Genomic DNA, 109,961 nt, shown 5'->3' with positions numbered 1-109,961 from the left:
TGGTCGATGAAGCTGTAGCTCACGCATTCGTTGTAGCCGAGCGCCGCCGCCGTGCGCCGTGCCGTCACCACGCGGCGCTGCATGGGAGAGAGCACCGGGCGCGGCACGCCCGTCGTCAGACGGGGCAGCGGCTTGCCTTCGAGCTTGGTGAGCGATGCAATCCGTGCAACCTCTTCCACCAGATCGGCCTCGCCCTGCACGTCCGGGCGCCAGCTTGGCACCTGTGCCATGTCGCCGTCGAGCTGGAAGCCGAGCGCGGTCAGCGTCTCACGCTGGTCACTCTCAGGGATCGTCATGCCGACGAGCGACTGCACCCGCGCGGTATCGAGCTTGTAGGCGCGCGACGTGTCCGGCACCTGCCCCGCGACCACAACCTCGGAGGCCTCGCCGCCCGCGTGATCAAGGATCATCCGCGTAGCATGCTCAAGCCCCTCGGGGGTGAAGGCCGGGTCGACGCCGCGCTCGAAACGGTAGCGCGCGTCCGAATTGATCTTCAGCGCCCGGCCTGTGTAGGCGATCTGCACCGGGTCCCAATAGGCGCTTTCGACAAAGACGTTGACCGTGTCTTCGGTCACACCTGTTGCCTCACCGCCCATGATGCCCGCGATGCTTTCCACGCCGCTATCGTCAGAGATGACCATCTGCCCCGCTTGCAGGGTGTAGGTCTTTTCATCCAGCGCCACGATCTCTTCGCCGCCCTTGGCGCGGTGAACGCGCAGGTTGCCTTTGACCTTGTCGGCGTCAAAGACGTGCAGCGGGCGGTTGCGGTCGAATGTGAAGAAGTTGGTCACATCCACAAGGAAGGAGATCGGACGCAGCCCAATGGCGCGCAGGCAATCCTGCAACCACTGCGGGCTGGGGCCGTTCTTCACGCCCTTGATCAGGCGACCGTAGAACACCGGGCAACCATCCCGCGTATCTTCGTCAATGCTGACGGAGACGGGCGAGGCAAAGCTGCCTTCGACCGCATCGCAATCACGGGGCCTCAGCTTGCCCAAGCCCCGCGCTGCCAGATCGCGCGCAATGCCGCGCACGCCGAGCGCATCGGGGCGGTTAGGCGTAATCGCGATCTCGATCACCGGGTCGACCTTCGCGGGATCATTCTCGGCCAGCCAGTCGATGAACCGGTCGCCGGGCTTGCCCGAGGGCAGCTCAATAATGCCGTCGTGCTCTTCGCTCAACTCCATCTCGCGTTCGGAGGCCATCATGCCGAAGCTCTCGACACCGCGAATTTTGCCCACGCCGATGGTCGTGTCGATCCCCGGCACATAAACGCCCGGCTTGGCCACAACGACGGTAATCCCCGCCCGCGCGTTCGGCGCGCCGCAGATGATCTGCATGACGCCTTCGTCAGTTTCGACCTGACAGACGTTCAGCCGGTCGGCATCGGGGTGTTTCTCGGCGGATTGCACATAGCCGAGGGTAAAGTCGGCCAGCTTCGCCGCCGGGTTTTCGACGCCTTCGACTTCGAGGCCGAGGTCGGTCAGGGCATAGGTGATCTCATCAATCGACGCCGTGGTGTCGAGATGGTCCTTAAGCCAGGAGAGGGTGAATTTCATGATCGTTCCCTAATTCTCGTAACGTTTGGCCAGATCGGCCATGTCGCCCATCCGATAAAGTTTGATTTCGCGGACCACCCGCAGACAAGGCTTGGCCGCAAAGAAGATCGACCCGATCAAAAAGAGCCATGTCGCGCTGGTCTGCGTGCTTTCGAAGAAAAACAGCACGGAGCCGACAACGAAACAGACAGCCGCGCAGAAATCGATAAGCGTGTAGGCAATCTCGAACTTCGCATAAAGCGCGCGAGATCGGGCGTTGTTCTCGCGGTTCTCGTGTCGAAAGAGTTTCATATCAGACATGCCTCACGCGGTGCATTTTGATGTTTTTACGGCGGTCGTCGCAGGCTCCATGCGCAGTTTAACGCGACAACCCACCATGCAAATTCGGCTGATCCAAGCTCGCGAACCCGTAGTGCCGCAGCCAGCGCAGGTCTGAATCAAAGAACGCCCGCAGATCCGGAATACCGTATTTCAGCATCGCGATCCGGTCGATCCCCATGCCAAAGGCAAAGCCCTGCCACTCGTTCGGATCGATCCCGCCCGCCTGCAGCACCTTGGGGTGCACCATGCCGGAGCCCAACACTTCCAACCAACCGTCACCCTCGCCGATGCGCAGCTGTCCGTCGACCCAGGAACATTGGATGTCGACCTCGGCCGAAGGCTCGGTGAACGGAAAGTGCGAGGCGCGGAAGCGGGTCTTGATGCCGTCGATCTCGAAGAACGCGGCGAAGAATTCCTCAAGCGTCCACTTGAGGTTCGCCATCGAGATATCCTTGTCGATCGCGAGACCTTCGACCTGATGGAACATCGGCGTGTGGGTCTGGTCGTAATCGGCGCGGTAGACGCCGCCGGGGCAGATGATGCGCAGCGGCGCGCCTTCGGCCTCCATCGTGCGGATCTGCACGGGCGAGGTATGGGTACGCAGCACATGGGGCGCGCGCTCGTCACCCTCGGCGCGGGCCATGTAAAACGTGTCCATCTCGGCCCGCGCGGGGTGGTGGCCGGGGATGTTCAGCGCGTCGAAGTTGTACCAATCGGTGTCGATGCGCGGGCCTTCGGCGACGGCAAAACCCATCTCGGCGAAGATCGCGGTCAGCTCTTCGGTGACTTGGCTCACCGGGTGGATACTGCCCTGACGCTGGTGCCGCGTGGGCAGCGTGACGTCGAGCCATTCGCTGCGCAGACGCTCGTCCAGCGCGGCATCGGCAAGGGCCGCCTTCTTGGCGGAGAGCGCCGAGTTGATCTCATCCTTCAGCGCGTTCAACGCGGGGCCCGCGACCTGACGCTCCTCGGGGGTCATCTTGCCCAGCTCGCGCATTTTCAGCGCGACTTCGCCCTTTTTGCCCACGGCGGCCAGCCGGATGTCTTCCAGCGCGGATTCGTCGCCAGCATCGGCGATTTGGCTCAGGTACTTTTGCTTCAGATCGTCCATGACAGGCCCTTGGAATAATACCCCGTCCTGCTAGCCCTCTCGCCTCTCGAATGCAAGCCGTAGGGGTTGTGGCGCCATGGGGTAACCACCACCTCTGCAAAGCGTTAGGCCGCATCCCCTCGGCGCGCCCTGCTTCAGCGGCGCGCCCAACCTCCCCCGAAAGGAGAGACCTATGAAAATTCTGATGGTTCTGACATCGCATGATGAATTGGGCGACACCGGCAACAAGACCGGCTTCTGGCTCGAAGAATTCGCCGCGCCCTACTACGTTTTCAAAGACGCGGGCGCGGATGTGACCCTCGCCTCGCCCAAAGGCGGGCAGCCGCCGCTCGACCCCAACAGCGACAGCGAAGACGCGCAGACCGATGCCACCCGCCGGTTCAAGGACGACGATGCCGCGCAGCAGGCGCTGGCCTCGACCAAAGTGCTGGGCGATGTGGATGCGGACGGTTTCGATGCGATCTTCTACCCCGGCGGCCACGGCCCACTGTGGGATCTCGCGAATGACGCCGACAGCAAGCGCCTGATCGAAACCTTCTGGGCCTCCGACCGCCCCGTGGGGGCCGTCTGCCACGCGCCTGCCGTGTTCAAAGATACCCAAGCCGACGGCAAGCCGCTGGTCTCGGGCAAGCGCGTGACCGGCTTTACCAACACCGAGGAAGAAGGCGTTGGCCTGACCGACGTGGTGCCCTTCTTGGTCGAAGACATGCTGAAGGAAAACGGCGGCGACTACAGCAAGGGCGACGATTGGGCGTCCTATGTGCTGGTCGACGGCAAGCTGGTCACCGGCCAGAACCCCGCCTCTTCCGAGGAAGCCGCGAAAGAGATGCTGGCGCTCTTGAAGTGACGGCAGGTGGGGGGCGCAAGTCCGCGCCCCCTCGCCCCCATGGGAGGAACCGCCACAGGCCGCGCCGTGTTTTGCCCGTGAAAGGAGCCTTAGACATGGCAGATTATGACCGCAGCACCGGCGCCCCATGGAGCGCCGAAGACCTCGAACAGCTTCGCATCCTTGCGGCAGAGGGCACGGCGACCAGCGTGATCGCGGTGCAACTGAACCGCAGCGAAGAGGCGATTGCACATCGCGCGGCACAGGATGGGATCAATCTATCCGCCGCCAGCCACAATCCCTATGACCCCGACACCCTAAACCGATAGCAGAGCGCGGCCATTTTTCTTATGCTTCGCGATCAACCGCTTTTGCACGGGCCCCGCTGGGATCTGATGCGCGGGGGTGCCGAAGCCGTTGCCCTCAACCAAAGCGGGGAAGAGCGTCGCGAACTCCTCGCGCTGCGCCTGACCGAGGGTTTTCACGGTGTCGGCATTCAGCAAGAAACTCTCGCTCGGCGCGCCTTCGGCATAAACGATCTGGTGCTTTTCAAAGACCAAGTGGAAATACTCCACTTGTGAGGCGCCCTCATCCACATGCACCCCCGGCAGTTCGGTCAACCGGATCGCGGCGACGAGCACGGCCATCGCGCCGCAGATCCGCTTGACGATGCCCGAACGCGCGACCATGCGATGCTGTCTTGAGACCATGAGATCACGCTTCGGCAGCCCTGCGCCCAAGGCCCCGGCACTGATCCGAATGGGGTAGAGCTTGGGGTTCTTCGCCAACTCCCCCGCCCCGACCCTACGGCGCAGCGCCGCGACGAGTTCCTGATAGCCGTGGCCTTGGGTCAGCACACGCACGCCGGGGGCCAAAGCCTCGACCGGGAGATCGCCCGCTTCGGTGGTGATCAGCGTGCCGCGCGCGAAACAGGCCACACCGGTCGAGACCAGATCGCCCTCTTCGCGCATCGTGTCGATGTCGGATTTCCACGCCAAATTGCCCAGCAACCCGCCCTCGGGCAGGTCTGAGAAATCGACGGTCATGGTGGTGAAAAGATCCCCCGCAGCCGGGCTGCCCGCCAGATTGACGATGCCGGAATAGGTCACCTCAAGATCACCTGCCAAATCCCGCGAACCGGACTCCACGCGAAAAGGAAAACCCTCAAGCGAAGTAGGGGTCGAGCCACCATTGGGGTCGTCATCCGCCGTGGTGGTGGTGTCGAAAACGGAACTGGCGGGCTGGAGGTCAATCTCCATCGTGGCGAGCGGCTTGGTCGTCTCAAGATGGTGCCAGTCATAGCCGAAGGACATCTGCGTATCCTCGCCCACCGCCGCGCCATTCGTATAGGGATCTGTTGCGTGCCACGTCAGCGTTTCGACCGAGCCATCGGCATAGGTCAGCGTGATCCGCGCGCCCTCAAGATCGACGCCGCGCGAACTGGTATCGTCGCGAATGCCATAGACCGTCTCATGCGGGTCTTCGTCCAACCTATTGATTACAATCCCGGGCATAAACGTCCCCACCTTTTATAAATAACCTGCCGACGGACAGCGATAATTGCTGCGACACCGTGCAGATAAACTGCACAGTGACCCGTCGCCCGGGCACATTGTCCAATGGCTGGGGAAAGGGCATGACCATGGCAAGGGATTATCGGGGCAAGATTATGGCAGGCCCCACACACCCCACCCGAAACGCGGTTACCCCAAACGCAAAAAGCCCCGCCATCCGGCAGGGCTTTCGCAAATTCAAAGCAATCTCGGCTTAGGCCGCCAGCGCGTCCTGCGCTTGCTTGACGATCGCACCGAAGGCTTCGGGCTCGTGCACGGCCAGATCGGCCAGAACCTTGCGGTCCACTTCGATGCCGGCCAGTGTCAGACCGTTGATGAAGCGGCTGTATGTCAGCGCCTCGTCGTGGCTGCGCACGGCGGCATTGATCCGCTGGATCCACAGCGCGCGGAAGTTGCGCTTGCGATTCTTGCGGTCACGCGTTGCATATTGGTTGGCCTTGTCGACCGCCTGCGTGGCGACCTTGAAGACGTTCTTGCGCCGACCATAGTAGCCTTTTGCGGCTTTGATGATCTTCTTGTGACGCGCGTGGGTGACTGTACCACCTTTAACTCGGGACATCTCGGCTCTCCTTAATCAGCGGGCGTAGGGCATGAAGCCCTTGACGATCTTTGCATCGGCTTCCGACAGGGTTGTCGTGCCGCGTGCGTTACGGATGAACTTGTTGGTCCGCTTGATCATGCCGTGCTGTTTGCCGGCTTGGCTGGCGATGACCTTGCCGGTCGCCGAGACCTTGAAGCGCTTCTTGGCGCTCGATTTCGTCTTCATCTTGGGCATTTCCGTCTCCGTCTTTTGAGTTCGGTATAAACACGACTCGGCATGCCACTTGAGGCCGGTCGTGCAGGCTAAGATGCGCCGTATAGGCGCGCTCGGTCGGGGATGCAAGAGGTTTCGCACGGCCCCTCAGGGCAAGAAGTCCGCCGCGACCGAGACGAAGACCTCCGGCAGGTTCTCAAAGGAATAGCGCCCCGGATTTTCGCGCAGCGCAAAGACGATCAGCCCGCCCGCGATCAATATCGTGATGGCCGAGGCGCGCGGCGACCGACGGTCGGTCACCGCGGACAGGATCGAGGGGATCGACAGCACCGCCAGAACGATGCCCACCACCATTGCCAAGTCAGAGTCCACGCAACATCCCCCTATCTGGGGAAAGGCTACTCTGGATCGGAGGCGTAAATCAAACGTTCGTCACAGGGGGCGACGCGCAGAATATTGGTGCTGCCCGGCACGTTGAAGGGCACACCGGCGGTGACGACGATATGATCCTCCGGCCCCGCATACCCCTCTGACAAGGCGGCCCGCGCGGCGCTCAGCACCGCCAGTTTAAACCGGTCATGCCCATCGGTGATGATGCAATTCGTGCCCCAGCTCAGCGCCAGACGGCGCGCGGTGTTGACCAGCGGCGACAGGGCGATGATCGGCACGCGGGGTCGTTCACGGGCGGTCAGCAGGGCGGTGGTGCCCGATTGGGTAAAGCAGCAGATCGCCTTGATGTCCGTCGTCTCGGCAATCTCACGCGCGGCGGCGACGATGCCATCAGCCACGGTGGTGCGATCCGCCGTGCGCGAGGATTCGATGATCTGCGTATAGGTCGAATCTGCCTCGACCTCTTGGGCCACGTTATCCATCGTCGCCACGGCCTGCAGCGGGTAATCCCCGGCGGCTGATTCGGCGCTTAGCATCACGGCGTCGGCACCCTCATAGATCGCGGTGGCCACATCCGACACTTCGGCGCGGGTCGGCATCGGGCTTTCGATCATCGATTCGAGCATCTGTGTCGCCACGATCACCGGCTTGGCCGCCGCGCGGCATTTGCGCACCAGACGTTTCTGGATCGGCGGCACATTCTGCACCGGCAGCTCCACGCCCAGATCGCCCCGCGCCACCATGATGCCGTCGCTGACATCCAAGATCGCTTCGAACCGCTCCACCGCCGCGGGCTTCTCGATCTTTGAGAGCACCGCCGCCCGGCCTCTGACCAGATCGCGCGCCTCGGTCACATCCTCGGGCCGCTGGACAAAGCTGAGGGCGAGCCAGTCGACCCCCAATTCACAGACGAACTCCAGATCGGCGCGGTCTTTCTCGGAAAGCGCGGCCAGCGGCAGCAGCACGTCGGGCACGTTCACGCCCTTGCGGTTTGAGATGACACCGCCCGTCACCACTTCGCAATCGGCAAAATCCGGGCCGCAGTCGCGCACCTTGAGGCGGATCTTGCCATCATTGACCAACAGGCTCGCGCCCGGCTCAAGGGCTGCGAAAATCTCAGGATGGGGCAGGCAGACGCGGGTCGCATCGCCCGGCGTCTCGTCAAGGTCGAGCCGGAAGGATGCCCCCTCTTCCAAGGTTGGCCCATCGCCCTCGAACACGCCAACGCGCAGTTTCGGCCCCTGAAGGTCGGCCAGAATGCCGATCGCGCCGCCGGTCTCTTTCTCGATATCGCGGATGATCCGGTGCTTTTCACGAATCTCTTCATGGCTGCCGTGGCTCATGTTCAGGCGGAAAACATCCGCTCCGGCGTTGTGCAATGCCGCGATCACCTCTCGGGTTTCGGAGGCTGGCCCGAGTGTGGCCACGATCTTTACATTGCGCAAACGTCTCATATCTGTTCCTTCGTGTCCTATGTCCCCACGGCAAATGTTAACGATAACATTGCCTATCCGGTGGCCTAGCGCCCCCATGAGTGCCTGTCAAAGGTTTCATCAGAATGACGGTCCATCGCGGTCCCGTCCAGTGATATGAGAAGGAAGCTGTCATGCCCAGCCAACAAGAGATCGCACTGCAAGCCGCCGCCTTTCGCCGGTTGCAGAAACACCTGATGGAAGATCGGACGGATGTGCAGAACATCGACATGATGAACCTCGCCGGTTTTTGCCGCAACTGCCTGTCGCGCTGGTATCAAGAGGCCGCCAACGAACGCGGGATCGAGATGGGCAAGGACGAGGCGCGCGAGTTGTTCTACGGGATGACGATGGACGAATGGAAAGCCAACTATCAGACCGATGCGAACGACAGCCAGAAAGAGGCGTTTAAAACGGCTTTTGAAGAGAATGTCGGGAAGGGTTAAGCAACCCGCGTATGTGAACCCACAAAGCGGGCGTGCATCCCTGTGCGCCCGCCTTTGCCTCGGCCAAGCGCGCTCAAAGGCTTCGCCTAGAACTGATAGAGCACAAGCCAATCCGCCTTGAGCGCAGGACGCGCGGCGCCTTCAATCTCTACCGTTGCGGCAAAGCGGGTCATCAGGTCACCCCGCCCGCGCCTTTGCGCCTCGGCCAGCGTGAACCGCCCCCGAATCCGCTTGCCGGAATGCACAGGTGCCACGAAGCGCACGCTGTCGAACCCGTAGTTGATCGATGCCTTCGTTCCCGCCACCACCGGCAGCGCGCCGTAAGCCATGCCCGACATCATCGACAGGGTGAGCATCCCATGCGCCACGGTGCCGCCAAAATCCGTCTTGGCCGCGCGGAGCGGGTCGACATGGATGAACTGATGGTCCTCGGTCACATCGGCAAAAGCGTCGATCCGCGCCTGATCCATCATGAACCACGGCGAGACGCCCAATTCACGGCCCACGGCGGCCTCCATCTCTGCCCGGTCAATCTCTTTGCGCATCGCGGCCTCCTCTTTGCGCCAGTCTAGCCGCGCGGGCGCTCGCTGCGAAAGCCCTTGCGCCCGGCGCGACATCTCTCATGCTGGGGCCAAGCAGAGCGGAGCCGCCATGAACACCCCCATCCTTGCCCTTATCACCGTCGCCATCGCCGGGGCCGCCGTGGCCCTGCAAACCCCGATCAATGCCGCCCTCGGGCGCAACATTGGCAGCGGGGTCGCTGCGGCGGCGGTGTCCTTTGGCATCGGCTTTGCGATCCTGTTGGGGGTCTTGCTGCTGCGGGGCGAGTTGAGCGCCCTGCCCCGCGCGACCTCGGCCTCACCCGTCTTGCTGCTGGGCGGGGTGCTGGGGGCCTTCTACGTCTGGTCGGTGCTTTGGGCGATCCCGACGCTGGGGGCGCTGACGGTGATCTCGGCGCTGATCCTCGGGCAGTTGAGCGCGGCGCTGGTGATCGATGCCACGGGGCTCTTGGGGCTGTCGGTGCAGGCCATCACCCCCACCCGCATCGCCGCCGCCGCGCTGGTGGCGGCGGGGCTGGTTTTATCGCGGTTCTAAAGCTCAGATCGCGGTTTTGCGCATCTCTTCGAGATAGATTTCACGCAAACGGGGCGCAAGCTTGCCCGGCGTGCCGCTGCCGATCTTGGCGCCGTCGATCTCAACCACCGGCGTCACGAAAGCGCTGGCCGAGGTGACGAAAGCCTCATCCGCCTGCTGCGCCTCTTCGATGGTGAAGTTCCGCTCTTCCACCTGCATCTGTGCCTCGCGGGCCAGTTCCAGCACCGCCTTGCGGGTGATGCCATGCAGGATGTTGTTCGAGGTCTCGCGCGTCACGATCTTACCGTCCTTGACGATATAAGCGTTGTTCGACGTGCCTTCGGTCACGAAACCGTCTTCGACCATCCACGCGTCTTCGACACCGGCTTTCTTGGCCATCATCTTGCCCATCGACGGGTAGAGCAGCTGCACCGTTTTGATATCGCGGCGGCCCCAGCGGATGTCTTCGATGCTGATCACGCGGATGCCGTCACGGGCGGCGGGGTTGTCAGCCAACCCCGGCTTGGATTGGGTGAACAGCACCAGCGAGGGCGCGGTGGTCTCGGGGTCGGGGAAGGCGAAATCGCGGTCGCCATCCGACCCGCGCGTGACCTGAAGATAGATCAACCCGTCTTTGATATCGTTGAGACGCACCAACTCGCGGTGAATTTCCAGCAGTTCTTCGGTCGTCGCGGGCGCGCGCATGTCAAGCTCGTTCATCGAGCGGGTCAGACGCTCGGCATGGCCGTCAAAGGCGATGAGCTTGCCATCCAGCACGCTGGTCACCTCATAGACCCCATCGGCCATCAGGAAACCCCGGTCAAAGATCGAGACCTTCGCCTCATCCTCGGGCAGATATTCGCCGTTTACATAGACAGTTCGCATGGTCACCCCCAGAGCGCTGCGGCGGGGGGATGCACGCCCGCGCCGTCGAATTTCAAAGCATTGTCGCGGTCTTCGGCCAGAAGCAGCGGGCCGTCAAGGTCCACCACCTTCGCGCCTTGGGCGACCAGCGTCGCGGGCGCCATGGCCAGCGACGATCCGACCATGCAGCCCACCATGACCTCGAACCCCTCGGCCCGCGCCGCATCGCGCAGCGCCAGCGCCTCGGTCAGCCCGCCGGTCTTGTCGAGTTTGATGTTCACCACGTCGTATTTGCCCTTGAGGCCCGGCAGGCTTGCGCGGTCGTGGCAGCTTTCATCCGCGCAGACGGGCACGGGGCGGTCCATGCCCAAAAGCGCGTCGTCTTCGCCCGCGGGCAGAGGCTGTTCGACCAGCGCCACCCCAAGACGGAGCAGATGCGGGGCGAGGTCGGCATAGACCTCAGCCGACCAGCCTTCATTGGCGTCGATGATGATCGTGGCATCGGGCGCCCCGGCGCGCACCGCTTCGAGCCGCGGCATGTCATCGGGCGTGCCGAGCTTGATCTTCAGCAGTGGCCGATAGCTGTGTTTCGCCGCCTGCGCGCGCATTGCCTCGGGTTCGTCCAGCGAAAGGGTATAGGCCGTGATCTCTGGCCCCGGCGCGGTCAGCCCGGCCAGTTCCCACACCCGCTTGCCTGCGCGTTTGGCCTCCAGATCCCACAGCGCGCAGTCGACCGCGTTGCGTGCGGCCCCGGCAGGCAGCAGATCATAGAGCGCTTGGCGGGTGATATCACCCGGCAGGCCGTTGATCTCAGCCGTGACCGATTCGAGGGTCTCGTCATAGCGCGCGTAGGGCACGCATTCGCCCCAGCCGGTCACGCCGCTTTCGGTCACGCGGACGGTCAGCACCTTGGCCTCGGTCCGCGAGCCGCGGCTGATGGTAAAGACCTGCGCCAGTTTGAACGTATCTGCGGTAACGTCGATCTGCATGGTCACAGCGCCGCCAGCGCATCGGCCAGTCGCGCCGCCCCTTGGCGGAAGGGATCGACCGCAGGCAGGCCAAGACGCTCTTCAACCTCAGCCAGATAGGCATCCGCCTCGGCCTCGGACATATGGTAGGTGTTGACCGAGATACCGACGACCTTGCAATCGGGGTTCGGCACCTGCGCCAGCGTCAGCGCCATGTCGCGCACCGCTTCGAGGCTGGGCAGGCTGTATTCCGGCAGGCCGCGCATATGGGTCCGGGTCGGCTCATGGCACAGGATCAGCGCATCGGGCTGGCCGCCGTGGATCAGCGCCATGGTCACCCCGGAATAAGAGACGTGGAACAGGCTGCCCTGCCCTTCGATGATGTCCCAATGGTCATCGTCATTGGCGGGGGTGAGATATTCCACCGACCCAGCCATGAAATCGGCGATCACGGCATCCAGCGGCACACCTTCGCCGGTGATCAGGATGCCGGTCTGGCCGGTGGCGCGGAAGGTGCTTTTCATGCCCTTTTCGCGCATCGCCTCGTCCAGCGCGAGGGCGGTGTACATTTTCCCGACCGAACAATCGGTGCCCACGGCCAGAACCCGCTTGCCGCTGCGCTTCTTGCCGTCGGCGATGGGGTATTCGACGCTGGGCACGCGCACGTCATGCAATGTGGTGCCGTTGGCCTCGGCAGCCGCCACCAGATCGGCTTCGTTGCGTAGCAGGTTGTGCAGGCCCGAGGCGATGTCGAAGCCCATGTTCAGCGCCTCGATCAGCACCTCTTTCCATGCCGCGCTGATCTTGCCGCCACGGTTGGCAACCCCGATGACTAATGTCTCGGCCCCCGCCTCACGCGCTTCGGCCAGCGTCATGTCTTGCAGACCGAGATCGGCCTTGCAGCCCGCCATTCGGAACTGGCCGACCGCATTGTCGGGCCGCCAATCCTTGATGCCTTGGGCGACCTTGGCGGACAGAGAGTCAGGCGCGTCGCCCAGAAAGAGCAGATAGGGGGTTTTGATCATGGCAAGCCTCCGGCATTGAATTTGTCCGCATATTGCGCGCGAGAATACGCAAGTGCGTGGCGTTGTCGACGCATCTGCATGCAAATGCGCGGCATTTCCCGCGAATTACCGTTGGCTGCGCAAAATTCGTGCGCGGCTTTCGTCGAAGGGTGGGCCTTTCGAAATGCTGCGGCTGCGAAAACCTCCTTGCGATTGGCGACGCAATTTCATACCAGAATGAAGACACACGATGAAACAATATTACCCATAGGTGCCCCATGAGCTTCCGCATTCAGCCTGCCGCCCCTGCCCGCCCGAACCGCTGCCAATTGTTCGGCCCCGGCTCCCGCCCGGCGATCTTTGAAAAGATGGCAGCGTCGGATGCCGATGTGCTCAACCTCGACCTCGAAGACAGCGTGGCACCTTCGGACAAGGACAGCGCGCGCGCCAATATCATCAAGGCGATTTCCGAGATCGACTGGGGCAACAAAACGCTTTCGGTGCGGATCAACGGGCTCGACACACCCTATTGGTATCGTGACGTGGTGGAACTGCTGGAGCAGGCCGGGCCGCGGCTTGATCAGATTATGATCCCCAAGGTGGGCTGCGCGGCGGATGTCTATGCCGTCGATGCGCTGGTGACGGCGATCGAAACCGCCAAGGGCCGCGAGAAGAAAATCAGCTTTGAGGTCATCATCGAATCCGCTGCCGGTATCGCCCATGTGGAAGAGATCGCCGCCTCCTCCCCCCGCTTGCAGGCCATGTCGCTGGGGGCCGCCGATTTCGCCGCCTCCATGGGCATGCAGACCACCGGCATCGGCGGCACGCAAGAGAACTACTATATGCAGCGTGGCGAGCAGAAGCATTGGTCGGACCCGTGGCACTGGGCGCAGGCCGCCATCGTCGCCGCCTGCCGTACCCATGGCGTGCTCCCCGTCGACGGGCCTTTCGGCGATTTCTCGGACGACGAGGGTTTCCGCGCACAGGCGCGCCGCTCGGCCACGCTGGGCATGGTCGGCAAATGGGCGATCCACCCCAAGCAGGTGGCGCTGAGCAACGAGGTGTTCACGCCGTCGGAAGAGGCTGTGGCCGAGGCGCGCGAGATCCTCGCGGCGATGGAAGAGGCCAAGGCCAAGGGCGAAGGGGCCACCGTCTATAAGGGGCGGTTGGTGGATATCGCCAGCATCAAACAGGCGGAGGTGATCGTACGCCACTCCGAGATGATCTCCGGGGGCTGAGCGCTTTTGGCAAGCCGCCGGGGGCCCTGCCCCCGGACCCCCGAGGGTATTTGAAAAAGGATGAAGAGGGAGGGGCGTGGGCTTGCCTGCCTTGCAAACCCGCGTTGCAAACCCGCGCGCGGCGCTCCATATACACAGGCAACAAGCCGGAGCATGCAATGACCCAATATCTGGATTTCGAAAAACCCCTGGCCGAGATCGAAGGCAAGGCGGAAGAGCTGCGGGCGTTGGCCCGGTCCAATGAAGAGATGGACATCACCGATGAGGCCCGCGCGCTGGATAAGAAAGCCGCCGGGATGCTCGAAGACCTTTATGGCTCTTTGACGCCTTGGCGGAAATGTCAGGTGGCGCGCCATCCGGAGCGGCCCCATTGCAAGGATTATATCGAGGCGCTTTTCACCGAGTTCACGCCTTTGGCGGGGGATCGGAACTTTGCCGATGATCTGGCCGTCATGGGCGGTTTGGCGCGATTCAACGATACGCCGGTGGTGGTGATTGGCCATGAGAAGGGCAATGACACCAAGAGCCGGATCGAGCGTAATTTCGGCATGGCGCGGCCTGAGGGCTATCGCAAGGCGGTGCGGCTGATGGAACTGGCGGATAAGTTCAACCTGCCGGTGGTTACCATCGTCGACACGCCCGGCGCCTATCCCGGCAAGGGCGCCGAAGAACGCGGCCAGTCCGAGGCGATTGCCCGTTCGACCGAGAAATGCCTGCAGATTGGCGTGCCTTTGGTCAGCGTGATTGTGGGCGAAGGCGGCTCTGGCGGGGCGGTGGCATTCGCCACGGCGAACCGTGTCGCGATGTTGGAGCATTCGGTTTACTCCGTGATCACGCCCGAAGGCTGTGCGTCGATCCTGTGGAAGGACAGCGAGAAGATGCGCGAGGCCGCCGAGCAGATGCGTCTGACAGCCGATGAGCTGAAAACGCTTGGCGTGATCGACCAGATCATCCCTGAGCCGATGGGGGGTGCGCATCGCCATGCCGAGGAATCGATCAAGGCCGTGGGCAAGTCGATTGAAGCGATGCTCAAGGAGCTTGACGGCAAGGACGGCAAGACGCTGGTTCAGGAACGCCGGACCAAGTTCCTTGAGATGGGGCGGAAGGGGCTGGCGGCCTAAGCCAGCCGCCGCCGAAAACGTGGATCAGGCGTGATTTGATCGAAACCGGCGGCGCGGTAGAAACCCTGCGCGCGCCGGTTTTTTGTATCCGTGCCCACGGTCACATAGCTGCATCCTTGGCTCTGGGCGTGGTCCAGCGCCGCTTCGACCAGCGCGCGGCCAATGCCGCGACCGCGGGCCGTGTCGCAGACGAAGAGGTGGTGCAGGTCCATCCCTCTTGCGCCGAATTGCAACTGCATCTGCGGGCAGAGCGCGGCATAGCCATGCAGGCCGGTGGCGCCTTCGGCCACCAGAAGGGTGACCCAAGGGGTTGGGCCGAAACAGTCGCGCTCTAACGCAGCGAGTGTCACGGTGGCGGTGTCGCCGTGGTAAGCGGCCAATGCGTGGGCCAGATCGAGCACCATCGGCAGGTCGGATTTCACGGCGGGTCGAATGGGGGGCATGTCGTCTCTTTCTGTGATCACCACAGGGAGACAAGCAGAGCCGCGCTGTGGCGGCTTGTGGATATGGGTATAGGTGCCGCGCCGATCAGGTGCGGGGGTAATAGACTGTTGTGAGACCGGTCTTTTCCATATGCCTTTGATGCGCCGCTGCTGCCTGACTGTCAAGCCATGGGCGGGATCAGCTGGCCAGCATGCGCAGCCCTTGGGTCACATCCGAACGCACCGCCAGCCGCAGCCCCGGCTCATCACCCGCGCGCAGGGCGGCGATGATCAGACGGTGGAAATGCGGCGGCTCGGTCCGGCGCAGGCGGCCATAGAGCGCGCGCATGGTGGGGCCGAGTTGCAGCCAGACCGTTTCTGCCATGGCGAGCATAGCGGGCGCTTGGGCGCGCAGGTAGAGCGTGCGGTGGAATTCGAGATTGGTGCGGATGTAGCTGACGGCATCGCGGTGGGCCACGGCCTCGGCAATATTGGTGTTGATCGTCTGCATCCGCTCAATCAGCGCCATATGGGCGCGCGGCAGGGCGCGAGAGGCAAGCTCGACCTCCAAGAGCGCGCGGAGGGCGGCCAACTCCTCGATCCGCTCGTTGCTGAGTTCGGGGGTGGAGATGCGCCCGGAGGTCGACATGGTTAGCGCCCCCTCTGCCGCCAGCCGCCGCACCGCTTCGCGGGCCGGGGTCATCGAGACTTCATATTCCTTGCCAATGCCGCGCAGGGTCAGCGCGTGACCGGGCGGCAGATCGCCATGCATGATCCGCGCGCGCAGGCGGCGGTAGACACGATCATGGGCCAGCGGCGTGGCCTCGACAGGGCGCGGGGTCAGGTTCATGATGCGGTTGTGATCACAAAGCGGCCACCCGTCAAGCGCGGCATTTTGCAGCCAAGACGCGATCACCCGTTGTCGCGGGCCTTGCGGCGATTTATCGGAGGTCAAACTGCCTTAAGGAGACGCGCCGTGACCAAACGAAACTTCATCCGTCATGTGGTCTTTTTCTCGGCCAAGGACCCCAAGGACATTCCGACGATCGTGGCGGGGCTTTGGAAACTGGCCGACATTCCGCATTCGACGACTTTCGAGATCTGCGAGAACACCCGTGTTGATGCGCTGTCGGGGGATGTGGATGTGGTCGTCTATGCCGAATTCCCGGATGCCGAGGCGCTGGCCGCCTATAAGGCGCATCCGATCTACCAGGAATCCATCGATATCGTGCGGCCCCTGCGCGATATGCGCGTGCCTGCGGACTTTTAAGGCGCGCCATGGCTGGCCCTTGCGTTCTTTTCGACACTGGCCCGCTGGGGCACGGCACGGCCTTCACCGCGCCGCGGCGGATCATCAGTGCCGATACCCCGGCTGAGGTGCCTGCGGCCTTTGCAGCACTTGAAGCGGCGCAGGAAAGCGGCGCCTGGTTGGCGGGCTATGCGAGTTATGAGTTGGGCTATCTCGGCTCGCACAAGCTGCGTGAGTTGATGCCTGCGGCGCGCGGGCTGCCCCTGCTGCGCTTCGGCGTTTTTGATGCGCCCGAGGCTTATGGTTTTGCCGAAGATGCGGGTGATGCCAGCCTGTCGGCGCTCACGCCGGATTGGGATTTCGCGCAGTATCAGGCCGCCTTTGCTGAGGTGCAGGACTTCATCAGCGCGGGGGATATCTATCAGGCCAATCTGACCTTTGGGATGGAGGGGCACTATACCGGGACGCCAGCGGCGCTTTATGCCCGGCTGCGCCAGCGGCAAAGCGTGACCCATGGGGCTTTCGTCGATCTTGGCGGCCCTGTGCTTTTGTCGCGCTCGCCGGAGTTGTTCTTTGCGCTCACCGCCGAGGGGCAGCTCACCGCCCGCCCGATGAAGGGCACGGCGCGGCGCGGGCGGGATGCTGAGGAGGACGCGAAGCTGCGGGATGACCTTGCGGCCTCGGAAAAGAACATGGCCGAGAACCTGATGATCGTGGACCTTTTGCGCAACGACATCAGCCGGATCGCCGAGGTGGGCAGTGTCGAGGTGCCGAAACTGTTCGAGATCGAGACCTATGAGACCCTGCATCAGATGACCTCGCGCATCACGGCGCAGGTCTTGCCGGGAAAGCGGTTGACCGACCTTTTTCACGCGCTTTTTCCCTGCGGCTCGATCACCGGCGCCCCCAAGATCCGGGCGATGCAGATCCTGCGCGCCTTGGAGCCGGCCCCGCGCGATGCCTATTGCGGGGCGGTGGGGTGGATCGCCCCCACGGGTGCGATGCAGTTCAACGTGGCGATCCGCACGGCGACCTGTCACCCAGAGGGGCGGCTGCGGCTGAACGTGGGCGGCGGCGTGGTGCACGACAGCACGGCCGAGGATGAATATGCCGAAGCGCTGCTGAAGGCGCGTTTCGCCACGCTGGCCTAGAAGCGATAGCGGTGCAGCCCGCCGCCGTGGTCGCGCAGCCATTGGCGCGGCGCCTGATAATCGCCGTAGATCCGCGTGACCTCGGCCCAGAAGGCGGGGGAGTGGTTCATCTGCGCCAGATGCGCGACCTCATGGGCGGCGACGTAGTCGAGCACCTCGGGCGGGGTCATGATCAGCCGCCAAGAGAACATCAGCGCCCCGTCGCTGGAACATGACCCCCAGCGGGAGCGCGTATCGCGCAGGGTGATGCGGGCATAGGGCTTGCCCAGGAGCGCGGCATAATCGTCGCAAGCCCCGGCAAGGCGGTCGCGCGCGACCTCGCGCAGATGCGCGGCCAGACGTTTGCCCAGGCTCTCCTCTGGGCCGGGCACGAGGATCTCTTCGGGGCCGATCCGCACGCCCCTCCCCTGCCCCCCGCGCACCCGCAGCAGCTTGCCGCCCACCGGAAGCTCTGCCCCCGGGGCCACGATCACATCTTCGCCCCGCGCGGCAAGGTGTTGGCGAATCCAGTCCTGTTTGCTTTCGGCAAAGGCCAGCGCCTCACGCTCCGCCAGCCGTTTCGGCATGGTCAGGGTCACCCGTCCGTCCAATTGCGAGATGCGCAGCGAGATGCGCCGCGCGCGCGCCGAACGGCGCAGGATCAGCGGAATCGGCGGGTTGCCGGGCAGCACAGGGTCTTTCATTACCGGAGCAACGTCCCTAGATAGAGGCCAAAGCCTTTGACAGTGCCCCCCTCATATGGCACTTGGCCGGAATCATCTACACGCAACAGCAATATTATAAAGGGGTGTTTCATGCCCAACGAAGAATGGGGAACCAAGCGCCTGTGCCCCACTACGGGCAAGCGCTTCTATGACCTCAACAAGAATCCGATCATCAGCCCCTACACGGGCGAAGAGGTCGAGGTCGACAATTCCAAGTCGCGCATGATCGCGGCGGATGCCGAGGATGCGGTCACAGCCAAAGCCAAGAAGGGCGACAAGGCTGATGAAGAATCCCTGGTGGATGACGATGACGCGGTCGATGTGGATCTGGACGACGATATCCTCGATGACGACGACGATGACGATGATACCGTACCGCTTGACGACCTCGCCGACGTGGCCTCGGAAGACGAAGACTAATTTATCGGCGGCGGGGTCAATTTTCCGCTTGATCCCGCCTCCGCCAGCGCCTAGACAGCGCCACAGAACGACCCGGATCACATGATCCACGATGGGGCCTTAGCTCAGCTGGGAGAGCGCCTGCATGGCATGCAGGAGGTCAGCGGTTCGATCCCGCTAGGCTCCACCACCACCCCCCGACACAACTTACAAAAGACTTCGCCCGCGCGCATTTGCGTGGCCACGGTGAGGGCCATCCCCTGCCCGCGGGTGGGCGATCCGACGGCGCCTTATGCCACTTTATGGCGCAGCCGAGATGTGCGTTCGCAAAGTCACTACCAGCCTCACCAAATCGCCTACCCGTCCGGGCGGGCAGGCGATGGCCCGGCGCCTACGGCTTGAGTCCGGGCCGGGGTGGCAACCACTGAAATCGCCTAAAAAATCGCCCGCCGGATCAGGTTCAACCCCGCCACCATCAAGACAATCAAAGTCATCTTGCGAAACAGCACCGGATCAACACGGTCCATCACCTTGCTGCCGAGCCAAACCCCCAGCATCACCGGCAGAATCAACAGCGCCGAGAAGGGCCAGGTCTGCGCGTTCAGAACGCCCGAGCCGATATGCGCGACAAGCAGCGCCACCGCGCCCAGCCCGTAGATCACCCCTTGGATCCGCATCTGATCATGTTTCGCGGTCCCGAGCGCGGTGAGATAGGCCACCGTGGGCGGCCCCCAGATGCCGGAAATCCCCCCGACGGCCCCGGCAAATCCGCCGACCAGCGCCTCGACCTTCGTCGACCGCTGGGCCAGATGAAACTGATGTTTCGACAGTTGCAGCAGCGCGAACAGCACCACCGGCACCCCGATCATCAGCAACATCACCGTCGCAGGCACCAGCCGCACCATCTGGGCCGAAAGCACCAGCATCACACCGCCACAGACCAGAAACACCCAGAACAGCTTGATCGACCGCAACGCCGCCTGCGGCCCCTGCCGGAGCGCTTGAAAGGCATTTGCCAGAACCGTGGGCAGAATCAGCCCCGCCAAGGCCAGATCGGGCGCCATGAATGTCGTGAGACCGGAAATCAGCACCAGCGGCAGGGCAAAGCCCACCACGCCTTTGACGAAGCCACCGCAAAGACCGATTGCAAGTGCAGCATAAGATTCGAACGGGGTGAGAAAGGGGAAAATACTGTTCATACCGTTACATAGCATCCTCCTCCGGGGCCGCACGTCAAAAATGACCGCGCAAGATTAGAACAAAATGCCGCAGCGAAACGTATCTTTGTTGTGCTGCGACTGCGAAAGGTCTATGCCTGTCCCAAGCAAGAAAGGACAGCCCATGGCACATGACGGTCAGGACATGACAATGCATCGCGTAATTCTCGACGATCTGATCGGGCAGACCGGCGCGGCCCTGCCGCCGCTCGACCAGTTGCTCGAAACCGCCACCGCCGCGGTCCGCGCGCAGGTGAGCGATGGCGACCGGGTTTCGGCCAAGCTGATCGAGGCCAATCAGACCGCCGCCCACGGGCTTGCTTGGCTCGCCACCTATGTCCAAGCCCTGCGCCAGATGCAGCTTTGGGCCGAGCGGCTGCAAAGCGAGGGGCGCTTTGGCGAGGTGGAGCAACTGCTGCACCAGATCGCTTTTGGCGAATACCTCTGCCAGATCCGCGGCGGCATCCAGATGAACCAAGGGGAGATGCTGCGCCTGCAAGATCTGGGGCTGAGCGCCGAGGATGAGGCCGCGCTCGATAATCCTGCGATCACCAGCCTGACCCGCGCGGGCAACACCCAAGCCGCGCGCAGCCGTCTGGTCGAACTGATGCAGGAACGCAGCGCCGATGTGACCTTTGGCGTCAGCGGGCTGGATGAAGAGCTTGAGATGATCCGCGACCAGTTCCGCCGCTACGCGGTGGAAAAGGTCGAGCCGCACGCCCATGAATGGCACCTCAAGGACGAACTGATCCCGATGGAGGTGATCGAGGAACTGGCCGAGATGGGCGTTTTCGGCTTGACCATCCCCGAAGAATACGGCGGGCTGGGCCTGACCAAAGCGTCGATGTGCGTGGTCAGCGAAGAGCTGTCGCGCGGCTACATCGGGGTCGGCTCGCTCGGCACCCGTTCGGAAATTGCCGCTGAACTGATTCTCTGCGGCGGCACCGACGCGCAGAAAGAGAAATGGCTGCCCCGCATCGCCAGCGCCGAGACCCTGCCCACGGCGGTCTTTACCGAACCGAACACCGGCTCCGACCTCGGCAGTCTGCGCACCCGTGCGGTCAAGGACGGGGATGATTACAAGGTGACCGGCAACAAGACATGGATCACCCATGCCGCGCGCACCCATGTGATGACCCTGCTGGCGCGCACTGATCCCGAGACGACCGACCACCGCGGGTTGTCGATGTTCCTCGCCGAGAAAACGCCCGGCGATGATGCCACCCCCTTCCCCACCCCCGGCATGACTGGCGGTGAGATCGAGGTGCTGGGCTACCGCGGCATGAAGGAATATGAGCTTGGCTTCGACGGCTTTGAAGTGAAGGGTGAGAACCTCTTGGGCGGCGAAGAGGGGCGCGGCTTTAAACAGCTGATGGAGACCTTCGAGAGCGCCCGCATCCAGACCGCCGCCCGCGCCATCGGCGTGGCGCAATCGGCGCTGGATATCTCGATGCAATACGCCCAAGACCGCAAGCAGTTCGGCAAATCGCTGATCAACTTCCCCCGCGTCTCGGGCAAGCTGGCGATGATGGCGGTGGAGCTGATGGTGGCCCGGCAGTTGACCTATTACAGCGCCTTCGAGAAGGACGCCGGGCGCCGCTGCGACGTGGAGGCGGGCATGGCGAAACTGCTCGGCGCCCGAGTCGCTTGGGCCGCGGCGGACAACGGCTTGCAAATCCACGGCGGCAACGGTTTCGCGCTGGAGTACAAGATCAGCCGGGTGCTTTGCGATGCGCGAATCCTCAGCATTTTTGAGGGCGCCGCCGAGATTCAGGCGCAGGTTATCGCCCGTCGCCTTCTGGGCTGATCTGCCGGGGTTGCAAGCGCTGCCGATGTCAGGGACATAGGCGGCGCTTCAACCCAAAGGACAGCCCATGCGCAGCTTTCTGATCCTCGCCGCTCTCAGCGCCCTGCCGCAATGCCAAGGCGATGAAACTATCCGTGCCTATGGCGCGGGCGACAAGACATGGCATCTGGTGGAATTGGACGGCAAGCCCTTCGATGCCCGCGCAACCCTTACCTTCCCAGAGACCGGCAAGATCGCCGGGCAGGCCCCCTGCAACGCCTATAGCGCCGCGATGACGGTGCCCTACCCGTGGTTCGACACGGGCCATATCGCCGTCACCCGCCGCGCCTGCCCCGACCTTGCGGGCGAGACGGCGTTCCTGGACGCGCTGACAGAGGTGACCATCTCGGACGTGCTGGGCGACACGATGATCTTGTCGGACGACAGCGGCGAACGTTTGGTTTTCAAAGCCGTCGACTAAAGGCATCGACAAAGCGCGCCCGGGCTTCCGGCAGGGGTTTGCCGCCCAAGTCCCGCGCCAGATGCACGGTCAGGAAATGCCCCGTCGTCCGCAGTCCCTGCGCCACCTCAGCATCGCTTCCCGCCCCGCCGCGCAGCACAGGCGGCAAAGGCAACAGCCGGTCCGCCCACTCCCCCGCCCCCTTGGCCGAGACTGCGCGCCCAGTCTTGGGGGAGACATAGATCAGCCCCTCGGTCGCCCCCGTCACCGCGCAGGCGTCGAGGTCGAGCGCATAGCCCATTTCCTCCAAAAGGCGCAGTTCCCATTTGAGGTAGGCCAGCGGCCAGACATCGCCCTGCCCCAGCATATCCAACAGCGCCTCGGTGCGGCGGTAAAGCGCCGGATGCGGCTCGCGTTCGGGCAGACAGAAGGCCAGAAGCGCGGTGACCGCGTTCAGCCCCGCCAGCGCCAGACGGTCCTGCATGGCCACGGCGGCGCGGCTGCGCAGCGGCTCGACGGTGAAAGCGCCGATGTGGTCTTCAAGCCGCGCGCGCCATGCCACGTCAAGCTGCGCACCGGGCTGCAGGCTAGGCGCGATCTTGCGGCTGGTGCCGCCGCGGACGATGCCGGCGTGGCGGCCTTGGGCGGGGGTGAAAACCTCAATGATGGCGGAGGTCTCGCCATGTCGCCGCGCGCTCAGCAGGATGCCCTGATCGCGCCATTCCATCAGGCCAACCCCGGCTCGTCTAGAAGGTGCCGCCCGGCGCGGTCCTCGACCTCGATCACCCAGAGGTCCGGATCAAAGCTGCGTTGGCGGGTAACGGTGGCATCGACCTCCCCCTCGGCGCCCGCGGCCAGTTCGACCCACTTACGTTCGCCGCTCATCAGATCGAAGGAACGCTGGAACAGCACCGCGCGGCCATCGAGCGTTGCCAGCTTCACCAGCACCGCGCCGCCGGTGTCATCGCCATGGGCCACAACGAAAGCCGGAATGTCCTGCAGGCGCAACCGCGCGAGATAGGCATCGACCCAAAAGCGCGCAGTCAGGCGGGCCATGGCAGACCTTTGGTATCAGTCATTGCCATCTTTGAAATCCAGGCCCATCTCGGAATAGCGCTCGGCCTCTTCCAGCCAGTTGGCGCGGACTTTTACCTGCAAGAACAGATGCACCTTGCGGCCAAGGAACTCTTCGAGTTCCTCGCGCGCGGCCTTGCCCACGGCCTTGATCGTCTCGCCCTTGTTGCCCAGCACGATGCCCTTGTGGCCGTCACGCACGACATAGACCAACTGGTCAATCCGCGCCGAGCCGTCCTTGCGCTCTTCCCAATTCTCGGTCTCGACGGTGAGCTGGTAGGGCAGTTCCTGATGCAGGCGCAGGGTCAGCTTCTCGCGCGTGATCTCGGCGGCGATGTTGCGCATCGGCAGGTCGGCGATCTGGTCCTCGGGGTAGAGCCACGGGCCCTCCGGCACTTCGCCGGCGAGCCACTCGCGCAGCGTGTCGGTGCCATGGCCGCGCTCGGCGGAGATCATGAAGGTCTCGGCAAACTCAAACCGCTCGTTCATCTTCTCGGCCAACCCCAGCAGCACCGGCGCCTCGACACGGTCGATCTTGTTGATCGCCAGCGCCACGCGGCGGCCCTTGGCGATGTTGCCAAGCTCTTCGAGGATGCGTTCCACGCCCTCGGTCACGCCGCGGTGCGCCTCGATCAGCAGCACGATCACATCGGCATCCGCGGCCCCGCCCCAAGCGGCGGCGACCATGGCGCGGTCCAGACGGCGGCGCGGCTGGAACAGGCCGGGGGTATCGACGAAGACCAATTGCGCATCGCCCTCCATCGCCACGCCGCGGATGCGGGCGCGGGTGGTCTGGACCTTATGTGTCACGATCGAGACCTTGGCCCCGACCATGCGGTTCAGCAGGGTGGATTTGCCCGCGTTGGGCTCTCCGATCAGGGCGACGAATCCGGCACGGGTGGTCATGTGTTGCTCTCCAATTGCCGCAGCAGCGTGCTGGCGGCGGCCTGTTCGGCGGCGCGTTTTGACGGCGCGGTGGCGGCGGCCTCGGCCCCGTTGTCCAACCGCGCGGTAATGGTAAAGACGGGCGCGTGATCCGGGCCGCTGCGCCCGGTCTGCACATAGCGCGGCGGGTTCAGCCCCCGCGCCTGCGCCCATTCCTGCAAAGCGGTCTTGGCGTCGCGCGCGTCTTCCTTGACGGTTTTCAGGCGGTCGCCCCAAAGCCGCAGCACGAAGTTCTTGGCGGCGTCAAAACCGCCATCCAGATAAACCGCCGCGATCACCGCCTCTATGGCGTCGCCCAGAAGCGCCTGTTTGCGCCGCCCGCCCGAGATCATCTCGGACCGACCGAGCTTGAGCACCTTGCCCAGATCAATCTCACGCGCCACATCGGCACAGGTTTCCTTGCGCACCAATGCGTTGAAACGCGGGGCCAACTGCCCCTCGGTGGCACCGGGATCAAGCGCCAGCAGCGCTTCGGCCATGACAAGGCCCAGCACCCGGTCGCCCAGAAACTCCAGCCGCTGGTTGTCGTCGCGGTTGGCCGAGGACATGGAGGCATGGGTCACCGCGCGCACCAGCAACCCCGGCTTGGCAAAGTGATGGCCAATCCGCGTCTCAAAGGCCTTGAGGTCTCCGCTCAGTTTCATCTGACTGCTTCGAAGAAGCGGTCGCCGCGCCATGTCCAGAAGAACAGCATCGAACGCCCGGCAGAGCTGAACATGATGCGATCCGCGCGGCCAATGAGGTTTTCAAAGGGCACGAACCCCACGCCCCCGGCGCGCTGCGCCAAGCGGCTGTCGGCAGAGTTGTCGCGGTTGTCGCCCATGAAGAAGTAATGCCCCTCGGGCACGGTATAGACGCCCGTGTTGTCCGACTGCTGATTGGTGATGTTCAGGGTCGGGTAGGACACGCCATTGGGCAGGGTTTCGATCTGGCGGCTTTTCACGCAGGTCGCCCCTTGGCCCACGGGGCCGTTTTCGCAGCGCGGGCGCAGTTGTTGCGGGCCTTGGGGGGCCATGACCTCTTCAAAAGTGCCCGCATCTTCGACCTCGACCGGGGTGCCGTTCAGGCTGATGACACCGTTTTTGATCTGCACCTTGTCCCCCGGCAGGCCAATCAGGCGCTTGATATAGTCGCGGCCCGAGACAGGATGACGGAAGACGACCACATCGCCGCGCTCAGGCTCGGAGCCGAAAAGACGCTCGTTATCGCCATCGAAGACACCGCAGACATCCTTGGCGTCAATCTCGATCCCGACACCGGGCAGCATCAGGCTGGGGCAAGAGGCGTAGGAATAGCCGTAGGCCATCTTATTCACGAAGAGGAAATCACCGATCAGCAGCGTCTCTTTCATGGAGCCGGAGGGGATCCAGAAGGGCTGGAAGAACAGGGTCCGAAAGACACCGGCGATCAGCAGCGCCCAAAAGATTGTCTTGATGGTTTCGACAAAGGCGTTGCCGGTTTTTTCCTTAGCGGCCATGCGGCGCTCCTGACATATAGGTTTGGGGTTACATGCGGGGCCGTGCGGGCCAAGTCAAGTGACGCGGGGCCGGATCGGCCCGCCCCGCGTGCATATGACGCGAAACGGCGGGGCGCGCCAGCCTATGCAGCCTAATCGGCAAGAGGGCGCGCTTCAATCACCACGAAAGCCTGCGCCCAAGGGTGATCGTCGGTCAGGGTGACATGGATAATCGCCTCATGCCCCGGCGGGGTCATCGCGGCGAGACGGTCCGCAGCCCAGCCCGTGACCTCCATCACAGGCTGACCGCTGCGCAGATTGCTCACCGCCATGTCGCGCCAAGCGATGCCCATGCGCAGCCCGGTGCCAAGCGCCTTTGAACATGCCTCTTTTGCGGCCCAGCGTTTGGCATAGGTGCCCGCCACGTCATGGCGCCGCTCGGCCTTGCGTTGCTCGACCTCGGTGAACACCCGGTTGCGAAACCGGTCGCCGAAACGGTCGAGCGTGCCTTGGATACGCTCGATATTTGCCAGATCAGTGCCGATGCCGAGGATCATTGAGTGCCATTCTTGCCGCGTGACGGGGCCGGTGGCCCTTTGCCCTCAATAGATCACGCGGCGAAAGCGAGGAAAAGCGGCAATCCGACCCGAAAACGCCGCCCCGCGGGAACGGGACGGCGTTGAATTTACCACAGGGCGCGGCGCTTAGGCTGCGACGTGGCGGGCCTTCTCGGCTTTCGCCTCGTCGATGGCGCGCTGAACGGCGGCGCGTTGTTCGGTCAGGAATTCATAGCCGGGGTGGCCAGCAGTGGCTTTGATCGCATCGTCGTAGTTTTCGACCAATGCGGATTCGCCGTTGATGATCGCGTCATAGACAGCTTCGTTGTCGCCGGTCACCGCGTCGCGCAGCTTCAGCCAACCGCGGTGAGCCGATGCGGCGGCAGAGCCTTCTTCGGATACATCCACGCCGTCGACGCCAAGCTGGCGGTGCAGTTCTGTGTGGAACTTCTCACGTTCCGCGATGCGCTGGTCGAAGAAGCCGACAAATGCCGCTTCATCCGAGACCTGCTTGCGGGATTCACGATAGCCGTCGCGGCTGTCGATCAGGCGGGTGTGCAGTTTCTTCAGCGTGTCGATATGGTCGCTCATTGGTGCCTCCTTAGGTTTGTTAACCAGTCTGGCGGCCCAACGCGGCCAAGGCCGCTTTAGGTCCGGAGGGAGGCACGCTTTGAGAGATTTTCCGCCACCGGCGGGCGGCAGGTTCAGCCCTCGCGGGCCTCATCCATCAGGCGGCGCATCTCGGCAATCGCGGGTTCCAACCCGAGGAAGATCGCCTCTCCAATCAGGAAGTGCCCGATGTTAAGTTCCCGCACCTCGGGGAAAGCGGCGATCGGGGTGACGGTGTCATAGGTCAGCCCGTGGCCCGCGTGCACCTCAAGCCCGAGAGTGTCGGCGAAACGCGACATCTCGCGCAGCTTGTTGAGTTCGACATCCGCCTCATCCCAACGGCCCTCGGCGAAGGCATCGCAATAGGCACCGGTGTGCAATTCGATCACCTCTGCGCCGATGCGGTTGGCCGCTTCGATCTGCGCGCGTTCTGCCGCGATGAAGATCGACACCCGGCTGCCTGCCTCGCGCAGGGGCGCGATGAAATGGGCCAATTTGTTCTCTTCCCGGGCGACTTCCAGCCCGCCTTCGGTGGTCCGCTCTTCGCGCTTTTCGGGCACGATGCAGACCGCGTGGGGCTTGTGGCGCAGGGCGATCTTTTGCATCTCATCCGTCGCGGCCATCTCGAAGTTGAGCGGGACCGACAGCACCTCCATCAAGCCTTCGATATCGGCGTCCGAGATATGCCGCCGGTCTTCGCGCAGATGCGCGGTGATGCCATCGGCCCCGGCCTTTTCCGCGATCTTGGCCGCGCGCAGCGGGTCGGGATAGACGCCGCCCCGTGCGTTGCGCACCGTCGCCACATGGTCAATGTTCACGCCCAATCTCAGCTTTGGTTGATCCGCCATCTCGATTCCCCTTGCATCACTTGCCCCGACCATAGGTCGGAACTTTCGCCAACCCCATAGGGAGAAGCGGTTTTTCCCGAAAATTGATGGCGCGAAAAGATCAGTCCGCGTGGCGCTTGGCGTCGGCCTTTTGCGCCGCCTTATGTTTGAGCGCCTCGAACTTGGCTTTGATCATGCCGCGCCGCCGCTTTTGATAGGCGCGCAGCACCGGGACCGAGATGTAATAGGCGATAGAGGCGCAGATCATCCCAGGCAGGATGCCCCCGATCAGATAGGGGTAGAAGACCTGATGGAAGAACACCGTCAGCCCGGTCCAATCCATCTGGGTATCGGTAAAGATCGCGACGAAATTCTCTTTCAGATCGCGCCCGGCATCGAGAAACTTCCCCCCGAAAGAGCGGTGCGCCGTCGGCGCCACGGGCGCGCCGAGGATCCAATGCCCGGTTTGCAGGGCCGCGATGCCGATGGGCACATAAGTCAGCGGATTGCCAAAGAAGGTCGCCATCAGCGCAGCAAGGATATTGGCCCGCATCACCCGCCCGATCAGCGCGGCCACGATGAAATGCAGACCATAGAAGGGCGTAAAGGTGGTAAAGACCCCGGCCCAAATGCCGCGCGCGATGCGCTCGGGGCTGTCGGGCAGCCGCCGCATCCGGTGTTTGACATAGTGAAACGCGCGCGTCCAACCACCGCGCGGCCACAGAAACTCGGCCAGCGCGCGCAGGGTCGGTTTCGGATCGCGGCGTTTGAAAATCAAGTCTCAGGTCCAGTATCGGCGTTTCGTCTGCGCAGGGTCAGGTGGTCTTTTCGACGGTCTTTCCCATGCTCATATTGCGGTGCCTGCTGACATCGGCGACCTCACTCTCGGCTTCGAGCGTGGACATCAGCGAATGCAGGTGACTCACGTCTCGGAGATCCACATAGACCACCAGCCGGTAAAAGTCAGGCTTGCGCTCCACAAACTCCAGATCCGAAATATTGGCCGAGGCTTCGCCGATCAAGGTGCAGACCCGCCCCAGAACGCCCGCGCCATTGCCGATGGTGATGTCCAGCGCGCAGGTATAGACCGCCGGATGGCTGCCGTCATGCCAACGCAGATCGAGCCAGCGTTCGGGTTGGTCTTCGTATTCCGAGAGGCGGTCACAGTCGATCGCATGGACAGTCACGCCCTTGCCCCGGAAGGTGATGCCGACGATTCGCTCACCGGGCAGCGGGGTACAGCAGGGCGCGCGGTCAAAGCTCTGTCCCGGCTCTAGCCCCACGACCGCGCGGCGCACGTCGATCTGTTCGCCCTTTTGCGGGGCAAGGTCGGGATAGACGCATTCCACCACTTCGCGGCCCGTGAGCTCCGAACTGCCAAGCCGGGCGAGCACCTCATCGGGGCCATTCAACCGCATGTTCTTGGCCACGGTATGCAGCACCTTGTCGGTGGCCTTCTTACCAACCTGCGCAAAGGCCGAGCGGGCCAATTCACGGCCCAGTTTGATAAAGCGTTCGCGGTCAACCTCACGCAGGGAGCGCCGGATCGCCGACTTGGCTTTACCCGTGGTGGCAATGTCGAGCCATGTCACCTGCGGCGTCTGGCCCTGCGCGGTGGTGATCTCAATCGACTGGCCGTTCTTGATCCGGGTCCACAGCGGCACCCGCATCCCGTCGACCTTGGCCCCCACACAGGCGTTGCCGATGCGGGTATGGATCGCATAGGCGAAATCAATCGGCGTAGCCCCGCGCGGCAGTTTCACCACATCGCCTTTGGGTGTGAAGCAGAAGACCTGATCGGCGTACATCTCAAGCTTCACCGCTTCGAGGAAATCCTCGTGATCGGTCTCGGCGTCGAACTGTTCGGTCAGCTGGCTGATCCACTTGGCGGGATCGACGGCAAAGGGGTTCCGGCTGCGCACACCGTCGCGGTAGGACCAATGGGCGGCGACGCCGGTCTCGGCCACGTCATGCATCTGGCGGGTACGGATCTGCACCTCCACCCGCTTGCCGTCACGGCCCGAGACGGTTGTGTGGATCGACCGGTAACCGTTGGTCTTGGGCTGGCTGATGTAATCCTTGAACCGCCCCGGCACCGCGCGCCAGCGCCGGTGGATCGCGCCGAGCGTGCGATAGCAATCCTCCTCGGACGCGGTGATCACGCGGAAGCCGTAGATGTCGGACAGGCGGGAGAAGCTTTGCTCCTTCTCCTCCATCTTGCGCCAGATCGAATAGGGTTTCTTAGCCCGGCCAAAGACTTCGGCTTCGATATCTGCCTTTTCCAACTCCACCCGCATATCGCCGGTGATGCGCTGGATCACATCGCCGGTGTCACGCAGGGTGATAAAGCGGCGAATGATCGAGGCGCGCGCCTCGGGGTTGAGCACCCGAAAGGCGAGGTCTTCAAGCTCTTCGCGCATCCACTGCATGCCCATGCGGCCCGCCAGCGGCGCGTAGATGTCCATCGTCTCACGGGCCTTTTTGATCTGCTTGTCCGGGCGCATGGATTTGATCGTGCGCATGTTGTGCAGACGGTCGGCGAGCTTGACGAGGATGACGCGCAAGTCCTTGGACATCGCCATGAAAAGCTTGCGGAAATTCTCGGCCTGTTTGGTCTCGGTCGAGTTTAGCTGAAGGTTGGTCAGCTTGGTAACACCATCGACCAATTCCGCCACCTCGCCGCCAAAGAGGCTTTGCACCTCGGCATAAGACGCTTTGGTGTCTTCGATCGTGTCGTGCAGAAGGGCGGTGATGATCGTCGCATCGTCAAGCTGCTGTTCCGTGAGGATCGCAGCGACAGCGACGGGATGGGTGAAATAGGGCTCACCGGAATGGCGAAACTGCCCCTCATGCATCCGCGCCCCATAGTCGAAAGCGGCGCGGATCAGGGGTTCGTTGGTACGCGGATTGTAGCCTTGAACGAGAGCGATCAGGTCGTCGGCAGTGATGTCGGCGCTGTTCATGCCATCTGCCTCATAGCCCCGGCCGGGGCGCGGGGGTTAGCCCTGCCCCTGTGCGGCCATCAACTGGCGCAGCAACATTTCTTCGGACATGCTGTCTTCTTCGGGCTTGTCCTCTTCGGCACCCATCAAAAGCGCCATGGCGTCTTCTTCGGGCTCGTCGACTTCGATCTGGCTCTGGTTGCTTTCGATCAGACGCTCGCGCAGATCATCGGCCGACTGTGTCTCTTCGGCGATTTCACGCAAGGACACGACGGGGTTCTTGTCGTTGTCACGGTCAACGGTCAACTGCGATCCGGCAGAGATCTCGCGGGCACGATGTGCGGCCAGCATGACGAGTTCGAAACGGTTCGGAACCTTATCAACACAATCTTCGACGGTGACGCGGGCCATGAAGCCTCCAATATCTCATTTGCTGCCAGAAGTGCCGTATTTAAGCCGCCTCGGGCAGATTTACAAGCCGTTATTGCAGCCGCCGCACCTCGGCACGATCCCGCTCAGGCAGCGCTTCGAGCAGGGCGCGCACCGGCTTTCCGATCAGCGGATGCACCCAATCTGGGGCCACATCGGCCAGCGGCACCAAGACGAAGGCGCGGTCCTGTAGCCGGGGATGCGGCAGGATCAATTGATCCGGCGTGCGGCCGATCTGTGCCTCCAAAGGCAACTCGCGCCATATATTGTGGGTCTGGCGGTCTGGTAATACGATATCATCACAGGCCAAAAGATCCAAATCCAAGGTCCGCTGCCCCCAGCGTTGCACCCGCTCACGGCCCATCTGCGCCTCGATCCGATGCAAGACGCCAAGCGCGGTCTGCGGATCCCACGGTGCTTCAAGCCAGGCGGCGGCATTCACATAGTTTGGCCCCGCCCCTGCGGGAAAGGCCGGAGTGTGATAGAATGCACTTGTGGCGCGAATCACCGCGCCGGACGTCTGCAATAGCTTTAAAGCCGATTTTAGCGTTTCCTGAGGTTTACCCACAGAAGATGCAAGGTTACCGCCGAGCGCAACCAGAAGACTATACTTTCGTATAGGGCCTCTACTGCTTAATTCCATACCCTCGGGGTCTTGCGACATCGTTAAAAAGCCTTAGTTATGCACCCTGATGTGGGGGCATCGCCAGAGGTCACGGATTTATTAATCCGCGGCGATTACAGTTCAAACCGGGAATACGGCGAAGCCTGCCGAAAGGATAGTTTAATGTTCTACAAAGATGAGCGGTTGGCGCTTTTTATAGATGGCTCCAACCTCTACGCCGCGGCAAAGACGCTGGGCTTCGACATCGACTACAAGCTGCTGCGGCAAGAGTTCATGCGCCGCGGCAAGCTGTTGCGCGCCTTCTACTATACCGCGCTTTTGGAAAACGATGAATATTCGCCGATCCGCCCGCTTGTCGACTGGTTGAACTACAACGGCTTTTCCATGGTCACCAAACCGGCCAAGGAATACACCGACAGCATGGGCCGCCGCAAAGTCAAAGGCGACATGGACATCGAGCTGGCCGTCGATGCGATGGAACTGGCCCCGCGTGTCGATCATATCGTGATCTTCTCTGGCGATGGTGATTTCCGCCCGCTGGTGGAAAGCCTGCAACGCCAAGGCGTGCGCGTCTCCGTCGTTTCCACGATCCGCAGCCAGCCGCCGATGATCTCGGATGATCTGCGGCGCCAAGCCGACAACTTTATCGAGCTTGACGACCTGCGTGACGTCATTGGCCGCCCGCCGCGCGATCTCGCACCGCAGGACTGAACGAAGTAGACCCATTTCGCGCAGAACCATGCCGCCCCGTGCGGCTGCGGTCTTATTGTGCGCAGTGTCTGGGTGATGGGCGAACGAATACCAGGCCAGCGACTGTGGCGTCACTGGCCTGTGAAATTTCTAAAATACCCCAGGGAAGATACAATACAGCACATGAACCCATGCGTTCCCCTTGATCCCACACTACCTGCTCCCGTAGAAGTAGACGACCCCCCGAAAAAGGGGGGTAAAAGTGAGGGAAGATGCTGTTCGATGCCGCTGTACGTTTGGAAAAGCTGCAAGATGTTAGCGCGCTTTGGGATGGGATCGTAAAGACATTTCGAAAGACCGGCTTTACCCATGCCATCCACATCAGCGTGGGTGCGGATTTCAAAGACGCACAGTTTCTGTCGACCATCCCCGACCTTTACGATGACCTCCCGCCCGAGGATGACCCATTCCTGCACCACTCGTGCAACAGTTATGATGTGCTGACGATCGGCCAAGCCTTCGTACACCTCTACCCCGATGTCACCCCGTCCGAGCATTCGCTGATCGCCCGCGCGGGGCGCGAAGGTCTGCATGCTGCCTTTGCCGTGCCGATGCGGCTGAAGGGCTCCGAACGCTTTGGCGGCTTCATCGTCGGCAACGGGATGGAGGCCGAAGAGTTCGAGCGCGCCTTCAGCGACATTGCCGAGGATCTGCGCCTCTTCTGCCTGCTGATGCACCGCCGGATCGAAGACCTGACCGGCACCGCGCCCCTGCCCCTGCCCGAGAATCCTTCGGCTTTCGACAAACTCAGCCCGCGCGAAGCCGAAGTGGTGAACCTGCTGGCCCATGGCTACACCCGGCAGCAGACCGCGCACCGCTGCAACCTCTCTATCCACACCGTGTCGGACTATGCGAAATCCGGCTACCGCAAGCTCGGCATCCGCAACCGGGCGCAGGCCGCCGCGCTGGTGCACGCCACGGCGGGCGAGCCTGCGCCCAAGTCGGACTGACGGGCTGGACGAAGCGGGCCCAAGCCCTTACCTCTGCGCCAACCGTCCGGAGATTTCGCCATGACCAAACCGCCTCTTACCCTCTACCTCGCCGCGCCGCGCGGATTCTGTGCGGGCGTGGACCGGGCGATCAAGATCGTCGAAATGGCGATCGAGAAATGGGGCGCGCCGGTCTATGTGCGCCATGAGATCGTGCACAATAAATTCGTCGTCGATGGGCTGCGCGACAAGGGCGCGGTCTTTGTCGAGGAACTGAGCGAATGCCCCGACGACCGCCCGGTGATCTTTTCCGCCCATGGCGTGCCGAAATCCGTGCCCTCGGCGGCGCAGGCGCGCAACATGATCTATGTCGACGCGACCTGCCCGCTGGTCTCCAAAGTGCATATCGAGGCGCAGCGGCACGCGGATGCCGGCCTTCAGATCATCATGATCGGCCACGCGGGCCACCCCGAGACGATCGGCACCATGGGCCAACTGCCCGAGGGCGATGTGCTGCTCGTCGAAACGCCCGACGATGTGGCCGAGGTCACCGTGCGCGATGAACAGCGTTTGGCCTATGTCACTCAGACCACGCTCAGCGTTGACGACACCGCCGATATCGTGGCCGCCCTACAGGCGCGGTTCCCCGCCATCATCGGCCCGCATAAAGAAGACATCTGCTATGCCACGACCAACCGTCAGGAAGCGGTCAAAGCCATGGCGCCGAAATGCGACGCGATGCTGGTGGTGGGCGCGCCCAATTCCTCGAACTCAAAACGGCTGGTCGAAGTCGGCGCCCGCGCAGGCTGCGCCTATGCGCAACTGGTGCAGCGCGCCGATGACATCGACTGGCGCGCGCTAGAGGGCATCGGCAGCATCGGCATCACGGCCGGCGCATCGGCCCCCGAAGTGCTCATCAATGAGGTGATCGACGCTTTCAAAGCGCGCTATGATGTGACCACCGATCTGGTCGAGACCGCGCAGGAGAACGTGGAATTCAAGGTGCCGCGCGTTCTGCGCCAACCCGCCTGATTGACCGCCGCGCGCCAGCCGCCTAAACCGCGCTGGAAACTGCCGGAGATACCCATGCCTGACCTCTACGCCTATACTGACGGTGCCTGTTCGGGCAATCCCGGCCCCGGCGGCTGGGGCGTGCTGATGCGCGCGATGGACGGCGACAAAATCGTCAAGGAACGCGAGTTGAAGGGCGGCGAGGCGCAGACCACGAACAACCGCATGGAGCTGATGGCCGCGATCTCGGCCTTGGAATCGCTCAGCCGCCCGACCGAGATCACGCTGGTGACTGATAGCAACTACGTCAAAAACGGCATCACCGGTTGGATCTTCGGCTGGAAAAAGAACGGTTGGAAGAACGCGGCCAAGAAGCCGGTCAAGAATGCCGAGCTTTGGCAACGGCTGGACGCCGCGAATGCGCGGCACAATGTGACGTGGAAATGGGTCAAGGGCCACGCCGGCCACCCCGAGAACGAGCGCGCCGATGAACTGGCCCGCGCGGGCATGGCCCCCTTCAAACCGGGCGGCAAGAAGTGAGCCTGCTGGCCCTGCTGGACTATGCCGCCGTGCTGGTCTTTGCCATCACCGGCGCGCTTGTCGCCAGCCGGGCGCAGCTTGATATCGTGGGCTTTGCCTTTATCGCCTGCCTGACCGCCGTTGGCGGCGGCACGATCCGTGACCTTCTGCTCGACCGCAACCCGATCTTCTGGATCGAGACCCCCAGCATGTTGGGCGTGGCCATCCTGGCCGCTTTGGTGGTGTTTTTCACCGCCCACCTGCTCGAAAGTCGCTTTCGTACCTTGATCTGGCTCGACAGTCTGGCGCTTGCCGTCGCGGTCGCGGCGGGGGTTGGTGTGGCGATGGCGCAAGAGCAGTCCGCGCCAATCATCATCGTCATGGGCATGATCACCGGCTGTATGGGCGGGCTGATGCGTGATGTGGTGGTGGGGCAGCTGCCGCTGGTGCTGACCCAAGGCGAGCTTTACGCCACCGCGGCGCTCTCAGGTGCCGGCGTCGCCGTGCTGCTGGCGCCCTATTTCGATGGCACGCTCTACCCGCTGCTGGCCTGCGCCGCGACGACTTGGGTGCTGCGCGCAGGGTCGCTTTATTTTGGCTGGCACCTGCCGGTCTACAAAAGCACCCCGCCCAAAAGCTGAACGCTCGGCCTCAGCTAAGACGCGCACCCACTGCGATCTGCGCACCGCGTTGAAACACATCCGCCTCCTGCACGCCCTTGCCCGCGCGCTGTAGCCGCGTCAGCCGCACCGCCCCCTCGCCACAGGCGATGCGCAGCGCGTCCGACAGCACCTCACCCGGCGCGCCGGTGCCCTCGTCCAGCACCGAGCCGAGGACTTTCACCCGCTGGCCGTCAATCTCGAACCAGGCCCCCGGAAAGGGCGACAGCCCGCGGATCAGCCGGTCCACCTCAACCGCGGGGCGGGTCCAGTCGATGCGCGCTTCGGCCTTGTCAATCTTGGCGGCATAGGTGACGCCCTCTTCGGGCTGGGGCTGCGGCGTCAGATCGGCCAGTTGCGACAGCGCCTTGTTGATCGCAACCGCGCCCATGGCGCTCAGCCGGTCGTGCAACTGCGCCGTGGTTTCCGCCGCGCCGATCTCGGTCTCTTCGCACAGCAGCACCGGCCCGGTATCCAACCCCGCTTCCATCTGCATGATGCACACGCCGGTCTTTTCATCGCCCGCCATGATCGCACGGTGGATGGGCGCCGCCCCGCGCCAACGCGGCAGCAAGCTGGCGTGAATATTCAAACAGCCATGTTTCGGCGCGTCGAGAATGGGCTGCGGCAGGATCAGACCGTAGGCCACGACCACCGCCGCATCGGCCTCAAGCGCGGCGAATTCTTCCTGCGGCTCAGGATGTTTGAGCGATACCGGATGGCGCACCAGCAGTCCAAGCGCTTCGGCGCGTTGCTGCACCGGGCTGGGGCGGGGTTTCTTGCCGCGCCCGGCTGGGCGTGGCGGCTGGCAATAGACCGCGGCGATGTCATGCCCGGCCTGCACCAGCGCATCGAGGATCGGCACCGAAAAATCGGGCGTGCCCATGAAGATCAGTCGCATCTGTTCACTCCTGCCGGACAGCGCCTTGGAGAGCGCTGTCAGCCGTTTTGTTTGCGCGCCTTGCGCAACAGCATGTCGCGCTTGGTTTTGCTGAGGTTGTCGAAATACATCTTGCCCGCCAGATGGTCGATCTGGTGCTGCACGCTGACGGCCTCAAGCCCGACGAAATCACGCTCCACCTCGGCTCCCGTCTCGTCAAGGAACCGCACCCTCACCCCACGCGGGCGGCGGATCACGGCGCTGAAACCGGGCAGATTGGGGCTGGCCTCCTCGTAAGGATGCAACACGGCAGAGGCATCGACGATCACCGGGTTCGCCAGCCGAATGCGTTTGTTGCGCGCTTCCGAGGCATCGACCACCGCCACCTGCAACATCACCCCGATCTGCGGCGCGGCAAGGCCGACGCCGGGCATGGCGTCCATCGTCTCGATCATGTCGTCCCAGAGGGTGCGGATTTCATCCGTCACCGCCTCAATCGGTTCGGCGGGGCTGCGCAGGCGTTTGTCGGGCCATGGAAGATAGCGGCGTAGGGTCATTGTGCGTTGAACTCCGCAATCTTGGCGGCGCGGGTCTCCGCGTCGAGGTGATCGAAGGTCACCACACCGTCAAGGTGATCCATCTCATGCTGCGCGATCAGCGCCGCGGCGCCTTCCATGCTCTGCACATAGCGGCCCCCGTTCAGACCGGTCCAGACCATCTGCACCTGCGCGGGGCGCGAAATGTCGGTGCTGATGCCGGGGATGCTGAGGCAGCCTTCGGTATGGGTCACCCGTTCTTCGCCGATCTCTTGAAACATCGGGTTGATGCAGACCAGCGGGTCGGCCTTATCCTCTTTCCAGCCCGCATCCATCACGAAGATGCGCAGCATTGCGCCCACCTGCGGCCCGGCAAGGCCACGCCCCGGTGCGGCATACATCGTCTCAAGCATATCGGCGGCAAGGCGTTCGATCTCCGGCGTGATCTCTTCGACCGGGACGCAGATTTCGGCCAGTCGCGGGTCGGGCCAGCGGAGAACCTCCAGCACGCTCATCCGCGCGCCAGCTCGCGCTTGAGCTTGACCATCTTGCGGGTGATCATCTGACGCTTCAGCGGCTTGAGGTAGTCGATGAAAAGCTTGCCGTCGAGGTGGTCGATCTCATGCTGAACGCAGGTCGCCCAAAGCCCGTCAAACGCCTCTTGCTGCTCTTTCCCATCGCGGTCGAGCCAGCGCACCTCAACCTCCGCCGGGCGGGTCACCTCGGCATATTGGTCGGGGATGCTGAGACAGCCTTCTTCATAGGTGTTGAGCCCGTCCGAAGAAGCCACAATTTCGGGGTTGAACATCAGCAAGGGCCGGGGCGCTTCGCCCTCTTCTTTGACGCAATCCAGCACAATCACCCGGCTCAACACGCCGATCTGCGGCGCGGCAAGGCCGATGCCCGGCGCATCATACATGGTGGTCAACATATCATCGCCCAGCACGCGCAGCTCGTCGCTGAGATCGGCGACGGGGGCTGCGGCTTTCTTGAGCCGTGGATCGGGGTGCAAAAGGATCGGGCGTTTCATCCCGCTCATTTAGGCCATGCCCGTGCATCGCGCAACCGGGGGCTTGCAGCGCCTGCGGCAGCCGTTAGCTTGGCCGCAATATCAGGAGAGACCAGCATGAGCTTTGACGACATCATCGACCGGCGCGGCACCCATTGTGCGAAATGGGACAAGATGGAAGCGATCTATGGCGTGCCCGCGGATACCGGCATCGCCATGTGGGTGGCCGACATGGATTTCCGCCCCCCGCAAGTGGTGCAGGACGCGCTTCAGGCCCAGATTGATCACGGGGTGCACGGGTATTTCGGCGACGACAGCAAATACCTCGCCGCGATCCAGTGGTGGATGGAAAACCGCCACGGCTGGAAGGTCGATCCGCAGGCGATCTTCACCACGCATGGCTTGGTGAACGGCACCGCCATGTGCGTCGACGCCTTTACCCAGCCCGGCGATGGCGTCGTGCTGTTCACCCCGGTCTATCACGCCTTTGCCCGCGTGATTAACGCCGCCGAGCGTCGGGTGGTGGAATGCCCGCTGACCAATGCCTCGGGCCGCTACGAGATGGATTTCGACGCCTATGACGCCCTGATGACCGGGGATGAGAAGATGGTGATCCTCTGCTCGCCGCATAACCCCGGCGGGCGGGTCTGGAGCCGTGAAGAACTGCAAGGCGTGGCCGACTTCGCCAAGCGGCACGATCTGGTGCTGGTCTCGGATGAGATCCATCACGATCTGGTGATGCCGGGGCACAAGCATATCCCCATGGCCCAGATCGACGGGATCGAAGACCGACTGGTGATGATGACCGCCACGACAAAGACCTTCAACATCGCGGGCGGCCATACCGGAAACGTCATCATCCACGACCCCAAGCTGCGCGAGCGCTTTGCCCGGCGCATGGCGGCCTTGGGCGTTTCGGCAAACTCCTTCGGGCTGATCATGGCAACCGCCGCCTATTCCCCCGAGGGCGCGGCTTGGGTGGATGAGCTGACCGCCTATCTCGACGGCAACCGGCAGCTCTTCGACGAGGCGGTGAACGCGATTCCGGGGCTAAGCTCGATGCCGCTGGAATCGACCTATCTGGCTTGGGTGGACTTTTCGGGCACCGGCATGGAGCCCGCAGAGTTTCAGGACCGTGTCGAGAAGAGCGCCGCTATCGCTGCCAACCACGGCGCCACCTTTGGCACGGGGGGCGAAAGCTTCATGCGCTTCAACCTCGCCACCCCGCGCGCCCGGGTCGAGGAAGCCTGCGAGCGGCTCACCAAAGCTTTCAGCGATTTACAGTAACGAAACGGCGCGGCGGGGCGGCCCCGCCGTGCCGCCCTTTCAGGCGCGGCCGTCTTCGATCAGACCCAGCGGCGCATCGGTGGGACGTTCGAAGTCAAGCGGCGGACAGTCTGCCACGGCGGTGGCGCGTTTGAACTCATAGCGCATCTCGCCCGCTTCTTCCTCGCTCGCCACGATCAGACATTGGAACAGATGCAGGCTGCCGTCATAGAGATCGACCAGCCCGCGCAGCTTCGGCGCATCCTGTGCATCGACGGAGAAACCGGTCTTCCACATGCGCAGTACGCGGTAGACATCACCGCCCGCCTCAAGGCGCAGGCGCGCGCCCTTGCGCAGGCTTGCCATACGCGCGGCATCCAGCCCCGCCTGTATTTCTTTCGACAGAAATTCTTCCATGCGCAATCCCCCCGCTGATGCCTCTAAGCTGGCGGAAAGCGTAGAAAATTCAAGTTAAGAATTGGTGACGTTTGGGCAGTCTGCATCAGCGCAGAGCGGCTGCGCGCCTATGAAGATGGGCGGCCCCCGCGCCCTGCCCTAGATATACCCTCAAACGCGGAAAGGAGAACAAGATGGGCCTATTGGTCGACGGTAAATGGCAAGACAAATGGTATGACACCAAATCCTCGGGCGGCAAATTTGAGCGCAGCGAGGCCAAGTTTCGCAACTGGGTGACCGCCAATGGCAGCGCCGGACCAAGCGGCGAAGGCGGGTTCAAGGCAGAATCGGGGCGCTACCACCTCTACGTCAGCTATGCCTGCCCATGGGCGCATCGCGCGCTGATCTTCCGCCAGTTGAAGGGGCTTGAGGATCACATCGGTGTCTCTGTCGTGCATCCCGACATGCTGGGCGAGGGCTGGACCTTTGACACGGATTTCCCCGGTGCCACGGGCGACACGCTTTTCGGCCTGCCCTATGCCCGCGACATCTACACCCGCGCCGATCCCAATTTCACGGGCCGCGTCACCGTGCCGATCCTTTGGGACAAAGAGCGCGAGACCATCGTCAGCAATGAGAGCGCCGAGATCATCCGCATGTTCAACAGCGCCTTCGACGCGATCACCGGCAACAGTGATGACTATTACCCCGCCCCCCTGCACGACCGCATCGAAGAGGTGAACGCCCGCGTCTATGACACGCTGAACAACGGCGTCTACAAAGCAGGCTTCGCCACCACGCAAGAGGCCTATGACGCCGCCGTGCACCCGCTCTTCGACACGCTGGATTGGATCGAAGACATCCTGTCGCAGAACCGCTACCTTGCGGGCGCGCAGATGACCGAAGCCGACTGGCGGCTCTTCACCACGCTGGTACGCTTCGACAAGGTCTATCATCTGCACTTTAAATGTAACCGCCACCGGATCGTCGATTACCCGAACATGTGGGCCTATGCGCGCGAGCTCTATCAGGTGCCGGGCGTGGCCGAGACGGTGAACTTCGACCATATCGTGCGGCACTACCACTACAGCCACGACACGATTAACCCGCATCGGATCATCCCGATCAACCCGGTGCTGGACTTCGACGCGCCGCACGGGCGCGGCTGACCTCCCCTCCCCCTGCCCCGTGGAAGGCGCTTGATCGCGGAGCGCTTTTGCGCTTTCACCGCAGCGACGACGGCAGGGGGATGATCATGCAAAAGCCAGACCAGCGCGACCACGGTGGCGGTGTCGATGCGGCAGCGGCGCGTTTCGGCGGAGAGCGGTCGGATTGGATCGACCTTTCCACCGGGATCAACCCCGCGCCCTACCCAATACCTGCCCTGCCCGCGGGCGCATGGGCTGCCCTCCCCGACGCCGCGGCGCAAGACGCGCTGCTGGCCGCCGCCCGCGGCTTTTGGCAAGTGTCCGAAGGGGCCGCGATCCTCGCCGTGCCGGGGGCCTCCTCGGCCATCGCGCGGATCCCGGCGCTGGCCTCGAAAGGCCGCGTGCGCATCCCCGGGCCGACCTACAATGAACATGCCGCCAGCTTCGCCGAGAACGGCTGGCAAGTGGTCGAGACGGGCGAGGCCGAAGCCGCCGTTCACGTCCATCCCAACAACCCCGACGGGCGCCTGTGGCCCATGGCAGAGACGACAGCCCCGCTCAGCATCATTGATGAGAGCTTTTGCGACATCACGCCCGACGCCACCCTGATGGTGCAGTCCACGGTGCCCGGCACGCTGATCCTCAAGAGCTTTGGCAAATTCTGGGGGCTGGCCGGGCTGCGGCTGGGGTTCGTGATCGGCGATCCGGCCTTGGTCGCGCGGCTTGAACAGATGCTTGGGCCATGGCCGGTCAGTGGCCCCGCGCTGCATATCGGCGCAGCGGCGCTGCGGGATGAACCATGGGCCGAGGCCACGCGGGCGCGGCTGGGGGCCGAGGCCGCGCGTCTCGATGGGCTGATGACCGCGGCGGGCGCAGAAATCGTCGGCGGCACACCGCTTTTCCGGCTCTATGAGGTCGAGGACGCGCAGGCTTGGCAAACCCGCCTCGCCTGGCACCAGATCTGGAGCCGCGTCTTCCCCTACAATCCGCGCTGGCTGCGCCTTGGCCTGCCGCCCTCGATAGGTTGGGCGCGGTTGGAGCAGGCGCTGGCATGAGCACGGCGACGATCCTCGCGCTGGCCATGCTGCTGGATGCAGCACTTGGTGAGCCGGATTGGCTCTGGCGTCGCCTGCCGCATCCGGCGGTGCTGATGGGGCGGCTGATCGGCTGGGGGGATCGTCGGTTGAACCGCGGCCAAGCCCGCCGCGCCAAGGGGGTGGCACTGCTGCTGGCGCTGATGATCGGGGCCGCGCTGCTCGGCTGGGCGCTCAGCCTGTTTGGCCCCCTCATCGAGATCATCCTCGCCGCCATCCTGCTGGCGCAACGTTCCCTCGTTGAGCACCTGCGCGCCGTGGCAGATGGCCTGCGCCAGTCGCTTCCCGCAGGGCGCCGCGCCGTGGCGATGATCGTCAGCCGCGACACTGCCGCGATGCCCGCAGACGCCGTCGCCCGCTCCGCCATCGAAAGCGGGGCGGAGAACCTCAGCGACGGGATCATCGCCCCTGCCTTTTGGTTCCTGCTGGGCGGGCTGCCGGGGCTGCTGGTCTATAAAATTGTCAATACCGCCGACAGTATGATCGGCTACCGCACCCCACGCTATGCCGATTTCGGCTGGGCCGCGGCGCGGATGGATGACCTTCTGAACCTCGCCCCCGCACGGCTGACCGCCCTGCTGATTGCCTTGCCCGGCGGGGTGCTGCACCGCTGGCGCGACATCAAGGCCGACGCGGCGCTGCACCGCTCGCCCAATGCCGGTTGGCCGGAAGCCGCCATGGCGCGGGCCATAGGTGTGGCCCTCGCCGGTCCGCGCAGCTATGATGGGCAGGTGCAGCAGTTTCCTTGGGTGCACGGCGCCGGGGCGCGCGTCATCGGACCTCAGGAGATCGATGCGGCCATCACCCGCCTCTGGCAGGCATGGTTGGTGATGTGGGCAATCGCCCTAGTTCTGGCCTGTCTGTGACAAAGAGGTAACCATGCGCCCCACGTTTCTCGCCGCCGCACTCGCGGCGCTCACCCTTCCCGCCAGCGCCTATGCGCAAGCCAGATGCGGCGGGAATTTCGCTAGCTTCATCGTTGATGCCAAGGCCGAGGCCGTGGCGAACGGCGCGGACCCCGCCAAGGCCGAGCGTTTCTTTGCCGGCCTGCGCCAAGACCCCGCCGTGCTGCGGGCCGATCAGGCCCAAGGGGTGTTTCAAAAGCCCTTCATCGAATTCTCGCGCCGCCTGATCTCGGAAAACCGGATCAACCGGGGCCGCGCCATGGCCGAGAAATACGACGCCATCTTCGACCGGATCGAGGCGGAATACGGCGTCAGCCGTGGCGTGCTCTTGGCCTTCTGGGCGTTCGAGACGGATTACGGCGCGTTCCAAGGCGGCTTTAAGACTGCCAATGCGCTGGCGACCCTCTCCCATGACTGCCGCCGCCCCGAACTGTTTCGCCCACAGCTTTTCGCGGCACTGGAGCTTTTCGAGCGCGGTGAGTTCGACCCGGCCACCACCACTGGCGCTTGGGCCGGTGAGATCGGCATGGTGCAAATGCTGCCGCGCGACATCCTAGAGAACGGGGTGGATGGCGACGGCGACGGCGTGGTCTCGCTCAAGACCTCCGCCCCCGATGCGCTCTTGTCCGGCGCCAAGATGTTGCAAAGCCTCGGCTGGCGCGCGGGCGAGCCTTGGTTGGCCGAGGTCACCCTGCCGCAGGATTTCGACTGGTCGCAAACCGGGCTGGAGACCACAAAACCCGTCAGCGAATGGCAGGCGATGGGTGTCTCCCCCCGCAACGGGCCGCTGGCCGAGGGGCTGACCGCCTCTGTTCTGTTGCCCCAGGGCCGCGGCGGGCCGGCTTTCATCGCCTATCCGAACTTCCGCGTTTATTTCGAGTGGAACCAAAGCTTTACCTACGTGATGACCGCCGCCTATTTCGCCACACGGCTGGAAGGCGCGCAGGTCTATGACGCGGGCAATCCGGCCCCCGGTCTGGGCGGCGAGGCGATGAAAACGCTGCAACGTAAACTCCAAGCCAAGGGCTATGACGTGGGCGATGTGGATGGCATCCTCGGCTCCGGCACCCGCGGTGCGGTGCGGGCCGAGCAGGAACGTCTCGGCATGCCCGTCGATGGCTGGCCCACGCCTGAGTTGCTGAACAAACTGTAAGGAGAAGACCGATGGCTCTCAAGAAAACCGCCGCGCAAATGGTCGCCGAAGCCCGCGCCCGGATCGAAGAGATCGACAGCACTGAGGCCATCGCCATGCTGGAGGACGAAAACGTGCAATTCGTCGACCTGCGTGACCCCCGCGAACGCGAACGCACCGGGTTCATCCCCGGTGCCTTCCACTGCCCACGCGGCATGTTGGAATTCTGGGTCGACCCCGAGAGCCCCTATTTCAAAGAGGTCTTTGCCCAAGACAAGAAGTTCGTCTTTCACTGCGCCTCTGGCTGGCGCTCGGCCATTTCCGTCGCGACGCTGCAAGACATGGGGTTTGACGCGGCCCATCTGAAGGACGGTTTCGGCGGCTGGGAAAAAGCGGGCGGCCCGATCGAGAGGTCCTGAAGCGTAGGCTTTGATCTGGCCTCCCCCACGTAAAGCTGCCACAAGTTTTGCAACGTCAAAGGAGAGACAGAATGACCGAGATCAAACGCCACCACACCAACACCCGCATGAGCCAAATCGTCGAGCATGGCGATGTGATCTACCTTGCCGGGCAGGTCGGCACGGCGGGCGCGGATGTGGCCCAACAGACCCAAGATTGCCTTGATAAGGTCGACGCCCTGCTGGCCGAGGTTGGCAGCGACAAGACCCGCATCCTGCAATCGACCATCTGGCTGGCCGACATGGCCGATTTCGCCGCGATGAACGCCGTCTGGGACGCATGGGTGCCCGAGGGCCACGCCCCTGCCCGCGCCTGCGGCGAATCCAAACTGGCCACGCCGGAGTATCTGGTCGAAGTGCTGGTGATTGCCGCCAAAGCCTGAGCCATTGCCCTCGCGCCCTGTCACGGGGCGCGGGGCTTTGCCGGAACCCCAGATGACCCCCTGCACCCTCACCGCCCTGTCGGACCTCGCCACGCTCAACGTCGACACAATCATCGACGTGCGCGCGCCTATGGAGTTTGCCGAGGATCATCTGCCCGGTGCCATCAACCTGCCCGTGCTGTCGGACGCGGAGCGCGCCGAAGTGGGCACGATCTACAAGCAGGTAAGCCCCTTTGACGCGCGCAAGATCGGCGGGGCGCTGGTGGCGCAGAACACGGGCCACCATTTGCAAACGGCACTGGCGGATAAAGACGGTAGCTGGCAGCCGCTGGTCTATTGCTGGCGCGGCGGGCAGCGGTCGGGGGCCTTTTCGACGATCCTCGATCAGGTCGGCTGGCGCGTGCAACTTCTGCGCGGCGGTTATCGCAGCTACCGGCGGCTCGTGGTCGCGGCGCTCTACGACACACCCCTGCCGCATCGGCTGATGCTGATCGAAGGCGGCACCGGCACGGCCAAGACACGGCTGTTGCACCATCTGGCCAAGGCAGGCGCGCAGGTGCTTGACCTCGAAGGGCTGGCGCAGCACCGCGGCTCGCTTTTCGGTGCGGTGGACGGCGGGCAGCCGCATCAAAAGATGTTCGAATCCCGGCTCGCCCACGCGCTATTGCCGCTCGACCCCGCGCAGGTGACATGGGTCGAAGCCGAGAGCAGCAAGATCGGCGACATCACCCTTCCGCCTGCGCTTTGGGCCGCGATGCGCGACGCCGCGCGGGTTGAGATCGCCGCCCCCTTGGCCGCACGGGCGGATTTTCTGTGTCGGGCCTATGATGACCTGACCACCGACCCCGCCATGCTCGAAAACCGCATCGACAAGCTGCGGCCCTATCATAGCGGAGAGACGATCACCCAGTGGCAGACCCAAGCCCGCGCGGGTGATTGGGCCAGCCTCGCCGAAGGGCTGATCGGCCAACACTACGATCCGCGCTATGCCAAGGCCGCCAGCCGCAACCCTGCCCCGCGCGCCCGGCTGACGCTTGACCGGCTTGATGACAGCACATTGGCCGAGACCGCCGCCGCGCTGCACAGCCGTTTCACCGCAGGCGGATAGAGGGCACCCCCGCCTCAAGCCGCCCGATGATATGGCCCGCCAAGCATTCGGCCTTTAACCGCGCCTGCGCTGCTTTCGCGGCATCCTCCGGTAAGGCTGCGAGCAGCCCCCCGGCGGTTTGCGGATCGTGGAAGAGCGGGTTCACCGGGTCTGCCGCCGCAATCGGAGCATCCGCCTGATTGACTGCCAGCAGAGAAGAGGCCACCCCCTGATCCGACAGCGTCTGCGCGCCGGGGTAAATCGGCACCGCCTCTGCCCAAAGCTCCGCCGCCAATCCCGAGGCGCGGCAGATCGCTTGCACATGGCCGGCAAGGCCAAAGCCCGTCACATCCGTCATCGCATGGGCCTTGCTCAAAATCTCCGCCGCCCGCGCCTGCGGGGTGGCCATGATGCCGAGCGCTTCGGCCACCACCCGCCCCGGCGCGGTCCCTGCCATATGGCCTGCAAGGATCACCCCCGACCCGATGGGCCGGGTCAGCATCAGCACATCGCCCGGCTGCGCGCCACCGAGGCCGATGGGCATCGCGTCGCGGGTGCCGGTGACCGTAAAGCCGATGGTCAGTTCCGCGCCCATGGTCGTATGGCCGCCCACGATCTGCGCGCCTGCACCCGCCATCACCTCCTGCGCGGCCACCGCGATTTCGCGCAGGGTCCGGGCCTGCAATTCGGGCGACATGCGGGGCAGGATGATCGAACTCAGCGCCACCTGCGGTTTGGCCCCCATCGCCCAGATGTCGCCCAAAGCATGCACCGCCGCGACCCGCGTCATCAGGGCCGGGTCTTCGATGAAGCCGCGCAAATGATCCGTGCTCATCACCTGAAAGCCGCCACCGGGGCGGCGCAGCACCGCCGCATCGTCGCCCGCCCCGGTGAGCACATCGCCCGAGACGGGCGGCTGCACCTCGGCCAAGAGATCGCCCAGCACCGCGCCGCCCACCTTGGCCCCGCATCCACCACAAAGCGGTTTGCCCGCCAGCGCCTCCTGCACGCCCGAGGCCACCGGGCCCGTCAGCGCATCGGTTTTCATCTCGGGCAGGTCATCGAGCCCGTCCATGAACTTCCGGTCGATCCGGTCCTTCCATTGCCACAGCAGCGCACCGCCAAGGGCCAGCCCATTCCGCTCCGCCACGGCAGATTTTCCACCGAGTGAGATCAGCTTGAGATAATGCCGCTGCGGTTTGAACGCCCGCCGTGCCCCGCCGCTGAGCGCCGCGCGCAGGTTGTCGTGCAGCACCGGCGCCGCCCGCACGGCAAAGACACCGGCCTTGGGGCGCGGGCTGGCCTCCATATGGGCGCAATCGCCAACGGCGAAGAGCCTGTCATCATCTACCACCCCCAGATCGGCCCCGACGCGGATGAACCCCGCGTGCAGCGGCAGATCGGTCTGGGCAAGCCAGCCCTGCGGCACCGCCCCCGCCGCCCCCACGCAAAGCGCCGCGGGGATCGGCGCGCCATCCGCCAAGAGCACCTGCCGGTCGGTGATCTGCGTGACCTCGGCCTCAAGCGCCACGGTCACCCCAAGCTCTGCCATCTGCCGCCGCACCATCGCCTCGGTCCGGGGGGCCATGCCGGAAAGCTGCGGCCCATGTTCCACCACCGTCACCGCAGGCTGCCCCCCCGCGTCGCGCAGGGCAAAAGCCATCGCCATGGCAAGCTCGCAGCCCGCCACACCGCCGCCGATCACCGCCACCTCGGGCGGCTGCTCCCCGGCCTTGACCGCCGCGAGAAACTCCCGCCAACGCGCGGCATAGAGATCGAGCGGCTTGGCCCCGACCGCGTGTTCGGCAAATCCCGGCAGGTCCATCTTGGCCGTGATGCCTATGTCGATTGACGCCACGTCATAGGCCACGGCCCCCCGCCCTTCGACCGTGATCTCCCGGGCCGCGCGGTCGATCCCCGTCGCCGCCCCAAGGATCAACCGCGCCCCGGCGTGACGGCAAAGGCGCATCAGATCGATCTCCAATGCATCGCGGTCGTAATGCCCGGCGATATGACCGGGCAGCATGCCGGTATAGGGCGCGGTGGGGCCGGGGTTGATGACGGTCAACCGCGCACCGGGCAGCGGGTCCATCCCCCATTTGCGCAGCACCAGCGCATGGGCGTGCCCGCCCCCCACCAGCACCAGATCCCGCGTCAGGGGCAGATCGCTTTGCACCAGATTGCCTCACTCTCTCTTTCCGCTTTGGCTTATAGCTACCCCAAGCCACCCGCCCGCGCCATCGGCCTGACCGAGATGTGAGCGGGCCGGATCAGAGCGGAAATGGCGCTTCCCCGCCCATTCGGGCCCCGAAAGCCGCCAAACCGGTAAAAAGGGTGACAATTCGCCACAAAACCCCCATGTACATTCCATCCCCGACCCTCTACCGACGGTCGGATTCCTTTGCCGTGGCTGGTAGCACCCCACGTGCCCGCCCCCCGCACAACGTTCAAGACAGGACAGCCTTCGTGATCCAGACTATTGCCGATGCCCTTGCCCAACAGGGTTATGAAACACTTACCGCCGTACAGGAGGCCGTCACAGACCCTGCGCTGAACGATCAAGACCTTCTGGTTTCGGCCCAAACCGGGTCGGGCAAAACGGTGGGCTTCGGCCTTGCCATCGCGCCGACGCTTCTGGGCGAGGACACGCATTTCGGCCAAGCGGGCGCTCCGCTGGCGCTGATCATCGCACCGACGCGCGAGTTGGCCATGCAGGTCAGCCGCGAGCTGACCTGGCTCTATGGCAAGGCCGGTGCCATCGTCACCACCTGCGTCGGCGGCATGGACACCCGGACCGAGCGTCGCGCGCTGGACCGGGGCGCGCATATCGTCGTCGCCACGCCGGGTCGCCTCTGCGACCACATCAAACGCAACAACATCAACCTCGACGCGATTCGCGCCGTGGTGCTGGACGAAGCGGATGAGATGCTTGACCTCGGCTTCCGCGAAGACCTTGAGTTCATCCTGTCGGAATCCCCCGAAGGGCGCCGCACGCTGCTGTTCTCGGCCACCGTACCTGCGGCGATTGCCAAACTGGCGCAATCCTACCAGCGCGATGCGCAGCGCATCACCACTGTGGGCGAAGCCAAGCAGCACAGCGATATCGAGTATCGCGCGCTGAACGTCCACCCGCGCGACACCGAGAACGCGATCATCAACGTGCTGCGCTTCTATGAAGCCAAGAACGCCATCGTCTTCTGTAACACCCGTGCCGCCGTGGCGCGTCTGACCACCCGCTTCACCAACCGCGGCTTTTCGGTCGTGGCGCTGTCGGGTGAGTTGACGCAGTCCGAGCGCACCAACGCATTGCAAGCCCTGCGCGATGGGCGTGCGCGCGTTTGTATTGCGACCGACGTCGCCGCGCGCGGCATCGACCTGCCGAACCTCGAACTGGTGATCCACGCCGACCTGCCCAGCAATTCCGACACGTTGCTGCACCGCTCGGGCCGGACAGGCCGCGCCGGACGCAAAGGTGTTTCTGCCCTGATCGTACCGCCCAAGATGCGCAGTAAGGCGAACCGGCTTCTGGGCTGGGCCAAGCTGAAAGTGGAATGGGCCGCGCCGCCCTCCGCCGCCGAGGTCAACGCCGCTGACGAAGCCCGCCTGCTGGCCGATTCCGCGTGGGTGGAGCCTGCGCCCGAGGATGCGGCGGAATTCGTCACCTCGCTGGTCGAGAAATTCAGCGCCGAGCAATTGGCCACCGCTTTCGTCAACCTCTACCGCAAGCGCCAGTCCGCCCCGGAAGAGCTGAGCGACCCCGGCGCGCCGGGCGAGGACAAGCCGCGCCGCGACTTTGGCCCATCGGTCTGGTTCTCGGTCTCCACCGGGCGCAAAGACGGGGCCGAGCCGCGCATGTTGCTGCCGATGCTCTGCCGCCGCGGCGACCTGACCAAGGACGACATCGGCGCGATTCGCGTGCAAGACAGCCATAGTTTCGTGGAGGTGGCCGAAGCCTCGGTGCCCGGTCTGCTCGACACGCTCGGCGGCGACATGAAACTGGAAGACGGCGTGGTGCTGACCAAGCTGGACAAAGCGCCCGATCTGCCGCGCGGCCCCAAGCCCGGCGGCAAACGTGGCCCGAAACCCGGCGGTTTCAAAGGCGACCGCGGCCCCCGCAAACCGCGCGGCGATTATGACCCGGATGCCGCCCCCGCCCCGCGCAAACCCCGCGCGAAATCCAGCGACGGCCCCGGTGCTGCGTCTTTCGACAAGCCGAAATTCGACAAACCCCGCGCGCCCAAGGGCGAGCGCCCGCCGAAGTCGCATAAGACCGAGCGTAGCCCAATGAAACCCGGCGCGACGCCCAAGCCCAAATCGGGCGGCGACACGAGCGGCAAGCCCAAGGCAAAGGCCGTTTGGAAAAAGGAAAAGCCCGCGGGCGACGCCCCGCGCAAGGGCAAAGGCAAACCGACCACCTCGGCCACCACGCCGGGCGGAGAGAAGTCCTATAAACGGGCCTCCGACCCGTCCAAACGCTTCACCCCACCGAATAAGATCGGCAAACAGGGCGGCAAGGGCGGCCCGAAATCGAAGTAAGACCAAACGCCGGGGCCTCACCCCGGCGTTTTTGCATCCGGCGCCATTTCTTTAAAGAAATCGCCCCCTCTGGCCTCACCGAAGGGGATAAACTGGCACTACTGGATCGTGCCTATTCGCGGTGTTCTTGGAACAGTTTACCCCGCCTTTGCGCGGGCTTCATTCGTGGGCTCGCCCACCCGTAAAGAAAGGTTTGCCCCATGGACGGAAATTTCAACGAGAACGACATCTCCCGCGTTGTCGAAGCCGACCGCGCGCATATCTGGCACCACCTAAGCCAGCACAAACCCTATGAAACCACCGACCCCCGCATCATCGTCGAAGGCAAGGGAATCCGGGTCTGGGACCAAAAGGGCAAAGAACACCTCGACGCTGTCTCGGGCGGGGTCTGGACGGTGAACGTTGGCTATGGCCGCGAAAGCATCGCCAATGCGGTGCGCGACCAACTGATCAAGCTGAACTATTTTGCCGGTTCCGCAGGCTCGATCCCCGGCTCCCATTTCGCCGAGAAATTGCTCGACAAGATGCCGGGGCTCGACCGCGTCTACTATTGCAACTCCGGCTCCGAGGCGAATGAGAAAGCCTTCAAAATGGTCCGCCAGATCGCGCACAAGCGCTACGGCGGCAAGAAGCACAAGATCCTCTACCGCGACCGCGACTACCATGGCACCACGCTTGGCTGTCTCTCGGCAGGCGGTCAGGACGAGCGCAACGCGCAATACGGCCCCTTCGCACCGGGTTTCGTGCGGGTGCCGCATTGCCTTGAATACCGCAGCTTTGAACAGGACGGCGCGCCGCAGGAAAACTACGGTGTCTGGGCCGCCGATCAGATCGAAAAGGTGATCCTCGCCGAAGGCCCCGAAACCGTGGGCGCGCTCTGCCTCGAACCGGTCACAGCGGGCGGCGGCGTGATCTGCCCGCCCGAGGGCTATTGGGAGCGCGTGCAAGAGATTTGCCGCAAATACGACATCCTGCTGCACATCGATGAGGTCGTTTGCGGCGTGGGCCGCACCGGCACATGGTTCGGCTATCAGCACTACGGCATCCAGCCCGACATGGTGACCATGGCCAAGGGCGTCGCCTCCGGCTATGCCGCAATCGCCTGTCTGGTCACGACCGATGCGGTCTTTGACATGTTCAAGGACGATGCCAGCGATCCGCTGAACTATTTCCGCGACATCTCGACCTTTGGCGGCTGCACCGCAGGGCCGACGGCGGGCATCGAAAACATGAACATCATTGAGCGTGAGAACCTGTTGGAGAACACCACCAACATGGGCTACTACATGCTGGAGCAGCTTCACGCGCTGGCCGACAAGCACAAGGTCATCGGCGACGTGCGCGGCAAAGGGCTGTTTCTGGGGGCCGAACTGGTGACGGACCGCGACAGCCGCGCCCCCGTCGAGGAAAAGCGCATTCAGGCCGTGGTGGGCGATTGCATGGCCCAAGGGGTGATCATCGGCGCCACCAACCGATCCCTGCCCGGCAAGAACAACACGCTGTGTTTCTCGCCCGCGCTGATCGCCACCCGCGATGATATTGATGAGATCATCACAGCAGTCGATGGTGCCTTGGGCCGGGTCTTCACTTCGGCGTAAAACCGCGTCTTGCGGCATGCGACAGGCGGCATCGGTTGACCCGGTGCCGCCTTCGTCTATCTAAACCCCTGTCTTGCCCGAACATGACATCGCACCGAAAGATCGCCGCAGATCGAAATCCGCGGGATTTTTCTGAAAATGTAACGCCTTCGTGGGAACCTCTTCCAATCCCCCGCGTTGGCAAATGAGTAAACTGGGAGAAAGACATGAAGAAGTTTCTTATCGCAATTCCGATGATCGCCGGCCTCGCCGCTTGTGACGGCACCACCTCCAACCAAGGTGCTCTGACTGGCGCGGCTCTCGGTGCTGCCACCGGTGCTGCCGTTTCAGGCGGTGACGACAAGGTTCAAGGCGCGATCATCGGCGGTCTCGCTGGTGCGGCGGCTGGCAACTACATCGGCCAGACCCAGTCCGGCAAATGCGTGTACCAGAACGCCAACGGCCAGCGCTACGTCGCAGCTTGCCCATAAACGGCTGACATCGCGCGATTTCGCGTCATCGGGGCTTCGACCATCGGTCGGAGCCCTTTTTCGTTGCCGCCTCTCTCCCCTCACCTTGGCACCAGCTTGATTTGATCTTAACAGGGGGCAAGCGCCCCAAGGGCGCGGGGAGGAACCATGACCACAATAAGCGATATCGCGATCTTGCTGATCGCGGCCTTCGGCGCGGGGGTGTTGAACACCATCGCCGGGGGCGGCACCTTTCTGACCTTTCCTGCGCTGGTCTTTACCGGCATGCCCCCCGTGGCCGCCAATGCGACCAGCGCCGTGGCGGTGTTTCCGGGCTACCTTGCAGGCGCTCTTGGCTTTCGCAACGAGCTTGGCCGCTTCGACCGCCGCGCCTTGCTGCGGCTGTGCCTTATCACGCTGGCGGGCGGTGTGGTCGGTTCGGGCTTGCTTCTGATCTCTTCCAACGCGGCCTTTTCCGTCGTCGTGCCTTTCCTACTGCTCGCGGCGACGCTGGTGTTTCTGCTGGGCGACCGCATCCGCGCCTTCGCCGCCGCCCATGCCCGCGCCGTGACGCCCCAAGGCGCGCTCGGCCTCTTTTCGGTCAGTGTCTATGGCGGCTATTTCAACGGGGGCTTGGGCATCGTTCTGCTGGCCCTTTTCGCGCTTTGGGGAATGACCGATCTGCACGGGATGAACGGCCTCAAGACCGGGCTGAGCTTCGTGCTCTCCTCGATTTCCGTGGCGGTCTTTGCCTTGGCCGGTCTGGTTGCATGGCCGCAGGCGCTGCTGATGATGCTGGCGGCCACGGCGGGCGGCTATGCCGGGGCGCCCTTGGCGCGAGCCTTGCCGAAAGAGACCGTACGCTGGCTGATCGCCGCCATCGGTTTCGGTATGAGCGCGGTTTTCTTCTGGCGGCTTTTCGCGGGCTAACCCAACACCCGCGCCGCGCCGGTTTCGGGATCGAAAAGCACCAAGGGCTGGTCCGCGCTTTCGATCCGGCCCAAGCCCATGTCATCGCGCAATAGCGCAACCGGCCCCGAGATCGCCCGCGCGAGTGCCACCTCCAGCGGCTCCCCCACCGCATGGGTCAGCGTATGCACCGCGCGGCCCATTTCCAGATCCGCCCCCGCCAGCGTGCCATCCGCCAAGGTCAACCGCCCCTCGGCGCGATAGACCTCCCGCCCATTGAGGGTGAAGCCCGTGATATCCGACCCCGCCGTCGCCATGGCATCGCTGACAAGGAAAATACCGTCGCCCTTGGCCGCCAGCGCGTTGCGCATGGACGCCGGATGCACATGGATGCCGTCGGCAATCAGCCCGGCATGCACCCCCTCTCGAGACAGCGCCGCCCCGACCAGCCCCGGCGCGCGGTTGCCCATCTGGCTCATCGCGTTGAACAAATGGGTGACGCAGGACGCGCCCGCGTCGAAGGCCGCCATACAGGTCTCGTAATCCGCATCGCTATGGCCGAGCGAGACCACGCCCCCCGCCTCGGCCATCGCGGCGATCTGCGCGGTGCTGGTGTTCTCTGGCGCGACGGTGACCATGAGATTCGGCAGACGCGCGGCGGCGCTTAGGATCAGGGCGAGGTCGGCCTCACGCATTGGGCGGATCAGCGCCCCGTCATGCGCGCCCTTGCGCGAAAGCGCCAGATGCGGGCCTTCCAGATGCAGCCCGATGATGCCCGGCACCCCTTCGGCGATGGCGTCGACAGCGGCCTCGATGGCGGCTTCGGTCTTCTCGGGCGTGTCGGTGATCAATGTGGGCAGCAGCGCCGCGACACCGGTGCTGCGATGCGCCTCAGCCATGCGCCGCAGGGTCGCCACATCGGGGCTGTCGTTGAACATCACCCCTCCGCCACCGTTGACCTGAAGATCGACGAAACCTGGGCAGAGCGCGCCGCCCGCCATAGGCTCCGCCACGATGCCCTGCGGCACCTCTTCGGCGGTGAGGATGCGGCGGCTGCCGTCCTGCATCTGCGCCAACACCTTGCCATGATGCAGTCGCTTGCCATCGTGAATCTGCGCCCCGGTGAAAACCCTCGCGATCTCCTTCATGGCAGAACCTCCCCCGCTGCGGCTTTGCAGACCAGATGAAACGCCCCGTCCAGCGCCGTGCCCCGCGCTGCGATCTGCCCCGTGAGATGATCCTCCGGCAGGAAGGGCGCGTAATGCGGGCCGATCCCGCCCAGCAGGCAAAGCGGATCACCGGGTGCGAAATCCAGCGCCTTCAACGCGCGGGTGTAATAGGCGGCACCCTCCCGCATCAACGCCTGCGCGTGATCGTCCCCGGCCTCAGCCGCCGCGATAACCTTGGGCGCGAATGCCGCGTAATCCCCCGGCTGCGCCGTCAGGCTGAAGGCCACGAAAGCCTCAGGATCATCTGCGAAATCCGCCAACAAAGCGCGGGTCAGGTCGCTCTGGGGCAACACCCCATCATGACATTGCAACGCCAGATCCAGCGCGCCGCGGCCCAGCCAAGCGCCCGATCCCTGATCCGCCAAGTGAAACCCCCAGCTGCCGACATAGCGAAACGCCGTGCCATCGGTCGCGGCCACGATCGTGCCGGTGCCGATGGCCAAGACCCAGCCCGTCGCGCCTTCGCCAAGCGCGCCGACCACGCAGGCGGGGCGGTCATCCTCCGCGATGATCCGGCCATAGGGCAGCGCCGCGCGCAGCCGCGCTGCGTCGCGGACGACGTTCATCCCGGCGAGGCCGAGAAAGGCAGTGGCACCGGCAAGCGCCGCGGCCGGCAGCCCAGCCGAGGCCGCCGCCGCTTCGACCGTGGCGCGGATATTCACAAGTGTCTGGTCCGGGTCATTGCCGATATTGGCCCGCCCGCCAGCGGCCCGGCCAAGGATGCCATCACGCTGCGCGCCAATGGCCGCACGGCAGCCGGTTCCACCGCCGTCCACGGCGATCAAGAGAGGGGCGGGAATGCTCATGCGATCGTTCTAGGCGAGGGGCCGGGCGAACGGAAGTGCGGGCGCGGCCCCGAGGATAAATTCGGCCAGCCGTAATGCCAGATTGAACTCCCCCTAGGGCCAGCCTAACCTTCGCCCCATGGCCCTGCCCGTCGAAACCTTTTTCCTGCGCCCCGATGCGCAAGGCACCCTGCAACAGCAGATCCAGCAGATGATCGCCCAAGGCATCCTCTCGGGCCGGTTCCAGCGGGGGGAGAAGCTGCCCTCGACCCGCAGACTCGCCGCGCATCTCGGCGTCAGCCGGATCACCGTGACCATCGCCTATACCGAGCTTTTGGCGAATGATTACCTCACCTCGCGCGGGCGGTCGGGGTATTTCGTCTCGGACAACGCGCCCGCCCCGCCCGCTTTCGCCCCCCGGGCCGAGGCGGATGACGCCATCGACTGGACCCGTGCCATCGGGCAGCGGTTCAGCGCCAATGGGCTGGCCGCCAAACCGCAGGATTGGGCCAGCTACCGCTACCCGTTCATCTATGGCCAAGCCGACCCGACGCTCTTTGATCACGCCAACTGGCGGCTTTGCGCCTTGCAAGCTCTCGGCCAGCGCGATTTCACCTCAATGACGACCGATTACTACGATCAGGACGACCCGCAACTGATCGAGTTCATTGCCCGCCACATCCTGCCCCGGCGCGGCGTCTCGGCCCGGCCCGAGCAGATCCTTATCACCCTCGGCGCGCAAAACGCGCTTTGGCTGACCGCGCAAGTGCTGCTGACCCAACGCCGCCGCGCCGTGCTCGAAGACCCGTGCTATCCGGCACTTAGCGGCATTCTCAGCCAATCCCGCTGCCACATCACGCCCGTGCGCGTGGATCAAGACGGCCTCCCGCCCGAGGCGATCCCCCCCGATACGGATGTGATTTTCGCGACCCCAAGCCACCAATGCCCGACCAACGCCACAATGCCGATGGACCGCCGCCGCGCGCTCTTGGCGCGCGCCCGCGCGCTGGAGGCGCTGATCATCGAGGACGACTATGAGTTCGAGATGTCCTTTCTCAAACCCGCCTCGCCCGCGCTTAAATCGCTCGATGACGAGGGGCGGGTGATCTATGTCGGCAGCTTTTCCAAATCGCTCTTTCCGGGGCTGCGGCTGGGGTATCTGGTGGGGTCCGAACCCTTCATCCGGGAGGCCCGCGCGCTGCGCGCCTCGGTCCTGCGGCACCCGCCGGGGCATATCCAGCGCACCGCCGCCTATTTCCTGTCGCTTGGCCATTATGACGCCCAGATCCGCCGCATGGGGCTGGCGCTGCACGAACGCCGCCGGGTCATGGACGCGGCGCTAGAGACGCATAGTCTGCGCGTGTCGGGCCGGGGGGCCTATGGCGGCTCGTCCTTCTGGATGCGCGCACCAGAAGGCGTGGACACGGCGGAACTGGCCGAAAACCTGCGCGCGCAGGATGTGCTGCTGGAGCCGGGACATGCCTTTTTCGCCGGGGCTGAAAAGGCCACGAATTACTACCGGCTGGCCTATTCTTCGATCCCCGCCGCGCGGATCGAAGAGGGCGTCGGGCTGATCGCGCAAGAGATTGACCGCCTGCGCTGATTTGGCCTTAAGGCTGGCGCAATTCTGGCCCTAACCCCGACCTGCACCTGCCCGTAATTTGCCGATAGCTTTGCCCCATGCCCAAAGGATCGCGCGATGAAAATGACCACCGAGGAAGCCTTCGTCAAAACCCTTCAGATGCATGGGATCGACACGGCCTTTGGCATTATCGGCTCGGCCATGATGCCGATTTCCGACCTCTTCCCAGCCGCCGGGATCACCTTTTTTGACGGCGCGCATGAGTGCAATTCGGGCATGATGGCCGATGGCTTCACCCGCGCCTCGGGGCGGATGTCGATGATGGTGGCGCAAAACGGGCCGGGCATCACCAATTTCGTGACGCCGGTGAAAACCGCCTACTGGAACCACACGCCGCTTTTGCTGGTGACCCCGCAGGCGGCGAACAAGACCATCGGTCAGGGCGGCTTTCAGGAGGTCGAGCAGATGGCGCTTTTCCGCGATATGGTCGCCTATCAGGAGGAGGTCCGCGACCCCAGCCGCATCGCCGAGACGCTGAACCGCGTGATCCTGCAGGCCAAGCGCCACTCCGCCCCCGCCCAGATTAACATCCCCCGCGATTTCTGGACGCAGGTGATCGACATCGATCTTCCCGCCATCGTCGAATTCGAGCGCCCCTCGGGCGGGGAGACCGCCATCGCCGAGGCGGCGGAACTGCTCTCGAAAGCGAAATTCCCGGTGATCCTCAACGGCGCGGGCGTGGTGATCGGCGGGGCCATCGACGACGCGCGGCAATTGGCCGAGCGGCTGGATGCCCCGGTCTGCAGTGGCTACCAGCACAACGACGCCTTCCCCGGCTCGCATCCGCTCTCGGTCGGGCCACTGGGCTACAACGGGTCCAAGGCGGCGATGGAGCTGATCGCCAAGGCCGATGTGGTGCTGGCGCTCGGCACGCGGCTCAACCCCTTCTCGACCCTGCCGGGCTATGGCATCGACTATTGGCCCAAGGACGCCAAGATCATTCAGGTCGACATAAACCCCGACCGCATTGGTCTGACCAAGAAGGTCAGCGTCGGTATCGTCGGCGACGCGGGCAAGGTGGCGCGGAGCATTTTCGACCGGCTGACCGAGGATGCAGGCGATGCGGGCCGCGAGGAACGGCGCAACCTGATTGCCCAGACCAAATCCGCATGGGCGCAGGAACTCACCTCTATGGACCACGAGGAAGACGATCCCGGCACCACATGGAACGAACGCGCCCGCGACCGCGAGCCCGAGAAGATGTCGCCCCGCATGGCATGGCGCGCGATCCAGAAGGCGCTCCCGACCGAGGCGATCATCAGTTCCGACATCGGCAACAACTGCGCCATCGGCAACGCCTACCCGACCTTTGAGGCAGGTCGCAAATACCTCGCTCCCGGCCTCTTCGGCCCCTGCGGCTACGGTTTCCCGGCGATCTGCGGCGCCAAGATCGCCTGCCCGGACACGCCCGTGGTGGGCTTTGCCGGGGATGGTGCCTTTGGCATCTCGATGAACGAAATGGTCAGCGTCAGCCGCGACGACTGGCCCGCCGTGACCATGGTGATCTTCCGCAACTACCAATGGGGCGCCGAGAAGCGGAACACGACGCTTTGGTTCGACGACAATTTCGTCGGCACCGAACTGGCGCAGGAGGTCTCCTACGCCGGGATCGCCAAGGCCTGCGGGGTCGAGGGGGTGCAGGTCTCGTCGATGGAGGAACTGACCGAGGCGTTGGACGGCGCGATCAAGGCCCAGATGAATGACGGCAAGACCACTTTCATCGAAGTGCTGCTCAACCAGGAACTGGGCGAGCCCTTCCGCCGCGACGCGATGAAGAAACCGGTCTCCGTCGCCGGGATCAGCCGGGATGACATGCGCCCGCAACGGGTCTGAGCCATGGCGCTGGTGCTCGTCGTCAACGCAGGCTCGTCGTCGATCAAGGCGGCGGTCTTTGACGGCGGGCTGTCTGAAACCCTGCGGATTGAGGCGCAGGGCATCGGCCAGACTGGCGCCCTGCGTGTGGGAAAAGCTCCGGCACGGCCCCTTGCCCTGCCCGATCACCGCACCGCCTTCACCGCCATTCTGGCGGGGCTGCGTGACACGGGGATCGCGACCGCTGACCTCAGCGCCGCCGCGCATCGCGTGGTGCACGGCGGCCCGGATTTGGCCGAGACAACGGAAGTCACCCCCGCCGTGCGCGCCGCCATCGCCGCGGCGCAACCGCTGGCCCCGCTGCACAATCCGCATCACCTCAGCGCCATCGACGCCCTTGCAGCGCTGATGCCGGAGCTGCCGCAATTCGCCGCTTTCGACACCGGCTTTCACCGCACCAACCCGGACGTGGCGCGCCGCTACGCGCTGCCCGAGAAGCCCGAGACCGCCGCCCTGCGCCGCTACGGTTTCCACGGCATCAGCTACGAAAGCCTCGTGCGGAATTTCACCGCCCAAACCGGCGCCCCCCTGCCCGACCGCCTGCTGGCGCTGCATCTGGGCAATGGCGCGTCGCTCTGCGCGATCCGCGAGGGCCGCTCGGTCGCCACCACTATGGGATTTTCGCCCTTGGGCGGGCTGACGATGGGCACCCGCGCGGGAGAAATCGACGCAGGGGCAGTGTTGCATCTGGTGGGCGATCTCGGACTGGAAGCCGCGCAGAGGCTGCTGCACCACGAGAGCGGGTTGCTCGGCCTGTCGGGCCAGACCGCCGACATGCGGCAATTGGCGGAAAGCGATAGCGAAAGCGCCCGCTTTGCCCGCGATCACTTTTGCTACTGGATCACCCGTCAGGCCGGGTCGATGATCGCCGCCATGGGCGGGATCGACGGCATCGCCTTCACCGGCGGGATTGGCGAGAACGATTTGGAGGTGAGGGAAAAGGTTCTTGCAAACCTCCGCTGGGCGGGAAATATTCCCTCGTGGGTCATCCCCGCCGCCGAAGAGAAACATATCGCGCGCCAAGCGCTTGCCCTGCTGAAAGCCCCCGCCCCCTCATGACGCATTCCCAGCCGCCGCTCGATCTGTCGCCCAAGGTCTCGGACGAAGTCCGCCGCACGACCTGCTACATGTGCGCCTGCCGCTGCGGCATCAACGTGCATATGAAGAAGGGCAAGGTCGCCTATATCGAGGGCAACCGCGACCACCCGGTGAATCGCGGCGTGCTCTGCGCCAAGGGCTCGGCGGGGATCATGCAGCACAATTCCCCCGCACGCCTGCGCAACCCGATGAAACGCGTGGGCCCCCGCGGCTCGGGCGAATTCGAGGACATCAGCTGGGCCGAGGCGCTTGAGATCGCCACCGGCTGGCTTGCCCCGCTACGCCATGAGGCGCCAGAGAAACTCGCCTTCTTCACCGGGCGCGACCAGTCGCAGAGCTTCACCTCCCTCTGGGCGCAGGCCTTTGGCACACCGAATTACGCGGCGCATGGCGGCTTCTGCTCGGTCAACATGGCGACGGCGGGGATCTACACCATGGGCGGCGCCTTTTGGGAGTTCGGCCAGCCTGATTGGGACCACACCAAGCTTTTCATGCTCTTCGGGGTGGCCGAGGATCACGACAGCAACCCGATCAAGATGGGACTGGGCAAGCTCAAGAAACGCGGCGCGCGGGTGATCGGGGTGAACCCCATTCGCACCGGCTACAATGCCATCGCCGACGATTGGGTCGGCATCACGCCCGGGACCGACGGGCTGTTCATCCTGTCGCTGATCCACTGCCTGATGAAGGCCGGTCGCATCGATCTGGACTACCTCGCGCGCTACACCGACGCGCCGGTGCTGCTGAACGGCGACCCGAAGTCGCCCGAATTCGGCCTGCAACTGCGCGACGCGGACGGCAAAGCGCTGGTGATCGACCGCAAGACCCGCAAGCTCACCCCCTTCGACCAACCCGGCGTGCGTCCCGACCTTTCGACTACCTACCGCGCGGGCGGCATCACGCACCGCCCGGTGTTCCACAAGATGGCCGAAGAGTACCTCGGCGAGGACTACACCCCCGAGGCCGTGGCCGAACGCTGCGGCATCCCGGCGCCGCGCATCCGCGCCATCGCCGCCGAACTGGCGCGCGTAGCCTTCGACGAGGCCTTCGAGATCGACCAGCCTTGGACCGATTTCCGCGGCGAGCGGCACGAGAAGATGACCGGCCGCCCGGTGTCCTTCCACGCCATGCGCGGCATCTCGGCCCATGCCAACGGCTTCCAGACCTGCCGCGCGCTGCATGTGCTGCAGATCATCCTCGGCACCGTGGAAGTGCCCGGCGGCTTCCGGTTCAAACCGCCCTACCCCAAGCCCGCCACGGCGCATCCCAAACCGCATTGCAAGGCCACGCCCGGCGGGCCGCTCGACGGGCCGCATCTGGGTTTCGTGCAAGGCCCCGACGATCTGGCGCTGTGCCCCGATGGCAGCCCCGCGCGGATCGACAAGGCGTTTACTTGGGAAAACCCGATGTCGGCCCATGGGCTGATGCATATGGTGATCTCAAACGCCCATGCGGGCGATCCCTACAAGATCGACACGCTGTTTCTTTATATGGCCAACATGTCGTGGAACTCCTCCATGAACCCCGGCGGGGTGATGGAGATGCTGACCGACACCGACGAGAACGGCGACTACGTGATCCCGCGCATCATCTATTCCGACGCCTATTCGTCGGAGATGGTGGCCTATGCCGACCTGATCCTGCCCGACACGACCTATCTGGAGCGTCACGATTGCATTTCGCTGCTGGACCGGCCGATCAGCGAGGCCGACGCCGCCGCCGATGCGATCCGCTGGCCGGTCGTTGAGCCGAACCGCGACGTGCGAGGCTTCCAATCGGTGCTCTGCGATCTTGGCGCGCGGCTGGACCTGCCCGGGTTCGTGAACGAGGACGGCAGTCAAAAGTACCGCGACTACGCCGATTACATCACCAACCACGAACGCCGCCCCGGCATCGGCCCGCTGGCCGGGTTCCGCGGAGAGGACGGCACCCAAAGTGGCCGCGGCGCCCCGAACCCCGAGCAGATCGACCGCTACATCGAGAACGGCGGCTTCTCGGCCCATCACATTCCCGCCGAGGCGCAGTACTACAAACCGTGGAACGCCGCCTATCAGGACTGGGCCGTGGGCATGGGGATTTACGACGCACCGCAGCCCTATCTCTTCTCGCTCTACGTGGAGCCGCTGCGCCGCTTCCAGCTCGCCGCCGAGGGTCACGGTGACCGCCAGCCCCCCGAGTATCTGCGCGCGCGCATCAAGCAATACATGACGCCGCTGCCGCATTGGTACGAAAGCGACCCCGAGGGCACGCAGGGCTACGATGTCCATGCCCTCACCCAACGTCCGATGGCGATGTACCATTCATGGGGCAGCCAGAACGCTTGGCTGCGGCAGTTGCACGGGCGCAACCCGCTCTACCTGCCCACCGCGATCATGCGCGCGAAGGGTCTGAAGGACGGCGATTGGGCGCGGGTGACCTCGCCCCATGGCGGGATCACCGTGCCAGTGATGGAGATGGCCGCGCTGAACCCGCATACCGTCTGGACATGGAATGCCATCGGCAAGCGCAAGGGCGCATGGGCGCTGGATCGCGACGCGCCGGAAGCGACGAAGGGTTTTCTGCTGAACCACCTGATCCACGAGCTTCTCCCCCCAAAGGGCGACGGCCTGCGCTGGTCCAACTCCGACCCGATCACCGGACAGGCTGCGTGGTTCGACCTCAAGGTCCATATCGAAAAGACCGCGGCCCCTGCCGAGGCACAACCGGAGATCCCGCCGCAACGCTCGCCTATCCCGCCCGCGCCGCGCGACATCGCGTGGAAGGTGGGCAAATGACCCCCTTCGCCCCCCGCGCCGCGAGAACGACCCTTCAGGACCACCGCCCATGACCACCCTTCCCGACCAAACCGAGCGCAAACTCGGCCTCGTGATCGACCTTGATACTTGCGTCGGCTGTCATGCCTGCGTGATCTCTTGCAAGGGCTGGAACACCGAAAACTACGGCGCACCGCTGTCGGACCAAGACGCCTATGGCGGCGACCCGTCGGGCACCTTCCTCAACCGGGTACACAGCTACGAGGTCCAGCCCGAGGCGGGCGCCGCGCAACTGGTCCATTTCCCCAAATCCTGCCTGCATTGCGAAGACGCGCCCTGCGTCACCGTCTGTCCGACGGGGGCCAGCTACAAGCGGGTCGAGGACGGCATCGTGCTGGTCAACGAAAGCGATTGCATCGGCTGCGGCCTCTGCGCTTGGGCCTGCCCCTACGGCGCGCGCGAGATGGATCAGGCAGCCGGCGTGATGAAGAAATGCACCCTCTGCGTCGACCGGATCTACAACGAGAACCTGCCCGAGGAAGACCGCCAGCCCGCCTGCGTGCGCACCTGCCCCGCGGGCGCGCGGCATTTCGGCGATCTGGGCGATCCGGACAGCGCGGTCAGCCAGTTGGTGGCAGAGCGTGGTGGCGTGGACCTGATGCCCGAACAGGGCACCAAACCGGTCAACAAATACCTGCCGCCGCGCCCGCGTGACACGCTTGGCCCTCCCGAGGGCGAGATCGACGTGCTCGCCCCCTTCCTCGCCCCGGTGGACGAGGGGCCGAAGGGCTTCCTCGGCTGGCTCGACCGCACTTTGGAGAAGCTCTGATGCATCCGGCGCCTTCCGTTATTCTGTTCAGCAGCCTGTCGGGCATGGGGTTCGGTCTATTGGCATGGCTCGGCATCGGCATGCCTGCGGTGACCGGCTGGGTCGCCTTCGTCTTCTTCGCGCTGGCCTATCTCTTGGCCGTGGGCGGACTCATCGCATCGACCTTCCACCTTGGCCACCCGGAGCGCGCGCTCAAGGCCTTCACGCAATGGCGCAGCTCTTGGCTCAGCCGCGAGGCATGGGCCTCGGTCGCCGCTTTGCTGATCATGGCCGCCTATGGCGCGGGGTTGGTGTTTTACGACACGCGGATCTGGCCCTTGGGGGTAATCGGTGCGGCGCTGTCGCTGCTCACGGTGCTGACCACGGCGATGATCTATACCCAGATGAAAACCGTGCCGCGCTGGCATAGCGTGATGACGCCGCTGAATTTCCTGTCGCTCAGCATCGCGGGCGGTGCCCTACTGGCGGGGCAGGTGACGGCGGCGATGGTCCTGCTGGCGCTGGCCGGGGCGGTGCAGATCGCCACATGGTGGCGCGGGGATCGGGCGTTTGCCGCCTCCACCAGCGATATCGCGAGCGCGACGCGGTTGGGGCCGCAGGGCAGTGTCCGCGCCTTTGAGCCGCCCCATACCGGCACCAACTACCTGTTGCGGGAATTCGTCTATCAGATCGGGCGCAAACATGCGCTGAAACTGCGGGTGATCGCGATTGCCCTGATGGTGCTGCTGCCGCTGCTGCTGTTGTTCTCGCCCGTGTTCCACCACCTTGCCGCCGGTCTCGCGGTGCTCAGCCATGCGGCAGGGGTGCTGACCGCGCGCTGGCTGTTCTTTGCCCAAGCCGAACATGTGGTCGGCCTCTATTACGGCAAACGCTGAACGCAAAAGAGGGGGTGTCTTCACCCCCTCTTCGTATCGGCCAACCTGTTTACATTAGGTTTAGTTCATCAGCCCCGCATGGCGCAGGGCCGCATCGACCAGTTCCTTGGTCGGGTCGGTCAGTTCCGTGAGCGGCAGACGCACCTCGTCCGAGCAGAGGTCGAGCCGCGACATGGCGTATTTCACACCCACAAGCCCCGGTTCGGTAAAGATCGCCTTGTGAAGCGGCATCAAACGGTCCTGCAATTCCAGCGCCTTGGCATAGTCGCCCTCAAGACAGGCGGCCTGCATCTGCGCCACAAGGCGCGGCGCGACATTAGCGGTGACCGAGATACAGCCGACGCCGCCTTGGGCGTTGAACCCATGCGCCGTGGCATCTTCGCCCGAGAGCTGGCAGAAATCCGGGCCGCAGGTAATGCGCTGATCGCAGACGCGCGCCAGATCGCCGGTGGCGTCCTTGACGCCGACGATGCGCGGCAGCTCGGCCAGTTCGCCCATCGTTTCGGGCATCATATCCACCACCGAACGGCCGGGGATATTGTAAATGATGATCGGCAGGTCACAGCAGTCATGCACGGCGGTGAAATGCGCCACCAACCCGCGCTGCGTGGGCTTGTTGTAATAGGGTGTCACCACCAGCAGCGCATCCGCGCCGACCTTTTCGGCGTGACGGGCGAGGCGGATGCTTTCGACCGTGTTGTTCGACCCGGCGCCCGCGATGACCGGGATGCGGCCCGCGACGGCTTTGACCACCTCTTCGACGACGGTCTCATGCTCGGCATGGCTCAGCGTCGGGGATTCGCCGGTGGTGCCGACGGGGACGAGCCCGCTCGACCCTTCGCCGATGTGCCATTCGATAAGTTTCTTAAGCGTATCCAGATCCAGCGCGCCGTTGCGAAACGGCGTGACGAGGGCAGGCAGAGAGCCTTTGAACATGTGCACGCTCCTTAAGTGCTGGCCGGCGGAAAACCGGACTGGATGAGGGCTTTTGCGGGCGCTACGGTTTGATAAACGGCGCCCAAGCCATATGTTGCAAGGCTCTAGCCTCGGAGACGTGGGAAATGCAAGCGATGACGCGCCTGATGGCGATCCTCATGAGTGTTTTTGTCCTGACCGTGCCTGCGGAAGCGCAGCGCCCGCGGCCTTTGGGCTGGGCAATGGATGCGATGCGCAGCGGCAATTGGGACGCGGCTGCGGCGCTGGCCGCCCGTGACGGGCAGGTCGCCGCCGATGTGATCGAATGGCACCGGCTGCGCGCCGGGCGCGGCACCTATACGCAAGCTCGCGATTTCCTGAACCGCAGGCCCGACTGGCCCGGTGAGGCGTATTTGCGCAGACAGACCGAAGCCGCGGTGATCAAACAGTCTGAAAGCGATATACTGGATTTCTTTTCGGCGATGGCCCCGCAGACCCCGCGCGGCGTGCTGGCTCATGCCGAGGCGCTGATCAACAGCGGGCAGTGCGGTGAGGCCGAGGCGAACCTCGTACTGGCGTGGCGGACCATGCCGATGAACGCCACCAGTCAGGCGCTATTTGTCGAGGCGCATGGCAGCCTTCTGGCCCCCCATCACGCGGCGCGGCTCGAAGAGATGCTTTGGCAGCGCGAACATTCCGAAGCGCGGCAGATGTTCGATCTGGTCCCAAGCGCCGATAGGGCGCTGGCGGAAACCCGCATCGCCCTGCAAACGCTGGAAAGCGACGTGAACGCCAAGATCGACGCGCTCCCCGCCTCCAAGTCCGATGCGCCGGGGTTGGCGCATGACCGCTTTGAATGGCGTATCCGCAAGGGGCTGCGCGAGGATGCCAAGGATTTGATGCTGGCGCGCTCGACCTCGGCTGAGGCCCTCGGCCAGCCCCCCAAATGGGCCAACCGCCGCCGCGCCTTGGCGCGGGATGAAATGCGCAATGGCGATGCGCAAAGGGCCTACCGGCTGGCGTCGCAGCATTTTCTGACCGATGGCTCGAACTATGCCGATCTCGAATGGCTCTCCGGCTATATCGCGCTGCGGTTCTTGGACGATCCCACCACCGCTTTGGGCCATTTCCAGAACCATGACAACGCCGTGGAATCCCCCATCAGCCAAGGCCGCGCGGGCTATTGGCAAGGCCGCGCGTTAGAGGCGATGGGCGATGCCGAAGGCGCGGCGAAAGCCTATGCCATGGGGGCGGAATACCAAACCTCCTTCTACGGGCTGCTGGCCGCCGAACGGGGCGGCATCCCCTTTGACGAAAAGCTCGCAGGCGCGGCACCTGAACAAGACTGGCGCAGCTCCCCGCTGGCCCGTGCGCCGCTGTTCGAGGCCGGGTTGCTGCTGCAAGCCTCGGGCGAGCTGTCCACCGCCGAGCGGTTCTGGACCCATTTGGCCGAACAGCTCGTCCCCGAAGACATCGCCCTGCTGGGGCAAGCCGCCATCGACGTGGGCCAGCCGCATATCGCGGTGATGATCGGCAAACGCGCCGCGCAGCGGGGACTGGAGGTGCCCGCCCCCTATTACGCGCTGCACAGTCTGGTGGAGAAAGACCTGCCGATGGCGACCGAGATGACCCTCGCCATCGCGCGGCGTGAAAGCGAATTTGATCCCAATGTGCAAAGCGGCGTCGGCGCGCGCGGTTTGATGCAGATTATGCCCGCCACGGCGCGGGACGTGGCGCGCGATCTGGGCATCTCAGGCCAACACACGACGGACCGCCTGACCGCCGATCCCGATTACAACGCGCGGCTTGGCGCGACCTATCTGTCACAAATGGCGGGACTTTTCGACGGCAATGTCTCCATGATGTCGGCGGCCTATAACGCGGGCCCCAGCCGCCCGCGGCGCTGGATGGCGACCTATGGCGACCCGCGCAAGGGCGAAATCGACATCGTCGATTGGATCGAGATGATCCCCTTTCGAGAAACGCAGAACTACGTCATGCGGGTGACCGAAAGCCTGCCCGTCTATCGCGCGCGTCTGGGAAAAGACCCGCTGCCAATCCCCTTTAGCGAAGAGTTAACCGGGTCGACGTTGAAGGCGTTCGCGCCATAGGGTGAACAGCCCCGCCGCCACGATCATGCCCGCACCCAGCACCACGCTGGGGCGCAGCACCTCGTTAAAGACCGACAAGCCGATGATCACGGTAAAGATCAGCTGCGTATAGGCGAAGGGCTGCACCGCGCTGGCCTCGGCCACCTCGTAGCAGCGGATCAGCAGCCAATGGCCCGTGACCCCGGTGATGCAAAGCGTGCCCATCAACAGCCAGTTGCCCGGCGTCATCGGCTCCCAAAACCAGATGCCCACCGCCGTCATGACCGCCGCACCGGTCACGCCCGTCCAGAAGAAACTCGTCGCCGTCGTGTCGCGCCGCGCGACATAGCGGGTCATCAGGCCATAGACCGCAAACATCGCCGCCCCTGCCAGCGGGATCGCGGCGGCAGGATCCACCACGCGAAGCCCGGGTTGCAAGATCACCAGCACCCCGACAAAGCCCACACCAATCGCGGCCCAACGCCGCCAGCCGACTTTTTCACCCAAGATCGGACCCGAAAGCGCCGCCACCAAAAGCGGGTAACAGGTAAAGACCGCATGGCTTTCTACCAACCCCAGAATGGTGAAGCCCAGCACCATCGTGCAAATCTGCGCCGAGAGCAGCACGCCCCGCAGGATTTGCACCGCGGGCTGTGTCGTGGCGGCGGCGCGGCGGATACCGCCCGCCTTGCGCAGCGCCAGCGCGATCACGAAGGCCGCGAAAAACCAATAGCGGATCATCACCACCATCAGCACATTGTAGTTCTCGGCCAGATGGCGTGACAGCCCGTCTTGAACGGCAAAGACCATCGTCGTGGCGATCATCAGCATGATGCCGAGCGGGATGTTGTTGGACTGGCTCATGCGGGCATCCGCGCGCGGGTCATATGGCGTTTGCGGCCATAGCCGGGGATGCGGGCAACCTCGAAACCGCCCGCGGCAAGCGCACGGCGCACGAAGCCCGCGGCGGTATAGGTCGCAGCACTGCCGCCCGGTGCGGTATGGCGGGCCACCTCGGCCATCAGATCATCACCCCAAAGCTCGGGGTTCTTGGCCGGTGAAAACCCATCGAGAAACCAAGCATCGGCCTGCCCCTGCCATGCGGGCAGGGTTTCGCGCGCGTCCCCAATGATGATCTCGGCCCGCAAGCCGGGCAGTTCCAACACGCCACCCGCGCCATCCCACGCCGCTGTCAGCGCATCGCGCCGCCCGTCGAGCGCGGGAAAGGCCGCATGGGCTTGCGCCATATCCTCGGGCCGCATCGGGTAGGCTTCGAAACTGGTGAAATGCAGCGGCCCGTCATGGCCCACCCGCATCCAAGCATCCCAAGCCAGCAACAGGTTCAGCCCGGTGCCAAAGCCAAGTTCAGCGATGTGAAAGCCGGAGCGGAACCTCTCAGGCAGGTCATTGCCCGCCAGAAAGACATAGGCCGTCTCTGCCGCGCCATCCTCTAAGCTGAAGTACGGATCATCGAACTGGGTCGAAACGGGCACTTGGCCCGCGCGCCAAGTGATCTGGGCATTCTGGTCTGGCACGGCACGTCCTGCTAGAGGGGGAAGAAATCGCGCAGACACTGCGCAAGCTGGCGAGGAATGGCAATGGTGGATGTAACCGTAAGAGGGGCCGGAATTTTTGGCCTGTCGGTGGCTTGGGCCTGCATCCGGCGCGGGGCTGTGGTGCGTGTGGTCGATCCGTCAGGACCGGCAGCGGGGGCTTCGGGCGGGATCGTGGGCGCGCTGGCGCCGCATGTGCCAGAGAATTGGAACACCAAGAAAGCCTTTCAGCTTGAGAGCTTGCTCAGCGCCGAAGCCTTCTGGGCCGAGGTCGAGGCCGAGGGCGGTCGCGCGCCCGGCTATATCCGCAGCGGGCGGGTGCAGCCGGTGGCAGATGACGCAGCCCTCGCGCTGGCGCGGCAGCGGCAGGACACGGCAGCCGAACTTTGGCAAGGCCGCGCCCGGTGGGAGCTGATCCGCGCCGAGGGCAGCGACTGGGCCCCGCAGAGCCCCACGGGCTGGCTGATCCGCGATACGCTAAGCGCCCTCGTCCACCCGCGCCACGCCTGCGCGGCACTGGTCGCGGCGCTGGCGGCCAAAGGCGTTGAGATCGTGGCCGAGGCGCCCGATACGGGCCTGACCCTCTGGGCCACTGGGGTCGCGGGGCTGGAGGCGCTGAATGCGGGCCATCCGCGTTTGGTTGGCGCGGGCATCAAAGGGCAGGCCGCGCTCTTGCGGCTGGACCGGGGCGGCGCGGCGCAGCTTTTTGCCGATGGGGTCCATGTGATCCCGCATCTAGATGGCACGGTGGCTGTGGGCGGCACCACTGAGCGAGAATATGACAGCCCTGACGGCACCGATGCACAGCTCGACGCGGTGATCGCCAAGGCCCGCGCGGCGGTGCCTGCGTTGCAAGACGCGCCGGTTGTCGAACGCTGGGCCGGGCTGCGCCCGCGCAGCCGCAGCCGTGCGCCAATGCTGGGGCCGTGGCCGGGCAAGCCGGGGCATTACATCGCCAACGGCGGCTTCAAAATCGGCTTCGGCATGGCCCCCAAAGTGGCAGAGGTGATTGCCGATCTTCTGCTCAAAGGGCGCGATGCCATCCCCGAGGGTTTCAGGGTCGAGGACAACCTCTAGACCAACAAAAAACCCCGGCCACTGGCCGGGGTTCTCTGTCACTCTCAACGTGCGGTTTAGCGCGCGTTGGGCAGGATCACGATCTCGACCCGGCGGTTTTGCGCTTTGCCAGCGGCGCTCAGGTTGCTTGCCACAGGCTGGCTTTCCCCACGACCGAATGTCTGCAAACGCTGCTGCGGCACACCGTTGGACAGAAGGATGTTGCCCACGGCCTGCGCGCGACGCTCGGAAAGCTGCTGGTTATAGGCCGCTTCGCCATCGCTGTCGGTGTGGCCCACGACTTGCAGGGTGGAGTTCTGATAGATGTTCACGTTCTGCGCCAGCGCGGCCAGATCGTCACGCAGGGCGGGCGATACGCTGGTGCTGTCGGTCGCAAAGAGGATGTCTTGCGGCAGGGTCACGATCAGACGGTCGCCGGTGTTGGTGATCACCACGCGGCTGTCCATCGCGGCGCGCAACTCTGCCTCTTGCTTATCGAGCGAATAGCCGACGCCCGCGCCGATCGTGCCGCCGATCAAAGCGCCTTTCAGCGCGCCTTTGCCGTCACCTTCGGAAATCGCACCGGCAAGGGCCCCGACGCCCGCACCGATCAAAGCGCCATTCTTGGTCCGTTGGTTGGGATCGCCATTGCCCGGCTGCATCGGCTGCGTACAGGCACCCAGTGTCATCACGCCGGCCAGAGCGGCGGCCAAAGTCATCTTCGAAGAAATCATGTCTACTGCCTTCATGTTTGCGGCCCCGTTCGGGCGGGGCATCTTGACGTGAACGCAATATAGGCACGCAAAGTTCCCAAAAACATTACATATAACCGCTATTCGGCAGAAACCCGCCCAGAGGGGGCTGTTTGCGCCTCTGCCCGTGCCGCCTCGAAGGCGAGCATTGCGCGTTTCACCGGCAGCCCCCAGTGGTAGCCGCCCAAGCCCCCGCTTTTGCGCAGCGCCCGGTGACAGGGGATCAGCCAACTCACCGGATTGCGCCCTACTGCTGTGCCCACGGCACGCACGGCACGGGGGCTGCCGATGCTCTGTGCGATTTCGGTATAGGTGGTCACCTGCCCCGAAGGGATGCTCAGCAGCGCCTCCCAGACCTTGATTTGAAAGGGCGCACCGATGAGGTAGAGCGGCGCTTTCGCCTCGGGGTCCTTCCGCCGCCCAAAGGCGGCGTCGACCCATGCCTGCAACCGCGCGGGGGCCTCCACGAAATCGGCGAGCGGCCAGCGGCTGCAAAGATCCGTCATCGCCGCATCCTCCCCCACTTCCGACGACAGCGCGAGCCCGCAGATGCCCTTGTCGGTGCCCATCACCAGTGTCGGGCCGAAGGGGCTGTCGAACCAACCCCAGTAGATCGTCAGCCCCGCGCCCTTGCGGGCGAACTCACCGGGGCTCATCGCCTCCCAGCGCAGGAAAAGGTCATGCAACCGCCCGCTGCCCGACAGCCCCAATTCATGCGCCGCCGCCAGCGTGGTGAAACGGTCGCGCAGCATGACTTTGGCCTGATCCAGCATCAGATACTGCTGGTATCGCTTCGGCGAGACCCCCACCCAGCGTGAGAACAGCCGCTGGAAATGCGCGGCGGACATGCCCATCTCGCCCGCGATCCAATCGAGTTGCTTGGGGTCCTCGGCCTCGTCAATCAGGGCGATGGCGCGGCGCATCACCTGATAGTGGTACCCCTGATCTTCGGGCGCGGGAGAGAGCTGTGCGATCTGTGTCATGCCATCAGATTAGCCGCGCCCCTGCCCCCGTGCGACCCGTTTCTTGCGCCAATGTATCGCAACCCGCCCCCGCTTGCCCTGCCGCGCCATTCATCGCATACCCGGAGCCATGGCGCGCCAACTTGATTATCATACCATCCGCGAGATTTTCGCACGTTTCCAACAGGCAGAGCCTGAGCCCGAGGGCGAGTTGGAACATGTGAACGTCTATACGCTCGTCGTGGCGGTCGCGCTGAGCGCGCAATCGACCGATGCGGGCGTCAACAAAGCCACGCGCGAGTTGTTCAAGATTGCCGACACGCCGCAAAAAATGCTCGATCTCGGGCTTGAGGGGCTAATTGAACATATCAAGACCATCGGCCTCTACCGTCAGAAGGCCAAGAACGTCATCAAGCTCAGCCAAATCCTCGTCGACGATTACGACGGCGAGGTGCCGAACTCCCGCGCTGCGCTGCAATCGCTGCCGGGGGTGGGGCGCAAGACTGCGAATGTCGTGCTCAATATGTGGTGGGGCCAGCCCGCGCAGGCGGTGGACACGCATATCTTCCGCGTTGGCAACCGCACCGGGATCGCACCGGGCAAGACGGTCGACGCGGTCGAGCGCGCCATTGAAGACAACATTCCCGCCGATTTCCAGCGCCATGCCCATCACTGGCTGATCCTGCATGGCCGCTATCACTGTAAAGCCCGCAAACCCCTGTGCCGCACCTGCATCATCCGTGACCTGTGCCAATACGAGGACAAGACAGAATGACCCAATACGAAGTGGTTGGCATCGGCAACGCCGTCGTCGACGTGATCTCCCATGCCGATGACAATTTCCTTGCCGACAACGGCATCGAGAAAGGCATCATGCAGTTGATCGAGCGTGACCGCGCCGAAGACCTCTATGCCGCGATGCAAGACCGGGTGCAGACGCCGGGCGGCTCGGTCGCCAATACCGTCGCGGGCGCGGGCGCGCTGGGCCTCAAGACCGCTTTTATCGGGCGGGTGCGCGATGATGAGCTGGGCCAGTTCTATGCCAAGGCGATGACCGATATCGGGATCGATTTCGTCAACGCCCCCGTGGCCGAGGGCGAGAACCCAACCTCGCGTTGCATGATCTTCGTCACCCCCGATGGGGAGCGGTCGCTGAACACCTACCTCGGCATCTCAACCGGGCTGACCTCGGCCGATGTGCCGCAGGCGGTGACGGAGAAGGCCAAGCTGATGTTCCTCGAAGGCTACCTCTTTGACCACGAGGCGGGCAAAACCGCCTTTCGCGAGGCCGCGCGGGCCGCGACGGCGGGCGGCGGCATGGCGGGCATCGCCATCTCCGACCCCTTCTGCGTGGAGCGCCACCGCGACGACTTCCTCGCGCTGATCGAAAACGATCTGGGCTATGTCATCGGCAATGAGGCCGAGATTCGCGCCCTTTGGGAAACCGACGACACCGAAGCCGCACTGGCCAAAACCGCCGAGATTTGCCCGCTGGTGGTCTGCACCCGTTCAGGCGATGGGGTCACGCTGGTCCGAGGCGCGGAACGGATCGACGTGCCGGTCGAAAAGGTCGTGCCGGTGGATGCCACGGGCGCGGGCGATCAATTCGCGGCGGGCTTCCTCTATGGTCTTGCCACGGGCCGCGATCTTGAGACCTGTGGCCGCATGGGCAACATCTGCGCGGGCGAAGTGATCCGCCACATCGGCCCCCGCCCCCAGACTGACATCATGGCCCTGTTCAAGGCCGAAGGGCTGGTCTGACCATGATCGAGAACGGTTTTCAGGATGTCCCGCCCGGCAAACTCGCCGTGGTGGTGACCCATCTTGAGATGGACGCCAAACCCAGCCTGCGGGAGGTGCCCGTGCCCGAGGGTGTCACCTTTCGGAAGGTCACACCGACGCCCGACTGGTTTCGGGACATTTTCCGGCGTGTCGGGATGGATTGGCTCTGGTACGGGCGGCTCAAACTGGATGACGCGGCCCTCTCCGCGCTGCTGCAAGACCCGGCGCGGGACTTTTATACGCTGACCCGCGATGGCAAGGACGAGGCGCTGCTTGAGTTGAACTTCCCCGAAGATGGCAGCTGCGAGCTGGCCTATTTCGGGCTGACCTCTGCGCTGATCGGCAGCGGTTCGGGGCGGTATCTGATGAACCAAGCGATCACGCTGGCATGGGAAAAGCCAATCAACCGGCTGCACCTGCATACCTGCACCAACGACAGCCCACAGGCGCTTGGCTTTTATGTGCGGTCAGGTTTCATCCCAGTGCGCCGTCAGGTCGAGATCGACGATGATCCGCGTCTCACAGGGCTGCTGCCCCGCGATGCCGCACCGCAAGTGCCGCTTATCGAGGCATAAGACTGCCGCCGGATCACCGAACCGGCGTGCACTCCGCCCCTTGGAAACAGGCGATCACCTTATCCACCATGGCAGGCTTCGGAGAGCCGAAAAGATCGCCCCCGCAGGGGTTGCTTTCCAGCGCATAGGCCCCGTCCGGTTTGCGTTCGAGAAAGGCCAGAACATCCCCCTCTTCGGCAGAGCCGCACCAAGGGCCGAAACACTGAACGTTGAGCATCAAGGGCTGGTCAAAGGGCACGTCAAAGCCTCCTTCGGATAGCGCCTTGCCGCTGATCTGCGCCCGGATCGGCGTCTTTTCGGGCGGGTTGATCCCGATGGTGCCACCCTTCGGCAGGGCGCTGGCATCCAAGGTCAGACGCCCCTGCACCACGACATAGCTTTCCTCGGCTTTGGCCGCGCGTTGATAGGTCGCCTCGACCGAATGGGGCAGGCAACTGAGCGCAAGCGCGGGCAGCGGGGCCAAAGTGGCGAGGGCGCAGGCGATGATCCGTGTCATAACTTCTCCTCAAACTCTTCAAGAACCGCCGCATAGACCGCACGTTTGAACGGCACGATATTCGCGACCAGTTGATCTGCGGGCATCCAGCGCCATTCCGAGAATTCAGGCTCAGCCGTCTGGATGTTGACCTGATCGTCCTGCCCCAGAAAACGCATGAGGAACCATTTCTGTTCCTGCCCCCGGTAGCGGCCCTTCCAGATGTTGGGCACCAGTTCATGGGGCAAATCATAGGGCAGCCAACGGGAAGTCTCGGCTTCGATCCGCACCAGATCGCGGGGGATGCCGGTCTCTTCCTCCAACTCGCGCAGGGCCGCATCGCGCGCAGCCTCGCCCTTGTCGACCCCGCCTTGGGGCATCTGCCAAGCGTCCTGATCCCGGTCGCGCCGCTGGCCGACAAAGACCTCGCCCTCGGCATTCACCAGCATCACGCCGACGCAAGGGCGGTAGGGCAGTTTGGCAATCTCTTCGGGGGTCATGTCAGTATCTTCTCCATTTCAAAGCGGTCCAGATATTCACCCGACCGTGCGACGCGCTCTGCCGCGATAACACGAAAGCCCATAGCCTCAAAGGCGGCCCGCGCCATCACGCTGGCATGGGTGTGCAACCGGCTCTCGCCTGCGGCGACCGCTGCCTGTTCGACCCGCCCATAAAGCGCGCGAAAGACACCCTGCCCCTGCGCCGCCGCGGCGATGAAGGCCAGATCGATATAGCCCCGCTCCCACGTCATGAAACCGATCACCTGCCCCGCCCGTTCGGCCAGCACCACCTGCTGCCCGCCCAATTTGGCCGTCCACTGCGGCCCCCGTGGTGGAGCGGGGAGCCACGCGGCACGCTCCGCCGCGCTATAGGCGCTTGCGCCATGGTGGATCGCGTCGAACATCACCCGCCCCAAAGCGTCATGATCCGCCATCGCCGCATCACGCAACGCCACCTCTGCCCGCGCCATCCCGCACCCCGTCTTGACCTGCCGTGAGCCGGGCAGATGACGCGGCGTTTCGCGTGACTTGCCCTGCCGTTTCCGATGGTGTCACAGTGACCCAGCCCACCCAGAAAGGTAAAGCCATGTCCGACTATCCCCACCTGCTTGCCCCGCTCGACCTTGGTTTTACCACGCTGAAGAACCGTTTGCTGATGGGGTCGATGCACACCGGGCTAGAGGAAACCGGCGACTGGAACCGCGTGGCGGAGTTCTATGCGGCACGGGCGCGGGGCGATGTGGGGCTGATGGTCACGGGCGGCATCGGGCCGAACCGCGAAGGCGCGGTGGCCCATGGCGCGGCGATGATGGTCAGCCAGAAGGACGTGGACAACCACAGCATCATCACCCAGCGGGTGCATGAGGCGGGCGGCAAGATCGCCATGCAGATCCTGCACGCGGGCCGCTATGCCTTCACGCCTGAATGCGTGGCCCCGAGCGCAGTGAAATCCCCGATCTCGATGTTCGCGCCCAAGGCGTTGGACGAGGAAGGCATCGAGAAACAGATCAGCGACATCGCCGCCTGCGCCCTGCGCGCCCGCGAGGCCGGCTATGACGGGGTCGAGATCATGGGCTCCGAGGGCTATTTCCTGAACCAGTTCCTCGTCACCCATACCAACAAGCGCGAAGACCGCTGGGGCGGTTCCTACGAGAACCGGATGCGCCTGCCGCTGGAAGTCGTGCGCCGCGTGCGCGAGACGGTGGGCAAGGATTTCATCCTGATCTACCGCCTGTCGATGATCGACCTCATCCCCAACGGATCGACCTTCGAAGAGGTCGTGCAATTGGCGCAGGAGGTCGAGAAGGCGGGCGCCAACATCATCAACACCGGCATCGGCTGGCACGAGGCGCGCATCCCCACGATCGCCACCTCGGTGCCACGCGCGGCCTTTGCATGGGTCACGAAAAAGCTGATGGGCAAGGTGGGCATCCCGCTTATCACCTCGAACCGGATCAACACGCCCGAGGTTGCCGAGGAGGTGCTTGCGACGGGCTGCGCCGACATGGTGAGCCTCGCTCGCCCGATGCTGGCCGATGCCGATTTCCTCGCCAAGGCGAAGGCCGGTCAGGCCGACCAGATCGCCCCCTGCATCGCCTGCAACCAAGCCTGCCTCGACCATACTTTCGGCGGCAAGATCTCCACCTGCCTCGTGAACCCGCGCGCTTGCTACGAGACGGAATTGCGTATCGACCCCGCCGCAAGCCCAAAAACAATTGCCGTTGTCGGCGCGGGGCCCGCCGGTCTCTCGGCGGCCATCACGGCGGCGGAGCGGGGCCACAAGGTGACGCTCATGGACCGCGCCCCCGAAATCGGCGGGCAACTCAACCTCGCCAAACAAGTCGCGGGGAAGGAGGAGTTCTGGGGCCTCGTCGATTGGTACCGCACCATGCTGGACGTGCACGGCGTGACCGTGCAGCTTGAGACCGAAGCCACGAGCGAGGCGCTCTCAGGCTTCGACGAGGTCATCATCGCCACCGGCGTCGTGCCGCGCGACCCGGAGATTCCCGGCCAGAACCGCGACAACGTAGTGAGCTACATCGACGTGCTGAACGGCACTGCGAAGGTCGGCCAGCGGGTCGCGGTGATCGGTGCGGGCGGGATCGGCTTCGACGTGTCGGAACATCTGGTCCACGATGGCGAGAGCAGCACAATGAACCTGCCCGAATGGATGCGCGAATGGGGCGTCACGGATCCGGGCGAACACCGCAGCGGCCTCGCCCCCGAAGGCCCGCAGCCCCCGGCGCCCGCGCGCCAGATCACCATGCTGCAACGCAAAACCAGCAAGCCCGGCAAGGGTTTGGGCAAGACCACGGGCTGGATTCACCGCGCTTCGCTCACCATGCGCGACGTGAAGATGATCGCGGGCGTGAATTACGAGCAGATCGACGATGCGGGCCTGCATATCTCTTTTGGCGAAGCGCGCGAGAACCCGACGCTGATCGAGGCCGACACCATCGTGCTCTGCGCCGGGCAATTGTCCGAGCGCAGCCTCGCTGACGCACTGGAGGCGCGGGGACAGACCTGCCATGTGATCGGCGGCGCGGATGTGGCGGCGGAACTGGACGCGAAACGCGCCATCAACCAAGGCACCAGACTGGCCGCCGGGCTGTAAGCGAGGGGCGGGCGCTTGGCCCCCTTGCGCCCCGCCCTAGATCGCCGCAGGATTGCCAAAACGATCCAAGGTTTTCATGCCCCTTTGCGTCTTCGACATCTATGAGGACGGCACCGCGCAGGTGCCCTCCGACGACAACCTCACCGGGCCGGGGCGCTACCGCTGGTGGCACTACGACATGGCCGATCCTGCGCTGGCACCGTGGCTGGCCGAACATCTGCCCGAGATCCCGGCGGGTGCGTTGCTACAGCCCGAAACCCGCCCGCGCTGTGACGAATATGACGACGGGCTGATCCTGAACTTGCGGGGCATCAACCTCAACGAGGGTCAGCAGGCCGACCAGATGGTCTCGGTCCGGATGTGGGTGACGGATGCGGTGGTAATCACCGTGCGGATGCGCCGGGTCTTTGCCATAGATGAGCTGCGCGCGCTGGCTGCCGAGAACAACGCGCCACCCCGGCCTTCGGCCTTTGTCGAGGCGCTGGTGTCTCGGCTGACCGCGCGGGTGCAGGTCGAAGTGGCGCGGCTGGCGGATCGGACGGCCTTCTACGAGGCCGATCTGGAGGACCACAGCACACCGCCGCCGAAGGAACTGCCGGTGACCCGCCGCAGCGCGATCCGACTGGAGCGCTACCTTGCCCCGCAGCGCCACGCGCTGGAGCGGCTGGCCACACTGGACCTGCCGCTGGTGCCGGACGTGGACGCGATGAAGCTGCGCGAACTGGCCAACCGCACCGCCATCGTGGTCGAGGAATTGGACGCGCTGCAGGAACGCATCGTCACGGTGCAGGATGAACACGACAACCAGGTCGCGCAACGACAGGCGCGGCACAGCTACATGCTCTCCATCGCCGCCGCGGTCTTCTTGCCGCTAGGGTTCCTGACGGGACTTTTCGGCGTGAACGTGGGAGGGATGCCGGGCGTGGACGATCCGCATGCCTTCGCGATCCTTTGCCTTGCCATGGTCGGCCTTGCCGCCATCATGCTGGCCGTGCTGAAATGGCTGCGCTGGCTGTGACAGGCGGGGAAACGGATTGTTCTGCCGTTTCCATGCCATGAACGATCCCCGCAAAGACCACGGGACTGTCTTGCCTCCGCCCCGATCCTGCCCGAATTGCCGCCCATACCTGACCGCAACAAGATCAATGCGAAGGGACAGGCAATGGACCGCCTTACGGAAATGGAAGCGTTTGCCACTGTGGTGGATCAAGGCGGCTTTACAGATGCTGCCAAGAAGATGGGGATCTCGAAATCCGCCGTTTCAAAGCATGTCTCCTCGCTTGAGGCGCGCTTGGGCGCACGATTGCTGAACCGCACCACCCGCCGCGTCTCGCCCACCGAGATTGGCCTTGCTTACTACGACCGCGCCCGCCGGGTGCTGAACGACGCGGGCGAGGCCGATGCCTTGGTCACCTCGATGCAATCGGCGCCTTCGGGGCTGCTGCGGATCTCGGTCGCGACGGACTTTGGGGTGAACCATCTCTCGCCCGCCCTGTCGGAGTTCTTGCAGGATTTTCCCGATATCACCGTGAACATGGTGCTAAACAACCGCTACGTCGAGCTGATCTCGGAAGGCTTCGACATGGCCGTGCGGATCGGGGAGCTGGAAGACAGCACCCTGCGCGCGCGCAAATTGACCGAGACCACCAAACGCATGATCGCCAGCCCGAAGTATTTCGAGCAATACGGGCGGCCGGAAAAGATCGACGACCTGAACAATCACAAGCTGCTGCATTACTCGAACCAGTCGTCAGGCAACGTGTGGAAACTGACCGCCCCCTCGGGCGAGAAACGGCAGGTGCGCACCGCCGGTTGGCTTTCGGTCAATGACGGGCAGAGCCTTTTGAACGCCGCGATCTCGGGGCTGGGCATCGCCTATCTGCCAAGCTTCCTCTACGCCGAGGCGATGGAGAAAGGTCTGGTCGAGGACGCGATCCCCGATCTGCCGCTGGAGACGCAGGGCATCTATGCCGTCTATCCGCCGGGCCGGTTCACCCAGCCCAAAGTGCGGGCGTTCATCGACTTTCTGGTGCATGAGTTTGCCGAGAAGGGGCCGGCGGACTGGTAACAGTCGCGACTGCCACCTGGCCCGGAATCAAGCCGTAGGCGCCGGGCCATCGCCTGCCCGCCCCCCGGGTAGGCGATTGGGCGAGGCTGGGTACGAACTTGCGAACGCGCACCATGGTTGAGCCATAAAGCGGCAACGCCATACCGTCTGATCGCCGACCCGCGGGCAGGCGCTGGCACTCTCACAAGACCACCTTTCCTCTCCCCCACCAGCACGCTATCTCTCCCGCCATGAGCAACATGCGCGAAACCTACGCCCGGCTTGTCGCCGAGGGCAAACTACAGGCCGACCCGGCCCAAGAAACCGTCATGGCCGAGTTCGACCGCATCCGCGATGCGCTGGCCAACCCGCCGAAGAAAAGCTTTTTCCGCAAAGCCCCAGAGCCGCCCAAGGGGCTTTATCTTTGGGGCGGTGTCGGGCGCGGCAAATCCATGCTGATGGACATGTTCGTGGCGCATCTGCCAGACGTGCCTGCGCGGCGCGTGCATTTCCACGCCTTCATGCAGGAAATCCACAACGCCATGCATGAGGTCCGCAAGACCGGCGTGGATGACGCCATTGCGCCCGTGGCCCGGGACGTGGCGGAAAGCGTCCGCCTGCTCGCTTTCGACGAGATGCAGATCACCGACATCACCGACGCGATGATCGTAGGCCGCCTGTTCGAAGCGCTCTTCGCCGCGGGTGTCGTGGTGGTCACCACCTCGAACCGCCTGCCTGATGACCTCTACAAAAACGGCATCAACCGCGAGGTTTTCGTGCCCTTCATCGACCTCATCAAAGAGCGGATGGTGGTCCATGAATTGGCCAGCCCGACCGACTACCGCCAAGACCGGCTGGCAGGGTCACAGGTCTATTTCACCCCCGTCAACGCCGAAAGCCGCGCCGCGATGGACGCGGTCTGGGACGATCTTGCAGGGGCCGAGGGCGAACCGCTGACTTTACACGTCAAGGGCCGCGAAGTGACCATTCCGCAATATCACAACGGCATGGCCCGCGCCGGTTTTCACGCCCTCTGCGGCCAACCTTTGGGCGCGGCGGATTACCTCGCGCTGGCGCAGGCGGTGCGCGTGCTGCTGCTAGACAACATCCCCACCCTTGGCCGGTCGAATTTTAACGAGGCGAAGCGTTTCGTCACCCTGATCGACGCGCTTTACGAGGCGAAGGTGCGGCTGATCTGCTCCGCCGCCGCCGCGCCGGAAATGCTCTACCTCGAAGGTGAAGGCACCTTTGAATTCGAGCGTACAGCCTCCCGCCTGCGGGAGATGCAGGGCGAAGACTGGGGGCGCTGACCGCCCCCGGCCAACCATTCAGGAATCACTGACCGGCTGCATATGCAGGTCATTGCCCTGCAGGAAAGGGTGGTAAGGCCGTTCGACCTCATAAAGCCACCACAGGCCGCCCGCGATAATTGCGAGGCCTACGGCCATGAAGATAAATTGAAATTTCCGTGCATCGTCCTGATCGTGACGCGCGGACCGGCTGAAATTGCGCATGGGGACACCTCGGTCAATTCGAAAGGGGAGACTTCCGTGGACCACGGATATACCACATCTGCACCTCGCAGCAGCGGCACACCCGAATATGGTTAATTAGACGTTTTCACGCAACACGCTACCGGCAAGGTAGAGCGAGCCGCAGATCAGCACACGCGCATGGGGTTCGCGGGCGATGATCGCCTTGAGCGCCGCGGTGACGGTCTCGGCCTCTGCGGTCTCGAACCCTACATCGCGCGCCACTTTCGCCGTCGCCTCGGCAGGCAGGGTCGCCGCCTCGCCCGGGATCGACACGGCGGTGAGGCTTGCAGCCTCTGCCGCCAGCGGGCGCAGGTATCCGGCAATGTCCTTGGTGTTCAACATGCCGCAAATCAGATGCGTCGGACGTTTCGGCAGTGCCGCTAGCGTGGCCGCCAATGCCGCCCCCGCCGCGGGGTTATGGCCGCCGTCGAGCCACAACTCGCCGTCGGGCGCCATACGGGCAAGCGGCCCGTCTGACAGCCGCTGCATCCGTGCGGGCCACTGCGCCTGCGTCACCGCAGCCTCGCAAGCCTCTGCGTCAATGCCAAGCTGGCGCAGCGCGGCCAGCGCGGCCCCGGCGTTCATGATCTGGTGGTCGCCGGGCAGATTGGGACGCGGCAGATCAAGCAGGCCGCGCTCATCCTGATAGACCATGCGCCCGGCTTCGGGCGCGACATGCCACTGCTGACCATAGGCCAAGAGGGGTGCCCCGAGTTTCGCGGCGCGGTCTTCGATCACCTCAAGCGCGGGCTCTTCCTGCTTGCCGACCACGCAAGGGACAAGCCGCTTGATGATACCCGCCTTTTCGCCCGCGATCTCAGCCAGTGTTTCGCCCAGATATTGCTGATGATCAACCGACACCGGGGTGATCACGCTCAAGGCGGGATCGACCACATTCGTCGCATCAAGCCGTCCGCCAAGCCCCACCTCAAGCAGCGTGTAATCGGCAGGCACCCGCGAAAAGGCGAGGATCGCAGCGCAGGTCGTGATCTCGAAATAGGTGATCTCTTCGCCGCCATTGGCGGCATGGCATTCGTCCAGCACGGCGGCGAGATCGGGCTCCGAGATCAACGCCCCCGCGACCCGGATGCGCTCATGAAACCGCGCCAAATGCGGCGAGGTATAGGCGTGCACCATCTTTCCCGCCGCCTCCAACCCGGCGCGGATCATCGCTTGGGTCGAGCCTTTGCCATTGGTGCCCGCAATATGGATCACCGGCGGCAGGTCGTTCTGCGGATTGCCCAAGGCATCGAGCAGCCGCCACATCCGGTCGAGCGTCAGGTCGATGATCTTGGGGTGCAGCGCCATCATCCGTTCAAGGATGACGTCGGATGAAGGCGTGCTCATTTCTTCTCTGGCGTGTCGGCGGGCAGATCTGCTGCGGCCTGAACGGCGGCGGCGGCCTCGGCCACCTCAAGCTCTTCGGGGGCGGGCAGGTCGCCGCGCACGACAGGGGGCAGGCCCATTAGCATGCGGGTGATGGTGATCAACTCATCGCGCATCTCGGTCCGTTTGGTCACCCGGTCGAGCATCCCGTGGTCGAGCAGATATTCCGCCCGCTGGAACCCTTCGGGCAGTTTCTCACGGATGGTCTGTTCGATCACGCGCGGTCCGGCAAAACAGATCAGCGCGTTCGGCTCGGCGATCTGCACATCGCCTAGCATAGCGTAGGACGCGGTGACGCCCCCGGTGGTGGGATGGGTCAGCACGACAATGTAAGGAAGCCCCGCCTCTTTCAGCATCTGCACGGCGACGGTGGTGCGCGGCATCTGCATCAGGCTGAGGATACCCTCCTGCATGCGCGCGCCACCGGCGGCGGAGAACAGCACCAGCGGGCGCTTCAGCTTCACGGCTTCCTCGGCGGCGGCAATGATCGCATTGCCGACATACATGCCCATGGAGCCGCCCATGAAAGAGAAGTCCTGCGCGCAGGCGACGATCGGCGTGCGACCAATATCGCCGGTCACGACCAGCATCGCCTCATGCTCACCGGTCTGCTTTTGCGCGGCCTTCATCCGGTCGGGATAGCGCTTCTGGTCTTTGAAATGCAGCGGGTCGGGTGTGGGCGCCGGAACCTTCACCTCGGTAAAGATGCCACCGTCGAACAGCGCCTTGAAACGCGCGCGGGGGCTGATGTGCATGTGGTGGCCGCAATTGGTGCAGACGTTCAGATTGTCCGCCAACTCACGGTGAAACAGCATGGTGCCGCATTCGTTACACTTGGTCCACAGATTGTCCGGCGTCTCGCGGCGCGAGAAGATCGAGTTGATTCGCGGGCGGACGTAGTTCGTGATCCAGTTCATTGGCAGGCCTCTGCTGTGGTTCCGTCCCAGATAATCCCCGCATGGGGAAATTGCAATCAGCGGCGTATCGCCAGCCGCGCCGCCAGCCATGAGACCAGCATCAAGGCGAAATCAACCGGCAGCCATGAACGCAACGCCGCCGCGTCATCCATTGAAAAGGGCGTCAGATAGAGCGCCAGCCCCGAAAGATCATCCGGCAGAGAGACAATGAGAATGGCTGAGACATTGTTCCACAGATGCACCGCGATGGCGGGCCCAAGCGAGCCGGAGCGCGCGGTGAGGTCCGCCATCAGGATACCGAAAACCCCAGCCCAAAGCGCCACCATCAGCGCATTTTCCCCCGCCTCCGCAGGCAGGTAATGGCCCGCTGCGAACAGCGCCGACGGCAACACCATCCAGATCAGCGGCGCGTTGAACCGCGCCGCGAGTTGCTGCTGCACATAGCCGCGAAAGACGATCTCTTCGGCGCTGACCTGCACCAACACGGCCAGCAGCGACAGCGGCAAAAGCAGCAACCAGCGGCTCAAGGGCAGGTTCGGCGTCAATTCACCGCCCATGTCCCAAGGCGGCAGGACCGCAAGCGCGACGCCCAGCAGCAACATTGCCCCCGAAACCGCGCGAAAACTGGGCCAGAGCCGCCCCGGCAGGCCAAAAAGGCTCCCCGCGCTGCGCCGGTGCACGATCCGCACGGTCACGGCGACGGCCATCGCCATGGTGCCAAAGCTGAACAGCAGCAGATACATCGCCTGCGGCGTGGCCCCTTTCAGAAGATCGCCATGCAGCGACGGGGCCGCCGATCCCGCCAGCCCATAGACCATTTGAAAGTAAAGCTCGTTCAGCGCGACATAGGCCACCACGGCCACGAACAGCCCCAAGAAAAACCGCCACAGTGCCGAGGTGCTGCGCGCGGGCGCGACAAAGGCCGCGTGGGCGCTATAGTCGGGCCGCCAGTTCATCAGCGGCGCCGTTCAAATCGGGGGTGGTGCTTGCAGAGCATATGCCGGGCCTTCACGCTTGCGGGCGGGCCGAACCGACCGCGCCAGTAGGTCAGAACCTATGCCCTAACACGCTGCAATACAACAGTTCCCCCGCCTCATACGCGCCAAAGCCTTGCAGCACCGCCCCTGCCCCTCTATTCCATTCAAGACGTTTCAAGGAGCCCACCGATGTCCACCACGCCCCGCTTCGACAAATCCCGGCTGCCCAGCCGCCACGTGACCGAAGGCCCGGCTCGCGCGCCGCACCGGTCCTACTACTATGCCATGGGCATGACCGAAGAAGAGATTCACCAGCCGCTGGTGGGCGTCGCCACCTGCTGGAACGAAGCCGCCCCCTGTAACATCGCGCTGAACCGTCAGGCGCAGGCGGTGAAGGTTGGCGTGCATTCCGAACAGGGCACACCGCGCGAGTTCACCACCATCACCGTCACCGATGGCATCGCCATGGGACACGAGGGCATGCGCTCTTCGCTGGCCTCGCGTGAGGCGATTGCCGACACGGTGGAACTAACCATGCGCGGCCATTGCTATGACGCCATCGTCGGGCTGGCGGGCTGCGACAAGTCGCTGCCGGGGATGATGATGGCGATGCTGCGGCTGAACGTGCCGTCGGTCTTCCTCTACGGCGGGTCGATCCTGCCGGGCAAGGCGCCTGCGGGCGCCGACGTTCCCGAAGATTTCGCCACCCGCGATCTCACTGTGCAGGACATGTTCGAGGCCGTGGGCCGTTTCCAGAACGGCTCCATGTCGCAAGCCGCGCTCGATGTGCTGGAACGCGTCGCCTGCCCCTCCGCCGGGGCCTGCGGCGGCCAGTTTACCGCCAACACCATGGCCTGCGTCTCCGAAGCCATCGGCCTCGCGCTGCCAAACTCCTCCGGCATGCCCGCCCCTTACGAGAGCCGCGACGCCTATGCCGAAGCCTCAGGCGCTGCGGTGATGAACCTGATCGAGAAGAACATCCGCGCCCGCGACATCTGCACCCGCGAAGCCTTCGAGAACGCCGCGCGCATCGTGGCCTGCACCGGCGGGTCGACCAACGCGGGCCTGCACCTTCCGGCCATGGCCCATGAGGCCGGGATCGATTTCTTCCTCGAAGACGTCTGCGAGATCTTCCGCGACACACCCTATTTCGTCGATATGAAGCCGGGCGGTCAGTACGTCGCCAAGGACCTCTACGACGCGGGCGGCGTGCCGGTGGTGATGAAGGAGCTGCGCAAGGCAGGCCTCTTGCACACCGACTGTCTGACCGCCACTGGCCGTTCCATCGGCGAGGAGTTGGACCGCATCGACCGCGAGGCCGACGGCAAGGTGATCCACTCGGTCGCCAATCCGATCAGCAAGACCGGCGGCGTTGTGGGCCTGAAAGGCAACCTCGCCCCCGAAGGCGCCATCGTGAAAATCGCGGGCATGTCCGAAGACGACATCGTCTTCACCGGCCCGGCGCTGGTGTTCGAATGCGAGCAGGACGCCTTTGAAGCCGTGCAAAACCGCGCCTATAAGGAAGGCGATGTTTTCGTCATCCGAAACGAAGGCCCCGCAGGCGGCCCCGGCATGCGCGAGATGCTGGCGACTACAGCCGCGCTTTCCGGTCAGGGCATGGGCAAGAAGGTGGCGCTGATCACCGACGGACGCTTCTCGGGCGCGACCCGCGGTTTCTGCGTTGGCCACGTCGGCCCCGAAGCGGCGCATGGCGGCCCCATCGCACTGCTGAAGAACGGCGACATGATCACCCTCGACGCGGTCAAGGGCAGCATCACCGTGGATCTGTCGGACGAGGAACTGGCCGAGCGCCGCAAGGCTTGGGCTGGCCCGCGCGCCACCAACTACGAAAGCGGTGCGCTGTGGAAATACGCGAAACTTGTCGGCCCCACCTACCTTGGCGCGGTAACACATCCCGGCGCCAAGGCGGAGACCCATGATTACATGGACCTCTAAAAGCCCGCTTGCGGCGCTTGCGATGCTCACCCTGTCCGCCTGCGAAGGCGGTCAGGGTTTTTCCTTTGGCGGCAGGCCCGCCACGCCCGAGAAACCGCTGCTGCAAACCGCTTTGGCCGGGGGCGCGGTGCAGGTGGTGCCGCCGCAGGGCTATTGTATCGACCCCAAAAGCCTCAAACCCCGCTTTGCGCTGATGGCACGTTGCGATGCGCTTGGCTTGCCTGATGTGGTCAGCGCCGCGCCGCGCGGCATTCTCACCCTCGCGCTGATCGAAGCCGAGGCCGACGCGCCCCTGCCCACGCCGCAACAGGTGGCCGAAGCGGCAGGGCTGAGCCAGTTGCAAGAGGCCGGTAGCGTCGAGGGCGCGTCGATCTTTGTCGCCCAAGGGTCGGCGCCCGCCGAAGGCATGTCGCCCCGCCACTGGCGCGGCATGGCGCGGATCGGCGGCCATGTGGCCAGCGTCACCCTCTATGGCGCGCCGCAAAGCCGCGCCATTTCCGAAGAGGGCCGCGCGCTGGTGGCAGAGCTGATCCAGCAAAGCCGCAGCAAAAGCGCAACGCCCACCGCCCCCGGCAGTTGACCGACCTTTGTTTCCAAATCGGCAACACTGCGCGGGGCCGGAAACAATCACGGGGGCTATTCATTTGAACGAAATCCCCGCCTTGCATAGACTGCGAGCAAACGAGAGGCGCAGGGCCATGGTCAACTTCCGCAGCGGTTATCTTGAGGGCAAGCTCTTTGCCCGCGCGCTGCAACGCTGGGCGGTTGCGGCCCGCAAAGCGGCCACGGCTGACCCTGCCACCCTGCGCCGCCAACGCAGCCGCGCCCGGCTGCTGCGCGCAGAACTGAACCGGCTGATCCACCGCGCCGAAGACCGCCTTGCCCTGCCTGCCATCGGAGCCAGCGGCTTCCCGAAACCACATAACGCCGATTGGGCATGGCGGCCCGAGTTGTGGCGCGGCCCGCTTGCCACGCCGGGGCTGTCCTCGGTCGCGACCAAAGCCAAACTGGGCGAAGAGGTGACCCTGTTCCACGATTGCGCGCAGTCGGAACTGACCCTGCGCCAATTGCGCAACCTGCGCGAAGCCGACCTGGCCCCCTTTAGCCTGCAACTCGACGTGTTCAAATTCGACGGGTCATTCCTGTCGCTGGTGGTCGATCTGCCGCCCGAGGCGATCACCGGATTGAAACGCCGTCACCTGATCCGCATGGACACGATTGTGGAATTGGAGCACCCGCTAGAGATCTTTGCCCGGCTCAACATCCGCCACGGGCCGAACACCGAACAGATCGTCCGCGAACTGCCTGTCGGTCAGGAACACATCAGCGTCGAATTCGATCTGGCCTATAGCAAGCTCAACGAAAAACGGATCGAGGCGGCATGGGTCGACCTGATCTTTGAAGGGCCGGAGATGAACCAAGTCGTGCTGCGCGACCTCACTTTTTCCCGCTCCCCCCGCGCCCAGATCTAGGACCCCGTGATGAGCCCATATGACCTGACCAAAACCGTGCTGCGCCAAGGCGTCTGGCAGGGCGTGCTAACCGCCGAAGAGGGCGCAGACACGCCGCAGATCAGCGTGACCCATGAGGGCAAGGAGGTGACGGATATCACGTTAGAGGCCGAAGGGTCCGAGGGGCGCTGGTATCTTTCCTTCCCCGTCCCGGCGGAGGCGATTGCCGATGGGGTCCAGACCCTCGTCATCACCGAAAAGGCCAGCGGGGCGCTCTTGGGTCATGTGACCCTGATCGCGGATGAAGCGCTCGGCGATGACATACGGGCCGAGATGGACCTGCTGCGCGCCGAACTCGACATGCTGAAACGCGCCTTTCGGCGGCATTGCCGCGAGACGGAATAAGCGAAATGCCCTCCCGCAGGGCTGCGCCCAACAAAAAGCCCCGCTGTCGTCTCCAGCGGGGCTTTGTGCATCTATGTGAAAGAGATCACTCGTTCGGACCCAGAGCCGACAGACCTTTGAGGATGTCGATGGCATAGGCCAGTTGGTAATCCTCTTCGCGCAGCTCCGCCGCTTTGCGGGCCTTTTCGCGGTCGTCTTCGATCTGTTTGATCTGATCGTCGGTCAGGCTGTCATTGTTCAACCGGCCCCGCAGATCGGCTTCGGAGCGGAGGGGGCGTGCCGACAATGCGTCGTCGTCTTCCTCGGTCTCTGGCGTGACCGGAGGCTGGGCCACGACGATATCGGGCGATACGCCAAGCGCTTGGATCGACCGGCCCGAGGGCGTGTAGTAACGCGCCGTGGTCAGGCGCATGGCCCCGTCCCCGCGCAGCGGCATCACGGTCTGGACCGAGCCTTTGCCAAAGCTCTTGGTGCCGATGACGATGGCGCGGCGGTGGTCCTGCAAAGCGCCCGCGACAATCTCGGAAGCCGAGGCCGAACCGCCGTTGATTAGCACGACGATCGGCTTGCCCATCGCCAGATCACCCGGCGTGGCGTTCACCCGGTCGCCGTCTTCGATGTCGCGGCCCCGGGTACTGACGATCTCGCCTTCCTCAAGAAAGGCATCTGACACGGCAATTGCCTGATTGAGCAGGCCACCGGGGTTGTTGCGCATGTCGATGACGATGCCGTTGAGATTCTCAATGCCGCCCGCCTCTTCGATCTGCTGCTCCAGCCCTTCCTTCATCTTCGGATAGGTCTGCTCGTTAAAGGTGGTCAGGCGCAGCACGGCGGTATCGCCCACGGTGCGGGCCCGCACGGCGGTCAATTGGATCGTGTCGCGCACGATGGAGACGTCAAAGGGCTCAGGCTCCCCTTCCCGCACCACGGTGATCAGGATCTCGGACCCCACCGGCCCGCGCATCATCTCAACCGCGTCGTCGAGGCCGAGGCCCAGCAGGCTTTCGCCATCGACATGGGTGATGAAATCCCCCGCTTCGATCCCGGCCTCAGCAGCCGGCGTGCCGTCGATGGGCGAGACGACTTTGACAAAACCCTCTTCTTGGGTGACCTCAATGCCAAGGCCGCCAAACTCACCGCGCGTCTGTTCGCGCATCTTCTCGGCGTCTTTCGGCGACAGGTAGGACGAATGCGGATCAAGCGAGGTGAGCATGCCGTTGATGGCCGCTTCAATTAGGTCGCCGGGATCAACATCTTCGACATATTGGGCGCGGATGCGTTCGAAAATATCACCGAAAAGATCAAGCTGTTCGTAAACATTGGTCGTCTTCTCGGCCTCTTGCGCCAGCAGCGGTCCGGCGATCTGAGTGGTGGCGACCACCCCCGCCACCGTGCCTGCAACGGCTGCCATCACGAATTTCTTCATCTGCTATCCATCCTTGTCGGTGCGGAACCAGTCTGCCGGATCCTGAGGTGTGTTGTCTTGCCTGACTTCTATATAGAGCGTTTCCGTCCGGTCAGTGCCAGTGGCTTCACCATTTGGTGACATCTGAGATGTTGTGCCGCTTTCCGGCCCGCCCATCAACCCGATGGGGGTGCCACCGGCAATCACCTGCCCGGCTTGGCCGTAAACCACATCCAGCCCCGCCAGCACGAAAAGCGTGTCGACCTGCGGCTCAAGGATCACGACATTGCCCAGATCAAGCAGCGGCCCGACATAGCGGATCGTCGCCGCCGAGGGGCTGGTCACGATGGCGCGCGGGCGGGTGGCAAGGATCATGCCGGGCCGCGTTACGCCCGCCGAATCCGTCTCGCCAGCCTTGCGGATCACCAGCCCCTGCGCGGGCAAGGGCAGATCGCCCACCTGCCCGTCAAGGTTCACCGGCGCAGGCTCAACCGCGCCGGTGGTGATCTCGGACAGGCCGCTGGCAAAGCCGTCCAGCGTCTCGGTCGAGGCGATGAGGATCGCAGTGCGCACCGGGTCTTCGGTAAAGCGCATCGGCAGATCGGTGCGGTTGGCCATGGCCTGATTGAGCGCGGTGCGCGCGGCCTGAAGCTCGGTCAGCCCGTCTTGCAGGCGCTGCGCCGCGTCGGTTTGCAACGCGCGTAAGGTCTTGATGTCTTCGTAATCCTGCCGCAGCGCATCGGCGCGGGCGTTGAGCGCAGGCGTCAATTCAGCCAGCAACATGCCTGCGCGGGCGGTGCCCATCGGGCCGTCGGGGTGCAGCAGCACCACGGGCGACGGGTCACCGCCGATGCTTTGCAAGACGCCCAAGAACTGCGCCACCTCACCCTCGCGCGCCTGTAGCTTGCGGCTGAGCTGCGCCTCGTTGATCGCGGCCTGCCGCAGCCCGGCCCGCATCGCCGCGAGACCTGCCTCAAACGCCTGAATCGTCTCGGTCAGCGCCTTCACCCGGTCGCGCGCGCCATCGGCTTGGTCCAACCGCGCCGATGCCGCCTCCAAGGCGGTCGCTGCCGCGCGCGCCTCCGCGGCGGCCTCATCGGCCTGCGCCTGTGCCATCAAAGGCAGACAGGCAAAAAGGGCAGCCGCGGCAAGATGTTTCATGAAAGCAGGCTTTTCCCGGTCATTTCTTCGGGCTGCGGCAGGCCCATCAAATCAAGCACCGTGGGCGCCAGATCGGCCAACCGCCCGTCGCGCAGCACCGCCCCTTCGGGCGCGCCCACCGCCACCACCGGCACGGGGTTGAGCGTATGGGCCGTATGCGCGCCGCCGGTCTCTGGGTCGATCATCATCTCGCAATTGCCGTGATCCGCGGTGACGATCATCGCGCCGCCTGCGGCCTCCAGCGCCTTGAGCACCCGGCCAAGCCCCGCATCCACCGCCTCACAAGCAGCAATCGCCGCCTCAAGATCGCCGGTATGGCCGACCATATCGGGGTTGGCGTAGTTCACCACGATCAGGTCATAGCCCGCCTCGATCGCCTGCACGAATTGATCCGTCACCTCGGCAGAGGACATTTCCGGCTGCATGTCATAGGTCGCGACATTGGGCGATTTGGGCATGTTGCGGTCCTCCCCCGTGGCCGGTGTCTCAACCCCGCCGTTGAGGAAGAAGGTCACATGGGGATATTTCTCGGTCTCGGCCAGCCGGAACTGCCGCAGCCCCTGCTGCGCCACCCAATCGCCCAGCGTGTTCTTGATGTCCGGCTTGGGGTACATCGTGGTCATATAGGCGGCGTGGTCCTTGGAATATTCCGCCATGCCCATCAGCGCCGCCCAATCGGGGCGCGGGCCGGTGTCATAGGCGTCAAAGCCCGGGTCGCCCAAGGCCGCCATGATTTCCCGCGCGCGGTCGGCGCGGAAGTTGAGGCAGAAGAATCCGTCGCCAGAAGCCGCCCCCGCATAGCCCTCGATCACGCTGGCGGTGATGAATTCATCCGTCTCGCCCCGCCCATAGGCCGCCTCAACCGCCGTGCGGGGATCGGAGTACCCCTCCCCTTCGCCATGCAGGATCGCCGCCGAAGCCTTGCCCACCCGGTCCCAACGGTTGTCGCGGTCCATCGCGAAATAGCGCCCCGTCACGGTGACGACCTTCACGGCCTCGGGCAGCGCCGCCTTCAGCGTCTCGAAATAGCCAAGGGCAGAGGACGGCGCCACGTCGCGCCCATCGGTCACCGCATGGATCACCACCGGCAACCCCGCCGCATGCAGCGCGCGGGCGGCGGCGATCATATGACTGAGATGCCCATGCACCCCCCCGTCCGAGACGACGCCCATCAGATGCGCGGTGCCGCCGGTTTCCTTGAGCTTGGCGATGAACTCTTGCAGCCGCTCATTCTCGGCAAAGCTGCCCTCTTCGATGGCGAGATCGATCTGCCCCAGATCCATCGCCACCACCCGGCCCGCGCCGATATTGGTGTGGCCGACCTCGGAATTGCCCATCTGCCCGCGCGGCAGGCCCACGTCGGGGCCGTGGGTGATCAACTGCGCCTTTGGTCCTGCTTGCATGATCCGGTCGAAATTCGGCGTCTTGGCCAGCAGGGGCGCGTTGCCTTCCCGCACCTCGCTCAGGCCCCAACCGTCAAGGATGCACAATACGACAGGTTTGGGGGCGCTCATCAGACTGTTGCTCCGGCTTGGTGGCTGTTCAGCGCCTTTTACCCCTTGTGGGCTGGCACTTGAACCACTTTGTGCACAAGCCTCCCATTCCCGCGCAGAGGCCTTGCCCCGCGCGGCTGCTTTGGTCATAACGAGTGGCAACTTTCGCCTGAGCCGAGGACCAACTCCATGACCCTGCAAGCGCCCGAAACCCGCATCGTGAACACTTGGCGCGTGGCCTGCGACGGCAGCGAAGGCGCGCTTGGCCACCCGCGCGTCTGGCTGCAAATCCCCCAGGATCGCGGCTGGGTCGAATGCGGCTATTGCGACTGCAAATTCGTCCATGCGGATTTCGAAGGCAAAGTCTGAGCCTTCCCGGCCCCCATCTGAACATCTGAACCGACGGCACGAACCTGCCCGCGCGGCGCATTGGCGTCTGGCCGTGGGCCATGCTTCGTGGCAAAAGGGTCGCCAACCCAGCGGAGCATTCCTATGACATTCGGCAAAGGCCACCACCTGCATCTGATCGACGGCTCTGCCTTCATCTTTCGCGCCTATCACGCCCTGCCGCCGCTGACGCGCAAATCCGACGGCTTGCCGATTGGCGCCGTGGCGGGCTTCTGCAACATGCTGCACCGCTATGTCGAGGGTAATACCGGCCCCAACGCGCCCACCCATATCGCCGTGATCTTTGACAAGGGCAGCCACACCTTCCGCAACGACATGTACGACCAGTACAAGGCCAACCGCGATGCGATGCCCGAAGACCTGCGCCCGCAGATCCCGCTGACCCGCACCGCGACCGAGGCGTTCAACATCGCCTGCAAAGAGCTTGAGGGCTATGAGGCCGATGACATCATCGCCACCCTTGCCGTGCAGGCCCGCGCCGCCGGGGGGCGCTGCACGATCATCAGCTCCGACAAGGATCTGATGCAGCTTGTCGGCGACGGGGTGGAAATGCTCGACGCGATGAAGAACAAGACCATCGACCGTGATGGGGTGTTCGAGAAGTTCGGCGTCTATCCCGAACGCGTCGTCGACGTGCAAGCGCTGGCGGGCGATTCGGTCGACAACGTGCCCGGCGCGCCCGGTATCGGGATCAAAACGGCGGCGCTTTTGATCAACGAATACGGCGATCTGGATGCGCTGCTTGAACGCGCGGGCGAGATCAAACAGCCCAAGCGCCGCCAGACCCTGATCGACCATGCCGAACAAATCCGCCTGAGCCGCAATCTTGTCCTGCTGGATGAGAACACGCCGCTCGACTTCACCATCGACGATCTCGAAGTGCGCGACCCCGATGCGGACCGCCTGCTGGGTTTCCTGTCCGAGATGGAGTTCCGCACCCTGTCGAAACGCGTGGCCGAGGTGCTGGGCCGCGAGGCCCCGGCCATCCCCGACGCGCCAGCGCCCGCCGTGGCGGACGCACCGCAGGTGGCCGAGGTGGCCTTTGACCACAGCCAGTATGAACAGGTCGGCGACGCCGAAGCGCTGCGCGTCTGGCTCAATCGGATTTACGAGCGGGGCTATGTCGCGGTGGACACCGAGACCACCGGCCTCAATGAGATGACCGCGGAACTGGTCGGCGTTTCGTTGGCCGTGGAGCCCGGGCAGGCTTGCTACATCCCGCTGACCCACAAAGCCAGCCGCGACGATGACCTCTTTGGCGGAGAGGGGCTGGCCCCCGGTCAGATGCCGGTCGAAGAGGCGCTGCAACTGTTGACCCCGATGCTTGAGGATCCCGCGATCCTCAAGATCGGGCAGAACATGAAATACGACAGCAAGATTTTCGCCCAACTGGGCATCGCGGTCGCGCCAATCGACGACACCATGCTGATGTCCTACGCGATGCACGCGGGCCTACATGGGCATGGGATGGACACGCTTTCCGAACGCTACCTCGGTCACACACCGATGCCGATCAAACCGCTCTTGGGCAGCGGCAAATCTGCCGTGACCTTTGATAAGGTAGCGCTGGCAGACGCCGTACCCTATGCGGCCGAGGATGCCGATGTCACCCTGCGCCTGTGGCAGCTTTTCAAGCCACAGCTGCACCGCGCCGAGGTCACCAAGGTCTACGAAACGCTAGAGCGTCCGCTGGTGCCTGTCTTGGCGCAGATGGAGCGGGCGGGCATCGAGGTCGACCGCGATACGCTCAGCCGCATGTCCAACGCCTTTGCCCAGAAAATGGCCGGGCTGGAGGCGGATATTCACGAGTTGGCGGGCGAGAGCTTCAACGTCGGCTCCCCCGCCCAGCTTGGCGAAATCCTCTTTGGCAAGATGGGGCTGCCCGGCGGCAAGAAGGGCAAGACCGGGAAATACTCCACCGGCGCGGATGTGCTGGAGGATTTGGCGACCGAACATGACCTCGCCCGCCGGGTGCTGGACTGGCGGCAGCTGTCCAAGCTGAAGTCGACCTATACCGACGCGCTGCAAGACCATGTGAACGCCGAGACGGGTCGTGTGCACACCTGCTATTCCATCGCCGGGGCGGCGACGGGGCGGCTCGCCTCGACCGATCCGAACTTGCAGAACATCCCGATCCGTTCCGAGGAAGGCCGCCGCATCCGCGAGGCTTTCGTCGCCCCCGAGGGCAAGGTGCTGGTGGCGCTGGACTACAGCCAGATCGAGCTGCGGATTCTGGCGCATATCGCCCAGATCGACGCGCTCAAGGAAGCCTTCCACCGCGGCGACGACATCCACGCCATGACGGCGTCCGAGATGTTTGACGTGCCGATGGATCAGATGACGCCTGAGATTCGCCGCAACGCCAAGGCGATCAACTTCGGCGTAATCTACGGCATCTCGGGCTTCGGCCTTGCACGCAACCTGCGCATCCCGCGGGCCGAGGCGCAGGGCTTCATCGACCGCTATTTCGAGCGTTTCCCCGGCATCCGGACCTATATGGACGAGACCAAGGCCTTTGCGAAAGAGCATGGCTATGTGCAGACGCTCTTTGGCCGCAAAATCAACACGCCCAACATCGGCGCCAAGGGGCCGCAGGCTGGTTTCGCCGCCCGCGCTGCGATCAACGCGCCGATCCAAGGTACCGCTGCCGATGTGATCCGCCGCGCCATGGTGCGGATGCCCGAGGCCATCGCCGATCTGCCCGCGACCATGCTGTTGCAGGTGCACGATGAACTGCTGTTCGAGGTGGAAAAGGGTGCCGAAGACGCACTGATCGCCGCCGCACGTGAGGTGATGGAGAATGCCAATGATCCGGTGGTGAAGCTGGATGTGAAGCTGATCGTCGACGCCGGTGTGGGTGCCAATTGGGCGGAGGCGCATTGATGGAAGACGCGGCCCTTCCCGAAGACCTTGCCCAAGCGTTGGAAGAGACCGGCGCGCAGGCGGGCTGGGACAGCTACAATGCCGAATTGCGCGCCGATGCACTGGCGTGGATCGACGCGGCACGGACCACGACGGCGCGGTCAAAGCGGGTGGATGACGTGGCGCGCTTTGCTGGTAAAGGGCTGCCGCCGACGCCGTTTCAGTAGGGTGGAGGGCCATCGCCTGCCCGCGGGTCGGCGATCCAAGCTCAGTTCCTGCCACTTTATCTCTCAGCCATGATGTGCGGCCTCAAGGTTACGCCCGGCCCCACCAAATCGCCTACCCGTTGGGGCGGGCAGGCGATGGCCCGGCGCCTCCGGCTTGATTCCGGGCCGGCCCCATTCTCGGGCGATGGCCCTTTGTACACGCGTCCCCCATGCGCTAGATCATCTAGCATGACCCCTGTCCTCTACTCCTTCCGCCGCTGCCCCTACGCCATGCGCGCGCGTCTCGCCCTCGCGACGGCGCAAACCCCCGTTCACCTGCGCGAAGTCGTCCTGCGCGACAAACCGCAAGCCTTCCTTGACGCCTCGCCCACCGCCACCGTGCCCTGCCTCGTCACCGAAACCGGCCACATCGACGAAAGCCTCGATATCATGAAATGGGCGCTGGCCCAGAACGATCCCGGAGGCTGGCGCGACATGCCGTCCGAAGGTCACGACTGGATCGCCCGCGCCGACGGCCCGTTCAAAGACGCGCTGGACCGCACCAAATACGCCACCCGCTACCCCGAGGCGGACCCCGAAGAGCAACGCGCCAAGGCGGCAACCTTCCTCCATGACCTCGACGCGCAACTGGGGGACTGGATCTTTGACCGTCCCACGCTGGCGGATTACGCGATCCTGCCCTTCGTGCGGCAGTTCGCCTTCATCGACCGCGCTTGGTTCGACGCGCAGGATTGGCCCGCGCTGCGCGGCTGGCTCGACCGTTTCCTCGCCTCGCCCCGCTTTGAAAGCGTGATGGACAAATACCCCCAATGGCAGCCCGGGGATACGCCGGTGTCATTCCCCTAAGGCGGACACCCACCCCAAGGACCGCTCCGTCGGGCCGCCCGGAATATACTCCCCGCTGACAAAACCGTCATAGCCCGCCCGCAGCGCAGCAAAGAGCCCGTCGAAATCGACATCACCGCTGCCCGGCGCGCCGCGCTTTGGCGTGTCACCTAGCTGCACATGGCGGATCAGGGGGCGATATTCCTCGAAAACCGCCACGGCGTCGCCATGGATCATCTGCGCGTGAAAACTGTCGAATTGTAGCGCTACATTGGGCGCATCCACCGCCGCCAGCAGTTCCGCCGCCTGCGCGTAATCGTTCAAGAAATACCCCGGTTTGGCCTGCGGGCAGAGCGGTTCGATCATCAAGGTGACCCCCGGCGGCACCTCTGCCGCAGCATGGCGCAGGTTCGCCACGAAAGCCTTTGCAGCCGCTGGCCCCTCGGCCTCCCCGGCCATGACATGCACCATTCTGGGCCGCAGCGCCTCTACATAGCGCCAGACCCGGCGCATATCATGGGCGAAACGCGCCTCCCCTCCCGGCAGGGCGGCGAAACCGGGCGGACCGCCCGTGTAATTCGGCGGCGGCGCGTTGATCAGGGCGAGCGAGAGCCCATTGCGCAGCAAGGCGCGCTGCGTCTCTTTCGCGGGCATGTCATAGGGGAACAAGACCTCAACCGCGCCAAACCCCGCCTCCGCCGCCGCATCGAACCGGTCCAGATAGGGCAGTTCGGACCAAAGCAGCGACAGATTGGCGGCAGGGGTGATCGGCATTCGGGTCTTTCAGTGAACTTACGGCAGGTCTTCCGATGGGATGATGCCAAAGAATTCCCCACCCGACCAGACACCAAACCAGCCATCGCGGTGCTGGCCCAGATCGACCAGACGGTAAAAGCTCTTGCGGTCGATCAGCGCCTCCAGATTGCGGCGCACCAGCACATAGGGTGCAGGTTCGCCCGTCTCTTCATCGCGGACCACGCGGATCGGATGGGCTGCCCCCGCCTCGGCCACATCGCCCAGATTGGTCAAAAACCGCAACTGCTGCGCCTCGCCTGCGCCCTCGGCCTCGAAATCCACGGCGACGAATGGTGCATCTTCGACGGTGATGCCCACCTTCTCCACCGGGGTTTTGAGGAAATAATCATCCCCCTCGCGCCAGAGAATCGATGCGAACAATTTGACCATTTCGATCCGGCCAATGGGCGTGCCTTGGTAGAACCACGTCCCGTCGCGTTTGATCTGCATGTCCAGATCGCCGCAAAATTCCGGGTTCCACTTCTCAAGCGGCGGGGTTCCGCGCGCTTTTGCGGCCTTGGCGGCTTCGATCAAACTGTCTGCCGTGGGTGTCACGGTATTTTGTCCGCTCATTGGTTTTGCCATTCCCTTTGGTCGCGATACACTTACACCTGAAAGATATAACTCCGGGGAAAGAAATGTCATGGCCGAAGCGGATGATCTGATCGCGCAAATCGAAGCGCTGACCGAAAAGCTCGCCGCGGCGAAACAGTCGATCACCGGGCGTTTCGTCGGGCAAGAGCAGGTCGTCGACCTTGCGTTGACAGCGCTGCTCTGTGGTGGGCACGGCCTGCTGATCGGCCTGCCGGGATTGGGCAAGACGCGGCTGGTTGAGACATTGAGCACGGTCATGGGCCTGCACGGCAACCGCGTGCAATTCACCCCCGATCTGATGCCCGCTGACATCTTGGGCTCCGAAGTGCTCGACACCGCGCCCGACGGCAGCCGCGCCTTTCGCTTTGTCGAAGGGCCAATCTTTTGCCAACTTCTGATGGCCGATGAGATCAACCGCGCCAGCCCGCGCACGCAATCCGCCCTGTTGCAGGCGATGCAAGAGAAGACCGTGACCGTCGCGGGGCAGGACCGCGCGCTTGGCCAGCCCTTCCATGTTCTCGCCACCCAAAACCCGATTGAACAAGAAGGCACCTATCCCCTGCCTGAAGCGCAGCTTGACCGTTTCCTCGTGCAGATTGACGTGGCCTACCCCGACCGCGCGACGGAGCGGGACATTCTGCTTGCCACCACCGGCGTCGAAGAGGGCACCGTGCGCCCGGTCTTCACCACCGAAGAGCTTCTCTCTGCCCAGACCCTGCTGCGGCGGATGCCGGTGGGCGACAGCGTGGTGGAACTGATCCTCGACCTTGTCCGCGCCTTCCGCCCCGATGAGCCTGAGGCCACCCAGCCCGTGCGCGACAGCGTCGCTTGGGGCCCCGGCCCCCGTGCCGCGCAGGCGCTAATGCTGACCGTGCGCGCCCGTGCGCTGCTGGAGGGGCGGTTGGCTCCTTCGGCCGAAGATGTGCTCGCCATGGCCCGCCCGGTGCTGAGCCACCGGATGGCGCTGAACTTTGCCGCCCGCGCAAGGGGCGAAAGCCTGCAAAGCCTGATCGACGCCACCGCCGGTCAATTGATCGGGAAAAAGGCCGCCGCGTGACCCATAGCCCCCTGTCCCTCAGAGCCAGCGCCGAGGGCGAAGCGGCCCGGCTGCCCGCCCTGCTGGCGCGGGCCGAGCATTTGGCCGGTGCCGTTCTGCCCGGTGCCCATGGCCGCCGCCGCGCGGGGACGGGGGATGATTTCTGGCAATACCGCCCGGCACAGATCGGCGACAGCCGCCGCATGGTCGACCACCGCCGCTCGGCCCGTGGCGATCAGGAGTTCGTGCGCGAACGCGAGTGGCAGATTGCGCAGTCCGTCATGCTCTGGGTTGATCAGGGGGCCTCGATGCGCTTTGCCTCGGACAAGGCGCTGCCTGACAAGGCCGACCGCGCCCGCCTTTTGGGCCTTGCGCTGGCGATCTTGCTGCTGCGCGGGGGGGAGCGTGTGGGCCTGACCGGCACCGCCCTGCCCCCACGGCGCGGCAATCCGCAGGTGCTGCGACTGGCCGAATTGCTCTGCCAAGACGATGGCCAAGACTACGCCCCGCCAGAACATCGCGGCATGATCCCCCATGCGCGGGCGGTCTTCATCTCGGACTTCATGGGCGATCTCGACCCGGTGCAGACCGCCCTGACCAAGGCCGCCGACCGTGGCGTGCGTGGCGTGCTCTATCACCTGCTAGACCCGGCGGAGGAGGCTTTCCCCTTCGCGGGTCGAACCATTTTTGAAAGCGTCGGCGGCAGTCTGCGGCATGAGACGCTCAAAGCGAATGACCTGCGCGACCGCTACCTCGACCGACTGGCGGCGCGCAAAGACGCCTTGCAGCAACTCTGCGCCCGTACCGGCTGGCGCTATGGGCTGCACCACACCGATGCCACGGCGCAGTCGGCGCTGCTTTGGCTCTATGGCGCGTTGGACGCGCGGCAGGGGAGTGCGGCATGAGCGTTTTCGGCGGCATCGGTTTCACCGCGCCTTGGCTGCTGCTGGCCCTGCTGGCGCTGCCGATCCTTTGGCTAATCCTGCGGGCCGTACCGCCTGCGCCTGTTCGCCGCCGTTTTCCCGGTGTGGCGCTGCTCTTGGGGTTGGCGGATGACGACAGCACCAGCGACCGCACCCCGTGGTGGCTGCTTTTGCTGCGGATGCTGGCCGTGGCCGCGATCATCATTGGTCTCGCCGGGCCGGTGCTGAACCCGCAGGCCGAGACGGAAGAGGGCAGCGGCCCCTTGCTGATCCTGCTCGACGGCTCATGGGCCGGGGCCAGCGGCTGGGACCGACAGATGGCCGCCGTTGACGCGCAACTCACCCGCGCCGGACGGGCCGAGCGGACGGTGGGCATCCTCAGCCTCACCGACCCGCAGGTGCCGACCTTCCAATCCGCCGATGCGTGGCGCAGCCGTCTGGCCGGGTTCACCCCCGCGCCGTGGCAACCGGCCCCGACAGAGCTGACCCGCGCGACCGAGATCATGGCGGCCCTGCCCGCCTTCGACACCCTGTGGTTCAGCGACGGATTGGACTATTCGGGCCGTAATAACCTGCTTGCCGCGCTGCAATCCAAAGGCGCGGTCGAGGTGCACCAATCCGCGGGCAATGTCATCGGCATCGCGCCCGCAGTCTATCAAGATGGCGCGATCGACCTGACCCTGCGCCGCGCCGCGCCCGGACCGGAACGCGCGGCGGTGGTGCAGGCCCATGGCCGCGATCCGGCGGGCAACGCCCGCGTGCTCGCCACCGCCAATGCGACATTCGAAGCGGGCGCGACCGAGGCCCGCACCTCCCTCTCGCTGCCTGCCGAAATGCGCGCGCGGCTCACCTCTTTCGACATCGCGGGCCAACGCTCCGCCGGGGCGCGCAGCTTGGTCGATGACGGGCTGCGCCGCCGCGAAGTCGCGCTGATCCGAGGGCGCGGGGCGCAAGAGGGGCTGCAACTGCTTTCCCCGCTGCATTACATCGAACAGGCGCTGGCCCCGAGCGCCGATCTGATCGACGGCACCCTGACCGAGGTGCTGCCCGCGAACCCTGATGTGATCGTGCTGGCGGATGTGGCCACCCTCGCCCCCGCCGAGGCCGAGCCGCTGCAAGAGTGGATCGACGCTGGCGGCATGCTCATCCGTTTCGCCGGGCCGCGCGTGGCGGCGAGCGATGTCAGCCGCATCGACGAAGACCCGCTGATGCCCGTGCGCCTGCGCGCCGGGGGCCGCAGCGTCGGCGGCGCGATGTCTTGGGGGGAGCCCAAGGCGCTGGCCCCTTTCCGCAACGGGTCGCCATTCTTCGGGCTGACGGTGCCCGAAGATGTGACCGTTTCGTCCCAAGTCGTGGCGCAACCCGACCCGACGTTGGCCGACCGGGTGATCGCCGCGCTGAGCGATGGCACCCCGCTGGTCACGCGCAAAGCGGTGGGTCAGGGGCAGATCGTGCTGTTCCACGTCACCGCCACGGCGGAATGGTCGACCCTGCCGCTCTCGGGTCTTTTCGTGCAGATGATGGAACGGCTGGCCGTGTCATCGGGTGCCAGCGCCCCCGAGGCCGAGAGCCTTGAGGGCACCACATGGACGCCGCTGCGGGTGATGGACGGTTTCGGCATCCTGTCGGACGCGGGCAATCTGCCCGGCGTTGCGGGGCCTGACCTGATCTCGGCCCCCGCAGGCCCCGCCCTGCCGCCCGGCATCTACGGCGCCGAAGACCGGCGGCTTGCGCGCAATGTGCTCACCGGCGAGACCGCCCTCACCCCCGCCACATGGCCCGCCGATGTGCCGCTGCGGGGCCTTGCTCTGCCGCCGGAACAGCCACTCGCCGGGGCGCTTCTGAGCCTCGCCATTCTTTTGCTTGTGGCCGATGTGCTGGCCTCCCTCGCCCTTTCGGGGCTGCTGCTGCGCCGTTCCACCGGCAGCTTGACGCTGGCCTTGGGGCTGGCCATCGCCCCGCAGATGGGCGACGCGCAGGAGAATGACCCCGAAAGCTTTGCCATCCGCTCGGCCTCTGAGGTGACTTTGGCCCATGTGCTGACCGGCAACAGCGACGTTGACGAAATCGCCCGCGCCGGATTGATCGGCCTGTCGGACACGCTTTATTTCCGCACCACGGTGGAGCCTGACCTGCCCACCGGCGTTGATCTTGAGCAGGACGAACTGGCCTTCTTTCCGATCCTCTATTGGCCGGTGACCCCCGACCAACCGCAGCCTTCGTCCGAGGCTTATGGCAAGCTGAACGACTACCTCCGCTCGGGCGGGCTGATCCTGTTCGATACCCGAGACGCGGATATCGCCAGCTACGGTGCCGCCAGCCCGAACGGGCGCAAGCTGCAAGAACTGGCCGCGCCGCTCGACATCCCACCGCTTGAGCCGCTGCCCGGCGACCATGTGCTGACGCGCACCTTCTATCTGCTGCAAGACTACCCGGGCCGCTACAGCAGCCGCGATGTCTGGGTCGAGGCCGCGCCGCCCGATGCCGAACGGATTGAGGGGATGCCCTTTCGCAACCTCAATGACGGGGTGACGCCGGTGGTGATCGGGGGCAACGACTGGGCTGCGGCTTGGGCCGTGCGCCGCGATGGCGCGCCGCTTTTGCCCATCGGGCGCGGCTATGCCGGAGAGCGGCAGCGCGAACTGGCCTATCGCTTTGGCGTGAACCTTGTCATGCATGTGCTGACCGGCAACTACAAATCCGATCAGGTCCATGTGCCTGCACTGCTAGACAGGTTAGGCCAATGACCGGAACCGTGCTTTTCGACCCGCTGATCCCCCTGCCGCTGCTGATCGGCCTCGCGGTGCTGGCCGCGCTCGGCCTTCTGCTGGCGCTGTGGCGCGGCCTGTCGGGCTGGGCCCTGCGGGGCTTGGCGGCGGCGGTGGTTCTGGCCGCGCTCGCCGGGCCGTCCTACCAGACCGAAGACCGCGCGCCGCTGTCGGACATCGTGTTGCTTTTGGAAGACGAAAGCGCCAGCCAGCGGCTCTCCGACCGCGCCGCGCAGACCGACGCGGCGGCAAAGGCGCTCTCTGCCCGCATCACCGCCCGCCCCAACACCGAGCTGCGCCGGATCACCGTGCCGGACGGGGCCGAGGATGCCGGCACCCGGCTGATGACCACGCTGGCCGATGCGCTGGCCGAAGAGCCACGCGCGCGGATCGCGGGCATTCTGGCGCTCAGCGATGGCCGGGTGCATGATGCGGACCTGCCGCTCGACCTGCCCGCGCCGCTGCATCTGCTGCAAACCGGCCGGGCCGAGGATTGGGACCGCCGGCTGACCGTACGCAACGCCCCGGCTTTTGCCATCATCGGAGAGCCGGTGACCCTGACCCTGCGCATCGACGATCTGGGCGCCGCGCCCGAGGGCGGCGGGCTGACCCAGCTTGATATCTCTGTCGATGGGGAAGAACCGCAAAGCTTCAACGTGCCGATTGGCCAAGACCTTGAACTGCCCGTGGCCCTGCCCCACGGCGGGCGCAACGTGATCCGCTTCTCCCTGCCCGAAGCCGAGGGGGAGTTGACCGACCGCAACAATGCGGCGCTGATCCAGATGAACGGCGTGCGCGACCGGCTCAGCGTGCTCTTGGTCTCAGGCGAGCCGCATCCCGGCGGGCGCACGTGGCGCAACCTGCTGAAGTCCGACAGCGCGGTCGATCTGGTGCATTTCACCATTCTGCGTCCGCCCGACAAACAGGATGGTGTGCCGGTGAACGAACTGTCGCTCATCGCCTTCCCGACGCGCGAATTGTTCATGGAAAAGATCGACGACTTCGATCTCATCATCTTTGACCGCTACCAACGGCGCGGCATCCTGCCTGCGCTCTATCTCGACAATGTGGCGCAATATGTGCGCAAGGGCGGCGCGGTGCTGGTCGCCGCCGGGCCGGATTTCGCCAGTGCTGACAGCCTCTACCGGTCGCCGCTCGGCACGGTGCTGCCCGCCACCCCCACCGCGCGGGTGTTGGAGGAAGCCTTCCCCCCGGTCGTCACCGACATCGGCCAGCGCCATCCCGTCACCTCAGACCTGCCCGGCAAGGGCGACTGGGGCCGCTGGCTGCGCCAGATCGACGTGACCGCTGACAGCGGCGACGTGGTGATGACCGGGGCGGACGACCGCCCGCTTCTGGTGCTGGACCGCGTGGATGAGGGGCGCGTGGCGCTGCTCGCCTCTGACCACGCTTGGCTGTGGAACCGCGGCTATGAGGGCGGCGGCCCGCAGTTGGAATTGCTGCGCCGTCTGGCCCATTGGATGATGAAGGAACCCGAGCTTGAGGAAGAGGCGCTGATGGCCTCTGCCCAAGGCCAGACCATGCGCATCACCCGCCGCACCTTGGACGAGACCGTGCCCCCCGTCACGATCACCGCCCCCGATGGCAGCACGACCGAACTGCCCCTCGCCCCCGCCGGGCCGGGCCGGTTCGAGGCGGAATATACCGGCGAAGAGATCGGCCTCTACCGGCTGGAGAACGGCGATGAGGTCACCGTCATCGGCCTCGGCCCCGCCGCCCCGCACGAGTTTGTCGAGACCATCGCCAGCGATGCGGCCCTGCGCCCGGCAATCGACAGCCTGCGCGGTGGGGTGGCACGGATGGAGGATGGGCTCCCCCGTCTGCGCGACGTGCGCCTTGGCCGTCCTGCCGCCGGGCGCGGCTGGCTGGGGCTGACCCCGCGCGGCGCTTACGAGACGCGCGATGTGCGACAAACGCCGCTGCTGCCGGGGTGGCTGGTGCTCTTGCTTTCGGCGCTCTTCATCATTGCCGCATGGCTGCGCGAGGGCCGCCGCTAAAGCGCCCGCAGCAGCAAGCCGCCCGCCAGCGTCACCACGACCAAGCCCGCCGTCAGCTCGGCCACCGCTGCGGCTTGGGCCAGCCTCGGCGATCCGGCCAGCCCGCCCAAGACCCCGGCGCGCAGCCCCGTTGCGGCCAAGCCAGTGGCGATGGTGATCAAGCCGGTGCCGAGCGCCATGGCAAAGGCCCCCAAGATGCCGACCCCGCCGATCCCCATATGCCAAGTGATCACCAACACGAAAAGCGCGCCGGTGCAGGGCCGTATGGCGATCCCACCGATCAAAAGCAGTGCGTCGCGCAGCCTGCCCGCGCGCTGAACCTGCGCCAGACTGGGCCCATGGGCATGGCCACAATGGCTGCATACTTCACCGGAATGCGCCGATCTGTCCTGCCGCGCATGGCGCAGCCCGCGCCAGATCAGCCAAAGCCCGATAAGGGCAATCGCGCCATAGCTCGCCGGGGCCATGATCTCTTCGGTCACGCCGAACAGCGCCTCCCGCCCAAGACCCAAGAGGAGGATACCCGCATAGACCAGAACCACGGCGGTCACCGCTTGGCCCAAAGATGCCGCGAGCGCGATCAGCGTGAGCCGCAGCACTGGCACCGCCCGCGCCAGCCCATAGCCGCCGATCACGATCTTGCCGTGCCCCGGCCCCGCCGCATGGACGACACCATAGGCAAAAGACGCCAGAAGCACCGTCCAGAACGCCGCCGCATCGCCGCCCCGCGTGGCGCGCAGCCCGCTGGCGATGCTGTTTTGAAACCCGCGCTGCTGCCCCGCGGCCCAATGGGCAAGGGCGTTGAACCCGCCCGACCACCACAGCGCCGCCAGCGCCAAAAGGGTAGCCAATGCCGCCAGCGCTATGATGCGTCGCATGTGATCACCACTTCATTGGCCAAGGCTTCGCCGATCTCCGGCAGACCCACATCGCTTGGATCAGTATTGGCGTCCAGCGCGCTCAAGTCCTGCTGAAGGGCGCGCAGATCGGCATTCATATCCGGCATCTTGACCCGCGCGCGGCAGGTGTCACTGCCTTGGATGGTCACTTTCTGGGTCACCTCATAGGCGGTGTAATAGGTCGGATCATAGGGTTTGATGACCAGTCCATCCGCCGAGGGAGCCGGGCCTTCGACCGCGCGCAGATGGCTGGTGATGATGCGGCCTTCGGCAAAGCTGGTTTCCACGTCCTGCGGCCCCGACAGCGCGACCTCTTCGCCCCCGTCCAGCAAGACCGTATCGCCGTTGAACCCTTCGATCCACTGCATGTCGAACCCGTTGAGAGAGGCGACTTCCGCCGGCGTCAGCACGCCATCGTAATCGGGGTCGAGGCCGCGATCCTCGGTCACCAAGAGAGAGTAGAATTCGTCATAGGCCCATGTGATCCGCAGATGGGTCAACCGCCCCTCGGCATCGACGATCACTTCGAACCCGGTATCGACGAAGATATGCGGATGCGCGCCAAGCGGTGTGGCGCAGGCGAGGAGAGCGGCGGTGACGAGCGGGTATTTCATGGCGCTAGGTCTACGCCCCTTCGCCAAGCGCGGCAATCGCCCGGCGGGTGGCGCACGGCGGGAAGGCGCGCATCGCCCCCCGCCTGTGGGTCAGTTCGACGGGTAGGGCCGGACAAAGACCGGACGCTCGGGCGTCGAGGCATCGGACTGATAGGCATAGCCGCCGCTGTCGAAATCCTGCAAGCCTTCCGGGTCGTTCACCCGGTGCTGCACGATGTAGCGGGCCATGGCACCGCGGGCTTTCTTGGCGAAGAAGCTGACGATCTTCGGCCATTTGCCGTCGCCCTTGTCCTCCATGAACTGCGGGGTGATCACCCGCAGCTTCAACGCCTTGAGGTCCACCGCGCCAAAGTATTCCTGACTGGCGCAGTTCACCAGAACATCGCTGCCGGTGGCTTCGGCCTGGGCATTCAGCGCCTTTGACAGGCTGTCACGCCAATAGTCATAAAGGTTGCCGCCCCGGCGGGTTTTCAGCTTGCTGCCCATCTCCAGCCGGTAGGCTTGGATCGCGTCGAGCGGGCGCAGCACGCCGTAAAGGCCCGACAGGATGCGCAGGTGATCTTGGGCAAAGGTCATCTCATCGGCATCAAGGCTCGCGGCCTCCAACCCCTGATAGGTATCGCCCGCAAAGGCCAGCGCGGCGGGGCGGGTGACCTCGGCTGTGGGCTCAGCCTCGAACGCCTGAAAGCGGTCACGGTTGAGCCGCGCCAGATCGTCGCTCAGCCCCATCAGGCTTTTGAGATCGCCCAAGCTGAGATTGCGCGCAGTCATCGCCAGCCGCACGGCGTCTTCCTGAAAATCAGGCTGGGTGACGGCGACATCGCGCTCGGCCCAATCAAGGCGTTTGGCGGGGGAAATAACGACGAGCATGGCAGTCTCCTTGGGGGCGTTTCGGGGTGATCTAGCCCGCGTCGCGCAGAACGTCCAGAAAGGCGGGGCCAAAGCGTTCGGCGCGTTTGTCGCCGAGCAATCGTTCGATGGCCGAAGGGTCGGCGCTGCGCAGTTGCGCCACCTTTGCGAGCATCGCGGCAGAACAGCTTAGCGGCTTTTCGGTGCCCTGCGCGCCGCGGGCCAGATCGGCCTGCACCTGCAAAAGCTGATCATAGACATTGCCCGCCTCGCGCCCCGCCAGCTTGCGCCGCGCCTTGTGCATCGGCTGCGCCTCCCCGTTGATGACTTCGAGGAAGGCCGCGCCGTAATTCTCCAGCTTCTTCGCGCCTACGCCGCCGATCCGCGCCATGGCGTCGAGGTCGGCGGGCCGTGCCTCGGCCATCTCGATCAGGGTGCGGTCGGTGAAGATGATATAGGCGGGCACGCGCGCCGCCTCGGCCAGTGCGCGGCGCTTGGCCTTGAGCGCCGAGAGGAGCGGCGCATCCTCGTCGCTGACCATCGCCTTGACCGCAGGCCGCCGGTTGGCCGCCGCCGCCTTGATCGTGTCGCGGCGCAGGTTGATGCTGGCCTCGCCACGCAGGATCGGCAGGGCCGCGTCGGTCATGCGCAGCGCGCCGTGGCGCTCGGCATCCGGGCGCACGAGGTCATGGCCCATCATCTGCCGGAACACCGCCTGCCATTCGTTGCGACTGTATTCCCCGCCCACGCCATAGGTCGGCAGCGACTGGTGGCCGCGCTGGCGGACCTTCTCGGTCTCGTTGCCCAAGAGGATGTCGATGAGATGGCCCGCGCCAAACCATTCGTCGGTGCGCAGCATGGCCGAAAGCGCCTTGCGCACCGCCGTGGTGCCGTCGAACACCTCCGCCGGACTATCGCAAAGGTCGCAACGTCCGCAGGTGACTTCGGCCTCGTCGAAATATCCCAGAAGCGTCTTGCGACGACACTCCAGCGCTTCGGCCAGACCCAAAAGCGCGTTCAGCCGCCCGTGGTCGGCAGCGCGGCGTTCGGGTGGGGCGAGGCCTTCGTCGATCTGGGCGCGGCGCAGACGGATGTCATCGGGGCCGAAAAGCGTCAGCGTCTCGGCAGGTGCCCCGTCGCGCCCGGCGCGGCCAATCTCCTGATAGTAAGCCTCGATCGACTTGGGCAGATCGGCATGGGCGACCCATCGGATGTCGGGCTTGTCGACCCCCATGCCAAAGGCCACGGTGGCGCAGACGATCAGCCCGTCCTCTTGCTGAAAGCGGCGCTCGGCAATGCGGCGGTCATCGGCCTCCATACCGCCATGGTAATGCAGCGCCTCCTGCCCCTGATCGCGCAGCGCCTTGGCCAGCCCCTCGGTCTTGGCGCGGGTGCCGCAATAGACGATGCCCGACTGGCCGCGCCGTGCCCCGGCGAAGGCGAGGATCTGGTCGCGCGGCTTGTTCTTTGCGGCGAAGGCGAGGTGGATGTTGGGCCGGTCGAAACCGCGCAGGAAGGCGCGCGGCGGGGTACCGTCGAAGAGCTTATCGACAATCTCGGCTTGGGTTTCGGCATCCGCCGTGGCAGTGAAGGCCGCCAGCGGCACGTCGAGCGTGCGGCGCAATTCACCGATGCGCAGGTAGTCGGGGCGGAAATCATGGCCCCATTGGCTGACACAATGCGCCTCATCCACGGCGATGAGATTGACGCCGACGCGCCGCAGCATCCCCATGGCCGAGCCCGCCGCCAGCCGTTCCGGCGCCATATAGAGCAATTTGAGCGTGCCGGCCTCCAGCGCCTCCCAAACCGCATCGGTCTCTTCAGGCGTGTTGCCCGAGGTGAGCGCCCCTGCCGCGACGCCTGCTTCTTGCAGGCTGCGGACCTGATCGCGCATCAGGGCAATCAACGGCGAGATGACCACCGTCACCCCCTCGCGCATCAGGGCAGGCAATTGAAAACACAGGGATTTGCCGCCGCCTGTGGGCATGATGGCCAGCACGTTTTCGCCCTCGGTCACGGCCTCAACAATCTCTTGCTGGCCGGGGCGGAACCCGTCGAAACCGAATACATCACGAAGAAGCGTGGCAGCGCCTGTCATGGAGAACCTGTAAGATTGTCTGCTCTTTTTATGCAGACTCCCACACTAACAAAGCGTGAACAAGGCCAGATGCCCGCGACATCGGCGCGCGGGCGGGCCGGGGCACGGGTCAGTAGAAGGCTGCGGCGTTGTTTGTCAGCACGATCCGTGCAATGGCCACGACGATCAGCACGATCAATGGTGCCAGATCCAGACCACCCATCGGCGGGATCACATTGCGCACGCGGCTATAAACCGGCTCTAGAATGCGGTTCAGCCCGTCCCAGATTTGCGCAACCAAGGGCTGGCGGAGATTCAGCACCTGAAAATTGATCAACCAAGACATGATGACATGGGCGATGACGATGAACCAAACGATGTTCAAAAGCAGCATCAGGATTTGGAACAGTGACGTCATGGAATATCCCCTTGGTGTGACGCAAGACAGTTAAGCGCCCCGTCCGCAAAGGGCAAGAGTGCCGCGACGTATATGCTTGACCGCGCAGCGCTTCCGCCGCAGATCGGCACCGTCACGACAAAGGAAAGCCCCATGTTCCCGATCATCCGCATGGCCAAAGACGTCATCGTCGCCGCGCGGCAGGCGCCGCTGGAAAACCTGACCGACACCCATGTCAGCCATCACATCTGCTGGCCGCATGACCTCGATATCTGGATGGAGTTGAACAACGGGCGGGCGCTGTCGCTCTATGATCTGGGCCGCACCGCCATGGCGCAGCGGGCCGGGCTG

General features: G+C 64.5%; 114 protein-coding genes and 1 tRNA gene (2 of these 115 running past the window's edge). 57 read left to right on the top strand and 58 right to left on the bottom strand.

Annotated elements, in window-relative coordinates; genetic code table 11:
- From pheT to pheS, 3 genes are all read right to left on the bottom strand, one after another.
- Window positions 1–1,559: the 5' portion of a phenylalanine--tRNA ligase subunit beta gene (pheT, locus tag ACGYK4_RS12255; RefSeq protein WP_394456760.1), read on the bottom strand. The gene continues 838 nt to the left of window position 1, outside the view; 1,559 of the gene's 2,397 nt are visible here — the first part of the coding sequence; its start codon is at window positions 1,557–1,559; its stop codon lies off the left edge, out of view.
- 9 nt (window positions 1,560–1,568) lie between these two features.
- Complete coding sequence (locus ACGYK4_RS12250; protein ID WP_271693862.1) at window positions 1,569–1,850, bottom strand: YrhK family protein; 282 nt, start codon at window positions 1,848–1,850, stop codon at window positions 1,569–1,571.
- Between the two features lie 67 nt (window positions 1,851–1,917).
- Entirely contained in the window at window positions 1,918–2,991 is a 1,074-nt protein-coding gene (gene pheS / locus ACGYK4_RS12245; protein WP_394456758.1) for a phenylalanine--tRNA ligase subunit alpha, read from the bottom strand.
- Window positions 2,992–3,163: 172 nt separating this feature from the next.
- Between pheS and ACGYK4_RS12240 the strand changes: the two genes are divergently transcribed.
- Both ACGYK4_RS12240 and ACGYK4_RS12235 read left to right on the top strand, forming a co-directional pair.
- Entirely contained in the window at window positions 3,164–3,838 is a 675-nt protein-coding gene (locus ACGYK4_RS12240) for a type 1 glutamine amidotransferase domain-containing protein (RefSeq protein WP_394456756.1), read from the top strand.
- Window positions 3,839–3,933: 95 nt separating this feature from the next.
- On the top strand, window positions 3,934–4,146 hold the full coding sequence (locus tag ACGYK4_RS12235) for a hypothetical protein (RefSeq protein WP_209216576.1): 213 nt from the start codon (window positions 3,934–3,936) through the stop codon (window positions 4,144–4,146).
- On the opposite strand, the gene ACGYK4_RS12230 is transcribed toward ACGYK4_RS12235, so the two are convergent.
- From ACGYK4_RS12230 to pyk, 5 genes are all read right to left on the bottom strand, one after another.
- Window positions 4,135–5,331, bottom strand: a complete 1,197-nt coding sequence (locus tag ACGYK4_RS12230; RefSeq protein ID WP_394456754.1) for a Hint domain-containing protein — start codon at window positions 5,329–5,331, stop codon at window positions 4,135–4,137. The genes ACGYK4_RS12235 and ACGYK4_RS12230 overlap by 12 nt on opposite strands.
- A 253-nt stretch (window positions 5,332–5,584) precedes the next feature.
- Window positions 5,585–5,950 carry a 50S ribosomal protein L20 gene (gene rplT, locus ACGYK4_RS12225; RefSeq protein WP_067264504.1) on the bottom strand — a complete coding sequence of 122 codons (366 nt, stop codon included), beginning with the start codon at window positions 5,948–5,950 and terminating at the stop codon, window positions 5,585–5,587.
- A gap of 15 nt (window positions 5,951–5,965) precedes the next feature.
- Entirely contained in the window at window positions 5,966–6,166 is a 201-nt protein-coding gene (gene rpmI, locus ACGYK4_RS12220; RefSeq protein WP_067264506.1) for a 50S ribosomal protein L35, read from the bottom strand.
- 126 nt (window positions 6,167–6,292) lie between these two features.
- The gene (locus ACGYK4_RS12215) at window positions 6,293–6,517 is read right to left on the bottom strand and encodes a hypothetical protein (protein ID WP_067264509.1); all 225 of its coding nucleotides are present in this window, start codon (window positions 6,515–6,517) and stop codon (window positions 6,293–6,295) included.
- Window positions 6,518–6,543: 26 nt separating this feature from the next.
- Window positions 6,544–7,989 carry a pyruvate kinase gene (gene pyk, locus ACGYK4_RS12210; protein WP_394456752.1) on the bottom strand — a complete coding sequence of 482 codons (1,446 nt, stop codon included), beginning with the start codon at window positions 7,987–7,989 and terminating at the stop codon, window positions 6,544–6,546.
- A gap of 152 nt (window positions 7,990–8,141) precedes the next feature.
- Here pyk and ACGYK4_RS12205 point away from each other — a divergent pair, with 152 nt between their 5' ends.
- Window positions 8,142–8,453, top strand: coding sequence for a DUF1244 domain-containing protein (locus tag ACGYK4_RS12205; RefSeq protein ID WP_394456750.1), 312 nt, complete (start codon window positions 8,142–8,144; stop codon window positions 8,451–8,453).
- 86 nt (window positions 8,454–8,539) lie between these two features.
- Here ACGYK4_RS12205 and ACGYK4_RS12200 read toward each other — a convergent pair whose 3' ends face one another.
- Window positions 8,540–8,998 (bottom strand): MaoC family dehydratase, encoded by a 459-nt coding sequence (locus tag ACGYK4_RS12200; RefSeq protein WP_394456748.1) that lies wholly within the window; start codon window positions 8,996–8,998, stop codon window positions 8,540–8,542.
- 106 nt (window positions 8,999–9,104) lie between these two features.
- On the opposite strand from ACGYK4_RS12200, the gene ACGYK4_RS12195 reads away from it, so the two are divergent.
- Complete coding sequence (locus ACGYK4_RS12195) at window positions 9,105–9,548, top strand: DMT family transporter (protein WP_394456746.1); 444 nt, start codon at window positions 9,105–9,107, stop codon at window positions 9,546–9,548.
- Between the two features lie 3 nt (window positions 9,549–9,551).
- On the opposite strand, the gene ACGYK4_RS12190 is transcribed toward ACGYK4_RS12195, so the two are convergent.
- The 3 genes from ACGYK4_RS12190 to dgcN are packed head-to-tail and all read right to left on the bottom strand — an operon-like array spanning window position 9,552 to window position 12,384.
- The gene (locus tag ACGYK4_RS12190; RefSeq protein ID WP_394456744.1) at window positions 9,552–10,412 is read right to left on the bottom strand and encodes a D-amino-acid transaminase; all 861 of its coding nucleotides are present in this window, start codon (window positions 10,410–10,412) and stop codon (window positions 9,552–9,554) included.
- A gap of 2 nt (window positions 10,413–10,414) precedes the next feature.
- A complete protein-coding gene (gene dgcA / locus ACGYK4_RS12185; RefSeq protein ID WP_394456742.1) occupies window positions 10,415–11,380 on the bottom strand; it encodes an N-acetyl-D-Glu racemase DgcA in 966 nt (321 codons plus the stop codon).
- Between the two features lie 2 nt (window positions 11,381–11,382).
- Window positions 11,383–12,384 carry an N-acetyltransferase DgcN gene (dgcN, locus tag ACGYK4_RS12180; protein WP_394440101.1) on the bottom strand — a complete coding sequence of 334 codons (1,002 nt, stop codon included), beginning with the start codon at window positions 12,382–12,384 and terminating at the stop codon, window positions 11,383–11,385.
- A 257-nt stretch (window positions 12,385–12,641) separates the two neighbouring features.
- Between dgcN and ACGYK4_RS12175 the strand changes: the two genes are divergently transcribed.
- A complete protein-coding gene (locus tag ACGYK4_RS12175) occupies window positions 12,642–13,601 on the top strand; it encodes an L-malyl-CoA/beta-methylmalyl-CoA lyase (protein WP_394456739.1) in 960 nt (319 codons plus the stop codon).
- A gap of 158 nt (window positions 13,602–13,759) precedes the next feature.
- On the top strand, window positions 13,760–14,722 hold the full coding sequence (locus ACGYK4_RS12170) for an acetyl-CoA carboxylase carboxyltransferase subunit alpha (protein ID WP_394411162.1): 963 nt from the start codon (window positions 13,760–13,762) through the stop codon (window positions 14,720–14,722).
- On the opposite strand, the gene ACGYK4_RS12165 is transcribed toward ACGYK4_RS12170, so the two are convergent.
- Both ACGYK4_RS12165 and ACGYK4_RS12160 read right to left on the bottom strand, forming a co-directional pair.
- Window positions 14,719–15,165 carry a GNAT family N-acetyltransferase gene (locus ACGYK4_RS12165; RefSeq protein ID WP_394440099.1) on the bottom strand — a complete coding sequence of 149 codons (447 nt, stop codon included), beginning with the start codon at window positions 15,163–15,165 and terminating at the stop codon, window positions 14,719–14,721. The two genes, ACGYK4_RS12170 and ACGYK4_RS12165, sit on opposite strands and share 4 nt — an antisense overlap.
- Window positions 15,166–15,343: 178 nt before the next feature.
- Complete coding sequence (locus ACGYK4_RS12160; protein ID WP_067264652.1) at window positions 15,344–15,994, bottom strand: GntR family transcriptional regulator; 651 nt, start codon at window positions 15,992–15,994, stop codon at window positions 15,344–15,346.
- A gap of 126 nt (window positions 15,995–16,120) precedes the next feature.
- Here ACGYK4_RS12160 and ACGYK4_RS12155 point away from each other — a divergent pair, with 126 nt between their 5' ends.
- The gene (locus ACGYK4_RS12155) at window positions 16,121–16,414 is read left to right on the top strand and encodes a Dabb family protein (protein WP_007118141.1); all 294 of its coding nucleotides are present in this window, start codon (window positions 16,121–16,123) and stop codon (window positions 16,412–16,414) included.
- Window positions 16,415–16,422: 8 nt separating this feature from the next.
- The gene (locus tag ACGYK4_RS12150) at window positions 16,423–17,544 is read left to right on the top strand and encodes an aminodeoxychorismate synthase component I (protein ID WP_394456737.1); all 1,122 of its coding nucleotides are present in this window, start codon (window positions 16,423–16,425) and stop codon (window positions 17,542–17,544) included.
- Here the strand turns inward: ACGYK4_RS12150 and ACGYK4_RS12145 are convergent.
- Window positions 17,541–18,227: a M48 family metallopeptidase gene (locus ACGYK4_RS12145; protein ID WP_067264558.1), complete on the bottom strand. Its 687-nt coding sequence runs from the start codon at window positions 18,225–18,227 to the stop codon at window positions 17,541–17,543. The genes ACGYK4_RS12150 and ACGYK4_RS12145 overlap by 4 nt on opposite strands.
- A gap of 111 nt (window positions 18,228–18,338) precedes the next feature.
- Between ACGYK4_RS12145 and ACGYK4_RS12140 the strand changes: the two genes are divergently transcribed.
- Together ACGYK4_RS12140 and ACGYK4_RS12135 are read left to right on the top strand one after the other, a co-directional pair.
- On the top strand, window positions 18,339–18,668 hold the full coding sequence (locus ACGYK4_RS12140) for a TIGR02300 family protein (protein ID WP_394429482.1): 330 nt from the start codon (window positions 18,339–18,341) through the stop codon (window positions 18,666–18,668).
- A gap of 93 nt (window positions 18,669–18,761) precedes the next feature.
- A tRNA-Ala gene (locus ACGYK4_RS12135) sits at window positions 18,762–18,837 on the top strand.
- 244 nt (window positions 18,838–19,081) lie between these two features.
- Here ACGYK4_RS12135 and ACGYK4_RS12130 read toward each other — a convergent pair.
- Window positions 19,082–19,846 carry a sulfite exporter TauE/SafE family protein gene (locus tag ACGYK4_RS12130; protein ID WP_394456735.1) on the bottom strand — a complete coding sequence of 255 codons (765 nt, stop codon included), beginning with the start codon at window positions 19,844–19,846 and terminating at the stop codon, window positions 19,082–19,084.
- 142 nt (window positions 19,847–19,988) lie between these two features.
- Between ACGYK4_RS12130 and ACGYK4_RS12125 the strand changes: the two genes are divergently transcribed.
- The gene (locus tag ACGYK4_RS12125; RefSeq protein WP_394456733.1) at window positions 19,989–21,671 is read left to right on the top strand and encodes an acyl-CoA dehydrogenase family protein; all 1,683 of its coding nucleotides are present in this window, start codon (window positions 19,989–19,991) and stop codon (window positions 21,669–21,671) included.
- Between the two features lie 67 nt (window positions 21,672–21,738).
- Window positions 21,739–22,131, top strand: coding sequence for an META domain-containing protein (locus tag ACGYK4_RS12120; RefSeq protein ID WP_394456731.1), 393 nt, complete (start codon window positions 21,739–21,741; stop codon window positions 22,129–22,131).
- Here the strand turns inward: ACGYK4_RS12120 and recO are convergent.
- The 12 genes from recO to folK all read right to left on the bottom strand — a co-directional run bounded on the left by recO (window position 22,115) and on the right by folK (window position 31,592).
- Window positions 22,115–22,837: a DNA repair protein RecO gene (gene recO / locus ACGYK4_RS12115; RefSeq protein ID WP_271692484.1), complete on the bottom strand. Its 723-nt coding sequence runs from the start codon at window positions 22,835–22,837 to the stop codon at window positions 22,115–22,117. The genes ACGYK4_RS12120 and recO overlap by 17 nt on opposite strands.
- Window positions 22,837–23,166: a DUF1491 family protein gene (locus ACGYK4_RS12110; RefSeq protein ID WP_394456729.1), complete on the bottom strand. Its 330-nt coding sequence runs from the start codon at window positions 23,164–23,166 to the stop codon at window positions 22,837–22,839. The genes recO and ACGYK4_RS12110 overlap by 1 nt, the downstream gene beginning before the upstream one ends.
- Before the next feature lie 15 nt (window positions 23,167–23,181).
- On the bottom strand, window positions 23,182–24,090 hold the full coding sequence (gene era / locus ACGYK4_RS12105; protein ID WP_067264580.1) for a GTPase Era: 909 nt from the start codon (window positions 24,088–24,090) through the stop codon (window positions 23,182–23,184).
- Entirely contained in the window at window positions 24,087–24,773 is a 687-nt protein-coding gene (rnc, locus tag ACGYK4_RS12100) for a ribonuclease III (protein WP_394456727.1), read from the bottom strand. Before rnc ends, era begins: the two co-directional genes overlap by 4 nt.
- On the bottom strand, window positions 24,770–25,606 hold the full coding sequence (lepB, locus tag ACGYK4_RS12095; protein WP_209216614.1) for a signal peptidase I: 837 nt from the start codon (window positions 25,604–25,606) through the stop codon (window positions 24,770–24,772). Before lepB ends, rnc begins: the two co-directional genes overlap by 4 nt.
- 131 nt (window positions 25,607–25,737) lie before the next feature.
- Window positions 25,738–26,142: a holo-ACP synthase gene (gene acpS, locus ACGYK4_RS12090; RefSeq protein ID WP_067264589.1), complete on the bottom strand. Its 405-nt coding sequence runs from the start codon at window positions 26,140–26,142 to the stop codon at window positions 25,738–25,740.
- A gap of 147 nt (window positions 26,143–26,289) precedes the next feature.
- Window positions 26,290–26,733 carry a PA2169 family four-helix-bundle protein gene (locus ACGYK4_RS12085; protein ID WP_394456725.1) on the bottom strand — a complete coding sequence of 148 codons (444 nt, stop codon included), beginning with the start codon at window positions 26,731–26,733 and terminating at the stop codon, window positions 26,290–26,292.
- 113 nt (window positions 26,734–26,846) lie between these two features.
- Window positions 26,847–27,599 (bottom strand): pyridoxine 5'-phosphate synthase, encoded by a 753-nt coding sequence (locus ACGYK4_RS12080; RefSeq protein ID WP_394456724.1) that lies wholly within the window; start codon window positions 27,597–27,599, stop codon window positions 26,847–26,849.
- Between the two features lie 100 nt (window positions 27,600–27,699).
- The gene (locus ACGYK4_RS12075; RefSeq protein WP_067264597.1) at window positions 27,700–28,356 is read right to left on the bottom strand and encodes a DUF2062 domain-containing protein; all 657 of its coding nucleotides are present in this window, start codon (window positions 28,354–28,356) and stop codon (window positions 27,700–27,702) included.
- A 37-nt stretch (window positions 28,357–28,393) separates the two neighbouring features.
- Window positions 28,394–30,541: a RelA/SpoT family protein gene (locus ACGYK4_RS12070; protein ID WP_394456722.1), complete on the bottom strand. Its 2,148-nt coding sequence runs from the start codon at window positions 30,539–30,541 to the stop codon at window positions 28,394–28,396.
- 36 nt (window positions 30,542–30,577) lie between these two features.
- Window positions 30,578–30,931 carry a DNA-directed RNA polymerase subunit omega gene (gene rpoZ / locus ACGYK4_RS12065; protein ID WP_067264606.1) on the bottom strand — a complete coding sequence of 118 codons (354 nt, stop codon included), beginning with the start codon at window positions 30,929–30,931 and terminating at the stop codon, window positions 30,578–30,580.
- Between the two features lie 70 nt (window positions 30,932–31,001).
- The gene (gene folK, locus ACGYK4_RS12060; RefSeq protein ID WP_394456830.1) at window positions 31,002–31,592 is read right to left on the bottom strand and encodes a 2-amino-4-hydroxy-6-hydroxymethyldihydropteridine diphosphokinase; all 591 of its coding nucleotides are present in this window, start codon (window positions 31,590–31,592) and stop codon (window positions 31,002–31,004) included.
- 144 nt (window positions 31,593–31,736) lie between these two features.
- Between folK and ACGYK4_RS12055 the strand changes: the two genes are divergently transcribed.
- The 5 genes from ACGYK4_RS12055 to ACGYK4_RS12035 all read left to right on the top strand — a co-directional run bounded on the left by ACGYK4_RS12055 (window position 31,737) and on the right by ACGYK4_RS12035 (window position 35,424).
- Window positions 31,737–32,285 carry an NYN domain-containing protein gene (locus tag ACGYK4_RS12055; RefSeq protein ID WP_271692489.1) on the top strand — a complete coding sequence of 183 codons (549 nt, stop codon included), beginning with the start codon at window positions 31,737–31,739 and terminating at the stop codon, window positions 32,283–32,285.
- A gap of 251 nt (window positions 32,286–32,536) precedes the next feature.
- Entirely contained in the window at window positions 32,537–33,274 is a 738-nt protein-coding gene (locus ACGYK4_RS12050; RefSeq protein ID WP_209216623.1) for a LuxR family transcriptional regulator, read from the top strand.
- 60 nt (window positions 33,275–33,334) lie between these two features.
- Complete coding sequence (gene ispH / locus ACGYK4_RS12045) at window positions 33,335–34,285, top strand: 4-hydroxy-3-methylbut-2-enyl diphosphate reductase (RefSeq protein ID WP_394456720.1); 951 nt, start codon at window positions 33,335–33,337, stop codon at window positions 34,283–34,285.
- 54 nt (window positions 34,286–34,339) lie between these two features.
- Complete coding sequence (gene rnhA / locus ACGYK4_RS12040) at window positions 34,340–34,804, top strand: ribonuclease HI (RefSeq protein WP_271692491.1); 465 nt, start codon at window positions 34,340–34,342, stop codon at window positions 34,802–34,804.
- A complete protein-coding gene (locus tag ACGYK4_RS12035) occupies window positions 34,801–35,424 on the top strand; it encodes a trimeric intracellular cation channel family protein (protein ID WP_394429511.1) in 624 nt (207 codons plus the stop codon). The genes rnhA and ACGYK4_RS12035 overlap by 4 nt, the downstream gene beginning before the upstream one ends.
- 10 nt (window positions 35,425–35,434) lie before the next feature.
- Here ACGYK4_RS12035 and fmt read toward each other — a convergent pair whose 3' ends face one another.
- Genes fmt through def (ACGYK4_RS12015) form a run of 4 tightly spaced genes read right to left on the bottom strand, consistent with a single transcriptional unit; the run spans window position 35,435 to window position 37,888 of the window.
- Window positions 35,435–36,343, bottom strand: a complete 909-nt coding sequence (fmt, locus tag ACGYK4_RS12030; protein ID WP_394429513.1) for a methionyl-tRNA formyltransferase — start codon at window positions 36,341–36,343, stop codon at window positions 35,435–35,437.
- 38 nt (window positions 36,344–36,381) lie between these two features.
- Window positions 36,382–36,879 (bottom strand): peptide deformylase, encoded by a 498-nt coding sequence (gene def, locus ACGYK4_RS12025; RefSeq protein WP_394429515.1) that lies wholly within the window; start codon window positions 36,877–36,879, stop codon window positions 36,382–36,384.
- Window positions 36,876–37,373, bottom strand: a complete 498-nt coding sequence (gene def, locus ACGYK4_RS12020) for a peptide deformylase (RefSeq protein WP_394429517.1) — start codon at window positions 37,371–37,373, stop codon at window positions 36,876–36,878. The genes def (ACGYK4_RS12025) and def (ACGYK4_RS12020) overlap by 4 nt, the downstream gene beginning before the upstream one ends.
- Window positions 37,370–37,888, bottom strand: a complete 519-nt coding sequence (gene def, locus ACGYK4_RS12015; RefSeq protein WP_271692495.1) for a peptide deformylase — start codon at window positions 37,886–37,888, stop codon at window positions 37,370–37,372. Before def (ACGYK4_RS12015) ends, def (ACGYK4_RS12020) begins: the two co-directional genes overlap by 4 nt.
- 96 nt (window positions 37,889–37,984) lie before the next feature.
- On the opposite strand from def (ACGYK4_RS12015), the gene ACGYK4_RS12010 reads away from it, so the two are divergent.
- Entirely contained in the window at window positions 37,985–39,154 is a 1,170-nt protein-coding gene (locus tag ACGYK4_RS12010) for a MalY/PatB family protein (protein ID WP_394456718.1), read from the top strand.
- A gap of 39 nt (window positions 39,155–39,193) precedes the next feature.
- On the opposite strand, the gene ACGYK4_RS12005 is transcribed toward ACGYK4_RS12010, so the two are convergent.
- Window positions 39,194–39,550, bottom strand: coding sequence for a hypothetical protein (locus tag ACGYK4_RS12005; protein WP_168613431.1), 357 nt, complete (start codon window positions 39,548–39,550; stop codon window positions 39,194–39,196).
- A gap of 173 nt (window positions 39,551–39,723) precedes the next feature.
- Between ACGYK4_RS12005 and ACGYK4_RS12000 the strand changes: the two genes are divergently transcribed.
- From ACGYK4_RS12000 to mnmH, 7 genes are all read left to right on the top strand, one after another.
- On the top strand, window positions 39,724–40,698 hold the full coding sequence (locus ACGYK4_RS12000) for a glutathione S-transferase family protein (RefSeq protein WP_394456716.1): 975 nt from the start codon (window positions 39,724–39,726) through the stop codon (window positions 40,696–40,698).
- A gap of 80 nt (window positions 40,699–40,778) precedes the next feature.
- Window positions 40,779–41,732, top strand: a complete 954-nt coding sequence (cobD, locus tag ACGYK4_RS11995; RefSeq protein ID WP_394456714.1) for a threonine-phosphate decarboxylase CobD — start codon at window positions 40,779–40,781, stop codon at window positions 41,730–41,732.
- Window positions 41,729–42,637, top strand: a complete 909-nt coding sequence (cbiB, locus tag ACGYK4_RS11990) for an adenosylcobinamide-phosphate synthase CbiB (protein ID WP_394456712.1) — start codon at window positions 41,729–41,731, stop codon at window positions 42,635–42,637. Before cobD ends, cbiB begins: the two co-directional genes overlap by 4 nt.
- A 13-nt stretch (window positions 42,638–42,650) precedes the next feature.
- A complete protein-coding gene (locus ACGYK4_RS11985; protein WP_394456710.1) occupies window positions 42,651–43,829 on the top strand; it encodes a lytic murein transglycosylase in 1,179 nt (392 codons plus the stop codon).
- 11 nt (window positions 43,830–43,840) lie between these two features.
- Window positions 43,841–44,227 (top strand): rhodanese-like domain-containing protein, encoded by a 387-nt coding sequence (locus ACGYK4_RS11980; RefSeq protein WP_067265622.1) that lies wholly within the window; start codon window positions 43,841–43,843, stop codon window positions 44,225–44,227.
- Window positions 44,228–44,298: 71 nt separating this feature from the next.
- The gene (locus tag ACGYK4_RS11975; protein ID WP_394411089.1) at window positions 44,299–44,649 is read left to right on the top strand and encodes a RidA family protein; all 351 of its coding nucleotides are present in this window, start codon (window positions 44,299–44,301) and stop codon (window positions 44,647–44,649) included.
- A 52-nt stretch (window positions 44,650–44,701) separates the two neighbouring features.
- Window positions 44,702–45,757 carry a tRNA 2-selenouridine(34) synthase MnmH gene (gene mnmH, locus ACGYK4_RS11970; RefSeq protein WP_394456708.1) on the top strand — a complete coding sequence of 352 codons (1,056 nt, stop codon included), beginning with the start codon at window positions 44,702–44,704 and terminating at the stop codon, window positions 45,755–45,757.
- Here mnmH and selD read toward each other — a convergent pair.
- Entirely contained in the window at window positions 45,741–47,912 is a 2,172-nt protein-coding gene (gene selD / locus ACGYK4_RS11965; RefSeq protein ID WP_394456706.1) for a selenide, water dikinase SelD, read from the bottom strand. The two genes, mnmH and selD, sit on opposite strands and share 17 nt — an antisense overlap.
- Window positions 47,913–48,202: 290 nt before the next feature.
- Between selD and ACGYK4_RS11960 the strand changes: the two genes are divergently transcribed.
- The 4 genes from ACGYK4_RS11960 to ACGYK4_RS11945 all read left to right on the top strand — a co-directional run bounded on the left by ACGYK4_RS11960 (window position 48,203) and on the right by ACGYK4_RS11945 (window position 53,249).
- Entirely contained in the window at window positions 48,203–50,272 is a 2,070-nt protein-coding gene (locus tag ACGYK4_RS11960; protein WP_394429537.1) for a DEAD/DEAH box helicase, read from the top strand.
- Between the two features lie 200 nt (window positions 50,273–50,472).
- Window positions 50,473–51,870 (top strand): aspartate aminotransferase family protein, encoded by a 1,398-nt coding sequence (locus ACGYK4_RS11955; protein WP_394456704.1) that lies wholly within the window; start codon window positions 50,473–50,475, stop codon window positions 51,868–51,870.
- A 206-nt stretch (window positions 51,871–52,076) separates the two neighbouring features.
- Window positions 52,077–52,340, top strand: coding sequence for a glycine zipper 2TM domain-containing protein (locus ACGYK4_RS11950; protein ID WP_209216644.1), 264 nt, complete (start codon window positions 52,077–52,079; stop codon window positions 52,338–52,340).
- 147 nt (window positions 52,341–52,487) lie between these two features.
- Window positions 52,488–53,249, top strand: a complete 762-nt coding sequence (locus tag ACGYK4_RS11945) for a sulfite exporter TauE/SafE family protein (RefSeq protein WP_394456702.1) — start codon at window positions 52,488–52,490, stop codon at window positions 53,247–53,249.
- On the opposite strand, the gene nagA is transcribed toward ACGYK4_RS11945, so the two are convergent.
- Entirely contained in the window at window positions 53,246–54,376 is a 1,131-nt protein-coding gene (gene nagA, locus ACGYK4_RS11940; RefSeq protein ID WP_394456700.1) for an N-acetylglucosamine-6-phosphate deacetylase, read from the bottom strand. The genes ACGYK4_RS11945 and nagA overlap by 4 nt on opposite strands.
- Window positions 54,373–55,263, bottom strand: a complete 891-nt coding sequence (locus tag ACGYK4_RS11935) for a BadF/BadG/BcrA/BcrD ATPase family protein (RefSeq protein WP_394456698.1) — start codon at window positions 55,261–55,263, stop codon at window positions 54,373–54,375. Before ACGYK4_RS11935 ends, nagA begins: the two co-directional genes overlap by 4 nt.
- 118 nt (window positions 55,264–55,381) lie before the next feature.
- Here ACGYK4_RS11935 and ACGYK4_RS11930 point away from each other — a divergent pair, with 118 nt between their 5' ends.
- From ACGYK4_RS11930 to ACGYK4_RS11905, 6 genes are all read left to right on the top strand, one after another.
- A complete protein-coding gene (locus tag ACGYK4_RS11930) occupies window positions 55,382–56,845 on the top strand; it encodes a PLP-dependent aminotransferase family protein (protein ID WP_394456696.1) in 1,464 nt (487 codons plus the stop codon).
- A 96-nt stretch (window positions 56,846–56,941) separates the two neighbouring features.
- The gene (gene xsc, locus ACGYK4_RS11925) at window positions 56,942–58,717 is read left to right on the top strand and encodes a sulfoacetaldehyde acetyltransferase (protein ID WP_394456694.1); all 1,776 of its coding nucleotides are present in this window, start codon (window positions 56,942–56,944) and stop codon (window positions 58,715–58,717) included.
- Between the two features lie 3 nt (window positions 58,718–58,720).
- Window positions 58,721–59,815, top strand: a complete 1,095-nt coding sequence (locus ACGYK4_RS11920; protein ID WP_394456692.1) for an acetate/propionate family kinase — start codon at window positions 58,721–58,723, stop codon at window positions 59,813–59,815.
- Window positions 59,812–62,628, top strand: a complete 2,817-nt coding sequence (locus ACGYK4_RS11915) for a molybdopterin oxidoreductase family protein (protein WP_394456690.1) — start codon at window positions 59,812–59,814, stop codon at window positions 62,626–62,628. Before ACGYK4_RS11920 ends, ACGYK4_RS11915 begins: the two co-directional genes overlap by 4 nt.
- A gap of 49 nt (window positions 62,629–62,677) precedes the next feature.
- Window positions 62,678–63,436, top strand: coding sequence for a 4Fe-4S dicluster domain-containing protein (locus tag ACGYK4_RS11910; protein WP_394411054.1), 759 nt, complete (start codon window positions 62,678–62,680; stop codon window positions 63,434–63,436).
- Window positions 63,436–64,311, top strand: a complete 876-nt coding sequence (locus ACGYK4_RS11905; protein ID WP_394429554.1) for a dimethyl sulfoxide reductase anchor subunit family protein — start codon at window positions 63,436–63,438, stop codon at window positions 64,309–64,311. The genes ACGYK4_RS11910 and ACGYK4_RS11905 overlap by 1 nt, the downstream gene beginning before the upstream one ends.
- Before the next feature lie 60 nt (window positions 64,312–64,371).
- On the opposite strand, the gene dapA is transcribed toward ACGYK4_RS11905, so the two are convergent.
- On the bottom strand, window positions 64,372–65,247 hold the full coding sequence (dapA, locus tag ACGYK4_RS11900; protein ID WP_271692515.1) for a 4-hydroxy-tetrahydrodipicolinate synthase: 876 nt from the start codon (window positions 65,245–65,247) through the stop codon (window positions 64,372–64,374).
- A gap of 125 nt (window positions 65,248–65,372) precedes the next feature.
- Here dapA and ACGYK4_RS11895 point away from each other — a divergent pair, with 125 nt between their 5' ends.
- The gene (locus tag ACGYK4_RS11895) at window positions 65,373–67,337 is read left to right on the top strand and encodes a transglycosylase SLT domain-containing protein (protein WP_394456688.1); all 1,965 of its coding nucleotides are present in this window, start codon (window positions 65,373–65,375) and stop codon (window positions 67,335–67,337) included.
- Here the strand turns inward: ACGYK4_RS11895 and ACGYK4_RS11890 are convergent.
- The gene (locus tag ACGYK4_RS11890; protein WP_394456686.1) at window positions 67,302–68,180 is read right to left on the bottom strand and encodes a DMT family transporter; all 879 of its coding nucleotides are present in this window, start codon (window positions 68,178–68,180) and stop codon (window positions 67,302–67,304) included. The two genes, ACGYK4_RS11895 and ACGYK4_RS11890, sit on opposite strands and share 36 nt — an antisense overlap.
- The gene (mnmD, locus tag ACGYK4_RS11885) at window positions 68,177–68,851 is read right to left on the bottom strand and encodes a tRNA (5-methylaminomethyl-2-thiouridine)(34)-methyltransferase MnmD (RefSeq protein ID WP_394456684.1); all 675 of its coding nucleotides are present in this window, start codon (window positions 68,849–68,851) and stop codon (window positions 68,177–68,179) included. The genes ACGYK4_RS11890 and mnmD overlap by 4 nt, the downstream gene beginning before the upstream one ends.
- Before the next feature lie 57 nt (window positions 68,852–68,908).
- Between mnmD and ACGYK4_RS11880 the strand changes: the two genes are divergently transcribed.
- On the top strand, window positions 68,909–69,946 hold the full coding sequence (locus tag ACGYK4_RS11880; protein WP_394456682.1) for an NAD(P)/FAD-dependent oxidoreductase: 1,038 nt from the start codon (window positions 68,909–68,911) through the stop codon (window positions 69,944–69,946).
- A 56-nt stretch (window positions 69,947–70,002) separates the two neighbouring features.
- On the opposite strand, the gene ACGYK4_RS11875 is transcribed toward ACGYK4_RS11880, so the two are convergent.
- Window positions 70,003–70,659: an OmpA family protein gene (locus tag ACGYK4_RS11875; protein WP_394456680.1), complete on the bottom strand. Its 657-nt coding sequence runs from the start codon at window positions 70,657–70,659 to the stop codon at window positions 70,003–70,005.
- 98 nt (window positions 70,660–70,757) lie between these two features.
- Window positions 70,758–71,660 carry a methylated-DNA--[protein]-cysteine S-methyltransferase gene (locus tag ACGYK4_RS11870; RefSeq protein WP_394456678.1) on the bottom strand — a complete coding sequence of 301 codons (903 nt, stop codon included), beginning with the start codon at window positions 71,658–71,660 and terminating at the stop codon, window positions 70,758–70,760.
- 109 nt (window positions 71,661–71,769) lie between these two features.
- On the opposite strand from ACGYK4_RS11870, the gene nth reads away from it, so the two are divergent.
- Genes nth through ACGYK4_RS11855 form a run of 3 tightly spaced genes read left to right on the top strand, consistent with a single transcriptional unit; the run spans window position 71,770 to window position 73,996 of the window.
- The gene (gene nth, locus ACGYK4_RS11865) at window positions 71,770–72,414 is read left to right on the top strand and encodes an endonuclease III (protein ID WP_394429566.1); all 645 of its coding nucleotides are present in this window, start codon (window positions 71,770–71,772) and stop codon (window positions 72,412–72,414) included.
- Entirely contained in the window at window positions 72,411–73,400 is a 990-nt protein-coding gene (locus ACGYK4_RS11860; protein WP_394429568.1) for an adenosine kinase, read from the top strand. Before nth ends, ACGYK4_RS11860 begins: the two co-directional genes overlap by 4 nt.
- A gap of 2 nt (window positions 73,401–73,402) precedes the next feature.
- On the top strand, window positions 73,403–73,996 hold the full coding sequence (locus ACGYK4_RS11855; protein ID WP_394456676.1) for a GNAT family N-acetyltransferase: 594 nt from the start codon (window positions 73,403–73,405) through the stop codon (window positions 73,994–73,996).
- A 13-nt stretch (window positions 73,997–74,009) separates the two neighbouring features.
- On the opposite strand, the gene ACGYK4_RS11850 is transcribed toward ACGYK4_RS11855, so the two are convergent.
- From ACGYK4_RS11850 to ACGYK4_RS11840, 3 genes are read right to left on the bottom strand one after another with little or no spacing between them, the layout of a single operon-like run.
- Window positions 74,010–74,492: a hypothetical protein gene (locus ACGYK4_RS11850; RefSeq protein ID WP_394429572.1), complete on the bottom strand. Its 483-nt coding sequence runs from the start codon at window positions 74,490–74,492 to the stop codon at window positions 74,010–74,012.
- The gene (locus ACGYK4_RS11845; protein ID WP_394429574.1) at window positions 74,489–74,971 is read right to left on the bottom strand and encodes an RNA pyrophosphohydrolase; all 483 of its coding nucleotides are present in this window, start codon (window positions 74,969–74,971) and stop codon (window positions 74,489–74,491) included. The genes ACGYK4_RS11850 and ACGYK4_RS11845 overlap by 4 nt, the downstream gene beginning before the upstream one ends.
- On the bottom strand, window positions 74,968–75,441 hold the full coding sequence (locus ACGYK4_RS11840) for a GNAT family N-acetyltransferase (protein ID WP_394429576.1): 474 nt from the start codon (window positions 75,439–75,441) through the stop codon (window positions 74,968–74,970). Before ACGYK4_RS11840 ends, ACGYK4_RS11845 begins: the two co-directional genes overlap by 4 nt.
- A 116-nt stretch (window positions 75,442–75,557) precedes the next feature.
- On the opposite strand from ACGYK4_RS11840, the gene ACGYK4_RS11835 reads away from it, so the two are divergent.
- From ACGYK4_RS11835 to zapE, 4 genes are all read left to right on the top strand, one after another.
- Window positions 75,558–77,585 carry an FAD-dependent oxidoreductase gene (locus ACGYK4_RS11835; protein ID WP_394429578.1) on the top strand — a complete coding sequence of 676 codons (2,028 nt, stop codon included), beginning with the start codon at window positions 75,558–75,560 and terminating at the stop codon, window positions 77,583–77,585.
- 76 nt (window positions 77,586–77,661) lie between these two features.
- Window positions 77,662–78,603 carry a zinc transporter ZntB gene (locus ACGYK4_RS11830; protein ID WP_322328812.1) on the top strand — a complete coding sequence of 314 codons (942 nt, stop codon included), beginning with the start codon at window positions 77,662–77,664 and terminating at the stop codon, window positions 78,601–78,603.
- Between the two features lie 144 nt (window positions 78,604–78,747).
- A complete protein-coding gene (locus ACGYK4_RS11825) occupies window positions 78,748–79,653 on the top strand; it encodes a LysR family transcriptional regulator (RefSeq protein WP_067261147.1) in 906 nt (301 codons plus the stop codon).
- A 230-nt stretch (window positions 79,654–79,883) separates the two neighbouring features.
- Window positions 79,884–80,942, top strand: a complete 1,059-nt coding sequence (zapE, locus tag ACGYK4_RS11820; RefSeq protein WP_067261145.1) for a cell division protein ZapE — start codon at window positions 79,884–79,886, stop codon at window positions 80,940–80,942.
- A gap of 18 nt (window positions 80,943–80,960) precedes the next feature.
- On the opposite strand, the gene ACGYK4_RS11815 is transcribed toward zapE, so the two are convergent.
- The 4 genes from ACGYK4_RS11815 to ACGYK4_RS11800 all read right to left on the bottom strand — a co-directional run bounded on the left by ACGYK4_RS11815 (window position 80,961) and on the right by ACGYK4_RS11800 (window position 84,426).
- Window positions 80,961–81,146, bottom strand: a complete 186-nt coding sequence (locus ACGYK4_RS11815; protein ID WP_271688452.1) for a hypothetical protein — start codon at window positions 81,144–81,146, stop codon at window positions 80,961–80,963.
- Window positions 81,147–81,242: 96 nt separating this feature from the next.
- Complete coding sequence (locus tag ACGYK4_RS11810) at window positions 81,243–82,514, bottom strand: bifunctional folylpolyglutamate synthase/dihydrofolate synthase (protein WP_394429581.1); 1,272 nt, start codon at window positions 82,512–82,514, stop codon at window positions 81,243–81,245.
- A complete protein-coding gene (gene accD / locus ACGYK4_RS11805) occupies window positions 82,511–83,470 on the bottom strand; it encodes an acetyl-CoA carboxylase, carboxyltransferase subunit beta (RefSeq protein ID WP_271692530.1) in 960 nt (319 codons plus the stop codon). Before accD ends, ACGYK4_RS11810 begins: the two co-directional genes overlap by 4 nt.
- Before the next feature lie 56 nt (window positions 83,471–83,526).
- The gene (locus tag ACGYK4_RS11800; RefSeq protein ID WP_394456674.1) at window positions 83,527–84,426 is read right to left on the bottom strand and encodes a CPBP family intramembrane glutamic endopeptidase; all 900 of its coding nucleotides are present in this window, start codon (window positions 84,424–84,426) and stop codon (window positions 83,527–83,529) included.
- Between the two features lie 210 nt (window positions 84,427–84,636).
- Between ACGYK4_RS11800 and ilvD the strand changes: the two genes are divergently transcribed.
- From ilvD to ACGYK4_RS11780, 4 genes are all read left to right on the top strand, one after another.
- Window positions 84,637–86,403: a dihydroxy-acid dehydratase gene (gene ilvD, locus ACGYK4_RS11795; RefSeq protein ID WP_394456672.1), complete on the top strand. Its 1,767-nt coding sequence runs from the start codon at window positions 84,637–84,639 to the stop codon at window positions 86,401–86,403.
- A complete protein-coding gene (locus tag ACGYK4_RS11790) occupies window positions 86,384–86,983 on the top strand; it encodes a hypothetical protein (RefSeq protein WP_394456670.1) in 600 nt (199 codons plus the stop codon). The genes ilvD and ACGYK4_RS11790 overlap by 20 nt, the downstream gene beginning before the upstream one ends.
- 118 nt (window positions 86,984–87,101) lie before the next feature.
- The gene (locus ACGYK4_RS11785; protein WP_394456668.1) at window positions 87,102–87,875 is read left to right on the top strand and encodes a DUF6478 family protein; all 774 of its coding nucleotides are present in this window, start codon (window positions 87,102–87,104) and stop codon (window positions 87,873–87,875) included.
- 9 nt (window positions 87,876–87,884) lie between these two features.
- On the top strand, window positions 87,885–88,259 hold the full coding sequence (locus ACGYK4_RS11780) for a hypothetical protein (protein WP_209216697.1): 375 nt from the start codon (window positions 87,885–87,887) through the stop codon (window positions 88,257–88,259).
- A gap of 85 nt (window positions 88,260–88,344) precedes the next feature.
- Here ACGYK4_RS11780 and ACGYK4_RS11775 read toward each other — a convergent pair whose 3' ends face one another.
- The 3 genes from ACGYK4_RS11775 to gpmI are packed head-to-tail and all read right to left on the bottom strand — an operon-like array spanning window position 88,345 to window position 92,339.
- On the bottom strand, window positions 88,345–89,685 hold the full coding sequence (locus ACGYK4_RS11775; RefSeq protein WP_067268037.1) for a S41 family peptidase: 1,341 nt from the start codon (window positions 89,683–89,685) through the stop codon (window positions 88,345–88,347).
- Between the two features lie 3 nt (window positions 89,686–89,688).
- Window positions 89,689–90,825: a murein hydrolase activator EnvC gene (locus ACGYK4_RS11770; RefSeq protein WP_271692536.1), complete on the bottom strand. Its 1,137-nt coding sequence runs from the start codon at window positions 90,823–90,825 to the stop codon at window positions 89,689–89,691.
- The gene (gene gpmI, locus ACGYK4_RS11765; RefSeq protein ID WP_394456666.1) at window positions 90,822–92,339 is read right to left on the bottom strand and encodes a 2,3-bisphosphoglycerate-independent phosphoglycerate mutase; all 1,518 of its coding nucleotides are present in this window, start codon (window positions 92,337–92,339) and stop codon (window positions 90,822–90,824) included. Before gpmI ends, ACGYK4_RS11770 begins: the two co-directional genes overlap by 4 nt.
- A 168-nt stretch (window positions 92,340–92,507) precedes the next feature.
- Here gpmI and ACGYK4_RS11760 point away from each other — a divergent pair, with 168 nt between their 5' ends.
- The 4 genes from ACGYK4_RS11760 to ACGYK4_RS11745 all read left to right on the top strand — a co-directional run bounded on the left by ACGYK4_RS11760 (window position 92,508) and on the right by ACGYK4_RS11745 (window position 96,661).
- A complete protein-coding gene (locus tag ACGYK4_RS11760; protein WP_067263007.1) occupies window positions 92,508–92,687 on the top strand; it encodes a zinc-finger domain-containing protein in 180 nt (59 codons plus the stop codon).
- 123 nt (window positions 92,688–92,810) lie between these two features.
- The gene (polA, locus tag ACGYK4_RS11755; protein WP_394456664.1) at window positions 92,811–95,609 is read left to right on the top strand and encodes a DNA polymerase I; all 2,799 of its coding nucleotides are present in this window, start codon (window positions 92,811–92,813) and stop codon (window positions 95,607–95,609) included.
- Window positions 95,609–95,815, top strand: a complete 207-nt coding sequence (locus ACGYK4_RS11750; protein ID WP_394418550.1) for a YdeI/OmpD-associated family protein — start codon at window positions 95,609–95,611, stop codon at window positions 95,813–95,815. Before polA ends, ACGYK4_RS11750 begins: the two co-directional genes overlap by 1 nt.
- A 228-nt stretch (window positions 95,816–96,043) precedes the next feature.
- Window positions 96,044–96,661 carry a glutathione S-transferase gene (locus ACGYK4_RS11745; protein WP_394456662.1) on the top strand — a complete coding sequence of 206 codons (618 nt, stop codon included), beginning with the start codon at window positions 96,044–96,046 and terminating at the stop codon, window positions 96,659–96,661.
- On the opposite strand, the gene ACGYK4_RS11740 is transcribed toward ACGYK4_RS11745, so the two are convergent.
- The gene (locus ACGYK4_RS11740; protein ID WP_394456660.1) at window positions 96,650–97,414 is read right to left on the bottom strand and encodes a hydroxypyruvate isomerase family protein; all 765 of its coding nucleotides are present in this window, start codon (window positions 97,412–97,414) and stop codon (window positions 96,650–96,652) included. The genes ACGYK4_RS11745 and ACGYK4_RS11740 overlap by 12 nt on opposite strands.
- Before the next feature lie 18 nt (window positions 97,415–97,432).
- Window positions 97,433–98,008, bottom strand: a complete 576-nt coding sequence (locus ACGYK4_RS11735; RefSeq protein ID WP_271692542.1) for a DUF1285 domain-containing protein — start codon at window positions 98,006–98,008, stop codon at window positions 97,433–97,435.
- A 70-nt stretch (window positions 98,009–98,078) separates the two neighbouring features.
- Here ACGYK4_RS11735 and ACGYK4_RS11730 point away from each other — a divergent pair, with 70 nt between their 5' ends.
- Genes ACGYK4_RS11730 through ACGYK4_RS11715 form a run of 4 tightly spaced genes read left to right on the top strand, consistent with a single transcriptional unit; the run spans window position 98,079 to window position 104,774 of the window.
- Entirely contained in the window at window positions 98,079–99,086 is a 1,008-nt protein-coding gene (locus ACGYK4_RS11730) for an AAA family ATPase (protein WP_394456658.1), read from the top strand.
- Complete coding sequence (locus ACGYK4_RS11725) at window positions 99,083–99,970, top strand: DUF58 domain-containing protein (RefSeq protein ID WP_394410965.1); 888 nt, start codon at window positions 99,083–99,085, stop codon at window positions 99,968–99,970. The genes ACGYK4_RS11730 and ACGYK4_RS11725 overlap by 4 nt, the downstream gene beginning before the upstream one ends.
- The gene (locus ACGYK4_RS11720) at window positions 99,967–102,735 is read left to right on the top strand and encodes a DUF4159 domain-containing protein (protein ID WP_394456656.1); all 2,769 of its coding nucleotides are present in this window, start codon (window positions 99,967–99,969) and stop codon (window positions 102,733–102,735) included. The genes ACGYK4_RS11725 and ACGYK4_RS11720 overlap by 4 nt, the downstream gene beginning before the upstream one ends.
- On the top strand, window positions 102,732–104,774 hold the full coding sequence (locus ACGYK4_RS11715; RefSeq protein ID WP_394456654.1) for a hypothetical protein: 2,043 nt from the start codon (window positions 102,732–102,734) through the stop codon (window positions 104,772–104,774). Before ACGYK4_RS11720 ends, ACGYK4_RS11715 begins: the two co-directional genes overlap by 4 nt.
- Here the strand turns inward: ACGYK4_RS11715 and ACGYK4_RS11710 are convergent.
- The 5 genes from ACGYK4_RS11710 to ACGYK4_RS11690 all read right to left on the bottom strand — a co-directional run bounded on the left by ACGYK4_RS11710 (window position 104,771) and on the right by ACGYK4_RS11690 (window position 109,631).
- Complete coding sequence (locus ACGYK4_RS11710) at window positions 104,771–105,652, bottom strand: nickel/cobalt transporter (protein WP_394456652.1); 882 nt, start codon at window positions 105,650–105,652, stop codon at window positions 104,771–104,773. The two genes, ACGYK4_RS11715 and ACGYK4_RS11710, sit on opposite strands and share 4 nt — an antisense overlap.
- Window positions 105,637–106,287, bottom strand: coding sequence for a DUF1007 family protein (locus ACGYK4_RS11705; RefSeq protein ID WP_394456650.1), 651 nt, complete (start codon window positions 106,285–106,287; stop codon window positions 105,637–105,639). The genes ACGYK4_RS11710 and ACGYK4_RS11705 overlap by 16 nt, the downstream gene beginning before the upstream one ends.
- A 90-nt stretch (window positions 106,288–106,377) precedes the next feature.
- On the bottom strand, window positions 106,378–107,157 hold the full coding sequence (gene yaaA, locus ACGYK4_RS11700) for a peroxide stress protein YaaA (RefSeq protein ID WP_394456648.1): 780 nt from the start codon (window positions 107,155–107,157) through the stop codon (window positions 106,378–106,380).
- 31 nt (window positions 107,158–107,188) lie between these two features.
- Complete coding sequence (gene recQ, locus ACGYK4_RS11695; protein WP_394456646.1) at window positions 107,189–109,234, bottom strand: DNA helicase RecQ; 2,046 nt, start codon at window positions 109,232–109,234, stop codon at window positions 107,189–107,191.
- Window positions 109,235–109,343: 109 nt separating this feature from the next.
- Window positions 109,344–109,631, bottom strand: coding sequence for a YggT family protein (locus ACGYK4_RS11690; RefSeq protein ID WP_067622549.1), 288 nt, complete (start codon window positions 109,629–109,631; stop codon window positions 109,344–109,346).
- A 132-nt stretch (window positions 109,632–109,763) separates the two neighbouring features.
- Here ACGYK4_RS11690 and ACGYK4_RS11685 point away from each other — a divergent pair, with 132 nt between their 5' ends.
- Window positions 109,764–109,961 carry the beginning of an acyl-CoA thioesterase gene (locus tag ACGYK4_RS11685; protein ID WP_394456644.1) on the top strand. 381 nt of this gene lie beyond the right edge of the window, so only the first 198 of its 579 coding nucleotides appear in the window; its start codon is at window positions 109,764–109,766; the stop codon falls past the right edge of the window.

This window comes from Sulfitobacter sp. 1A13368, from assembly GCF_043557275.1.
Classification (GTDB): Bacteria; Pseudomonadota; Alphaproteobacteria; order Rhodobacterales; family Rhodobacteraceae; genus Sulfitobacter; species Sulfitobacter faviae.
The sequence above is the reverse complement of the archived record's forward strand: the minus strand, read 5'-3'. Positions and strand labels throughout refer to the sequence as shown.

Coding starts and splice junctions, on each gene's coding strand:
- ACGYK4_RS12170 (WP_394411162.1), top strand. CDS start 13,760: ATGACCCAATATCTGGATTTCGAAAAACCCCTGGCCGAGATCGAAGGC.
- ACGYK4_RS12005 (WP_168613431.1), bottom strand. CDS start 39,550: ATGGAAGAATTTCTGTCGAAAGAAATACAGGCGGGGCTGGATGCCGCG.
- rplT (WP_067264504.1), bottom strand. CDS start 5,950: ATGTCCCGAGTTAAAGGTGGTACAGTCACCCACGCGCGTCACAAGAAG.
- dgcN (WP_394440101.1), bottom strand. CDS start 12,384: ATGATCAAAACCCCCTATCTGCTCTTTCTGGGCGACGCGCCTGACTCT.
- ACGYK4_RS11800 (WP_394456674.1), bottom strand. CDS start 84,426: ATGAACTGGCGGCCCGACTATAGCGCCCACGCGGCCTTTGTCGCGCCC.
- nth (WP_394429566.1), top strand. CDS start 71,770: ATGGCGCGCCAACTTGATTATCATACCATCCGCGAGATTTTCGCACGT.
- rnc (WP_394456727.1), bottom strand. CDS start 24,773: ATGAAACTGAGCGGAGACCTCAAGGCCTTTGAGACGCGGATTGGCCAT.
- ACGYK4_RS11780 (WP_209216697.1), top strand. CDS start 87,885: ATGAGCCCATATGACCTGACCAAAACCGTGCTGCGCCAAGGCGTCTGG.
- ACGYK4_RS11975 (WP_394411089.1), top strand. CDS start 44,299: ATGACCGAGATCAAACGCCACCACACCAACACCCGCATGAGCCAAATC.
- ACGYK4_RS12195 (WP_394456746.1), top strand. CDS start 9,105: ATGAACACCCCCATCCTTGCCCTTATCACCGTCGCCATCGCCGGGGCC.
- ACGYK4_RS11915 (WP_394456690.1), top strand. CDS start 59,812: ATGACGCATTCCCAGCCGCCGCTCGATCTGTCGCCCAAGGTCTCGGAC.
- ACGYK4_RS11905 (WP_394429554.1), top strand. CDS start 63,436: ATGCATCCGGCGCCTTCCGTTATTCTGTTCAGCAGCCTGTCGGGCATG.
- ACGYK4_RS11710 (WP_394456652.1), bottom strand. CDS start 105,652: ATGCGACGCATCATAGCGCTGGCGGCATTGGCTACCCTTTTGGCGCTG.
- ACGYK4_RS12205 (WP_394456750.1), top strand. CDS start 8,142: ATGCCCAGCCAACAAGAGATCGCACTGCAAGCCGCCGCCTTTCGCCGG.
- ACGYK4_RS11870 (WP_394456678.1), bottom strand. CDS start 71,660: ATGACACAGATCGCACAGCTCTCTCCCGCGCCCGAAGATCAGGGGTAC.
- recO (WP_271692484.1), bottom strand. CDS start 22,837: ATGGAATGGCGCGATCAGGGCATCCTGCTGAGCGCGCGGCGACATGGC.
- ACGYK4_RS11840 (WP_394429576.1), bottom strand. CDS start 75,441: ATGGCGCGGGCAGAGGTGGCGTTGCGTGATGCGGCGATGGCGGATCAT.
- ACGYK4_RS12085 (WP_394456725.1), bottom strand. CDS start 26,733: ATGAGCGACCATATCGACACGCTGAAGAAACTGCACACCCGCCTGATC.
- ACGYK4_RS11705 (WP_394456650.1), bottom strand. CDS start 106,287: ATGAAATACCCGCTCGTCACCGCCGCTCTCCTCGCCTGCGCCACACCG.
- gpmI (WP_394456666.1), bottom strand. CDS start 92,339: ATGAGCGCCCCCAAACCTGTCGTATTGTGCATCCTTGACGGTTGGGGC.
- pyk (WP_394456752.1), bottom strand. CDS start 7,989: ATGAGACGTTTGCGCAATGTAAAGATCGTGGCCACACTCGGGCCAGCC.
- ACGYK4_RS11815 (WP_271688452.1), bottom strand. CDS start 81,146: ATGCGCAATTTCAGCCGGTCCGCGCGTCACGATCAGGACGATGCACGG.
- def (WP_271692495.1), bottom strand. CDS start 37,888: ATGAAACGCCCGATCCTTTTGCACCCCGATCCACGGCTCAAGAAAGCC.
- ACGYK4_RS12175 (WP_394456739.1), top strand. CDS start 12,642: ATGAGCTTCCGCATTCAGCCTGCCGCCCCTGCCCGCCCGAACCGCTGC.
- ACGYK4_RS12160 (WP_067264652.1), bottom strand. CDS start 15,994: ATGAACCTGACCCCGCGCCCTGTCGAGGCCACGCCGCTGGCCCATGAT.
- ACGYK4_RS11740 (WP_394456660.1), bottom strand. CDS start 97,414: ATGCCGATCACCCCTGCCGCCAATCTGTCGCTGCTTTGGTCCGAACTG.
- ACGYK4_RS12120 (WP_394456731.1), top strand. CDS start 21,739: ATGCGCAGCTTTCTGATCCTCGCCGCTCTCAGCGCCCTGCCGCAATGC.
- folK (WP_394456830.1), bottom strand. CDS start 31,592: ATGGAATTAAGCAGTAGAGGCCCTATACGAAAGTATAGTCTTCTGGTT.
- cbiB (WP_394456712.1), top strand. CDS start 41,729: ATGAGCACGGCGACGATCCTCGCGCTGGCCATGCTGCTGGATGCAGCA.
- ACGYK4_RS12055 (WP_271692489.1), top strand. CDS start 31,737: ATGTTCTACAAAGATGAGCGGTTGGCGCTTTTTATAGATGGCTCCAAC.
- nagA (WP_394456700.1), bottom strand. CDS start 54,376: ATGAAGGAGATCGCGAGGGTTTTCACCGGGGCGCAGATTCACGATGGC.
- recQ (WP_394456646.1), bottom strand. CDS start 109,234: ATGACAGGCGCTGCCACGCTTCTTCGTGATGTATTCGGTTTCGACGGG.
- ispH (WP_394456720.1), top strand. CDS start 33,335: ATGACCAAACCGCCTCTTACCCTCTACCTCGCCGCGCCGCGCGGATTC.
- ACGYK4_RS11750 (WP_394418550.1), top strand. CDS start 95,609: ATGGAAGACGCGGCCCTTCCCGAAGACCTTGCCCAAGCGTTGGAAGAG.
- ACGYK4_RS11920 (WP_394456692.1), top strand. CDS start 58,721: ATGGCGCTGGTGCTCGTCGTCAACGCAGGCTCGTCGTCGATCAAGGCG.
- ACGYK4_RS11850 (WP_394429572.1), bottom strand. CDS start 74,492: ATGACACGGATCATCGCCTGCGCCCTCGCCACTTTGGCCCCGCTGCCC.
- ACGYK4_RS11745 (WP_394456662.1), top strand. CDS start 96,044: ATGACCCCTGTCCTCTACTCCTTCCGCCGCTGCCCCTACGCCATGCGC.
- ACGYK4_RS12200 (WP_394456748.1), bottom strand. CDS start 8,998: ATGCGCAAAGAGATTGACCGGGCAGAGATGGAGGCCGCCGTGGGCCGT.
- dgcA (WP_394456742.1), bottom strand. CDS start 11,380: ATGCAGATCGACGTTACCGCAGATACGTTCAAACTGGCGCAGGTCTTT.
- ACGYK4_RS11855 (WP_394456676.1), top strand. CDS start 73,403: ATGATCGAGAACGGTTTTCAGGATGTCCCGCCCGGCAAACTCGCCGTG.
- ACGYK4_RS11715 (WP_394456654.1), top strand. CDS start 102,732: ATGACCGGAACCGTGCTTTTCGACCCGCTGATCCCCCTGCCGCTGCTG.
- ACGYK4_RS12250 (WP_271693862.1), bottom strand. CDS start 1,850: ATGAAACTCTTTCGACACGAGAACCGCGAGAACAACGCCCGATCTCGC.
- ACGYK4_RS11775 (WP_067268037.1), bottom strand. CDS start 89,685: ATGAAGAAATTCGTGATGGCAGCCGTTGCAGGCACGGTGGCGGGGGTG.
- ACGYK4_RS12230 (WP_394456754.1), bottom strand. CDS start 5,331: ATGCCCGGGATTGTAATCAATAGGTTGGACGAAGACCCGCATGAGACG.
- ACGYK4_RS11955 (WP_394456704.1), top strand. CDS start 50,473: ATGGACGGAAATTTCAACGAGAACGACATCTCCCGCGTTGTCGAAGCC.
- ACGYK4_RS11835 (WP_394429578.1), top strand. CDS start 75,558: ATGTCCGACTATCCCCACCTGCTTGCCCCGCTCGACCTTGGTTTTACC.
- ACGYK4_RS11910 (WP_394411054.1), top strand. CDS start 62,678: ATGACCACCCTTCCCGACCAAACCGAGCGCAAACTCGGCCTCGTGATC.
- ACGYK4_RS11790 (WP_394456670.1), top strand. CDS start 86,384: ATGATTACATGGACCTCTAAAAGCCCGCTTGCGGCGCTTGCGATGCTC.
- ACGYK4_RS12145 (WP_067264558.1), bottom strand. CDS start 18,227: ATGAAAGACCCTGTGCTGCCCGGCAACCCGCCGATTCCGCTGATCCTG.
- ACGYK4_RS12110 (WP_394456729.1), bottom strand. CDS start 23,166: ATGGCCCGCCTGACTGCGCGCTTTTGGGTCGATGCCTATCTCGCGCGG.
- accD (WP_271692530.1), bottom strand. CDS start 83,470: ATGAACTGGATCACGAACTACGTCCGCCCGCGAATCAACTCGATCTTC.
- acpS (WP_067264589.1), bottom strand. CDS start 26,142: ATGATCCTCGGCATCGGCACTGATCTGGCAAATATCGAGCGTATCCAA.
- ACGYK4_RS11760 (WP_067263007.1), top strand. CDS start 92,508: ATGACCCTGCAAGCGCCCGAAACCCGCATCGTGAACACTTGGCGCGTG.
- def (WP_394429517.1), bottom strand. CDS start 37,373: ATGAGCGTGCTGGAGGTTCTCCGCTGGCCCGACCCGCGACTGGCCGAA.
- ACGYK4_RS12235 (WP_209216576.1), top strand. CDS start 3,934: ATGGCAGATTATGACCGCAGCACCGGCGCCCCATGGAGCGCCGAAGAC.
- ACGYK4_RS11935 (WP_394456698.1), bottom strand. CDS start 55,263: ATGAGCATTCCCGCCCCTCTCTTGATCGCCGTGGACGGCGGTGGAACC.
- ACGYK4_RS12150 (WP_394456737.1), top strand. CDS start 16,423: ATGGCTGGCCCTTGCGTTCTTTTCGACACTGGCCCGCTGGGGCACGGC.
- rpmI (WP_067264506.1), bottom strand. CDS start 6,166: ATGCCCAAGATGAAGACGAAATCGAGCGCCAAGAAGCGCTTCAAGGTC.
- rnhA (WP_271692491.1), top strand. CDS start 34,340: ATGCCTGACCTCTACGCCTATACTGACGGTGCCTGTTCGGGCAATCCC.
- ACGYK4_RS11895 (WP_394456688.1), top strand. CDS start 65,373: ATGCAAGCGATGACGCGCCTGATGGCGATCCTCATGAGTGTTTTTGTC.
- ACGYK4_RS11945 (WP_394456702.1), top strand. CDS start 52,488: ATGACCACAATAAGCGATATCGCGATCTTGCTGATCGCGGCCTTCGGC.
- ACGYK4_RS12010 (WP_394456718.1), top strand. CDS start 37,985: ATGAGCTTTGACGACATCATCGACCGGCGCGGCACCCATTGTGCGAAA.
- ACGYK4_RS11770 (WP_271692536.1), bottom strand. CDS start 90,825: ATGAAACATCTTGCCGCGGCTGCCCTTTTTGCCTGTCTGCCTTTGATG.
- ACGYK4_RS11730 (WP_394456658.1), top strand. CDS start 98,079: ATGGCCGAAGCGGATGATCTGATCGCGCAAATCGAAGCGCTGACCGAA.
- mnmH (WP_394456708.1), top strand. CDS start 44,702: ATGACCCCCTGCACCCTCACCGCCCTGTCGGACCTCGCCACGCTCAAC.
- ACGYK4_RS11810 (WP_394429581.1), bottom strand. CDS start 82,514: ATGAGCACGCCTTCATCCGACGTCATCCTTGAACGGATGATGGCGCTG.
- def (WP_394429515.1), bottom strand. CDS start 36,879: ATGACCCTACGCCGCTATCTTCCATGGCCCGACAAACGCCTGCGCAGC.
- ACGYK4_RS11785 (WP_394456668.1), top strand. CDS start 87,102: ATGGTCAACTTCCGCAGCGGTTATCTTGAGGGCAAGCTCTTTGCCCGC.
- ACGYK4_RS12190 (WP_394456744.1), bottom strand. CDS start 10,412: ATGCGAACTGTCTATGTAAACGGCGAATATCTGCCCGAGGATGAGGCG.
- fmt (WP_394429513.1), bottom strand. CDS start 36,343: ATGCGACTGATCTTCATGGGCACGCCCGATTTTTCGGTGCCGATCCTC.
- ACGYK4_RS11875 (WP_394456680.1), bottom strand. CDS start 70,659: ATGATTTCTTCGAAGATGACTTTGGCCGCCGCTCTGGCCGGCGTGATG.
- ACGYK4_RS11845 (WP_394429574.1), bottom strand. CDS start 74,971: ATGACCCCCGAAGAGATTGCCAAACTGCCCTACCGCCCTTGCGTCGGC.
- cobD (WP_394456714.1), top strand. CDS start 40,779: ATGATCATGCAAAAGCCAGACCAGCGCGACCACGGTGGCGGTGTCGAT.
- lepB (WP_209216614.1), bottom strand. CDS start 25,606: ATGGCCGCTAAGGAAAAAACCGGCAACGCCTTTGTCGAAACCATCAAG.
- yaaA (WP_394456648.1), bottom strand. CDS start 107,157: ATGCTCGTCGTTATTTCCCCCGCCAAACGCCTTGATTGGGCCGAGCGC.
- pheS (WP_394456758.1), bottom strand. CDS start 2,991: ATGGACGATCTGAAGCAAAAGTACCTGAGCCAAATCGCCGATGCTGGC.
- polA (WP_394456664.1), top strand. CDS start 92,811: ATGACATTCGGCAAAGGCCACCACCTGCATCTGATCGACGGCTCTGCC.
- ACGYK4_RS11720 (WP_394456656.1), top strand. CDS start 99,967: ATGAGCGTTTTCGGCGGCATCGGTTTCACCGCGCCTTGGCTGCTGCTG.
- ACGYK4_RS12080 (WP_394456724.1), bottom strand. CDS start 27,599: ATGGCGGATCAACCAAAGCTGAGATTGGGCGTGAACATTGACCATGTG.
- ACGYK4_RS11980 (WP_067265622.1), top strand. CDS start 43,841: ATGGCTCTCAAGAAAACCGCCGCGCAAATGGTCGCCGAAGCCCGCGCC.
- ACGYK4_RS11860 (WP_394429568.1), top strand. CDS start 72,411: ATGACCCAATACGAAGTGGTTGGCATCGGCAACGCCGTCGTCGACGTG.
- ACGYK4_RS12130 (WP_394456735.1), bottom strand. CDS start 19,846: ATGAACAGTATTTTCCCCTTTCTCACCCCGTTCGAATCTTATGCTGCA.
- ACGYK4_RS11880 (WP_394456682.1), top strand. CDS start 68,909: ATGGCAATGGTGGATGTAACCGTAAGAGGGGCCGGAATTTTTGGCCTG.
- ACGYK4_RS11690 (WP_067622549.1), bottom strand. CDS start 109,631: ATGACGTCACTGTTCCAAATCCTGATGCTGCTTTTGAACATCGTTTGG.
- era (WP_067264580.1), bottom strand. CDS start 24,090: ATGACCACCCGTGCCGGATTCGTCGCCCTGATCGGAGAGCCCAACGCG.
- ACGYK4_RS11735 (WP_271692542.1), bottom strand. CDS start 98,008: ATGAGCGGACAAAATACCGTGACACCCACGGCAGACAGTTTGATCGAA.
- ACGYK4_RS12125 (WP_394456733.1), top strand. CDS start 19,989: ATGGCACATGACGGTCAGGACATGACAATGCATCGCGTAATTCTCGAC.
- ACGYK4_RS12000 (WP_394456716.1), top strand. CDS start 39,724: ATGGGCCTATTGGTCGACGGTAAATGGCAAGACAAATGGTATGACACC.
- zapE (WP_067261145.1), top strand. CDS start 79,884: ATGAGCAACATGCGCGAAACCTACGCCCGGCTTGTCGCCGAGGGCAAA.
- ACGYK4_RS12165 (WP_394440099.1), bottom strand. CDS start 15,165: ATGCCCCCCATTCGACCCGCCGTGAAATCCGACCTGCCGATGGTGCTC.
- ACGYK4_RS12140 (WP_394429482.1), top strand. CDS start 18,339: ATGCCCAACGAAGAATGGGGAACCAAGCGCCTGTGCCCCACTACGGGC.
- dapA (WP_271692515.1), bottom strand. CDS start 65,247: ATGTTCAAAGGCTCTCTGCCTGCCCTCGTCACGCCGTTTCGCAACGGC.
- ACGYK4_RS11985 (WP_394456710.1), top strand. CDS start 42,651: ATGCGCCCCACGTTTCTCGCCGCCGCACTCGCGGCGCTCACCCTTCCC.
- ACGYK4_RS11950 (WP_209216644.1), top strand. CDS start 52,077: ATGAAGAAGTTTCTTATCGCAATTCCGATGATCGCCGGCCTCGCCGCT.
- ACGYK4_RS12070 (WP_394456722.1), bottom strand. CDS start 30,541: ATGAACAGCGCCGACATCACTGCCGACGACCTGATCGCTCTCGTTCAA.
- ACGYK4_RS12050 (WP_209216623.1), top strand. CDS start 32,537: ATGCTGTTCGATGCCGCTGTACGTTTGGAAAAGCTGCAAGATGTTAGC.
- rpoZ (WP_067264606.1), bottom strand. CDS start 30,931: ATGGCCCGCGTCACCGTCGAAGATTGTGTTGATAAGGTTCCGAACCGT.
- ACGYK4_RS11930 (WP_394456696.1), top strand. CDS start 55,382: ATGGCCCTGCCCGTCGAAACCTTTTTCCTGCGCCCCGATGCGCAAGGC.
- ACGYK4_RS11825 (WP_067261147.1), top strand. CDS start 78,748: ATGGACCGCCTTACGGAAATGGAAGCGTTTGCCACTGTGGTGGATCAA.
- ilvD (WP_394456672.1), top strand. CDS start 84,637: ATGTCCACCACGCCCCGCTTCGACAAATCCCGGCTGCCCAGCCGCCAC.
- ACGYK4_RS11830 (WP_322328812.1), top strand. CDS start 77,662: ATGCCCCTTTGCGTCTTCGACATCTATGAGGACGGCACCGCGCAGGTG.
- ACGYK4_RS12240 (WP_394456756.1), top strand. CDS start 3,164: ATGAAAATTCTGATGGTTCTGACATCGCATGATGAATTGGGCGACACC.
- xsc (WP_394456694.1), top strand. CDS start 56,942: ATGAAAATGACCACCGAGGAAGCCTTCGTCAAAACCCTTCAGATGCAT.
- ACGYK4_RS11890 (WP_394456686.1), bottom strand. CDS start 68,180: ATGAGCCAGTCCAACAACATCCCGCTCGGCATCATGCTGATGATCGCC.